Genomic DNA, 113,936 nt, shown 5'->3' with positions numbered 1-113,936 from the left:
CTCGCCGCGCTCATCGCCGCGGGGGGCCTGCTGCTCGCGGGCGGGTTCACCGGGCTCGTGCCGAAAGAGGGCACCGCGTCCAGCCACCGCGAGGCGCCGATCATCTCCGGGCAGCCGCAGTACGACAACACCGACGTCTACGCCTTCGTCAGTCCGGACAAGCCGGACACGACGACGCTGGTCGGGAACTTCATCCCCTTCGAGGACCCGGCGGGAGGGCCCAACTTCTACAAGTTCGCGCGGGACGCCAGGTACGACTTCAACGTCGACAACAACGGCGACGCGCAGCCGGACCTGATCTACCGGTTCGAGTTCAACGACTTCCTGAAGAACGGCAACACCTTCCTCTACAACACCGGGCCGGTGACGAGCCTGGACGACCCCGACCTCAACTTCACCCAGACCTACGACCTGACGCTGATCCGCCAGACGGACGGCAAGGTGACCGGCACCAGCAAGCTCGCCGACAACGCGCCGGTGGCGCCGTCCAACGTGGGCAAGGCGTCCATGCCGAACTACTCGGTGCTGCGCCAGCAGGCGATCAAGCCGCTCGGCAACGGGCGGACCGCGTTCGCCGGCCAAGCCGACGACTCCTTCTTCATCGACCTGCAGATCTTCAACCTGCTGTTCGGGGGGAACCTCTCGGAGGTCGGCGACGACACCGTCAGCGGCTACAACGTGAACACCCTGGCCGTCCAGGTGCCGACGAAGGACCTGGCCACGGCCCAGGACCCGGTGGTCGGCGTGTACTCGACCGTGCAGCGGCAGACCGCCTCGGGCGACTACACGCAGGTCTCCCGGCTCGGCGCCTCGCTGGTGAACGAGGTCGTCATCCCGCGCGGGAGGAAGGACGCGTTCAACGCCTCCAACCCGTGGGCGGACGCGCAGTTCGCGCAGTTCGTCACCGACCCCGAGGTGCCGAAGCTGATCCAGCAGCTCTACAAGATCCCGGCGCCCGCGACGCCGCGCAAGGACCTCGTCCAGGCGTTCCTGACCGGCGTGCCGGAGCTGAACCAGCCGAAGAACGTCCGGCCGGCCGAGCTGCTGCGGCTCAACACGTCCATCAAGCCGAATCCGAAGCCGGACCGGCTCGCCGTGCTGAACGGCGACAACCAGGGCTTCCCGAACGGGCGGCGGCTCACCGACGACGTCACCGACATCATCCTCCAGGTCGCCGAGGGCGAGCTGCTCGGCAGCAAGAACGACCTGGGCGACGCGGTCGACGCCAACGACCTCCCGTTCGAGAAGGCGTTCCCGTACGTGGCGCAGCCCAGGTCCGGGACGGACGCCCGCGGCCGCACCCCCGCCAAGGCGTCCGGCAAGACGGCCCGCACGGGCCCGGACGGGAAGCCGGTGAGCTTCCTCAACGCGGGCGCGTCGGAGCGCATCACCGATGAGGACGACGGTGCCGCGCTGCTCGGCGCGCTGCCCGCGGCGGCCCTGGCCGGCGGCGCGGCGTTCGTGCTGACCGGCGGGCTGCTGTGGTGGCGTCGCCGGACTCCCGGAACGGGACGGCGCGAGAGCTGATGCGCCGTCCGCTCATCGCCGGGGCCTCGGCCGCCGGACTGGTCGTGGCGTTGACACTCGGAGCGGCGGTGGCCCCCATCCGCCCCTCCGGCGTGCGCGCCACGGCCGGGTCCGGCACCGCCGGGGCCCCGGCCTCCGGCGTCGCGGGCCTGCAGGCACGGCTCCGCGAGCAGCCGCACGACGCCGCCGGATGGGCGTCGCTCGGCCTCGCGTACGTGGAGAAGGCCCGGGTCACCGGCGACACGACGTACTACCCGAAGGCCGACGACGTCCTGCGGCGCTCCCTGCGGGAGGCGCCCGGAAACGACGAGGCACTGGCCGGGCAGGGCGCGCTCGCCGCGGCCCGGCACGACTTCCACGGGGCGCTGCGGTACGCCGATCGGGCGCTGAAGGCGAACCCGTACGGGCAGCGGGCCGCGGCCGTCCGGGTGGACGCGCTGGTCGAGCTGGGCCGCTACGACGACGCCCTGGCGGCGGCGCGGCGCGCGGACGCCAGGCGCCCCGGCATCCCGATCTTCACGCGGCTCGCGTACGTGCGGGAGCTGCGCGGCGAGGTCCGGGAGGCGCGGCGGGTGCTGGACCTGGCGCGTGCGTCCGCCACCGACCCGGGCGACCGCGCCTACATCGCGACCCAACTCGGGGAGCTCGCCTGGAACGACGGCGACCTCGGCCGGGCGGGACGCGAGTACGCCGAGGCGCTGCGCGTGTCGCCCGGTTACCTGCCCGCCCTGGACGGGCAGGCGCGCGTCCGGGCCGGGCGAGGCGACGTCAAGGGGGCCCTCGCCGACCGGGCGGAGATCGTCCGGCGGCTGCCGCTGCCGCAGTACCTGACCGAGTACGGGGAGCTGCTTGAGTCGGCGGGACGTCCGGACGACGCGAAGCGCCAGTACGCGGTCGCGGCGGCCTGGGCCCGGATCGCCGAGGCCAACGGCGTCGACGCCGATCTGGAGACGGCGCTGTTCGAGTCCGACCACGGGGATCCGAAGGCGGCGCTGCGCGCGGCGCGGGCCGAGTACGACCGCCGCTGCCCCGCCCCGGGCGCGCGGAAGGCGCGGCGGTGCGGCGTCCACGCGGCGGACGCGCTGGCCTGGGCCCTGCACGCCAACGGACGCGACGAGGAGGCCCTCCCCTACGCCCGCCAGGCGACGGCGACGGGATACCGCAGCCCGCGGTTCCGCGCCCACCTCCGCGTGATCGAGAAGGCGCTCGGCGAACGTCCGGGCGGCGGCGCGCGGGGCCGGGAGGACGCGTCATGATCGGCTTCGCGCTCGCGGCGGGGCTGGTCGCCGCGCACCCGCTGGGCAACTTCAGCGTGAACCACTACGACGGGCTCGTCGCGGCCCCGCACGAGCTCCGGATCGACCACGTCGAGGACCTCGCGGAGATCCCCGCCGCGCAGGCCCTGCCGGAGGTGGACGCCGACCGCGACGGCCGCCCGTCCCCGGCCGAGCTCGGCACGTGGGCGGACGGGGTCTGCGGGCGCGCGGCCATGTCGTTCCGCATCACGGTGGACGGACGGGCCGTCACCGCGACGGTCGCGTCGGCGTCCGCCACGGCACCGCCCGGCCAGGCGGGGCTGCCGACGCTGCGGGCCGAATGCCGGATCACCGCCCCCGCCGGACCCGGGACGATCGCGTTCCGGAACGACGGCGCGGCGGACGGACGGGTCGGCTGGCGGGAGATCACCGCGCGCGGCGACCGGATGACGCTGTCCGCGTCCGACGTGCCGGGCCCGTCCCGCAGCGGCCGTCTCACCGCCTACCCCGAGGACATGCTCTCCTCGCCGCTCGACCAGCGGTCGGCGACCCTCACGGTGCGGCCGGGCGGCCCGCCGCTCGGCGCGTCCACGTCCGCGTCCGGAGGCGGGGCCGAGCGGCTGCTGCCGCGCGGAGCGGACGGGCTCACGCAGCGGTTCACGTCCCTGGTCGCGCGGCACGACCTCACCCCCGGCTTCGCCGTCCTCGCCTTCCTGGTCGCGCTGGCGCTCGGCGCGCTGCACGCGCTCGCCCCCGGGCACGGCAAGACGATCATGGCGGCGCACGCGATCGGCGAGGGCCGCAACCGGACCCGGGACATCCTCACCCTGGGCCTGACCGTCACGGTCACCCACACCGCGGGCGTGCTCGCCCTCGGGCTGCTCGTGACGACCGGCACGCTCCTCGCGCCGGACACGCTGTTCCCGTGGCTGGGCGCGGCCGGCGGCGTCCTCGTCACCCTGGCGGGAGCCCTGCTGCTACGCCGCGCCCTCCGAACCCGCCACCACCACGGCCACGGACATGGCCACGGGCACGGACACGGCCATGGGCATGGGCACACCCATGATCATCGGGCGTCGCGGCGGAGCGGGGTGGTGCTGATGGGGCTGGCCGGGGGCATGGTCCCGAGTCCGTCCGCGGTGGTGGTGCTGGTGGGCGGCGCGGCCATCGGACGGACGTGGTTCGGGATCGTCCTCGTCCTGGCGTACGGGCTCGGCCTGGCCGCGGCGCTCGTGGCGGTCGGCCTGCTCGTCGCCGGGTCCGGGCGCGTCCTCGCGCGGCGCGTGCTGGCGAGGCGGCGCATTCCGGCCAAGCGGCCGCGTCTTCCCTCCGGAATGATGCCTATCGGGACGTCCGCGACGGTCGTCGTCCTCGGGGTCGGGCTCACGCTGCGCAGTCTCGTCCTGTGAACTTCGATCCCGGACGCCCGCGGACGCGTAGTGCCGGATGGACGGTCCACCGAGGGGAGCGCGGCATGCCGGCAGAGACGAGACCGCCGGAGAACGGCACCGTGCCCGGCCAGGACGCCGACACGCTCCTCGCCCGGACGGCGCGCGGCGACGAGCGCGCGTTCGAGCTGCTGTACGACGCGGTGGCGGCGCCTGTGCACGGTCTGGCGCGGCGGGTCGTCCGGGATCCGGCGATGGCGGAGGAGGTGACGCAGGAGGTGCTGATCGAGGTGTGGCGGTCCGCGACCCGCTACGACCCAGGACGCGGCTCCGCCATGGCCTGGATCATGACGATCGCGCACCGGCGGGCCGTGGACCGCGTGCGGCGCGAGCAGTCCGCGGGCGAGCGGGAGGCGCGGGCCGCGCGGCACGGGCCGGGCGCCGCCCCCGATCCGGTGGGCGAACGCGTCGAGACACGGCTGGAGCACGAGCGGGTGCGCCGCTGCCTGGGGACGCTGACACGTCTGCAACGCGAGTCGGTGACGCTCGCCTACTACGGTGGGCATACCTACCGTGAGGTCGCCGAACTGGTCGGCGCGCCGGCGAGCACGGTGCGGACCCGGATGCGCGACGGCATCATCCGCCTGCGCGACTGCCTGGGGGTGGACCGATGACGGACGATCTGCACGCCCTCGCCGGCCCGTACGCGCTGGACGCGATCGACGACGCCGAGGAGCGCCGCCGGTTCGAGTCGCACCTCGCCGGGTGCGAGACGTGCGCGACCGAGCTCCGCGAGTTCCAGGCCACGACGGCACGGCTCGGCATGGCGATCGCCGAGGCGCCGCCGCCGGGGCTGCGCGGCCGGGTGCTGGCGGGCATCCAGCACGTCCGGCAACTCCCGCCGGAACCACCGAGCCAGCCACGAACACAGACACCGACGCAGACCGGAACATCGACGCAGACGGGAACACCGGCGCGGACGGCACAGACCGGGACGCAGACGCCGGCGCGGGTCGAGCCGATCCGGCCGAGACGGTGGCGGCGCGCCGTGGCCGCCGGGCTCGCGGCCGCCGCGTGCCTGGTCACGGCGGTGTCCGTCGGCGAGGCGGTCCGGGAACGGCAGCGCGTCGAGCGGGCCGAGGACGCCAACCGCGCCATGGCGTCCGTGCTGTCCGCGCCGGACGCGCGTTCGGCGACGGGACGGGCCGCCGGGGGCGGGACGGTGACGATCGTCGCGTCCGCCTCCCGCGGCCGTGCCGTCGTCGCGTCCTCGGGACTGCGGGCGCTGCCGTCCTCGCGGGCGTACCAGCTGTGGCTGATCGACGCGGGCGGCGCCCGGTCGGCGGGCCTGCTCCCCGACGACCGGAGCCGGCCGGTGGTGGCGGGCACGTGGCGTCCCTCCGACAAGCTGGGCATCACGGTCGAGCCGGCGGGCGGCTCGGCGCGGCCGACCACGACGCCGCTCGTCCTGCTCACCCCCGCCTGACCCTCTTGTCGTCTCTCTGACGATATGTGACGATGGCGGGCATGTCGGTGAACGTCCCGCTGGGCCCGCTGCTCGACCCCGCCTTCCATCTGGGCTCCGTCCCCACGACGTGGGCGGAGCTGCTCGGCTTCGCGACCGGCGCGGTCAACGTGTGGCTCGTCGTCCGGCAGAACATCCTGAACTGGCCGATCGGCATCGCGAACGTGATCCTGCTCGGCCTGGTGTTCCTGGACGGCGGCCTCTACGCCGACTCGGGCCTCCAGGTCGTCTACATCGCACTCCAGACGTACGGCTGGTGGGTGTGGCTGTACGGCGGTGACGGCCGCGACCGGCTCCCCGTCCGCCGCACCCGGCGGACCGAGTGGGCCGCGCTCATCACGGCGGGCGCCACCGGCACCGCCCTCCTGACCTGGGCCCTGTCCGCCTGGACGGACTCGACCGTCCCGTTCTGGGACGCCCTCACCACCGCGATCTCGCTCATGGCGGTCTACGGCCAGTCGCGGAAGCTGCTGGAGTCGTGGTGGCTGTGGATCACCGCGGACCTCGTCTACATCCCGCTGTACTTCTACAAGGACCTGAAGCTGACGAGCGCGCTGTACGTCATCTTCCTCACGCTGTGCGTGTTCGGGCTCCTGGCCTGGCGCAGGGACTTCCGCACCCCCGCCGTCACTCCCGCGCCCGCGACCGCATGACCGGGCACCGGCGAGAACGCGCGGCCGCATCCGTGGACGGGGGCGCCGCGGGCGGCCGTGCGGGGTCTCCCCCACGATGACCCGCGTGACGTATGAGCACGGGCTGGTGATCGGCAAGTTCTACCCGCCGCACGCAGGCCACCGCCATCTGATCGACGCGGCCGCAGTGGCCTGTGCGCGGGTGAGCGTGGTCGTCGCCGCGTCCAGCGTCGAGAGCATCCCGCTTCCGCTGCGGGCCGCGTGGCTGCGCGAGACGCACCCGCAGCCCCACGTGGAGATCATCCCCGTGGTGGACGACACCGAGATCGACTACGAATCGGACGAGATCTGGTCGGCGCACGTCGCCGTGTTCCGCGCGGGCGTGGCGACGCGGTCGGGGCTCGGCGTGCCCGTCCCGCCGGTGGACGCGGTGTTCAGCTCGGAGGCGTACGGGCCGGAGCTGGCGCGGCGCTTCTCCGCCGTCCACGTTCCGGTGGACCCGCCGCGGGGTCGCTTCCCGGTGAGCAGTACCGCAGTCCGGGACGACCCCGTCGGGAACTGGGGATTCCTCTCGCCGCCCGTCCGGGGACACCTGGCGCGGCGGGTCGTGGTCGTCGGCGCGGAGTCGACCGGGACGACGACGCTGGCCCGCGCCCTCGCCGCGCACTACGCCGAGCGCGGCGGCGTGTGGGCGTCGACGCGATGGGTGCCGGAGTACGGGCGCACGTTCACCGAGGAGAAACTGGCCGCCGCGCGGCGGGCCGCCGCCGATCCCGCGCTGTGGCTGGACGACCTGGCCTGGGAGTCCGCCGACTTCACCCGGATCGCGGAGCGGCACGCCGCGCTGGAGGACGCCGCCGCACGGTCGGGTTCACCGCTGCTGGTCTGCGACACCGACGCGTTCGCGACCGCGATCTGGCACGAGCGCTATCTCGGCTCGCCCGCGCCCGAGGTGGAGGCCGTCCACGAGCGCACCCCGCACCACCTGTGGATCCTGACCTCGCCGGAGGGCGTCCCGTTCGAGCAGGACGGCTGGCGCGACGGCGCGTCGATCAGATCCTGGATGTCGGGACGTTTCGAGGAGGAGCTGGAAGAACGGGCCCTGCCGCACATCACCGTCGCGGGCCCCCACGAGGACCGCCTGGCCGCCGCCGTCACCGCGACCGACGACCTGCTGGCCAAGGGCTGGACCTTCAACACCCCGCTGACCCCCTGACCCTCGGCCGCTCTCTCATCCCGCCCAGCTGATGTCGGTGATCTGGAACTCCTTGACGTCGCGGAGCACCAGGTAGGTGATGGACACGTCGACATCGTCAAGCGCGACGGTGTAGGCGACTCCGACCTCGTCGAGCGGCCTTCCCGGCGGGGGTAATCCCAGGTCTATCGCGGCACCGCCCTGCCAGGCCAGCTCGCAGAGGTACTCGACGAGGCGGTCTTCGATCGGTTTCGGAAGGGAGGAATGGAGTATCTCGCCGGCCGTCTCGGAGCAGAAGACCGTCCAGCCGCTTTTGGGAGCGGTCACACGCTGCCGCTTCGGAACCGCCGGCCGGCCCTGATCTCGTCCAGCGAGACCTTCTTCCCCGCCCTCAACTCCCGGACCGCCTTCGTGTGGCGCTCCTCGCGGTCAGGCACCTGGCTGAACATGGCCTCGGCATACCAGCCGGACAGCAGGTTCGCGAGATCGGCGCCGAGCTCCGCCCGCGTGACCTCGCTGAGGAACTGGGCGCGCTTCTCCTCGGGCAGCCAGTCGCTGATGCCCTCGATCGTCCGTGGCACCCGGTTGACGCGGCCCATGGACGGCAGGGGCGGCTCCAGTGGTTGTGCGCTCATGTCGCTCCTGTCTCTCTTGTCGGTCCCCGCTCACCCGTACACGGAGACACTACAACGCCCCGCCGACAGAACGGCGGATCATTTCGACAAGCGCAGCATATTGGTCTCCTTATGCATTAGGCGCCGCAAGAGCGTTTTGTAGAAATAGGGGAAATCTGAGCGGGTTTGATATTCGAGGAGGGCGCGGACGAGCGGGACATATTCACCGACCCTCCGCGACCGATCGGTGGATATGCGAGGCGATTCGGGTCTCGATGGTTCGTGCATGTCACGGGGAGGCGCCGACCGGAAGGCGGAGGAGGTCTTCGTCGATGTGGTCGAGGGCGAGGCGGACCGCGCCGAGGCCCACCGCCTCGTCCGCCAGCTCGGACGCCTCGATGCGGACGGGGCTCAGGCACAGCGGCGCGATCCGCCGGCGCAGCTCGGAGACCAGCAGGTCACCGGCCCTGACCAGCGGGCCGCCGACCACGATCATTTCGGGGTCGAAGGCGAGGGCCATCGCCGCGACGCCGCGCGCCATCCGGGCGGCGAGCCGCTCCACGACCGCCTGCGCCTCCGCCGCGCCCCAGCCCGCCGCTTCCAGGACGCGTTCGGCGTGATCGAGCCCAGCACCCCGAGGCACCCCTCCACCCGCCGACGACCCCACCGCCCGCGAAGCGTCCGCCCGAGACGACCCGCCGCCCGCCGACGAATCGCCCGACCGCGATGAGCCGCCGTCCGACTGGGAAGCGGCCGCCCGCGGCGAGCCAGCGTCCGCCTGGGAAGTGGTCGGTCGTGATGTGGCGGCGTCCGGTCGCGGGGTGGTGGCCGACTCGAAGGCGGCCAGGGCCGCGGTCGAGGCCTCCGGGTCGGCGTCCGTTCCGGTGATCAGTGCGGCGGTGGTGTCGCGCAGGCCCAGTTCCGGCAGCATGCCGACCTCGCCGGCGGCGCCCCAGCGGCCCCGGTGCAGGCGCCCGCCGATGAGCGCGCCCATGCCCGTGTGCAGGCCGGCGTGGACGCAGACGACGTCGTCGGCGTCCCGGGCGGCGCCGCGCCACCGTTCGGCGAGCGCGGCGAGGTTGGCGTCATTCTCGACGAGGACGGGGCAGGAGAACGAGCGGCCGAGCTCGCGGCCCAGCGGGACGCCCTCCCAGCCGGGCACGACCGTGCAGGACGTGATCGTCCCGTCCCGCGCGACGACGCCCGGGGTCCCGGCGGCCACGGCCCACAGCGACCGCCGGTCGACGTCCGCCGACGTCAGGCACGCCTTGACCGCGGCCCGGACCGCCGCGATCCGCTCGGCGGGCGGCGACCGCACGTCCAGTCCGGCGCGGTGCCCGCCGACGACGTCGCCCGCGAGGTCGGCGACGATCAGCCGCACCCGGTGCGCGTCGACGTCGATGCCGAGCGCGTGCCCGGCGTCGGCGCGGAAGCGGTAGCGGCGGGCGGGGCGGCCGAGTCCCGCGCCGGGACGCGGCGCGCTCTCCGCGGCGAGGCCGCGGTCGATCAGCTCGGCCAGCACGCCCTCGGTGGTGGGCCTGGACAGCCCGACCCGCCCGGCCAGGTCCGACAGGGTGCACTCGCCGCCGTCCCGCAGCGCCCGCAGGATCGCGGCGGAGTTGAGGCGGCGGAGGACCGAGGGGCCGCCCCCGTGCAGGGAGGGTCGCGTCACGGGGCACCCCTTGGCAGCGATCAGCGGGTCACGGCCTCACGGCGTCATGGCGACCCACGTGCACGGGGTCGCGCGAAAGCCGCGCCGTATCCGAACGCCGCCAAGAATATCGAGGTCAGAAGACCCTTTCCGGCGGATCAGCCGCTGTAGGTAAGGCCGTAACCGAATGGAAAGAGCGGCTCCTTGCCGTCGCCGCCGTTGATGGGCTGCTGGGCGCCGTCGCGCATCCAGGTGACGGGGAGCCGGCCGGTCGGCTCGGCGTCGCCGTACAGGACGTCGGCGACGCCGGCGCCCTCCGTGCCCGGGAGCCAGGCGGCGACCAGCGCGTTCCAGCCGGGGAGCCGCGCGGCGACGTCCATCGGACGGCCCGACACCAGCACCACGATCACCGGGACGTCCGCGGCGCGCAGCCGGTCGATGGTCCTGAGGTCCTCGGGGTCGAGGCCGAGATCATCCGTCCGGTCGCCGAGGAACTCGGCGTACGGCTTCTCCCCCACGACGGCGATGGCGGCGTCGTAGGAGCCGTCGACGCCGTTGCCGTCCCTGCTGTAGTCGACCTTCGCCGACGGGTCGGCGACCTTGCGGATGCCGTCCAGGATCGTCGTGCCCGGGGTGATCGGGCCCGGCGCGCCCTGCCAGGTGATCGTCCACCCGCCGGACTGCATGCCGATGTCGTCCGCGCTGCCGCCCGCGACGAAGACCTTGTCGTCGTCGTCCAGCGGCAGCACGTCGTGGTCGTTCTTGAGCAGCACCTGCGACTCGGCCACGGCCCGCCTCGCCAGCCCGCGATGCGCCGCGCCGCCGACCGTCCTCAGGTACGACCGGTCCGCCATCGGGCTCTCGAACAGCCCGAGCTCGACCTTCTTCGTGAGGATCCGGCGGTTCGCGTCGTCGATCCGGGACATCGGGACGTCGCCGTCCCTCACCGCGTCCCGCAGGTACTCGATGAACCGGCGCCATTCCGTCGGGACCATCACCATGTCGATCCCGGCGTTGATCGCGGCGGTGACCTCGTGCCTGGTGAACCCGGACGCGCCGTCGATCTCGTCGATGCCGTTGTAGTCGGAGACGACGAACCCGGTGAAGCCCAGCTCGCGCTTCAGCACGTCATTGATCAGGTACCGGTTCTGATGCATCTTCAGCCCGTTCCACGAGCTGTAGGAGATCATCACCGACCCCACGCCCCGCTTCACCGCCGCCCGGAACGGCGGCAGGTGGACGGCCCGCAGCTGCTCCTCCGGGATCCGGGTGTCGCCCCGGTCGTCGCCGCCCTCCGTTCCGCCGTCCCCGACGAAGTGCTTCGCGGTGGCCAGCACGGACGCGGGCCCGCCGAGCTCGTCGCCCTGCAGCCCCTGGACGGCGGTCGTCATCATCGCGGGCAGCTCGGGGACCTCGCCGAACGACTCGTAGGTCCGTCCCCACCGGTCGTCGCGGGCCACGCAGAGGCAGGGCGCGAAGTTCCAGTCCACGCCCGTCCCGGCCATCTCCTCGGCGGTGGCCGCGCCGATCTCGCGGACGAGGGCCGGGTCGCGGGACGCGCCGAGCCCGATGTTGTGCGGGAAGACCGTCGCGCCGACGACCGTGTTGTGGCCGTGCACCGCGTCCACCCCGTACATGATCGGGACGCGCAGCCGCCCGGCGAGCGCCGCCCGCTGCAGCCCGTCGTACATGTCCGCCCATTTCTCCGCCGTGTTCGGGCTGGGCGCCGACCCGCCGCTCGACAGCACCGACCCGACCCGGTACCGGGTGATCTCCTCCGGCGTGATGTGCCTGCGTTCGGGCTGCGTCATCTGGCCGAGCTTGTCGTCGAGGCTCATCCGGTCGAGCAGGTCGTCCACCCGGGCCTCGACGGACAGCCGCGGATCGAGGTACGGCGCGGGCCCGGGCTCCGCCCGGACGGGCGCGCCGTAGGCGACGAGCGCGAGCGCCGCCATCATCCCGGACCCCAGCAGGCGCGCCTTCACGGAAGAGCTGAGCATGCCGAATGCTTTTCCGGCATTGCTCCAATGCAACGCAATCCGGAGCCAGCGCCTCGGCAATATCTGATCGCCAAATCGCCCGCAGGGCCCCCGATCGGGATCGAACCGACACCTCCAGGACCACAACCTGGCGTGCAGACCACTACACCACGGAAGCCGCATCTCCGGCAGGACTCGAACCTGCGACCTCCGGGTCCGCAACCCGGCGCGCTCTCCAACTGCGCCACGGAGACTCGATGTTCGGTTGTGCGTACCGGGTGCAGGAATCGAACCTGCCTGCCGCGGCTTATGAAACCGCTGGACACACCAGCGTCCTCACCCGGTGCGGAGGGTGCGAGATTCGAACTCGCGCAGGGATGACCCTGACCACGGCTTAGCAAGCCGCTGCCTTTCCGCTCGGCCAACCCTCCGGGAAAAAGAAAAACCGCCCGCGGTCAACGGGCGGCCAGCGTCAGGACGCGCGACTCACGTCCTTGAACGGCTCCCGAGACCGAAAAGACTGCTCTGCATTCGATGGCGACGCATGCTTTCTCTCCTCTCGGTCTCGCTCCCTACGACGCCCATGATGCCGGGACGGCTCCCGTCCCGGCAAACCATTTATCGGCTCGCTCTGGGCGCGTCCAAGGCGGTGTTCAATGCGCGGAGCGCGTGGTAGACGCGGAGCTTGACCACGTCCACCGGCACCCCCAGTGAGGCCGCGGCCTCGTTGACCGACCGGTCCCTGAAGACGGTCTCGGCCAAGATCTCACGATGCGCGGAAGGCAACGCCTGGAAGGCCCGGGCGACCACCGCGGGGCCCATCCGCTCCCCCGCCGACCCGGGAGCGAACGAACCGGTGCTCCTACCCATTCGCAGTGCCACGCCACGAACCTCGCACCCCAACCCCCACCCGGCCCCCTCTTTATGCCCGCGTTAAGGAAGTGTTGAGGCTCTGATTCGGGGGTCGGGTGGGTGTCAGGCGCGGAGCCTTACCGCGTAGGCGGCCAGGCGGGTTGAGAGGCGGCGGGCGTTGGTGTCGTGCCAGTCCGAACGGCGGGCAGGCAAGGCGTAGCAGGGGGTGCCGTCGCTGATCAGGTCCTCGATGCCCGGCAGGCCGAGCGACTCGGACGCGAAGTCGTACAGGGGGACGAGGCGCGGGACGATGATGCCGTAGTCGAGGGCGCGCGGGAGCCGCCCTTCGGCGGCGACCAGGTCTTCGACTCGCAGGCCGTGCAGCGGGTAGAGCTCGGGGAACGCGCTGCGGAGGTCGAGGAAGAACCCGACCGTCCTGCCGCGGGGGTCGCCGAGGATGCGGCCGAGGGGCGCGAAGGGGCCGAGGGCGAGGCGGGGGCGCGCGACCAGCGCGTGCGCGTGCAGGACGCGGACGAGCGCGACGTTCATCATGAAGCGCTCGGCGGGGAGTTCTGGCAGCGCGAGCGTGGCGTTCCGCAGGTAGCCGGTGACGACGCTGGCGTTGTGGGCGCGGTACCAGGCGGGGGGCGACGGCTTGCTGAGGAACTCGCTCCACAGTTGGACGCTGCGCGAGGACGGTTCGCCGGAGTGGCCGTCGGCCAGCAGCAAGGCTTCGGTCTTGTCGCGTAGGAGACTGTCGTTGACGGCGCGCCACCACGGGCTGCCCGGCGGGTCGGCGGTGGGCGGGTCCAGCACGCCGCGGGCGATCTCCCAGCGGAGGAAGCTCAGTTCCGCGCGGCCGTAGGGGAACCGGTTCCCGGTGTAGAAGCCGGCGGCGAGCCGGAGCCGTGCCGCCGCGCCGTCCGCGATCCGCCGGACCCGCGTGGCGGCCGCGTCCGCCGCGTCGATCATGCCTGGCCTCCCCGAGCCCTTCCGCCTGCCTTCGCCCCCGGACGCGTCCCGGCCGCGGGTTCAGCCCCTAAGATGAAAGCCGGGGGTGGTGGACGTGGGCAAGCACAACAAGCCGGCGACGCGCGCCTGCCCCGGCTGCAACGGGACCGGCACGAGCACCGCCAGCGGCGAGAAGTGCAACGTGTGCCGCGGCACCGGGCGCATCTGAGACTCGGGAGAGCCCGTCCGGACGTTCCTGCCGAGCGTGTGCGCGGCCAGTGGCCATTCAGATCTTCGTTCGGGCGGCCTCGGCCTGGCCGGCCGGTGACGTGTCGCGGAATGAAGATCGTGAAGCGGGGACGTGGGCGCCGCCGGGATGGTTGAATCTGGTCCCATGTGGCACTCGTCACAACGATCTTCCCCGTGGCGGCAGTCGTACCAGCCGGGCGTTTCCGGCGAACTGAATATTCCAGACATTCCGGTTACGCGGCTTCTCGACGACGCCGCGGAGAAGTATCCGAAGCGGACCGCGCTCATCTTCTTCGGCCGCCGGATCAGCTACCGCGATCTGCGCGCGGCCGTGGACCGGTTCGCCGCCGGCCTCCACCGGCTCGGCGTCCAGCCGGGCGACCGGGTGGCGCTGATCCTGCCGAACTGCCCGCAGCAGGTCATCGCGTTCTACGGCGTGCTGCGCAGGGGCGCGATCGCGGTGCAGCACAACCCGCTGTACACCGAGGAGGAGATGCTCCACCAGCTCGCCGACTGCGGTGCCCGCGCCGCCGTCGTGCTGGATCGTTCCTACGCGACGGTGCGCGCCGTCCGCGCCGAGCTCCAGCTCGAACACATCGTCGTGACGTCGCTGGCCGACTTCCTGCCCGCCGCCCAGCGGATCGCGCTGCGGCTGCCGCTGGCACGGGCGCGGCGGCGGCGGGCGGCCGTCACCGCGGACGTGCCGGACGATCCCGGCGTCGTGCCGTTCAGCGAGATGCAGCGGGCGCCGCAGCGGCCCGTCCGGCAGCTGGAGATCGAGCCGTCGCGGCAGCTCGCGGCCATCCAGTACACGGGCGGGACGGAAGGGCGCCCCAAGGGCGCGATGCTCACGCACCGGAACCTCGTCGCGAACGCCTGCCAGCAGCACGCGTGGGACCGCGCGGCCCGCCCTGGCGAGGACGTGACGCTGGCGGTCCTGCCGCTGTTCCACTCGTTCGGGCTGATGAGCTGCCTCGTCGCGCCGGTGATGACGGCCGGTGCCGTGGTGCTGCTCCCGCGCTTCGACGCCGACCGCGTGCTCAGTGCGATCCGCAAATACCGGCCGACCATCTTCCCCGGGGTGCCGACGCTGTACGAGCAATTGCTCGACAGCCCGCGGATGCTGCCGTCCGACCTGAATTCGCTGCGCGTCTTCGTCTCCGGCGCGATGAGCATCGGGCAGAGCACCATCGACCGGCTGCACCGGGCGGGCGCCAAGGGGCTCATCAATTGCTATGGGCTGACGGAGGCGTCCCCGGCCGTCACCGCCAATCCGCTGGGGGGCGGGGCACGGAACCTGACGGTCGGCCTGCCGCTGCCCTTAACCGACGCGGTCATCGTCGACCAGGAAGAGCCGACGAGGGTCCTGCCGCCGGGCGAGGCTGGCGAGCTGGTCGTGCGCGGGCCGCAGGTGTTCGCGGGCTATTGGAACGCGCCGCTCGCCACCGCGCAGACCCTGTCGAAGGGCTGGCTCCGTACGGGTGACATCGCGGTGATGGACGACGACGGTTTCTTCACGATCCTGGAACGCCAGCGCGACATGATCAAGGTCAGCGGTTTCAGCGTCTTCCCCACCGAGGTGGAAAGGGTTCTGCGGCGGCATCCCGCCGTCCACGACTGCGCGGTGGTCGGCGTCCCGGACGCACGGCGCGGGGAACGCATCATCGCGCACGTCGTGGAGCACCCCGCCTACCTTTTCTCGGCGGACGAACTGCGGCGGCACTGCGAACGCTATCTCTCGCATTACAAAGTGCCCGCCGAATTCCGTCCGCGGACGGAACTGCCGCGGAACATGGTGGGGAAGGTCGTCCGGCGGCGGCTCCGCGACGAAGTCGTCAACTCGCCCGCGTAGGCGGAACCGTCCCGTGCCAGGTGGTTGACTGTGCGGGTGCACACCGAGACCGCCCAGCCGGGGCTCGTCACCCGGCTCATCGAGATCGGACGCGCGATCGGGCGGGACTCGGCGGGTCCCGTCATGTCCGCGCCTTCTGCGGAAGCACCGTCCGTGGAAGCGCCGTCCGCGGAAGAGGAACCGCGGACGCTGTACGACCGGCACGGTGTGCTGGTCGTACGCGTCGGTGACGTGGCGGTGAAGGCGCACCAGGCCGACCGTGAGCACGGGCCCCCGTTCCTCGAACGGCTACGGGTGGCGGCCACCGTTCCGGAGGTCCTGCTCGGTCCGCTGGGGCCGCCGCTCGACGTTGACGGGCGGACCGTCACGGTCTACCACTATGGCGAGCCGGTGGATCCGAAAAAGGACCTGCCCTGGGAGGAGGGTGCGCGGCTTCTGGCGGCGCTCCATTCCACGAGGGTTCCGGCAGATGCCCCGTCATGGGGGCGTCCCACGCGCGTGGAACGACGTGTTTCGGAACTGGGCCACGGCCCTGCCGAGGACGAAATCCGACACGCGTTCGCCACCCTTCCCGCCTGGATACGCGGCGACGGCGAAAAGCCTCCTGGGACGGCGGAGCGCCTGATCCATGGAGACTGGCACCTCGGCCAGATGGTCCGCGCACAGGACGGACGGTGGCGGCTCATCGACATCGAAGACCTCGGAAGAGGCGACCCCGCATGGGACCTCGCTCGTCCAGCCGCGCTCTATTCGGCGGGGGTTCTGCCGCCCGATGAGTGGGGCCGCTTCCTGGATGCGTACACGGAGGCGGGCGGCGCGGCCGTCCCGGCCAACGGCGACCCCTGGACGACCCTGGACGTTCCCGCGCGAAGTCTTGCGATCCAGATAGCCGCCACGTGCGTCATATCCGCGGAAAGGGAGGACCGGCCGCTCGACGGGCCGGAGCAGGCGATGGTCGACGCCTGCGGCAGAATATCGGCGGCGGGGGACGCGGCATGACGTGGCGCGAAACCTGCCCTACATTTAGCCTCTACCTGGGGATCCATACTGGAAGGAAGACAAGGCGATGCACTGCCCTAAGTGTCGTGGCGTGATGCGGACCTACACCCGCAGCGGAGTCCACATCGAGCAATGTGACAGCTGCCGGGGCATCTTCCTCGATTACGGGGAACTTGAGGCCCTGGCCCAGATGGAGTCGCAGTACCGGGCGGCCCCGCCGCCCGCGGCCTCACCGGGATGGGGAGCCCCGGCGCCGTCGGTGCACCACCATCACCACGGTGCGCGTCACCACCGCCCCCACGGCGGGAGCGTCTTCCACATGCTCTTCACCACCTGACCGGTTCTTCACGAGCCGGCCGGGCGACGTTTTGTACGGCCCGTCCCCTAGGGGCCGCCCAGGGGACGGGCCGCGCGTCTGTAGGCGCGCGTCTACAGGCGCGGGTCGACGGGCTCGGACTCCAAGGCCAGGACGGCGAAGACCGCCTGGTGGACCCGCCACAGCGGTTCGCCGCCGGTGAGCCTGTCGAGCGCCTCGATCCCGAGCGCGTGCTCGCGCATCGCCAGTGAGCGCTTGCGGCCGAGCGACCTGCCGCGCAGCCGTTCGAGGTTCTCCGGCTCGCCGTAGTCCGGGCCGTAGATGATGCGCAGGTATTCCGGGCCGCGGCATTTGACGCCCGGCTGGACCCGCCTGTCGTCCGGGAGCGGCCCCAGCGGCTTGACGACCATGCCCTCGCCACTCTCCGCGGTGAGTTTCTCCCACCATCCGGTGACGGCGGTCTCCGACTCCGACGAGTTCAGGTCGACGATCACCGAGACCGTCCGCTGGACGAAGCCGCTCGGGTCATGGTCTGCGAGCCGTTCGGCCATGGACATGTGCCATTCGTGGTCGCGTGCGACGGCCCAGGAGCGGCCTTCTCCGGCGAGGATCTGGAACGGCGCGAGACGTAGGCCGGTCAGGCCGTCGACCGTCCAGCAGTAGCGCGCGTAGGCGTCGCGGAAGCGGGACGCGTTGGCGGCACGCCGGTCGATGTGTTTCCGGAGGCCGCCGACGTCGAGGCCGCGCCCTTCTGCGCGAGCGAGAAGGTCGGACGCCATCGGCAAGGACGCGCGGGCTGCCGCGCCGGTCGCGGCGTACTGCGTGCGGATGAGGTCCATGGCTTTGGCCGACCACGGCAGCAGTTCGCTGTCGATGACCAGCCATCCGGTGCCCAGTTCTTCCCAGAGCCCTGCGGCACCGATCGCGGAACGGATCCGGTTCAGTACCTCGGTCGTGCGCGACGGTTCGCGGAAGAAGGAACGTCCGGTGCGGGTGTAGATGGCACCAGTCGTCCCGTCGTTGACACCGAAGCGGTCGGCCGCGACGGACGCGTCCCGGCAGACGACGACAACGGCACGCGAGCCCATGTGCTTTTCCTCGCACACGACACGGTCGCAGCCCTTGTCCCGGTATGCGGCGAGGGCCTCGGCGGGATGCTCCAGGTATCCGGGCAGCTGTGACGTCTCGGCCGGGGCCATGGTGGGCGGCAGGTAGACGAGCCAACGCGGGTCCACGGCGAAGCGGCTCATCACCTCCAGCGCGGCCAGCGCGTTCTCTTCGCGGACGGCGACGCGACCCATCAGGCGGGTCTCGACGCCCTGCGCGCCGAGCACGTCCTCGATTTTCAGGACCTCGTCCTCCCGGTGAGCCCCACCCGCTCCGATGCCGACCGGCGCGTTCAGGGGACGCGTCGGCTCGTACCAGACCTGCTGGGCCGGGACGGAGACCAGCTCGCGCTCGGGGTAGCGCAGCGCGGTCAGCTTCCCGCCGAACACCGCGCCGGTGTCCAGGCAGATCGTGTTGTTGACCCATTCCGCTTCGGGGACGGGCGTGTGCCCGTACACGACCATGGCCTTGCCCCGGTAGTCGCGCGCCCACGGGTACCGCACGGGCAGGCCGTACTCGTCGGTCTCCCCGGTGGTGTCGCCGTAGAGCGCGAACGATCGGACCCGGCCGGACGCACGCCCCTGGTACTCCTCCTTCAGCCCGGCGTGGGCCACGACCAGGCGACCACCGTCCAGGACGTAGTGGCTGATGAGGCCGTCCATGAAGCGCAGTGCGTCGTCGCGGAACTCGTCGGGCACGGCGGAGAGCTGCTCCAGCGACTCGGCGAGCCCGTGCGCGACGCGCACCTTGCGCCCGCGTAGGGCGCGGACGAGTTTCGCCTCGTGGTTGCCCGAGACGCACAGTGCGTTGCCGTCGGCCACCATGCCCATCACCAGGCGCAGCACGCCCGGCGAATCCGGTCCGCGGTCGACGAGGTCGCCGACGAAGACGGCCGTGCGCCCGCCCGGGTGGTTCGCTCCGACGGCGAGCCCCTGCGCGTCGCGGTCGATCTCGTAGCCGAGGCCGGCGAGGAGGTCCTCCAGCTCGGCGCGGCAGCCGTGCACGTCGCCGACGATGTCGAACGGCCCGGTCAGCTCCCGCCTGTCGTTCCACGCCCTGTCGTAGGCGATCGTCGCGGCGTCGATCTCCTCGACGCCGGTCAGCACGTGGACGCGGCGGAACTCGCGCGCCAGCGACCGCATGCCGCGCCTCAGCTCGCGCCGCTGACGCGGGATGACGTGCGGAGGCAGGTTCCGGTCGGGGCGGACGGCGTTCCGCTCGGCAGCGACGCTCTCAGGGACGTCCAGGACGATCGCGGCCGACATCACGTCGTGGTCCTTCGCGATCCGCAGCAGCGACTGCCGCGCCGCGCTCTGCACGTTGGTGGCGTCGACCACGGTCAGCAGGCCGCGCCGCAGCCGCGTGGCCACGATGTAGTGCAGCAGGTCGAACGCGTCTCCGGTCGCGGACTGGTCGTTCTCGTCGTCCGACACCACACCGCGGCAGTAGTCGGACGAGATCACCTGCGTCGGCTTGAAATGCTTGCGCGCGAAGTGCGACTTGCCCGAACCGGTCACTCCGACCAGCACGACGAGCCCCATCTCGGGGACCCTGATCTCGGTCATCGCGTGAACACCCCCATCTGCGTCGGCGCGCCGACCTCGGGATCGTCGTCGCCGACGGGAACGTGCCGGACGCGGTAGCCGTGCGCGGCGGCGACCCGGTCCGCCCAGGCGCGGAACTCGGCGCGCGTCCATTCGAAGCGGTGGTCGGGGTGGCGCATCGCCCCCGGCGCCAGGCCCTCGTAGCGGACGTTGTGCTCGGAGTTCGGCGTCGTCACGACCACGACGCGGGGCTTGGCGTGCCCGAACACGACCCGCTCCACCGCGCTGAGGCGCGGCGGGTCGATGTGCTCGACGACCTCCATGAGCACGGCCGCCTCGTAACCGCGGAATCGTTCGTCCGCGTAGGTGAGCGCGCCCTGGAAGACGTCTTTCACCCGGTCGGTCGGGCGGCGGGGCTGCTGGTCCCAGCGGAGCCTCCGCCAGGCGTGGCTGAGCGCACGGTGCGACACGTCCGTCCCTGAGACCTCGCTGAAGAAATCGTCCTTGGCCAGGCGCGACAGGAGTTTCCCGGAGCCGCAGCCAAGGTCGATGACGCGCCTGGCGTTCTCGTCGTGCAGTGCTTGCACGACCGACTGGAGACGGCGTTCCGCGAGGGAAACGGGCTGCGCCTCCGGCGGCGACTGGTCCTCGCCGTCCTCGACGGTCGGCTGCTCCTCCTCCACTTGCGCCGGGTCGAGTGCCTCCTCGGGCGCGTCTTCGGCGTCGGCGAGGCGTCCGAGTGCCGTCCGGACGAGACCACGCCGGTTGGCCAGATAGCGGCGGGTGATGGTTCCGCGATCGGGGTGCGTGGCGAGCCAGCCCTCCCCGGCACGGATCAGCTTGTCCACCTCGTCGGGCGCCATCCAGTAGTGCTTGGCGTCGTCCAGGACGGGCAGCAGCACATAGAGCTGGTTGAGCGCGTCGGCGAGCCGCAGCGTCCCCGTCAGCGTGAGCGTCACGTACCGGGAATCGCCCCACTCGCCGAACTCCGGGTCGAGCGGGACCGGCAGGGCCGACACGTCCCAGCCCAGCGGCGCGAAGAACCGCTCCGCCTGCCCGGGACCGCCGCGGCACGGCAGCGCAGGCAGGACGATCTCCAGCGGGATCAGCGTGTCCACCAGGTCGGGACGCAGGTCGCACCGTCCCCGCATGGCGGTGCGGAACACGTTCGCCATCGCCGAGGCCAGCAGCGACGACGCCGCGTACGGCCGGTCGTTGACGTACTGGCCGAGGGAGAAGTCCGGTGTGCCTCTGCCGCGCGTGCGCACGAGCTTGATCGGATCGACGTCCAGCAGCAGCGCCGCCGTGCAACGGGATTCGTCCGCGTCGGGGTAGAAGACGTGCGCCGTGCCGAAGGACTGCTCGAACGCCTGCACCCGTCCGGGATGCTTGTGCAGGAGGAATCCCAGGTCGGTCGCCTGGTTCAGGGTCGTGGTGATCGTCAGAAGCACGACGACAAGTCTGGCGGACCGGGCCGAACGCACCATATTCATTTTCCGGGCGAAGGGCATGGGCCGCCCGCAAAAGGGTTTGCGGCCACGTTCCCGGCGCCACCAGAATCCGGAGCGTTATGAGCAGACATCCCCGCCGGATGACGGCGCAGGAGACCGTGGCCGTCCTCGACCGCGGCGACTACGTCGCGCCGTCCGGCCGCACGGTCTCGATCGCCGACGGCCTGGCCCGCGCGGTCCGGGACACCGTCCTGTACCGCCCGGACGAGCTGAAGCAGCTACTGCGACGCCTGCCCGCGCCCGAACCCGGCACGCAGACGCGTATCGAAGTCACCGACGAGACCACTCTCGCCGCCGCCCGCCGAATGCACGGCCAAGGAGTCGTCCCGTTCGCGTTGAACTTCGCCTCCGCGAAGAACCCTGGCGGAGGGTTCCTGAATGGAGCGCACGCCCAGGAGGAAGGGCTGGCCCGGTCGTCCGGCCTGTACGCGTCACTGCGTTCGGCCAGGGAGTTCTACGATTTCCATCGAGCCCAAGGCGACCTGCTCTACAGCGACCACATGATCTATTCACCGAACGTGCCGGTCTTCCGGAGCGACGACGGAACGCTCCTGGAGGAGCCGTACGACGTCGCGTTCCTGACGTCCCCGGCCCCCAACCGAGGCGCCATCCGTGACGCCGCCAAGGCCGAGCGCATACGCGACGTGCTCGGTCTACGCGCCCGCAAGCTCCTCGCCGTGGCGCTGGCCAACGAGCACCGGCGGCTGGTCCTCGGCGCCTGGGGCTGCGGTGTTTTCCGCAACGACCCGGTAGAGGTGGCCGAGGTGTTCGCCGAGCAACTCCGTCCGGGCGGAGAGTTCGCCGACCGTTTCGAGCATGTCGTCTTCGCTGTCTGGGACACCGCCAAGGGCGCCCCGAGGCACGCCGCGTTCCACAACGTCTTCGCCTAAGCGACGCAAAGGCGTGGCCGTTCAGGTTCGGATAGCGGCCGGCGGGCAGCGCCTTGAAGAAGTCGCGGATCTCGCCCAGGTAGCGGTGGAACTGCTCCATCGCCTCCGCGCCGCCGTCGAGCTTGGCCGAGTAGATCGTCCCCTCGACGGAGTCGGCGTCGACGTACATCCCGACGGTGTCGACTGAGCGCGGCGGTCTCCGGGGGACGCCGCCCGCCGTATGAGGGCGAGCTACGCCTCGGCGACCGCGAACAGGTTGGGGCCGGTGGGGATCAGCCCCATCGACACCTGGTCGATGTCGCGGTGCGAGGTGTACACGCGGCGGATCTCCATGGCGAGTTCCTTCCTGGCGACGTTCCTGCTGCCGACGCACCCCCGTCCCGAAGAGGAATCCGGGTGACCGGACGCCTGACGGCGTGAGGGCCGGACGCGGAGGCCCGCGGAGGGAAACGTCCCGGCGCGGGCCCTCGCGCTTGCCGGTGGTCAGAGCTTGGCCATGACCTCCGCGGCCAGCAGCTCCAGGTGCTCCAGATCCTGCAGGTCGAGGACCTGCAGGTAGACGCGCTCGGCGCCCAGCTCCGCGAACCGGCCGATCTTGTCGACGAGCTCGCCCGGCGTGCCGGTCAGGCCGTTCGTCCGCAGCTCCGGCACCGTCCGTCCGATGGCGGCGGCGCGGCGCCGCACCTCCTCCTCGTCCCGGCCGCAGCAGACGACCTGCGCGACCGAGTAGACGAGCGGCCTCGTCCGGCCCGCCTCGGCGCACGCCGCGCGGACCCGGTCGAACGCGGCGCCCGTGCCCTCCGGCTGCGTGAACGGGACGTTGTACTCGTCGGCGTAGCGTGCGGCGAGCCGCGGCGTCCGCTTCGGCCCGGCCCCGCCGACGATGATCGGCGGACCGCCCGCCTGGGCGGGCTTGGGCAGCGCGGGCGAATCCGCCAGCGTGTAGTGCTCGCCGCTGAACGAGTACGTCTCGCCGCCCGGCGTCCCCCACAGCCCGGTGAGGATCTCGAGCTGCTCCTCAAGCCGGGCGAACCGCTCCCCCAGGCTCGGGAACGGGATGCCGTACGCCGTGTGCTCCTCCTCGAACCAGCCCGTCCCGAGACCGAAGTCGACGCGCCCCCCGCTCATCCGGTCGACCTGCGCGACGGAGATCGCCAGCGAACCGGGGTGCCGGAACGTCGCGGCCGTGACCAGCGTGCCGAGCCTGATCCGGCTGGTCTCCCTGGCCAGCGCGCCCAGGGTGATCCAGGAGTCGGTCGGGCCCGGCTCGCCCGTCACGTCGCCCATCTTGACGTAGTGGTCCGAGCGGAAGAACGCGTCGAACCCGAGGTCCTCCGCCGCCTTCGCCACGGCCAGCTGTGTCTCGTAGCTCGCCCCCTGCTGGGGCTCGGTGAAGATCCGAAGTCGCATGGTCCCATCCTGCAACCCGTGCGGCCCCGGCCGCGACACCGGGTCAGCGCCGCCCGGTGATCCGGGTGCGGGCGACGGCGCTGTTGTTCGCGCGGTCGGCGTCGGCGGTCGGCGAGGCCGCCGTCCAGGACGACTCCAGCACCGTCCCCGCGCGGACGCTCCTGCGCGGCACCGCCTTGAGGTGCAGCGTCCTGGACTCACCCGCCCGGAGCGCACCCACCGAGCACACGTAGGCGCCGCGGCGGGGCAGGCACGCGGTGTCCCGCCCGACCAGCTTGATGGGCCCCCGCGACTGGACCGTCACGCTCTCCGCCGTGGACGGGCCGAGGTTGCGGACCCTCATCTCGTACGGGATCTCCGCCCCGGCCCGCGCCTTCGCCGGCGCGGTCTTCGTGATCGCGAGATCGGCGACGGCGGCGACGCGCACGGCCGGGAACCACCTGGTGACGCGCGTGCCGCCCCAGGTCACCGTCCCGCGCGGCCTGATCTTCCGGCCGGGCTCCGCCCGCCTGGCGACCTTGGCCCTGAGCACGCCGCCGACCTTCTGGCCCGGCCGGACGGCGCCGAGACGGCAGACGACCGTCCGCCCACTGGACGCGCAGTCCTTCTCGCCGGACACGAACGCCAGCGACTTCGGCAGCGTCGCCCGGAACACCGCCTCAGGCGCCTTGGCCCTCCTGATCGGCAACGCGCCGCCCTTGCCCTTGACGGACTTCGCCTTCCCGGGCTTCGCCTTCCCCGGCTTGGCCTTGACTGGCTTCGCCTTGCCCGCCTTCGGACGCTCCTTCGAGGTCGCTTGGAACGTCCACGTCCACTCGTAGACGCGTCCTGGCATCACGTCCTTCTCGGGCGCGACCGTGCGCAGCACCCCGCCTTTCGCGACGACGTGCTCGCCGCGCGGCTTGGCGTGCTTCGGCTTCGGCTTCGACTTCGGCCTCGGCTCCGGCTTCGGCTCCGCCGGCTTGGGCTTGGGCTTGGGATGCACATGCATCGGCCTCGGCTTGCCATGCTTGGCCTTCGGCTTCGATTCGGGTCTGGGCTTCTCGGGCCCGGGCTTCGACTCCGGCTTGGTCTTCGACTTCGGCTTTGGTTTCGGCTTGGCGTGCGTCCTGGGCCTCGGGGGCGGTTTCGGAGCGCCGTCCTGCCGCGCCGTGTGCGCGGTCCGCGTCGAACCGCCCGCCTCGGCCCAGGACGCGACGGGCACGAGCCCCAGCAGCGGCGCGGCCGTCAGCAGGACGAGACCGCGCACCTTCCATGTCCGGATCACAATGAGCCCCCCGTGGCCTGCGGTTCCTTCTTGCGGACACGTCCGTTGTAGCGAGCGCCCGGCCCGCCGCCTAGCGCCGCGTCGGCGTGTCGTCACAGATGGTGACCGCAGGGTCCCGCCCACCGTCACGGACGGTCACCCGGCCGAATCCGCTGCGCGATCACGGGCACGCGTTGTTCAATCGATGGACGGACCGGAACCACGACCCACGGAGTCCCCATGGCTGTCTTCGGTGTCGACTACGCGTGGGGCCGCCCAGGCGCGGCCGCGCTGAAACGGGCCGGGGCGAAGTTCGCGTGCCGCTACCTCTCGCACGACACGACCGGCAAGAACCTGACCCGCGCCGAGGCCGACGAGCTCTCCGGCGCGGGCATCTGGCTCGTGGTCGTCTGGGAGACCACCGCCAAGCGCCCCCTGGACGGACGCGCCGCCGGCGCCGCCGACGCCGAGGACGCCGACGCGCAGGCGCGGGCGTGCGGAATGCCGGACGACCGCCCGATCTACTTCGCCGCCGACTGGGACGCCTCCCCCGCCCAGCAGGACGAGATCAACGCCTACCTGGACGGCGCCGCGAGCGTCGTCGGCCGCGGCCGCGTCGGCCTGTACGCGGGGTACGGGCCGATGAAACGCGCGTTCGACGCCGGGAAGATCGCCTACGGCTGGCAGACCTACGCCTGGTCCGGCGGCCAGTGGGACGACCGCGCCCAGCTCCAGCAGTACTCCAACGACCACGAGATCAACGGCGTCGGCGTCGACTACGACCGCGCCGTCCGCAGCGACTACGGGCAGTGGCGCGTCGGCGTCTCGCCCGAGGGAGACGACATGCCCGACTACGTTTCCGTCGGCACCGGCGACGACCGGCAGGAGCTTCCCCCCGGCACGTGGACGAACGTCAGCTGGGCCAAGGAATACTCCGACGAGGAGCACCAGCACTGGGACAAGGGCGGCCCGAGCCTGCTGACCGGTTCCGCCCGCTACAGCCTGTCCGTGGCGGCGACGGTCGGCGGCGTCCCCGCGGGCACGCTCATCCAGGCCCGCGCCGTCGAGGTGGACGTCGACGACGCGAGCAGGTTCGAGGCCGGTCCCGTCCAGGACTTCGTGTCCGTCGGCGACACGACCAACCTGGTGTACGGGCTCGCCGCCGACACCGTCCGGGAGGGTCACCGGGTGCGTTTCCAGCTGATCCAGCACGGCGGCGGCCCCGCCACCGTGACGCAGGGCAGCGCCAAGGTGTTCTTCTGGAGGTAGGCGTCCGGAAAGACCCGGTAATTCAGCGTCCTTCTGGCTCGCCGTAGAGCGCGCGGAGGAACGCGAGCGCCATGCGCCGCTTCTCGCCGGGATCGGTGCGCAGGTCGGCGAAGTACGCGTTGAGCTCCGCGAGCTCGCGGGGCGTCTCGTCCGCGTCCGCCGGGTCCTGGCCGCCGAGCGGCTCCATGCCCTCGGCGATGCGGGCGAGGTCGCCGGGCCGCCACCGCAGCGCGTCCTCGACGGCGCTCCGGGTGCGCGCCTGCGGCCAGCGCTCCCCCGCCTCCAGGTTGTAGACCGTCTTGACCGTCACCCCGGCCCGCTCCGCCAGCTGCTCCTGCGTCAGCCCGAGCGACCCGCGCCTGGCCACGGCGTACTTGGCGACCCGTTCCCGGTCCACGTCCCCGGCCATGCGGCCCAGCATGCCGGAAACACCAGGAAACATCCAGCGGGCGCCGGCGCCGCGGACGTTCACGCCCGCCAGGTCGTCCGGTACGCCGGGTGGTCGGAGTACGGCGTCGCGAGGAGCCGCAGCGTCATGCACCCGCCCTCCCGGACGCGCTCGCCGCACGCCTGGCAGACGCCCGTCCCGTTCATCCGCGAATGCAGTTCGAGCAGGCGCCGCTTCACCGCGACCTCCGCCACCACCCGCGCCGGCGAGTGGCGCGCCATGTGCAACGCCACATTCACGTCGACGTTCGATGTGTCCAGCACGTGGTGCGGCCCGTACCCGTAGCGGCTCCGCAACGGATACTCGTCGACGCTTCGCAGCGAGACGGGTCCCTCAAGGCGGTCGTTCGGGTACCGCCCAAGCCGTAGCCGCTCCCCGGAGTGCGTCTCGACCCACTGCCACCGCTCGTCCCCGGACGAGTCCGGCCCGCCGTTCGGACGCGTCCGGTTGTCGGCCGCCCGCCGTGCGGTGTCCTCGTCCTCGAAGAGCCGGGCCCGCAGGAACTCCACCAGATCGCTCACAGCCGCTCCGTTCCGCCGTCGACACGCGCCGGCTCCGATCCTGCCACCGCAAGATCACCCGCCGCTCCGGCCGGACGCGGCGGACGCCTCAGAAGGACGCCTCAAAAGTCGTCGTGAATGAACGGCGCGAGGGGCACGGCGAGCGCCGCCTCCAGGCGGGCGGCGGCGGACGGCGTGTGCTCGGTCACCGCGCCGACGCGGACCAGCGTGGTCGGGCGGACGCCGCCGAGATAGACGGCGGCGAGGTCGGCGGCCGACAGGGTCAGGTCGGGGGCGTCCGCCGTCCGGTCGCAGGACGGCGCCGAACCGGTCTTCAGCCGCCACCGGCCCTCATTCGCCGGGATGCGGGCGTCCTGGACCTCCAGGACGAACGCGTCGTCGGCGGCCCAGGAACGGGCGCGCAGCGCGCCGGGGACGTCGACGAGCCGCAGCCAGAGGGTGCCGTAGTCGCCCTTGACGGCGACCTGGTCGGGGTCGGCGGCCATGTGCGGGAGCAGGTCGTCCACCGGACGGCCCGGCGCGTGGATGCGGGAGGTGAGGTCGATCGACGCCAGGTACCGCCAGAGCGCCGCCTCGACCTGCGGCGTCTCGGCGATGAGGTCGGTGACGCGGACCGTCCGGTCCCCGCCGCCGTGGGTGCGGTAGACGGCGTACCCGGCCGGATGGACGACGGCGCGCGGTCCGGTGTAGCCGGGCGCCTCGCGGTCCACCTCGACCAGGACGGACCGCGACCACCATTCGGGGTCGCGCACCAGTCCGCCGGGCCGCGCTGCCAGCGCACGCGTGTAGATCGGGTCGAGGATCTCCGGGGCGGACGCGGGGTCGAGCAGCCGGAGCGGCGCGGGATCGGGCGTGGTGCGAAGATCGAGAGGCCGGGACGTGTCGACCTCCAGCGAGATCGCGCGGGTCGCGAGGCCGAAGCCGTACCGCCCGTAGATGACGCCCTCCGACGCCCACAACGCGGCGAGCGGGCGGCGCGCGGCGACCGCGTCCGCGTGCATCCGGTCGATCATGGACGTGAGCACGCCCCGGCGCCGATGGGTGGGCAGCACCCCGACGAACGTGACCGCCGAGCAGTCGAGCAACGCGCCCGGCACGGCGAGGCGCATCGGCAGGGACGCGAGCTGCCCCACCAGGGCGCCGCCGTCGTAGGCTCCGATCCGCTCGGCCCGGCGCACCGGCCACGACTCGCGCTCGTAGTCGTCCTCTTCGAAGCGCTGGTGGAACACCATGCCGGCGAGGTCGACCATGCGGTCGGCGTCGCCCTCCGGGACCTCCTTGATTTCGATCACCATTCCACGGTAATCCCCGCCGCAACCCGTTTTCGCAGGTGGTCGGTCAGCCGCGGACGAGCGTGGCGAGGCACTCCACGTGGTGGGTCATCGGGAAGGCGTCGAAGGCGCGGAAGGTCTCCAGCGTCCAGCCGAGCTCGCCGAAGTAGGCGAGGTCGCGGGCCAGGGTCGCGGGGTCGCAGGACACGTAGGCGATCTTGCGTCCGGCGAGGCGGGTGATGTGCCCGACGACGTCGCGCCCCGCGCCGGTGCGCGGCGGGTCGAGGACGACGAGGTCGGCGCGCCGGACACGCTCGCCGCCCTGATGGCCGGCGCCGCCGCGCTTGTTCTGCGTGCGGGACCCGGCGGACGCGCGGCCGAACTCCAGGTCGGCGACGATCTCCTCGACGGGGCCGCGCTCGATCGACACGTTCGGCAGGTCGCGCAGGTTGAACCGGGCGTCCCGGGCGGCCTGCCCGTCGGACTCGACGCCGACGACGAGGCCGTCGCGCCCGACGCGGTCGGCGAGGACGCCGGCGAACAGCCCGGCGCCGCAGTACAGGTCGACGGCGATGTCGCCCGGCTTCGGTTCGAGCGCGTCGACGACGGCGTCGGCGAGCAGCCGCGCGGCGCCCGGGTGGACCTGCCAGAAGCCGCTGCCGCTGACCTGGTACAGCCGTCCGGACACCTCCTCGCGGACGTACGGGAGGCCCGCGCCGGGTTCGGGCTTGCCGCGGACGAGCCGGACCGGCACGTCCAGCCGCGGCACCTTGATCTTGCGGCGGTCGCGGCCGCGCAGCACGACGAGCCGGTCGCCGGTGGTCGCGGACACGATGCCCTCGACGCCGGACGCGCCCGTCCAGCGCTTGCGCTCGATGCCCATCAGCTCCACGCCCGGGTGGGCGATCAGGCACTCGTCGATCGGCTCGATGTCGTGCGAGCGGTGCCGCCGCAACCCGACGACGCCGCCGGAAACGGCGAACTGCACGCGCGTCCGCCACCCGAGCCCCGGCGGAGGGACCACTTCCGAATCCACCGGGTAAGGGACCTCCTCGACGATCACCGTCCGGTCGATCCCGGCGAGGCGCCGGAGCTGCTCCTCGACGACGGCGGCCTTGAGGGCGCGCTGCGCGGGCAGGGCGGCGTGCTGCCAGTCGCAGCCGCCGCAGCGTCCGGGGCCCGCGAACGGGCACGGCGGCTCGACGCGGTCCGGGGACGCCTCGATGATCTCTATGGCGTCGGCCCGGAGGAAGTTCTTCGCGCGCTCGGTGACGCGCGCCCGCACCCGCTCGCCGGGCAGCGCGTGCCGGACGAAGATCACGCGACCCTCGTGCCGGGCGACGCAGAAGCCGCCGTTGGCGACGTTGCCGACCTCCAGGTCGAGGACGTCGGGCAGGACGTCGGGTTCCAGCTCAGTCACGTTCCGAAACACTACCCGCACCGGGACGCGACCCGGTCCGCGGCGGGCGCCGGGACGCGCCGGGCCCCGGCGGTTCCGTCCGCCCCTTGAGCCGGTCGGACGAGTGCAGCTGCCACGCGACGCTCGTCACCATGACGCCCGGCTGGAACAGCAGCCGCCCCTTGAGCCGCAGCGCGCTCTGGTTGTGCAGGAGCTGCTCCCACCAGTGCCCCACGACGTACTCGGGGATGAACACGGTGACGACGTCGCGAGGGCTCCGCCGCCGGACGCCCTTCACATACGACAGGACGGGACGCGTGATCTCCCGGTACGGCGAGTCGAGGATCTTCAGCGGGACGGGGATGTCGAGCGCGTCCCACTCGTCCTGGAGCCGCTGCGACTCGGCGGCGTCCACCGCGACCGTCACCGCCTCCAGCGTGGACGGACGCGTCGCCCGCGCGTACGCCAGCGCCCGCAGCGTCGGCTTGTGGATCTTGGAGACGAGCACGATGCCGTGGATGCGGGCGGGCAGCGCGACGTCCTCGCCGGAGGGCACCAGCTCGACGGCGACCCGGTCGTAGTGCCGCCTGATCCCCTTCATCAGCAGGAACAGCACCGGCATCGCGATGCAGACGATGTAGGCGCCGAGCGCGAACTTGGTGATCAGCACGACGACGAGGACGATGCCGGTGAGGGTGGCGCCGAACGCGTTGATGCCGCGGGAGGTCATCATCCGGCGGCGCTGCGCCGCGTCGGTCTCGGTCGCCAGCAGCCGGTTCCAGTGCCGGACCATGCCGATCTGGCTGACGGTGAACGACACGAACACGCCGACGGTGTACAGCGGGATCAGCCGGCTGACGGACGCGTCGTAGGCGTAGATCAGCAGCCCGGCCATCGTGGCGAGGATGACGATGCCGTTGCTGAAGGCGAGCCGGTCGCCGCGGGTGTGCAGCTGACGCGGGAGGAAGCGGTTCTGCGCGAGCACCGACCCCAGCACCGGGAACCCGTTGAACGCGGTGTTGGCGGCCAGGAACAGGATCAGCGCGGTCATCGTGGTGACGAGCACGAAGCCCAGCTCGAAGTTGCTGAACACGGTGTGCGCGACCTGCGCGATCACCGGGTCGGCGTGCTCGACCGCCCGCCCGGTCTCCGGGTCGATCAGCTGGCTGCCCTGGTCGGGTTCGGCGAACCTGGCGTCGGTGATGTAGGCGAACGCGATGACGCCGCCGAACAGCGTCATCGCGACGACCCCCAGCGCCAGCAGCGTCTTCGCGGCGTTCTCGCCCTTGGGCTTGCGGAACGCGGGCACGCCGTTGCTGATCGCCTCGACCCCGGTCAGCGCGGCGCAGCCGGACGAGAACGCCCGCAGCAGCAGGAACACCAGCGCGAACCCGGCGAGGTCGGTCTCGTCGCCGCGGACGTCGTAGTGCGCGGTCTCGGCCTTCAGGTCGGCGCCCCCGACCAGCCGGACGAAGCCCCACAGCAGCATGCTGACCATCGCGAACATGAACAGGTACGTCGGGATCGCGAACGCGACCCCGGCCTCCTTGAGGCCCCGCAGGTTCGCGATCGTGAGCAGCACCACGATCCCGATCGCGACGCCGACCTCGTGCGGCCGCATGAACTCCAGCAGCGCCCCGAGGTTCTCCACCCCCGACGACACCGACACCGCGACCGTCATGACGTAGTCGACCAGCAGCGCGGCCGCGACGACCACGCCCCAGTTGCCGCCGAGGTTCTCGGTGGCGACCTCGAAGTCGCCGCCGCCGCTCTGGTAGGCCCGGACGTTCTGCCGGTACGAGGCGACCACCGTCAGCAGGATCACCACCACGGCCGCGGCGACCCACGGGGTGTAGTGGTACATGACGAGGCCGCCGGCGCCGAGCGCGAGCAGGATCTCCTGCGGGGCGTAGGCGACCGACGAGAGGGCGTCGCTGGCGAAGACCGGCAGCGCGATGCGCTTCTTCAGAAGCTGCTCGTGCTGCTGCGCGCTGCTCAGCGCCCGGCCGACGAGCAGCCGTTTCGCAAGGTCCGGAACCTTTGACACGAGAGGAGACTCTAGCCTTTGGACATGACGCCGCCGCCCGCCCCCCGCGGTCCGTCCGGGGCGGCCGTGCGGAGGGGGCGGGCCGGGTAGTACTCGACTGGGCGGATGTGTAGGTTTGCAGCCCGGTAGTAGGGATCAATCACAGGAAACGTTCCTCGGGTGCGGTACGGCATGGGCGGTCGGCGACGGGTGCCGTGCACGGCGCGGGGGGTACAGGGGGAGCGTCCCCCTGGACGGAAGAGGGAACGGCCGTGCATATCGTGATCATGGGATGCGGGCGGGTCGGCTCGACGCTCGCCCACATCCTGGAGGACAAGGGTCATTCGGTGGCCATCATCGACCAGAACCCGGAGGCGTTCCGCCGCCTGCGCAGCGGGTTCAGGGGCCGCCGCATCACCGGGTTCGGGTTCGACCGCGGCGTGATCGCCGAGGCGGGCATCGAGCGCGCGTCCGCGTTCGTGGCCGTCAGCAGCGGCGACAACTCCAACATCATCTCCGCGCGGGTGGCGCGGGAGACGTTCGGCGTCGACAACGTGGTCGCCCGGATCTACGACCCGCGCCGCGCGGAGGTCTACCAGCGCCTCGGCATCCCCACGGTCGCGACCGTCCGGTGGACCGCCGACCAGATCCTGCGGCGGCTGCTCCCCGAGGGCGCCGAGCCGCTGTGGCGCGACCCGACCGGCGCGGTCGTCCTCGCCGAGCTGGACTCCGGGCACCTGTGGGTCGGCGAGAAGGTCGGCGCGCTGGAGGAGCACGCCGGCACGCGGGTGGCGTTCCTGTCGCGGATGGGCGAGGCCCTCGTCCCCGACCGCGACACCGTGATCCAGGACGGGGACATCGTGCACATCATGGCCGGCGCCGACGACGTCGAGCGCGTGAACCTCGCCGTCGCGGCGCGGAGCGGGGAGGAGTCCTGATGCGGGTCGCGATCGCCGGGGCGGGCGCGGTGGGCCGGTCCATCGCCGCGGAGCTGCTGGAGAACGGGCACGAGGTGCTCCTGATCGACAAGAGCCCCAAGGCCATCAAGGTGGAGATGGTCCCGCGCGCCGAGTGGCTGCTGGCCGACGCGTGCGAGATCTCCGCGCTGGACGACGCGGCGCTGGAGCGCTGCCAGGTCGTGGTGGCCTCGTCCGGCGACGACAAGGTCAACCTGGTGGTGTCGCTGCTGGCGAAGACCGAGTACGGGGTGCCGCGGGTGGTGGCCCGGATCAACCATCCGAACAACGAGTGGCTGTTCAACGAGTCGTGGGGGGTGGACGTGGCGGTGTCGACGCCGCGGCTGCTGTCCGCGCTGGTGGAGGAGGCGGTCAGCGTCGGCGATCTGGTCCGGCTGATGACGTTCCGGCAGGGCGAGGCGAACCTGGTGGAGCTGACGCTGCCGGAGGACGCGCCGCTCGGCGGGGAGCGGGTCGGGTCGGTGGACTGGCCGCGCGACACGGCGCTGGTGGCGATCCTGCGCGAGGGGCGGGTGCTGGTCCCGACGTCCGACGACACGCTCGAACCGGGCGACGAGCTGATGTTCGTCGCCAGCCAGGACGTCGAAGACGAACTCGCCGAACTGCTAGGCGGCCACTGACCGGGCGCGCGGAACCCGAGGCGCAGACCCCCGAAGCGCGGAACCCGGACGTCCGGAGCCCGCCTGGCCCCCGGCTAGGCGGGTTTTTCGCGTTCGATGGGGGTGCGGCCGCGGGCCAGGAGCCAGACCATGGCCGCGAGCGCCGCGACCTGGAGCGGCCAGCCCATCGCGATCTTGGCGGCGCCGAGCAGGCCGCTCTGGTCGCCGTCGGCGAGGTAGATCGGGTACTGGACGGCGACCCGCGCCGCGCACGGCAGCACCAGCAGCCAGGTGAGCTTCGAGCACAGCCTCACGATGCCGGGGTCGCGGCGCCAGGCGGTCGGGTCGCCGGTGACGGTGCCGATGATGAAGCCGACGATCGGCCACCGCACCGCGATCGAGAAGATCATCGCGGCGGCGTAGCCGGCGTTGAGCAGGATGCCGGGGAGGAACGCGTCCTCGGCCTTGCCGGAGCGCAGCGCGAAGAACGCGGCGACCGCGATGCCGACGAGGCTGTTCAGGACGAACTGCGGGTTGGAGCGCTGCGCGATCCGTACGGCGAGCAGCAGCACGGCCGCGCCGACGCCGGCGCCGACGGCGAGCTTGATCTCGTCGGACACCACGTAGGTGCCGGTGAAGGCGATGGTGGGGACGGCGGCCTCGATCATGCCGCGGACGCCGCCGAGCGCCTTGGTGAGCTGGGCGCGGACGGCCGCCTCGACGGTGTCGTGCGCGTCCCGCTCAGGCTCCGGCTTCGCCGCCGGTTTCTCCGGCGGCGTTTCCGACGGCTTCTCCGGCGTCGCTTCCACTTCGCTCATGTCGTACTCCCGGCCGCCCGCGGCGGCCTCACGAACCGCCGCGCAGCTCGTATCGCGGATTGAACATGACCTTGCGCCCGTCCTGCGTGCTCACCAGCCCCTCGGCGCGCAGCATGCGGCCGGGGTCGATGCCGGCGATCTTACGGCGGCCGAGCCAGACCAGGCTGATCACGTCGGTGCCGTCGTACAGTTCGGCCTCCAGGGCCGGGGCGCCGCCCCGCGGACGGAGCGTCACCGTACGTAGCGTACCCGCCACGCAGTGGCGCTTGCGCTCGGCGCAGTCGGTGATCGGCGTCGCGCCCTCGTCGCCCGAGGACTTCTGCAGCTCCGCCGCCTCGAGTTCGGCCCTGCTCGACGCCATGCGCCGCAGGAAGCGGCGAAGCCCGCCCTTCCCGCGCTCGGCCGATTCCTCGTCCATGTCTCGAAGCGTATGGCATCTGCGGACGAATCGGGCCCCTTGCGCCACCCCCGATCGGTTCCCGCCGGCGGGAGTTGGAATGAAGTGTTCCGTTCTGTTATAATCGGAACAGAGCATTCCGCTCCAACAGGAAGGAAGAGCCGTGGCCGCCACGCTCGACACCCCGGTCGCCCCGTCCGAGACCCGTCCCGACGCCCGTTCCGGCGCACGTCCCGAGAGCGCGGCTCCCCATCCGCGCCGCTGGCTCGGGCTGTCCGCGGTCCTGGCCGCGACCCTGCTGAACCTGCTCGACTCCACCGTCGTGAACGTCGCCGCGCCCGCGATCCGCGCGGACCTCGGCGGGTCCTACTCCGCGCTCCAGTGGATGGCCGCCGGGTACACGCTCGCCCTCGCCGTGGCGCTGCTCACCGGCGGGCGGCTCGGCGACATGTTCGGCCGCAAGCCGGTCCTGCTGGCGGGCGCGGCCGGGTTCGTGGCGACCTCGGTGGCCTGCGCGTTCGCCTGGTCGCCCGAGAGCCTGATCAGCGCGCGGGTCGCGCAGGGGCTGTGCGCCGCGGTGATGATCCCGCAGGGCTTCGGGCTGATCCGCGATCTGTTCGGCGCCAGGGACGTCGGCAAGGCGTTCGCGCTGCTCGGCCCGGTGATCGGGCTCGCCACGATCCTCGGCCCGGTGGTCGCGGGGCTGCTGGTCGACGCCGACCTGCTCGGCACCGGCTGGCGCGCGATCTTCCTGATCAACGTCCCGGTCGGCGCGTACGCGCTGGTCGTCGGCGCGCGCGTGCTGCCCGCCCCGGACCGGTCGCGGGGACAGGCCGACCGCTCGGGCGGGCTGGACGTCACCGGCATGCTGCTCGGCGGCCTCGGCATGAGCATGCTCGTCTACCCGCTCGTCCAGGGCCGCGAGCTGGGCTGGCCGGTGTGGTCGCTGGCGCTGCTCGCCGGGTCGGCGCCCGTCCTCGCCGCGTTCGCGCTGCACCAGCTGCGCCGCGCCCGCCGCGGCCGGACGCCGCTCGTCCGGCTCAGCGTGTTCGCCAGCCGGTCCTACAGCTCGGGCGTCCTGTTCGTCGTCGTCTTCTTCGGGCTGATCACCGGGTTCTCGCTGGCCGTCGGCCTGTTCCTGCAGCTCGGGCTCGGCTACACCCCGCTCGCCGCGAGCCTGGCGATGGCGTCGTGGGCGATCGGCGCGTTCGCCGGGTCGGCGTTCTCCGGCATGACCATGAACCGCCTCGGCCGGAAGATCCTGCACCTCGGCCTGGGCATGATGGTCGCCGGGCTGGCCGCGCTGTACGCGGTGTTCGAGACGGCCGGGACGGGTCTCGGCGGCTGGCACCTGGTCGCGCCGCTGCTGCTGTTCGGCGCCGGAATGGGGATGATCTTCGTCCCGCTGTTCGACATCATCGTGGCGGGCATCGCCGACCACGAGGTCGGGTCCGGGTCGGCGGCGCTGGAGTCGGTCCAGCAGCTGGGCGCGTCGCTCGGCATCGCGATCCTCGGCACGGTGTTCTTCGGCGCGATCGGCGCGCCGGTGGCGGGGCGCTTCGACCCGTCCGCCGCGCTGGACGCCGCCGAGCGGGTGGCCGGGCTGACCCTCGCGCTCACCGCCGTGGCGTTCCTGGTCGCCTTCCTCCTCCCCCGCCGGGCCCGCGCGCACTGACCCGGTCCGCCGAACTCGCCGTCCGCAGCCGGGCGGCGAGTTCGGCGTTCCCGGGGCGTTGGCGTCAGGAGCGGCGGAGGCGCGACGCGGCCATCGCGGTGAAGTAGCCGATCTCCGGAACGTTCATCAGCCGCGCGGACGCCACGTACAGCGCCCCGCCGCCGAGCCCGCCGACCACGACGGTGAGCAGGGCGGGGAGCCGTCCGCCCGGCAGGTGGGAGAAGCCCCAGAGGACCGCCACCCCGAACGCGACGGCGGGCAGGGCGGCCAGGTGCAGGCGCGTGAGCGCGCGGAGGATGCGGCGGCCGTCCATCCCGCCGAGCCGCCTGCGCAGGACGAGCGCCGCGCCCGTCGCGCCGACCAGGTAGAACAGCCCGTACGCGACCGGCAGCCCGAGCACGACCTGCCGCGCCGGGACGAGCCACAGCAGCGCGAACGCCGTGACCGCCTGCGCCACCCCGGCCGGGACGGCGATCAGCCCGGGCGTACGCGTGTCGCCCAGCGCGTAGAAGACGCGCATGAGCAGCTGGTGCAACGTGAACGGCAGGACCATCACGGCGAAGACCATGAGGACGGCGCCGATGCGGCGCGCGTCGTCCTCGCCGAGGCTGCCGTAGGCGAAGAACGTGACCGAGCCCGGGACCGCGAACACCAGCATCCCGAGCCACAGCGGGACGAGCAGCGCGCAGGCCAGCCGCAGGCCGCGGGAGAAGTCGTCCCGGACGAGGTCGCGCCGCCCGTCCGCGACGTGCGCGCTCATCCGCGGCAGCAGCGCCGTGATCACCGACACCGCGATGATCGCGTACGGGAGCTGGAACACGACGAGCGCGAACTTGTACGTCGCGAGCCCGCTCCCGGCGACCGGGCGGCCCGCCGCCTCGGCGGCCCGGCCGGCGGCGCGCGTCGCGACGTTCGCGGTCACGAGCACGCCCGCCTGCGCGACGACGATGTAGAGCAGCATCCACGACGCGGCCCGCACCGCCTCGCCGAGCCCGGAGCCGCGCAGGTCGAGCCGCGGGCGCCAGCGGAACCCGGCGGACCGCAGCGTCCACGCGAGCACCGCGCTCTGCGCGACCGTGCCGAACGCGGAGCCGAACCCGATCAGGGCGAGCTGCCCGTCCGTGACGGTGTCGGCGGTGCGGCCGCGTCCGGCGACCCAGAGGAACAGGACGCCCGCGGCCATCGTGATCAGGTTGTTGACGACCGGCGCCCACATCGGCGCCCCGAACCGGCGCCGGACGTTCAGCAGCGTGCTCGCCAGCCCGCTGACGCCGATGAAGAAGATCTGCACGAGCAGCAGCCGGGTGAGCAGCACGGCCACCTCGCGCTGCCGCCCCTCGTACCCGCCCGCGTACAGGGAGATCAGCCGGTCGGCGGCGAGCACGGCCACGGCGGTCAGGACGGCGAGGGCCAGCAGGACGACGCCGAGCAGCCGCCGCTCCGTCGCCGCTCCCCCGTCGTCGTCGCGCATCCGCCGCTTGACCAGGAACGGGACGAAGACGCTCGCGAGCAGCCCGCCGAGCAGCAGCTCGTACACCGTGTACGGGATCATCTCGGCGGCCTGGTAGGCGTCGCCGAGCAGCGCGGTGCCGAGCGCCGCGCCGATCACGACCGTGCGGAGGAAGCCGGTGACGCGGGAGAAGACCGTCCCGATCGCCATGACGGCGCTGGAGTGCGCGACGCCGGGCGGCGCGGCCTGCGCGGCGCCGCCGATCTCGTCGCCCTCCGAGCCGGGCCGGTCGGCGGTGCCCGGGTCGCCGACGTCGCCGGGGTCGCGGACCGGGACGAGCCCGGGCTCCGGATCGCCGGGCGGCTCCGCGCGCTCCGCCTCGGCGATGACCAGCGGCATGAGAACCCGGCGCCTGCCTCGCTCGTCGCCACGCGAGCCTGGCTCCGCTGGCTGGTCGGGCTCGTCCCGCTGGTCGGGCTCGTCGCCGCGCTGGTCGGGATCGTCCATCGGCACCACCCCCGGACGCGCCAGTATGCCGCGTGGGGTGCCCACCCTTCACGGATGAGCACCCCACACGGCCTTACAAGGAACGCGGACGGCCGCCCCCCGTCCTCCAGCCCCCACCCACCGCCATCCACCACCATCCAACCGACGAGCTTCGCTCGGCCCCCATCTGGTCAGTTGAGCGCCGCCTCGACCGCGGGGACGCGCACGGCCCTGCGGGTCGCGCCGTAGGCCGTGGCCCCGGTGAGGACGGCGGCGAGCGCGACCACCGCGAGGTAGGTCCACACGCTTCCGTCCGGGGTGGCCGAGTCGCTCCGGGCGAGGCCGAACGGCACGATCGTGAAGACCGACGCGACCGTCCCGACCAGCACGCCGGTGACCGTCAGCACGACCGCCTCCACCGCCACGCCGCCGAGCACCTGCCCGGGCGTCGCGCCCGCGAGCCGTGTCTGGCCGAACTCGCGGCGGCGGTGCGCGGTCGTCGCGATCAGCGTGTTGACCAGCATGATCGCGGTGAACAGCACCACCATGCCGATGACGACGAAGTTGAGCGTCTCGATGTTCTTCTGCTCGTTGTCCTTGGCGAGCCCGGCGGCGTCCAGCGCCGCGTTCTCGGTGGCCTGCAGGAACAGCGTGCCGACCGCCGTCGCGACGAACAGGATGATCGGCGTGACCGCGGAGGCCAGCGCGCCGGTCCGGCGCCGCATGGTGTCGGCCGCGAGACCGCCGGCCGCCCCGCCGAACAGCCGCAGCGGGCCCGCCACCAGCGCCGTCACCCGCCGCATGATCGCCGGGGCGAGCAGCGCCAGCCCGATCGCGGCGAAGATGTCGGCCTGCCCGGACGTCGCCATCGCGTCGCTGCCCTTGCCGTCCATCACGGTGATCGTGATGACCGCCTGCTGCACCGCGACCAGGAGGAAGATCACCGCGAACACGATGCGCTTCTTCGTCAGCCTGCCGGTGTCGACGGCCGCGTCCGCCAGCGACTCCGCCACCCGGACGCGGGCCGTGCGGCGCGCGGTGATCAGCGCGGCGCCGACCGCGGACACGAACGTGATCCCGATGCCCATGAACAGCGCGACCGGACCGAAGCTGTAGCCGATGTCGGCCGGGACCTGGTCGGTGTCGTGCAGCATGCCCAGCAGCGCCCGCCCGATGAGCATCCCCGGGACGATCCCGAGCAGCGCCGCGACCACGGCCAGGCCGGCGGCCTCGCCGACGATCATCCGGCCGAGCTGCGCCGGTGTCGCGCCGACGCTCTTCAGCAGCGCCATCTCCGCCGCCCGCTGCCGGACGGACAGCGTCAGCGTCGAGGTGACCGCGAAGACCACCAGCAGCAGCCCCCAGCCGCCGACGACGTTCGCCATGATGACGAGCGTCTCCCTGGCCGTCCCGGTCGCGCCGCTCGCCTCCGCCGTGTCCAGCATCGACGCGAACGCCATGATGATCGCCGAGCCGAGGAACATCGCGAGGAAGCTCGCGGCGAACGCCCCGGTCCGCTTGCGCAGTGAACTGATCGCCAACTGGAACACGTCGTCACGCCCCCGCCATCGTCCGCTGACGCTCGACCTCTTCGGCCAGGTGCGTCATCCGCTCCGCGACGGCCTCGGCGGTCGGCGCGGTCTGGTGGCCGACGATCCGGCCGTCCGCCAGGTACAGCACCGCGTTCGCATAGGACGCGGCGACCGGGTCGTGGGTCACCATCACGACCGTCTGCCCGGACATGTGCACGGACTCCTGCAGCAGGCCCAGCACGTCGCGGGCGCTGCGCGTGTCGAGCGCGCCGGTCGGCTCGTCCGCGAACACCACCCGCGGCCGCGTGACCAGCGCCCGCGCGATCGCCACCCGCTGCTGCTGCCCGCCGGACAGCTCCGACGGCAGGTGCCCGAGCCGCTCGCCCAGCCCGACGCGCTCAAGCACGCCCCGCGCCTCCCGCCGGTCGACCTTCCGGCCCGCCAGCTTCAGCGGCAGCACCACGTTCTGCAGGACGGTCAGCGTCGGCAGCAGGTTGAACTGCTGGAACACGAACCCGATCCGCTCCCGCCTGAACTTCGTCAGCGCGGCCTCGCCGTCGCCGGACAGCTCGGCGCCGTCCACGAACACGCGTCCCTCGGTGGGACGGTCGAGACCCGCCGCGCACTGCAGCAGCGTGCTCTTGCCCGACCCGGACGGGCCCATCACCGCGGTGAACGACCCGGCGGGCAGCGACAGGGACACGCCGTCCAGCGCGACGACCTGATTGCCTACCGCGCCGTACACCTTGCGCACTCCGTCCAGGCGGAGCGCCTCACCCGGCACCTGTCCCGCCGGGTCCGGCCCCTTGCGTCCGATCATTGTCTTCCCTCCAGCCCGGCGCTCCTTCGTGGTGCGCCTGCAGGAACGAAATTACGGACGGCGACGGCCGCCGAGGATGGGTCCAGCACGCCGATCGGGGTAGGCAAAACCCCACCATTCCCCGGGTCCGCGCCGCCCCCGCCTTCGCCGGGGTCCGGCGCGTCGGGTTAGAGTCGCCTGCGGTGCGCCGGGAAGTCTGGTCGGCAGGTCCCGTCAGCCGTCTGCCGATCAGGAGACTCCGTGCCGGCCATCGCCGCGATCGTCATCTTCGTCTGCGCCTACGTCCTGATCGCCTCGGAGAGGGTGCACCGGACGGCCGTGGCCCTCGGCGGCGCGGGCCTGATGCTGCTCCTGCACATCACCGACGCGGAAGGCGCGTTCTTCTCGGAAGAGTCCGGGATCGACTGGAACGTCGTGTTCCTGCTGCTCGGGATGATGGTCATCGTGTCGGTGCTGCGGCAGACCGGCGTGTTCGAGTACGTGGCGATCTGGGCCGCCAAGCGCGCGCGGGGGCGTCCGTACCGGCTGATGGTGATGCTGGTCGTCCTCACGGCGGGGGCGTCCGCGCTGCTGGACAACGTCACCACCGTCCTGCTGATCGCGCCCGTCACGTTCCTCGTCTGCGAGCGGCTCGGACTGCAGGCGCAGCCGTACCTGATCGCCGAGGTCATGGCGTCCAACATCGGCGGCACCGCCACGCTGGTCGGCGACCCGCCCAACATCATCATCGCGAGCCGCGGCGACCTGGCGTTCAACGACTTCCTCGTCCATCTCGCGCCGCTGGTCGTCGTGTTGATGGCGGTGTTCTGCCTGCTGTGCCGCTGGCTGTTCCGCTCGGCGTTCCACTACGACCCGGACCTCGCGGCCGAGGTGATGGAGCTGGAGGAACGGGAGGCGATCACCGACCGCGGCCTCCTCGCGCAGGGGCTCACCGTCCTCGCCATCGTCGTCGCCGCGTTCGTGCTGCATCCCGTCCTGGACTACGAGCCGTCCGTCGTCGCGCTCCTCGGCGCCGGGCTGCTCGTCGCCGCCACCAGGGTGACCACCGAGGACGCCCTCCGCGAGGTCGAATGGCCCACGCTGGTGTTCTTCGCCGGGCTGTTCGTGATGGTCGGCGGCCTCGTCGAGACCGGGGTCATCGGCGACGTCTCCGAGGCCGCCGCCGACGCCACGGACGGCAATCTCGGCGGCGCCGCGATGCTGCTGCTGTGGGCGTCCGCCGCCCTGTCGGCGATCGTGGACAACATCCCGTACGTCGCGACGATGAGCCCGATCGTGGCGGACCTCGTCCAGCAGCACCCTGGCGACGAGGGCGACGTGCTGTGGTGGGCGCTCGCCCTCGGCGCCGACCTCGGCGGCAACGCCACCGCCATCGGCGCCAGCGCCAACGTCGTCGTGCTCGGCATCGCCGCCCGCAACGGCACGCCCATCAGCTTCTGGCAGTTCACCCGCTACGGCCTGGTCGTCACGTTCGTCACGGTCGCGCTCGCCACGCCCTATCTCTGGCTCCGCTACCTGTAGCCGTGGGAGAGGATGGAGGGATGGACGAGGTACCTGAGGACTGGGAGCGCGCGCTGGCGATCGTCGCGCACCCCGACGACCTGGAGTACGGGACGACGGCCGCGGTCGCGAAGTGGACGGGCCAGGGCAAGACGGTGACGGAGGTGATCGCGACCCGCGGAGAGGCCGGGATCGACTCGATGGACCCGGACGAGGTCGCCCGGATCCGCAGCGCCGAGCAGATCGAGGCGGCGCGGATCGTCGGCGTGGAGACCGTGGAGTTCCTCGACTTCCAGGACGGCGTGCTGGAGTACGGGCTCCCGCTGCGGCGGGCGATCGCCGCGGCGATCCGGCGGCACCGGCCCGAGGTGGTGCTGTCGCTGAACTTCCGCGAGTCGTTCCCCGGCGGCGGGTTCAACATGGCCGACCACCGCGTCCTCGGGCTCGCCGCCGCGGACGCGGTCAGGGACGCGGCCAACCGGTGGGTGTTCCGCGACCTCGGCCTCGACCCGTGGCAGGGCGTCCGGTTCGCGCTGTTCGGCGGATCACCGCAGGACACGCACTACGTGGACATCACCGGCCACTTGCAGGCCGGAATCGACTCGCTGCTCGCGCACCACGTGTACTTCTCGAACCTGGGCGCCGAGTTCGACGCGGCGGGTTTCCTCACGGGCAACGCCGAGACCGTGGGACGCGCCGTCGGCGTCGAGCACGCGCTGACGTTCGAGATGATCGAGTCGTAAGCCCGGGCCGGGCCGGGCCGGGCCGGGCCCGGACTGGCGCGGCTAGCGGCGGGCGTTGGGCCGCTTGCCCTTGTTGGACTTGCTGCGTTTACGGGCCCGACGTTTGCGTGTCTTCTTCGACATGTCCCGATTGACCACCCGGGCGGCGTCCAGCGCAAGGGATTCGCCGCGCACGACCCAGCGAAAACCCGCCGGCCGCACGTCCGAAAAGGCGTGCGGCGCGACGGGCGCGGTCAGCGGACCTCGGTGATCTCCGGGCCGCGCTCGAAGGGGTCGAAGGTCTCCACGGCCTCCTCCTCTTCCTCCTCGTCGCCGGCCTCGCTGAACTCCTTCGGGATCTGCAGCTCAAGCAGCTCGCGCGGGGGCATCGGGGCGTCGCCGCGGACGACGACGACACCGCGCAGCACGTCCTCCAGAACCTGCCACTGCTCCTCGTTCTCGATCGCCGCGCCCTGCACCACCGCCTGCAGGAACCAACGGGGGCCGTCCACACCGAGGAAACGGATGATCTGCGGCGCCCAGCCCTGCTCGACGAACTCGGCCGGGATCTGCTCGCGGAACTCCTCCGGCATCTCCGCGAGGACCTCCTCGGTCAGCGCCTGGGGGACCATCGCCAGCAGCTCGGGGCCGAACGGGCCGTCGCCCTCCTGGGTCTGGCCCTGCGCCTCCTCGCGGATGTCCTTGGCGGTCTCACGGCGGACGTCTTCCCAGATGCCGCTGCGCTTCGGCGCCGCGAACGCCTGCAGCTGCATGGCGCTCTCCTCGTACTGCACCAGCACGGCGACGGGGCGCCCGTCGAGCGGGTTGCCCTCCTCGTCCACCTGCGTGGCCTCGAAGTTCACCTGGAAGCCGAGGCCCTGGGCGACCGGCACCTGGATGGACCCGAAATCGAGCCGCTGCAGCTCGGGGAAGGAGTCCTCGGAGTCCCAGGGGCCGCCCTCTGCCGGCTCCGCCTTGGCGGGAGCCTCTTCGGCCGCGTCCTCGGCGGCGTCCTCGGCGTCCTCCACCGGCTCATCGGTCACCTCGGGACCCTTCTCGGGCTCCTCGGCCTGCCGGCGACGTCCAAAAGCCACGACTCACGCTCCTTCTCGACTGTGCTCATTGCCTGCATTATCCGCGCCCGCGGGCCCTCGCCCCTCGGGCGCAGGACCGAATCCGCCGGTGGAGCCGAAGCCGTCGGTTCCGCGCGCCGATCCGGGGAGCTCGGCGACCTCGTGGAACACCGCCTGCTCCACCCGCTGCACGACCAGCTGCGCGATGCGGTCTCCGCGCCGCAGTCGGACGGTGGCGCGGAGGTCGGTGTTCAGCAGGGTCACCTTGATCTCACCCCGATAGCCGGCGTCGACCGTACCGGGTGCGTTGACTATGGTCACCCCCAACCTAGCGCCCAAACCGGACCTCGGGTGAACGAAAGCCGCGTAGCCGTCGGGCAGCGCGATCGCCATCCCGGTCGGCACCACGGCGCGTTCTCCGGGGGGCAGCTCGACGTCCTCGGCCGCGACCAGATCGGCGCCCGCGTCGCCGGCGTGGGCGTACTGCGGCAGGGGCAGTCCGGGGTCCAGCCGCCGGATCAGCACATCGACCTTGCTCACGCGTTCACCTCACGCTCACCTGCCGGGAAACCTCACGACCCTACCGAGGGCGCGGTGCCGGTCCGGCGCTGAAACGCCGCCGCCGCGCGAGTCCGGCAGTTGACCTTACCCGTTCCCGGCTGTGACCACTTCCGGAAGTTTCCTCCGCAAAGCGTGGAATGACGCGTAGCGTCACTTCTGTTACCCGCGGTGTTTCTGCGGGCATTGCGTCCCGCAGGAAGGGGGCGTCATGGGCACATCCGGGCGGGAAGTCGTCCACCGTTCATTGGACGGGGTCAGGGTGCGGCTCGCCGGTCCGCACGACCTCGGCCGTCCCTGCACGTCGGTGGCGCGGATCGCCGACGGCGGACGGCTCCACGAGATCTCCGGCGGCACCCGGGCGGACGCGCTCGCCTGGGCCGAGGACATCGGCGTCGCCCGTTTCGACGAGGAGTTCCGCGTCCAGGACGGGCGGCTGCGGGTCGGCCGGGCCGCGGCGGCCCGCGACACGGGCACGGGGCTGAGCGAGACCGTCCTCGCGGCCGTGTGGGAGGGACGCCGCCACGCGGTGTTCACGCACCTCTACCACGCGCGCCCGGCGGACGCGGTCGCGTTCTTCGACACGGTGCGGCTGACCGAGCACGGCGACGGGGTGATCGCCGTCCCGCGCGGCAGGGCCCGGCGGCCCGAGCCCGCCGAGCTGGTCAAGGAGGTCCCCGGCCTCGGGCTCCTGGAGATCACGCCGCTGAACCGGCAGACGCGGCGGCGGCTCCCGTCGTGGCGCGGCGCGCCCGTCGCCGGCGGCGAGCTGTTCCAGGACACCGTGGACGGCCAGGGCCCCTATTTCCTGCTGGCCCTGAAGTCGCTGCTGGTGACCGTCCTGCCCGAGGCGGACCGGGCGCGGGACGTCCCGCGGCGGCTCGCGGGCCTGGCGGTCGAGGCGGTCCCGTGACCGCGCTGGTGGCGGGCGTCGCGGCGGTCGCGGTCCCGCTCGTCCTGGTGGTGTCGCTGTTCGGGCATGTGCGGCGTCCCGGCCTGCTCGCCTCGGCGCTGCGCGCGCACGGCACGCTCCCGCGCGCGCTCGCCGGTCCGGTGGCGGCGGCCGTGGTCGTCGCGGAGGCGGTGACCGGTGTCGGCGGCGCGGCTGCGCTCCTGCTCCGGCTGGACGGGCCCATGCGCGCGGCCTTCGGAGCGGCGGCCGTCCTGCTCGCCCTGTACGCGGCCTACGGGACGTACGTGTCACGCACGCGGCAGAACGCGCCCTGCGGCTGCGCGGGCGGCGGCACACCGATGACCGGGTGGGTCGCCGGACGGGCCGCCGCCCTGTCGGCACTCGCGCTGACCGGCGCCCTGCACGGGCCTCCCGCCGGCTCCACCGCCTACGAGTCGTTCATCGTCGTCACAGCCGGACTGGGGTTCGCGGTGATCCTCTGGACGCTCCCGTCCGCCATGATCGAAAGGAGGCCGGCCGGATGAGCTTCCAGAACAGCGCGCTGCTGCTGTCGTGGGTGGCGATCCTGCTGCTCGCCCTGGTGGTCGCCGGACTCGTCCGGCAGGTCCACGCGCTCGGCCAGGGCCCGTCCCGCCCGACCGGACTCGGCCCCGCGCCCGGCGCGCCTGCGCCGTCCTTCGACCGACTCGGACCGGGCCTGCTGCTCTTCCTCGACCGCGACTGCGGCGTCTGCGCCGACGTGCTCGCCGCCGCCTCCGGCCTGGGCCGCCCCTTCCACGCGATCTTCGCGGGCCCGCCGCCGGACGACGCGCCCGAGGCGACCGTGCCAACCGCCGAGACCGTGCTGGACCGCGAGACCGTGCTGACCAGTGAGACCGTGCTGACCAGTGAGACCGTGCTGACCGGCGAGCAGGACGGCCTGTTCGCCGCCTACCGCGTCCCCGCCACCCCGTTCGCCGTGCTCGTCGGCGCGGACGGCCGGGTGCGGGCCGCCGAACCCGTGGGCTCACCCGACGCCCTCCGCACACTGACCTTGGAGGAGGCCCGATGACCGCAGCCGAGCGAGAACCCTCAGGCCTTCGGGGTGCTGGGGATCGCGCCCTGGAAGGGCAGAGCACGATGATCGAGTTGGAGGACGTCCCGCCGCTGCGCGGGCCGCGACCCGACGGCGCCCCGCGCGTCCGCCGCCGCGTCCCGCCGGACGCGCCGACGTTCAGACCGGCGCGGCGCAGCATCCTCACCGGCCTCGCCGCCGCCGGAGCCACCGCCGGGCTGAAGGCACTCGGCGTCTTCCCGCCCGCGCGGGAGGCGCTGGCGTCCGGGTTCCAGCTGGTCGGCTACTACGACATCTATCCGCGGTGCCCGTCGTACGCGTCCGGCCACGAGTGCTCCCCCGGCTGCGGCCCGAGCCTCGTGTGCGGCTCGTGCTGCCGGACGAGCGGGAAATACAAGGGCTTCCACAAATCCGGGGTGTCGGACCCTGGACGGTACAAACTGCGTCCGAGCCAGTGCCACGGCGGCGGCTACGACGGATGGCTCTGGGCGTACTCCAAGGCCTGCGGCAATTGCAAGAAGGGCATCACCTGGCGCTGCCACGACGGCTGGAAGAAATCGAAGAAGGGCAACTGGTACAAGACGATCTGCCGCACGGCGACGGCGTGCAAGAACTGACGGCCGGGCGGGTGCGGCGCGGCCTGACCGACCCGCTCCTCCCCGTCGCGGCCGTCACGCTCCTCGCGCTGTCGGCCGCCGCCCTGAACGCCGCCGTCCTGTGCTGGGCGTCGATCGGCGTCCTCGCCGGGTTCTCCCTTTCCGGCAGCGTTTGAACGCGCAACAGCGAATCCGTGCTGTTCTCGCCAGGTTGGCGGGCTCCCGTACGGCAGGGCGAGATCCTGGCCGTCTTCACCGCCGGGCTGCTGCTCGGCGGCGCCTTCACCGCCGCGGTGATCTGGCTGCTCTCGGGCCTCTCCGCGCCACTGCCGCCGTCCGTCCGCACGTCCGCGATCCTGGGAGTCGCAGCCCTCGGAACGGCCCGCGAATTCGGCCTCTTCGCTCTCCCTCTCCCGCAGAACGCCCGCCAGATCCCGCAGGAAGTCCTCCAGACGAACCTGCGCCGAGGAACCCTCCAATTCGGTTTCGAGCTGGGCACGGGCGTCCGCACCTATGTCTCGTCGAGCGCCCCTTACGTCCTGTCCCTGGCCCTCCTCCTCAGCCACGAGCCCCTCATCACCGCCCTCACGACCGGCACCGCTTTCGGCCTGGGCCGCGCCCTGAGCGCCACCCTCACCTACCTCTCCCGCGACGACGACCGAACCACCACCCTGACCACCCGCATGCCTCCGATCAAAGCCGCCACAGCCCTGGCCCTCCTCTCGGCCCTGATCCTCCTTGCCTTGTGACACTCTGTGATTCATGCAGCACAACGACCAAGACCGCACCCCCGGCGGCCGCGCCCTAGAGCGGCGGCACTTGGACGAGCTGATCGCCGCCTGCGAAGCCGAGAACGGCCCGGTCGACCCGGCCGCCGTGGCCGCGAAGCTCGCCCTCTTCGACGGCCCGCTTGGTGGCATCGTGGACGCCATGAGCGAGCGCACCCGCAAGTACTCCGTGACGATGCCCGAGGACATCGCAGAGGAGGCACGCGTCCGCAGCGGTGACGCGGGCCTTTCGGCGTACGTCACGGCCGCCGTCGCTCGCCAACTCGAACGTGACAGGCTCGACGAATTTGATAGCGGCCGCCGAGGCCGTCAACGGTCCGGTCGATGAGGCTCAGGTGGAAGCCAATCGTGCCGTCTTCGCCGAGGCTCGCGCGAAGCAGCGCGGGCGGGTCGCGTGACGCTTTCGCTTGCCAATCCGCACGGGACGCTGGTTCTCGACTGTGAAGGATTGTCAAAGGCGGTTCTGCAGGATCCGACCCTGATGAACTGGCCGGCCCTTTGCGGCGAACAGGCGATGGTCGTCAAGGTCTGAGCCAGCACTGCCGGACCGTCGGCACTGACCCCACACCGCATGCAGCGGCACCGGCGGGTCGTGGCGGGCTCTTGACGGATGTGCGGGCGTCTCGGTTCCATAGAAACCGAATGGCATTCTGAACCCGGAGGACGGTGCGCGGTGACGACAGTGCGGGACACCGGCGAGATCGACCTGTCGGATCTGAACTTCTGGTCCCTGCCCCCGGACCGGCGCCTTGAGGCGTTCGCGCGGCTCCGCGAGCGGGACCGGCCCGCGTTCTTCCGCGAGCTGAAGATGCCGTTCATCAGGACCGGGCGGGGCTACTACGCGCTGACCAGGCACGCCGACGTGGTGGAGGCCAGCCGGACGCCTGAAGTCTTCAGCAGCGAGCCGTCCTCCACCAGCATTGCCGACCTGCCCCGGTACATGGCCCGCTACTTCGGCTCGATGATCAACATGGACGACCCGCGGCACGCCAAGATCCGCCGGATCGTGTCGCGGGCGTTCACGCCCCGCGTCCTCGCCAAGCTGGACGCCGACCTCCAGACGACCGCGACGCGGATCGTGGACGACCTGCGCGGCAAGGGCTCGGCCGACTTCGTCACCGACGTCGCGGCCCGGCTGCCCCTGGAGGTCATCTGCGACATGATGGGCATTCCCGGACGGCTGCGTCCCATGGTGTTCCAGCGGACGAACATCATCCTGGGCCTCGGCGACCCCGAGTACACCGGCGGCAAGGACCTCTACCGCGGCGACATCACCCGGATCGGCGTCCTGTACGGACTGCTGCAGGCGATGACGGCCGGGTACGAGCTGAACCACCTGGCGATGAAGCTGGCGCGGCGCCGCCGCCGGTACCCGGGCGACGACCTGGTGTCGCGGCTCGTGACCGCGAACGTCGACGGCGAGTCGCTGACCGACCAGGAGATCGGGTCGTTCTTCATCCTGCTCGTCGTCGCAGGGAACGAGACCACGCGGAACGCCATTTCGCACGGCCTGAAGCTGTTCACCGACAACCCGGAGCAGCGCGCCCTGCTCATGGAGGACTTCGACGCCCACGCGCCCGGCGCGGTGGAGGAGATCGTCCGGATGGCGACGCCGGTCATCCAGTTCCGCCGGACGGTGACCCGCGACCACGAGATGAACGGCAACCGGTACAGGACGGGCGACAAGGTCCTGCTGTTCTACAATTCCGCCAACCGCGACGCCGACGTGTTCACCGGCCCGGACACCTTCGACATCACCCGCTCCCCCAACCCGCATGTGGGATTCGGCGGTCCGGGCCCGCATTTCTGCTTGGGCGCCAACCTGGCCCGGCAGGAGATCACGGTGATGTTCCGAGAACTGTTCACGCGCGTCCCGGACATCCGGGCGAGCGGCGAACCCAAGATGCTCTACTCCAATTTCATCAACGGCATCAAACACCTGCCCTGCACGTTCTGAGCGGCGACGCGCGACGCGTTCGGAGCGACGGGCCCGGACGCCGTGGCGCGGCTGACGGCGTCCAGGCCCATCGCGGTCAGGGGGCCTTGTGCCCGGCGGTCCGGGCGGCGGGCGACACGGCCAGGTAGTCGAGGGCGCGCTGCGTGGAGCATTCGCGGGACGGGTGATAATCGCGCCGCAGATATGAGCGGGCCGCGGACATCATGAACCGGTTACTGGGGAACAGCCCGCGCCGCACAGCCCGCCGGTAATCACGGATCCGGGGACGGACGCCCTTCAGCGTGGGATCTGCCCGGCACAGATACACGGCGCCTGCGTACACCATGAGCGGGATGGCAAGGACGCCAAGGAAGAATGCGATGAAGCGCGTCCAGTAGCGTCCGGCCACGTGCTCGTAGACGTCGAACGCGACGGAGCGGTGCTCGACCTCCTCGGCGCCGTGCCAGCGCAGCAGGTCCAGCATCGTCGGGTCGGCTTCGGCGTCGTCGAGTGCGCGGGCGTCCAGGATCCACTGGCCGAGGGCGGCGGTGTAGTGCTCGATTCCGGCGATGATCCCGATCCGGACGTGCAGCCACCGCCGCCTGGGCACGAGCGGCAGCGGGCACCGGTCGCCGAGCAGCCGCCTGAACATCCACTCGATCCGGTCGGTGAGGGGACGCGGGTCGAGGCCCCGCGCGAGCATCTGCCGGTCGAGAACGCCCTGGTGGGAGTAGGCGTGCACGGCCTCCTGGCCCATGAACCCCTTGACCTCCCTGTGGAGGCGCGGGTCGTCCTCCACGAGGGGGAGCGTCTGCTTGTAGACGTGCACGAACCAGCGCTCGCCCGCGGGCAGGAGCAGGTGCAGGACGTTGATGAAGTGCGTGGCGACGGGCTCGTCCGGGATCCAGTGCAGGGGCGTGTCCGTCCAGTCGAACCTGACGCGCCGCGGGGTGATGGCGGGATGCCGCTCGTCGATCTCGCCCATCACCCCTCCACTCAATTGGACTTGAAATCCAATATTGGGAACGCGGCGGGACCGCGTCAAGGGCGGAGCGGAGTCGCTCAGGTCACAGGGGCGAGGACGACGTCGACGGTCAGGTCGGCGGGGGCGTCCTCCAGCGTCAGGTCGGCGATGCGCCCGGCCGCGGCCAGATCCGGACGCGCGATCCGCGTCACCTCGGCGCCCCGCACGACCGCGCTGGTCACGTCGGCGCGCATCGACGCCTTCGCCTCCGACTTGGCCTTGCGGACCTGCCGGAGCGCCTCCCCCGTCGCCGCCAGCACGGCCGGATCACCGCCCGGAGGCAGCTCCGCCGTCGACGGCCAGGACGCCGCGTGCACCGACCCCTGCCGCCACCACGACCACACCTCCTCGGTCACGAACGGCAGGACGGGCGCGAACAGCCGCAGCAGAACCGACAGCGCCGTCCGCAACGCGGCCCGCGCGGACTGGCCCTCCGGCCCGTCGCCGTAGGCGCGCGCCTTGACCAGCTCCAGGTAGTCGTCGCAGAACTCCCAGAAGAATCGCTCCGTCCGCTTCAGAGCGCGCGCGTAGTCGTAGCCCTCGAACGCGTCCGTCGCCTCCCGGACGACCCCGGACAGCGCCGCCAGCATCGCCCGGTCGAGCGGCTCCGTCACCGCCGCGTCCGCGCGCACCTCCCCCAGCCCCAGCACGAACTTGGACGCGTTGAGGATCTTGATCGCGAGGCGCCGCCCGACCTTGATCTGCCCGGTGTCGAACGCGGTGTCGGTCCCCGGACGCCCGCCCGCCGCCCAGTACCGGACGGCGTCGGACCCGTACTCGCGCAGCAGGTCGATCGGCGTGACCACGTTCCCCTTCGACTTCGACATCTTCTTGCGGTCCGGGTCGAGGATCCAGCCAGACAGCGCCGTGCCCTTCCACGGCAGCGAGCCGTGCTCCAGATGCGCGCGGACGACCGTGGAGAACAGCCACGTCCGGATGATGTCGTGCGCCTGCGGCCGCAGGTCGTACGGGAACACCCGGCCGAACAGGTCGGCGTCGCGCTCCCAGCCGCCCGCGATCTGCGGGGTCAGCGACGACGTCGCCCAGGTGTCCATGACGTCGGGATCGCCGATGAAGCCGCCCGGCTCGCCGCGCCGCCCCTCGCCGAACCCGGGCGGGGCGTCGGACGACGGGTCGACGGGCAGCGCGTCCTCCGCCGGGACGATCGGCGAGTCGTAACGCGGCTCGCCCTCCCCGTCCAGCGGATACCAGACCGGGATCGGCACGCCGAAGAACCGCTGCCGCGAGATCAGCCAGTCGCCGTTGAGCCCCTCGACCCAGTTCTCGTACCGGGCCCGCATGTAGCCGGGGTGCCATTCCAGCTCGCGTCCGCGCGCGAGGAGCTCCGCGCGGACGCCCTCGTCGCGCCCGCCGTTGCGGATGTACCACTGCCGCGTCGTGACGATCTCCAGCGGCTTGCTGCCCTTCTCGTAGAACTTCACCGGACGGGTGATCTTGCGGGGCTCGCCGTCCAGGTCGCCGGACTCGCGCAGCAGCTCGGCGACCCGCTCCTTGGCGGAGAAGACCGTCTTCCCGGCCAGCTCGCCGTACGGGTGCGCGGGGACGCCGTCCGGCGGGTCGGCGGCGAGCCGCCCGTCCCAGCCGATGACCGCGCGGGTGGGCAGGTTCAGCTCGCGCCACCAGGTGACGTCCGTGACGTCGCCGAACGTGCAGATCATCGCGATGCCGGACCCCTTGTCCGGCTCCGCCAGCCGGTGCGCGACGACCGGGACCTCGACGCCGAACAGCGGCGTGCGGACGGTCGTCCCGAACAGCTCCCGGTACCTGTCGTCGTCCGGATGCGCGACCAGCGCGACGCACGCGGGCAGCAGCTCGGGCCGCGTCGTCTCGATGTAGACGGGCCGCTCGTCGCCGTGGAACCGGATCCGGTAGAAGGCGCCGGGCTGCTCGCGGTCTTCCAGCTCGGCCTGGGCGACGGCCGTGCGGAACGTGACGTCCCACAGCGTCGGCGCCTCCGACAGGTAGGCCTCGCCCCTCGCGAGGTTGCGGAGGAAGGCGCGCTGGGACGCCGTCCGCGACACGTCCCCGATGGTGGTGTAGAGATGGCTCCAGTCGACCGACAGGCCGACGCGGCGCCACATCTCCTCGAACGCCTTCTCGTCCACCGCGGTGAGCCGCTCGCACAGCTCGATGAAATTGCGCCGCGAGACGGGCAGCTGCCGCTTCGGATCGGGCTTGGCCGGAGGCTCGAAGTCCGGATCGTACGGAAGGGACGGATCGCACCGCACACCGAAGTGGTTCTGGACGCGCCGCTCCGTGGGCAGGCCGTTATCGTCCCAGCCCATGGGGTAGAAGACCGCCCGACCGCGCATGCGGTGATACCGCGCGACGGTGTCGGTGTGGGTGTAGGAGAAGACGTGGCCGACGTGGAGGGAACCGCTCACGGTGGGCGGCGGGGTGTCGATCGAGAAGACCTCGCCGCGCGGACGCGTGCGGTCGAAGCGGTAGACGCCCTCGTCCTCCCAGGCGCGTACCCACTTGTCCTCCAGGCCGTCCAGGGAGGGCTTGGGAGGGACGCTCGGGGTACGCGGCTGCTCTGTCATGGAGCAATCGTATTGACCTCGCCCCGGACCGCATGCCAATTACCGCGCCGGGCCGGCGCGGACCCGACGATCACCGGCGGACGGTTCCGGTAGCGTCGGACCCACAGGACGACTGGAGGACGAACATGGCGGACAAGGGCGACCTCGGCTGGCGGGTGATGGCCGGCGCCGCGGCCTTCGCGGGCGGTTTCGTCGCGAAGAAGGCCATCACGCTGGCCTGGAAGAAGAGCACCGGGAAGGAGCCGCCGACGAACCCCGAGTCGCCCGAGGTCGCGCTGACCGAGGCGATCGGCTGGGCCGTGGTCATGGGCGTCGGCATGGAGCTCGCCCGCCTGCTGGCCACCCGCGCCGCCGCCCGCCAATGGGCCAAGGGCACCGGCGAGCTCCCGTCCCACCTCAAGGCGGACGTGTAGTGCTCAGCGCCGGTGGTCGCGCGGGAGCGGGGGCGGGGCCCCGGTCGTCTGGCGCAGGTCGTGGCGGATCTTGGCGGCCAGGGCCCTGGTGGCGGAGCGGTTGAGGGCGGCGCCCGCGGCGGCGCCGGTGAGGAAGGGGCCCATCGTGCCCAGGCTGCGGCCGAAGGTGCGCAGCATGCGTTTGCGCAGGGCCGACTTGGCCGCCGTGCCCAGGGCGCTGGTGAGCGAGCCGGTCTCCAGGGGGTTGATGCCGCGCTGCCGGGCCCAGGACGTGACGAACGCCGCGCCGCGGGCGGTCCCGGTGCCCTGGACGGTGATGCCGTACACCTCGTGCAGTTCGGCGATCATCTTGACCTCGAGGGCCGCGACGATCAGGGTCTCGGCCGCCAGCTGAGCGGGGGCGGTCAGCAGCAGCGGCGGGGCGGCGAACTCCACGGCGGCGAGCGCGCCGCCGGCGGCGCCGACGGCGGTGGTGCCGTTCCCGGCCACCTTGACGATCCGGTCGGCGAGTTCCTCGCCCATCAGCCCGTGGTGGTGGGCCTGCAGCGTCTCCAGGTCGCGGATCGGGATGTGCGGGGCGGCCTCGACGAGCAGGTCGCCGAGCCACCGGCCGCGCGCGATGCCCGCGGCGCCTGCTCTGCGGGCGTTCTGGCCGAGCAGTGCGGCCAGTCGTCCGAGCAGGCGGCCACGGGTCTCGCGGTCCATGCTCTCTTCGGCGGTGAGCCGTCCGACCAGCTCACCGAGTTCGGCGGAACCGTTCCGGCGGGACGGCTCCATGTCCTCCTGACGTTCGATCTCTCCCGGCACCCTGCGGCCACTCCCGGTCAGGCGGCGCACTCGCGGCAGATGGGCTGGCCGTTCTTCTCGGTGGCCAGCTGGCTGCGGTGGTGCACCAGGAAGCAGCGCGTGCAGGTGAACTCGTCGGCCTGCCGCGGGACCACCCGGAAGGTGAGTTCCTCGTTCGACAGGTCGGCGCCGGGCAGCTCGGCGACCTCGCCGGCGTCCAGGTCCTCGTCGATGATGCTGGCGGCCTTGTCGGCCCGCCGGGCCTGGAGCTCCTGGAGGCTGTCCTCGCTGAGGTCGTCGTCTGTCTTGCGTGGGCTGTCGTAGTCGGTCGCCATCTTCTATCTCCATCCCCCTCAGTGCTTTATGCGCCCCGTCGCGCGGAACTAACGCTCGGGGGACCGTTCTTGTGCCCGATCCGGGCGGGAAATTCTGTCACGGTTGGTGACCTGCGACACACAAGGCGCGACCGTCCCCACGAGTGACACCCGTCACCCGCATCTCTCCCTCGAAATGTGTCTTCTGTCACATATGAGACGGATGTCGCGGTGTGGTGCCGGAACAGGGGCTCTCCCGCCGCGGATCGCGCGGCGGTCGGGGATCATATCGGTCCGGGGGGCGTTGTGCGCGCCGACCTGCCCGGCGCGGCGGGACCGCCGATCGGGCAGGTCGGACATCGAACCAGACTCTTCAGTGAAACGTCTGAACTAACGCGATATCGTGCCCGCCTGAGGTTGGGGGCGGGCCCCCTGCGGGGTCTGCCAGGCGAATGCCGGCGAAAGGCCCCCGCTACGGGGTCCGGCGCACACTATCGCGGGACATCACTGCGGGTCACTGGAGGGTCAGATGCCGGATGCCGCTCCGCTGGAGCCGGGCGATCCTAGGGCACTCGGACAGTACGAGGTCGTCGGACGGCTCGGCGCCGGGGGTCAGGGCGCCGTCTTCCTGGGCAGGACGCCCGGAGGCGAGTACGTCGCCGTCAAGCTGCTGCACGCGCAGATGGCGAACGACCCGGCCGCGCGGGCCCGGTTCACCCGCGAGGTGGCGGCGGCGCAGAAGGTCGAGCCCTTCTGCACGGCGCGCGTCCTGGAGGCCGACGTCCACGGCGACCAGCCGTACGTCGTCAGCGAGTTCATCGACGGGCCGTCCCTGCACGACGTCGTCGCGCACGACGGGCCGCGCAGCCCCCAGGAGCTGGAGCGCCTCGCGATCGGCACGGTGACGGCGCTCGCCGCCATCCACGAGGCCGGGATCGTCCACCGCGACTTCAAGCCGAACAACGTCATGCTGGCGGCGGACGGCCCCCGCGTCGTCGACTTCGGCATCGCCAGGACGGTCAACTCGCAGGAGAGTGCGGTCACCGCCACCGGCATGGTGGTCGGCACCCCCGGCTACCTCGCGCCCGAGCAGCTCACCGGCGCGCCGCTCACCCCGGCCGTCGACATCTTCGCCTGGGCCGCGACGATGGTGTTCGCCGCGACCGGGCAGTCGCCGTTCGAGGCGGACACGCTGCCGGTCATCATCAACCGGATCCTCAACGAGGAGCCCGACCTGTCCGCGCTGCCCGCCGGGCCGCTGCGCGACCTGGTCGGACGCTGCCTGTCCAAGGACGCGGGCCTGCGCCCGCCGGCGGCGCAGCTCCTGCTGAACCTGCTGGGCCACGTCGGCGCCGCGCCCGGTGGCCAGGCGGGCGGCCAGGAGGACCTGCTCAACCAGGGCACCCGGATCGCGTCGCAGCTCGCGCCGCCGCCGCCGGTGCCCGCCGCGCCGCGCCCGCAGCAGCCGCCCCAGCAGCAGATCACCCCGCCGCCCATGCCGATGCACCAGGCCGGGATGCCGCCGGGCCCGCACACGCCGCCGCCGCAGCCGATCACGCCGCCGCCCATGCCGATGTACCAGGGCGGGGCGATGCCGCCCCCGCCGCCGACGCAGCCGCGGATGCCGATGGGGCAGCCCGTCCCGCCGGGGCCCGCGTACGGGCGGCCGAAGCAGGGCGGCGGCGCCGGGCCGGTCATCGCGATCGGGTGCGGCGTCCTGGCGCTGATCGTCGTCATCGTGATCGTGGCGATCGTGCTCGTCGCCGCCAGCGACGACGACCCGGACCCGGATCCGTACACGCCGCCGATCACCTACACGCCGCCGACCGACACCGACACGCCGACGCCGTCCACCACCCGCGGCGGGATCATCGGCGTCTGGAGCGGCAACGGGACCCAGCCGGCCGCCACCAGCGGCCACACGAACTTCCAGGTGCGGTTCACCCTCGCCTACTCGCTCGGCTTCGCGGTGTACACCTACCCGTCCGGGTCGCAGGTCGACTGCCGGACGCGGCTCACGCACCTGTCCGGCACCACCGAGAGCTCGCGGATCGAGTACCAGGAGACCCCGTACACGGGGATGGACCCGAAGGAGTGCGCCTCCGGGTACATCACGTTCATCCCGTCCGGGTCCGTCACCAGCGGTTCCAGCATGCGGTGGGAGTGGCGGCAGAACCGTTCCTCCTCGTCCCCCAACGCCTACGGGACCGTGACGAGGTGACGGACGAGATCACCCCACTCCGTGCGGGTGATCCGTCCAGGCTCGGCGCGTACCGCCTGACCGGCCTCCTCGGGGAGGGCGGTCAGGGCACCGTCTACCTCGGTGAGGACGAGCCGGGCCACCGGGTCGCCGTGAAGCTGCTGCACGCGCGGTTCAGCGGCGACCCGAAGGCCAGGGCGCGGTTCGCGGCCGAGGTGGCGGTGGCCAAGCGGGTGTCGGCGTTCTGCACGGCCCGCGTCCTCGACTCCGACGTCGAGGGCGACAGCCCGTACATCGTCAGCGAGTACATCGACGGCCCGCCGCTGTCGAAGGTGCTGGCCGCCACGGGCCCGCGGCGCGGCACGGAGCTGGACCGGCTGGCGATCGGCACGATGACTGCCCTCGCCGCCATCCACCAGGCGGGCGTCGTGCACCGCGACTTCAAGCCCGCCAACGTGCTGCTCGCCCCGGACGGCCCGCGAGTGATCGACTTCGGCATCGCGCGGGCGCTGGACGCGACGGGCACCATGTCGAGCACGGCCATCGGCACGCCCGCCTACATGGCGCCCGAGCAGATCTCCGGCGCGCGCGTCGGGCCCGCGGCGGACGTGTTCGCGTGGGGCGCCACGATGGTCTACGCGGCGTCCGCGCGTCCCGCGTTCGGGCAGGACTCCATTCCCGCGGTCATGCACCGCATCCTCAACCTGCCCCCGGATCTCGGCGACCTGCACGAGCCGCTGCGCCAGATCGTGGCGGACTGCCTCAGCAAGGACCCCGGGCTGCGTCCCGAGTCGCAGCACGTCCTCGCGTACCTCCTGGACCTCGCGGGGAACCTCCCGCTGCCGGGCGCGCGCCCGGACGCGGACGGCGACGACTCCGTGATCCTGACCCAGGGCGCCGTGACCGCGGCCACGGAGTCGGCGCGGCTGCGGATCGTTCCGACGCCCCCGCCCCAGCTGACGCCGTCCCACCAAACACCGCCGTCCCAGCAGACGCCGTCCCAGCAGACGTCGGGCCACCAGGCGCTGTCCAGTGCGGCTTGGCCGCCTCCGGCTCCGCCGCCCGGTGGGCAGGGGTACGCCGCGACGTGGCCGTCCACGTCACCCGTACCCGGCGCGGACGCCACCCGGCCGCCGGGCAGGCGCGGCCGGCGCGGCATGGGCGTGCTGGCGAGCGCGGGCGGCGCGGCGTTGGTCGCCCTGGTGGTCGCCGGCACCGTGATCGCGACCCAGCTCCTCCGCGACGGCGGCAAGCCCGACGCCACCACGACGGCGTCCGGCGGACGGACGGGCGGCACGCTCCGCATCGCGATGCGCACCGCGGGCACCAGCGCCAACGAGATCGACCCGTCGCACGTCTTCAGCGGGACTGAGCGGTTCCTGACCAAGCAACTGTTCACCGGCCTGACCGAGCTCGGCCCGGACGGCGCCGCCCGCAACCGCCTCGCCACCCAGATCACCCCGGACGCGTCCTGCCGCCAGTGGAAGATCCTCATCAAGGCGGGGACGACGTTCAGCGACGGGCGCCCAGTCGACGCGCAGGCGTTCGCCCGCGGCTGGGCGCGCAGCGCGGCGACGGACACCGGCGGCGGCTCCTACCTGATGAACGACATCGTGGGCTTCACCGAGACCACCGCCGGCAGGGCCGCGACGCTATCCGGGGTCAAGGTGGTGTCGGGCACCGCTCTGGACGTCACGCTCACGTCCCCCAACTGCGATTTCGTCACCCGGCTGTCCGAGCCCGCGTTCATGCCCGTCCCCGAGGACGCGGGCAAGCCCGACAACGCGGCGTACAACACCCGGCCCGTCGGGAACGGCCCGTTCAAGCTGCAGGAGTACCGGCAGGATTCGCGGGCGGCGCTGGTCCGCAACGACGCCTGGGCGTTCGGCAAGACGAGGCTCGACGGCGTCGACATCCGGCTCAGCGACGAGCCGGCGCTCGGACGCACGGCGTACACGGCCGGCGAGGTCGACTGGTACTCCGTCCCCGCCGACCAGTTCGCGACCGTCCCCAAGACCGGCCTGGTCTCGCGGCCAGGGCCGTTCACCCGCATGCTCGTCCCGATCACCGCGCGCGGGCCGATGAAGTCGAGGGAGGCCAGGGAGGCGGTGTCCTACGCCGTCGACCGGAAGAAGCTCGGCGCGCTGTTCGGCGGCGCCTACACGGAGGCGCACGGCATCGTCCCGCCCGGGATCCCCGGCTTCGGCAAGCCGGGCCCCTGCCCGTCGTGCGACGGGACGGGCCCCGCGAAGGCCAAGGCGCTCGCCGAGCGGGCGGGGCTCAAGCCGGGTTCGGAGATCCGGCTCTACCACCGGGCCTCGCCCGCCGACGAGAAGCTGGTCGAGGCCGTGCGGGGCTCGCTGGAGTCGGTCCTCGGCTGGAAGATCGAGAAGCGGACGATCCCGCTCACCGAGTTCGAGCGGTTCCGCAAGGACCTCGTCGCGGGCGACGCGTCCGGCCTGGCGTTCTTCTCCTGGGGACCCGACTATCCCGGCGCCTACTCGATGCTGTGGCCGCTGCTCGGCAGCACGCTGGTGGCGACCAGCAAGAACGCCTACTACAACCTGTCCGGCTGGCAGAACACGAACTTCGACAACCTGATCTCCACCGCGCTCAGGACGCAGTCCGCCGGCGCCCGGACGACCCTGTTCCAGCAGGCCGAGAAGACGGCGCTGGACGACATGGCCCTCGTCCCCCTGGTCAACACCGGTACGGCCGCGATCCGCAGGGACGGCAAGTACGTCGGCCTGGAGCTGGACTACGACGGCGACCCGACCGTGGCGACCGCCGCGCTCAAATAGGGGGCGGGCGGTCGGCCGGGAGGCGGACGGTGACGATCAGCCCGCCGCCGGGACGCGGCGCCGCGTACACGGCGCCGCGGTGCGCCAGCACCACCGACCGCACGATCGACAATCCGAGCCCGGCGCCCTTCGCCGACTCGACGCGGTCGGCGTTCAGCCGCCGGAACGGCTCGAACAGCCGCTCCACCTCGTAGGCGGGCACGGCGGGGCCGGTGTTCTCGACCTGGATCGTGGCGTAGCCCTCCAGCATCCCGGTGCGGATCCAGAGCTCGCCGCCGTCCTCCACGTTGTGCTTGATCGCGTTCTCGACGAGGTTGGACACCAGGTGCTCCAGCAGCACCGGGTCGCCGAGCGCCTTCCCAGACGTCAGCTCCGGATGGACGGACACCTCGGCGTCGTGGTCGCGGCGCGCCGAGTGCTCCAGCACCGTCGTCGCCACCTCCGCCAGGTCGACCGGGGTGCGGGTCGCCAGCTCCCGTTCGCTGCGGGCGAGCAGCAGCAGGCCCTCGATGAGCCGCTCGTGCCTGGCGTTGGTGGCCAGGAGCGTCCGGCCGACGGCGCGCAGGTCGTCGGAGACGTCCGGGTCGCCGAGCGCGACCTCCAGCAGCGTCCGGTTGATCGCGAGCGGGGTGCGCAACTCGTGGGACGCGTTCGCGACGAACCGGCGCTGCGAGTCGAACGCCATCCCGAGCCGCTCCAGCATCGCGTCGAAGGTGTCGGCGAGCTCCTTGATCTCGTCGTCCGGGCCCTCCAGCGCGATCCGCTCGTGCAGCGTGCTCTCCGACAGGCGGCGCGCCGTGGTGGTGACCCGCTGCAGCGGGCTGAGCGCCCGGTCGGCGACGAACCAGCCCAGCACCAGCGTGATCACCCCGACGCCGCCGAGCGCGAGCAGGGACCGTCCGACCAGCTGCCGCATCGTCTGCTCGACGAACTGGCGCTGCAGCGCGGCGGCCTCCTCGTCGGACAGGTTGAGGCCGATCACCTTGACGCTGCCGAGGATGTCGGCCATCAGCACCGACATCACGAACAGCAGCAGCGCGCCCGCCATGAAGAACAGCAGCCCGTACAGGAGGGTGAGGCGCAGCCGGACGCTCATGCGGGGCAGCGCCTTCTCGCCGAACGTCCGTCCGTCTCCGTGCCACATGCCCTTGGGGGCGGCGGCCGGCTGCGGTACCTGCTGCGGGCCCGGACGCCGCCACGGGCCGCCGGCACCGCCGCCGCCGGACTGCTCCGGGCCGTTGCGGGGCGCGGGCTCGGCGGTCACAGCCGGTATCCCACGCCGGGCACGGTCTCGATCACCGGGGGGTCGCCGAGCTTCTTGCGCAGCGTCATCATCGTGACGCGGACGACGTTCGTGAACGGGTCGATGTGTTCGTCCCAGGCCTTTTCCAGGAGCTGCTCGGAGCTGACGACGGCGCCGTCCGCGCTGAGCAGCACCTCGAGGACGGCGAACTCCTTGCGGGTCAGCTCGACCGGACGGCCGTCCCGCGCGACCTCCCGGCGGGCCGGGTCGAGGCTGATCCCGGCGCGCTCCAGGACGGGCGGCAGCGGCGCGGCGGCGCGCCGGCCGAGGGCCCGCACCCGGGCGATCAGCTCGGCGAACGCGAACGGCTTGGCCAGGTAGTCGTCGGCGCCGATGGACAGGCCCTCGACGCGGTCGTCCAGCTCGCCCGCGGCGGTCAGCATGATGATCCGCGCCGGGTAGCGCTGCGCGACGAGCTGCTTGCACACGTCGTCGCCGTGGACCCTGGGGAGGTCGCGGTCCAGCACGATCACGTCGTACTCGTTGACGCCGGCCCGTTCCAGCGCGCCGGCGCCGTCGTAGGCCACGTCGACGGCCAGCGTCTCCCTGCGCAGGCCGGTGGCGATCGCGTCGGCGAGCACACGCTCGTCCTCGACGACTAGAACACGCACGGGGTCCCCCTCCATGGCCGGGACGCGGGCCGTCCCGGGCTCCAGATATGCCACGGACGACGTAAGACGCCCGTAAACACCTGTTCAGATGATCGTTGTCCGCGCCGCGGTGGCGCGGGCGCAAGAATCCGCGAAAATTGCATCGACGTTCGGGTTTACCTTCAGCCTAGGCCTGGGTAGGCATGGGCACGATCCGGGAGGAGGCCCATGGGCGAGTTGACACGCATGATCCAGCAGCGACTAGACGACGCGTACGCGTCGCTGCGGAGCGCCCACGCAGAGGGAGACACCTACCTGGCGGACATCCGCCAGGAGGAGATCAACGACCTGCGCCGGATCGCAGCGAACAACGACATCGGCGTGGAGCCACCCCGCTGCGACTGAAGCCGCGCGAACGACACGGGGAGCCCAGGACCGCGGCGGTCCCGGGCTCCCCGTTCTCCGTCCCGGATCAGCCGCCGAGGTCGTCGAGATCGTCAAGATCGCCGAGGGGGTCGAGCGGGGCCAGGAGGTCGTGCAGGGCCTCGAAGGTGCCCGGGCCCGCGGCGACGGTCAGCTCCGGGCCGGGCGCGGCGCCGTGCAGGCCCTCGACGCGTCCGCCCGCCTCCCGGACGATCAGCCCGCCGGCGGCGATGTCCCATGCCTGGACGCCGCGCTCGTAGTAGGCGTCGACCCGGCCGGCCGCGAGCGAGCACAGGTCGACGCAGCAGGAGCCGCCGCGCCGGATGTCGCGGACGTTCGGCAGCACGCCGGTGAGGACCTGCGCCTGCCGCGCGCGCCGTCCGGACGCGTAGCCGAACCCCGTGGCCACCAGCGCCTTGGCGAGCGGCACCCGAGAATTCACGCGGAGTTCGCGCGTGCCGGACGCGGTGTGCTGGACGGCGCCCGCCCCGCGTACGGCCGTGTACGACTCGCCCCTGCGCGGTATCTCCACGGCTCCGGCGACGGCCGTGCCGTCCACCTCCGCGGCGATGCTGACCGCCCAGTCGGGCAGGTCGTAGAGGTAGTTGACGGTCCCGTCGATGGGGTCGATCACCCAGCGGACGCCGCTGCGCCCGGCGTGGTCGCCGCCCTCCTCGCCGAGGAACGCGTCGTCGGGCCTGGCCGCCCGGATCCGCTCGATGATCAGCCGCTCGGCGGCGCGGTCCATGCGGGTGACGACGTCGGTCGGGGACGACTTGGTCTGGACGACGTCCGGGCCGTCCGCCGGGCGCTTGTCGACCAGCATCCGGCCGGCCTCGCGCGCGGTCGCGGCGGCCAGCTCCAGCAGCTCGTCCGCCAGGCTCATCGCGCCTCCGTCAGGAGGTGGCGGGGCAGGGCGGCGAAGCGCGGGTCGGCGCCGGGGGCGTCTGGCCTCGCCGGGCTCATCGGGCCTCCGTCAGGAGGTGGCGGGGCAGGGCGGCGAAGCGCGGGTCGGCGCCGGGGGTGGCGGCCCGCGCGAACGCGACGCCGAGTTCGGCGGCCCGTTCCGCGGCCTCGACGTCGAGGTCGTACTTGACCTCCATGTGGTCGGACACGAACCCGATCGGGACGACCGCGACGGCGCGGACGCCCTCGCCGTGCAGCCGCTCCAGATGGTCGGTGATCTGCGGCTCCAGCCAGGGCTGCGTCGGCGGGCCGCTGCGGCTCTGGTAGACGAGCTCCCACGGCGTTCCAGGGGCCGCCTTCTGCGCGACGGTCCGCGCGGCTGTTTCCAGTTCGTCGGCGTACAGGTCCCGGTTGGGCTGCGACAGCGGGACGCTGTGCGCGGTGAAGACCAGTCGTGCGTCCTCTGGGAGACGGCTCAGAGCGTCCTTCGTCGCGTCGACGAACGGCTCGACGAAGCCGGGCCTGTCGCTGTAGACGGGCAGCTTGTCGATCTCAGGCGCGTCCGGTATCTCGTCGCGCGCGCGCGCAATGTCGGCAAGGTACTGGTCGTTCGTGGAGTAGCCGCTGTAGGCGGACGTGACGAACGCCGCCGCCCGCTGGATACCGTCCGCCTTCATCTGCCGGACGGTGTCGGCCAGGTAGGGAGTCCAGTTCCGGTTGCCCCAGTAGACGGGCAGATCCACGCCGTGGGCGGCGAAATCGGCCACGATGGCGGCCTTGAGGTCGCGGCACAGCTGGTTGATGGGGCTGACGCCGCCGAACAGGTAGTAGTGCTCCCCCACCTCTTTCAGCCGCTCCCGTGGGATGTTCCGGCCACGGGTCACGTTCTCCAGGAACGGGATCACGTCCTCGGGCCCCTCCGGGCCCCCGAAGGACAGCAGGAGCAACGCGTCATACGACGGCGTCGTTGCGCGCGCGCGCGAAGTCATGTCTCCATCCAATCAGCTGAACCTCGCGGCATACGCCTTGGCCAAGCTGAGTACCTTCTGGACGTACCAGTGGGCGTGGTTGTACTGGAACACCGCTGTGTAGAGCTGTTTGCCGCCCCGTCCCGCACCGTTCGCGCACAGGTACTTGGCCGCTCCGGGGATGGCGTCGTAGGGGTTCATGATGTCGGCCTTGCCGTCGCGGTCGCCGTCCACGCCGTACGCCCGCCACGTCGCGGGCATGAACTGCATCGGGCCGAGCGCGCCCGCGCTGGACGGGCCCGCGTTGCGCCCGTGGTCGCTCTCGACCTGGCCGATCGCGGCGAGGACCGTCCAGGACAGGCCGCGGCACTGCCTGGCGGCCTGCTTGTAGAGGTCCAGGTAGCTGCTCGGACGTCCGCCGTCCCCGGGCGTCTGGTAGTCGTGCAGGTTGACGACGTTCGTGCCGGGGCCGAGGACCTTCGTCACCGCCTTGACGACCTTGGCCGGGCTCACGCCGGGCGCGTTGACCAGGATCGCGACGTTCGGGACGAGCCCCATCTGGTTCCCCGAGGTCTCGCTGACGAGCATGTCGATGCCGGGCAGGCCGAGGGGCCCGGCGCCGCCCATGGTCAGGTTGGGCATCGTCCGTCCGATCACCGGGTACCGCATGCCCCGGTTGAGGCGCAGCTGCTCGGCGGCGGCCGGGGACACCACGAACCGGTCGGCGGCGAGGGCCTCCCAGAGGCCGTTGTCCTTGGCCGTCCCGGGCGGCGTCCACGAGCGGAACGCCGACGGGTCGACGGCGAACGTGTTGATCTGGCGTCCTTGGAGCTGGACGGCCCCGCCCGCGACCGGCGCGACGTCCCTGACCCGGCCCAGCGTCGCGATCTTCTTGATCTTGGCCGCGGGGATCGGGCCGCGGCCGACGGCCAGCACGTCGGGCGGCACCACGCGCCGGAGCGGCGCGACCTGCCCGCCGGTGGCCACGTTGACCGGGTCGCCGGGCGGCACGCTCGGCGGCGGTTGCGCCCGCGAGGAGTCGGACGCGGCCGGCTCCGCCTTCTCGGTGGTCAGCGCCGCGACCACGCCGCCGGACGCGGTGGCGACGGCGAGGACCGCGATACCGGCGACGGCGAGCGGCAGGCCCCGGCCGCGGCCGCGCGTCCCGGGACGCGCGTCCGTCCCCTGCGGCCTCCGCTGCTTCTTCTCCGGCCTCGGCCTGCGGGGTCGCGCGTCGGGCTCGGTGCGCGGTGCTGATGGAGGAGCCACAACATTTCCCAACGACTGTCGCTACGGACGGTTACCCGCCTTGTCACCCCTTTCCCAGATGTAACGGGATCATGGGCCGGGTGGTGCCCACGGTATCGCCGGGTTTGTTGCTCTGACCCGCCGTGCGGCGGCGAACATGAATTTTCCTCATGAACGTCGGCCGAGTAGAGTCGCGGCATGTCCCCCGTGACCAACCAGAAATGGCAGAACTGGGCGGGAAACCAGCAGGCCACGCCGCATCGCGTCGTGACGCCGCGGACCGCGGGCGAGGTGGCCGCGGCGGTGCGGACGGCCGCCGAGGACGGCCTCACGGTCCGCATGACGGGCACGGGCCACTCGTTCACGGGCGCGGCCGTCACGGAGGGCGTTCTGCTGCGTCCCGCCGGGCTCACGGCCGTCCGCTCGGTCGACACGGCGTCCGGGCTCGTCACCGTCGAGGCCGGGCTTCCGCTGCACGCGCTCAACCGCGTCCTGGACGAGCACGGCCTCGCACTGGCCAACATGGGCGACATCCAGGAGCAGACCGTCGCCGGCGCCCTGCAGACCGCCACGCACGGCACCGGACGCGACGCCGCCGGGCTCGCCTCCCAGGTCGCCGCGCTCGAACTCGTCCTCGCCGACGGCGCCGTCGTGACCTGCTCGCGCGAGGAGCGCCCCGACCTGTTCGACGCGGCGCGCGCGGGCGTCGGCGCGCTCGGCGTCGTCACCGCGATCACCTGGCGGACCGTTCCATCGTTCCTCCTGCGGGCCCAGGAAGAGCCCATGAAGTGGAACGAGGTCCTCGCCCGCCTGGACGAGTTCGACACCGCCAACGAGCACTTCGAGTTCTACTGGTTCCCGCACACCGAGGGCTGCCTGACCAAGCGCAACAACCGCGTCGAGGGGCCCGCGGAGCCGCTGTCCAGGTTCAGGCACTGGCTGGACGACCGGTTCCTGTCCAACACGGTGTTCGGAGCCGTCAACCGGCTGACGCACCGGGCGCCCGCTACAACGCCGTTCGTGAACGGCGTCTCCGCAAAGGCCCTCGGGGCGCGCGCCTACAGCGACACCTCGTACAAGGTCTTCACCAGCCCGCGTACCGTCCGGTTCAAGGAGCAGGAGTACGCGATCCCGCGCGAGGAGCTCGTCCCGGCCTTGCGCGAACTGCGCGCCCTGTTCGAGCGGCGGAACTGGCGGATCAGCTTCCCCATCGAGGTCCGGACGCTTCCCCGCGAAGACGCCTGGCTGTCGATGGCACACGGACGGAACAGCGCGTTCATCGCCGTGCACGTCTACCATCGCGACGCGCACGAGGAGTACTTCCGCGGCGTCGAGGACCTCATGACCGCGCTCGACGGGCGTCCGCACTGGGGCAAGCTCCACACGCGCGACGCCGCGTACCTGGAGAAGGTGTATCCGAGGTTCGGCGACTTCCGGGCCCTGCGGGACGAGCTCGATCCCGGCCGCCGCTTCGCCAACCCGTACACGAAACAGGTCTTCGGCGACTAAGGCTGAAGGCGACGGAAGCTGCGGAACCGGCTAGTTAGCGGGTGCGGTCCGGCCTTGCGGGTCGGTGCCGCCCTGCTCGCCGCCGCCACCGTCCGGCGGACCTCCGGTGGGCGCCGGCGTGTTCGGAGGCGTCGGCCCCGACGAGGTCGGCGGGGTCGTGGGCTCCTGGCCCGTCGGCTGCTCGGTCGGCTGCGTCGTCGGCTGACCGTCCGGCGTGGTCGGCTGCGTGGACGGCCCGCCGCCGGTCGGCGTCTCGCCCGGAGTGGCGCCCGTGTCCGTCGGGCTGCCGGACGGGCCCGGAGACGGCTCGTCGTCCGTCTGCCCGCCACCGCCGCCGCCCAGCACGTTCGTGACGGTGAGCCCGTTGCCGGCCTTGCCGATGGGCTGCCCCGTCGTCGCCTCGTACAGCGTGATCCCGCCGATCACGATGGCGAACACCGCGGCCGACGACACCACCAGCTTCACCCAATGCGCCTTGGCCCACTCGACCGTGTTCTCCCACGCCGACCGCCGGACGACCTGGCGCACCGCGTCCTCCCCCGCCGCCTCGGCGAGCGACGCGGCGACGGCGTCCACGGGGTCCAGCCGCGTGGCGTTCGGGTCTGCGCCGCCGAACGGGGATCCGCGGCGCGTGGCGTTCGGGTCGCCGCCGGGGAAGCGGCCGCTCGACGCCGAGTCGAGCCGCGTCACGTTCGGGTCGCCGCCGGACCGGGGGCCGGACCGGGGGTCGAATCGGGTGGCGTTCGGGTCGCCGGACCACGTCGCCGTGCGGGTCGGGTCGGCGCTGGTCGCCTCGTCCGCCGCGCCCTCCGCGACGTCCCGGCGCCGCGCCGCCGTCTGCACGTGAGACAGCTCCTTGATCTGCTCCCGGCCCTGGTCGAGATAGTGCTTGCCGACCGCCGAACCCGCCGTCGAGATCACGCTCATCAGCGCCGCGCCGATGATCGTCCCGTACACCCCCAGGTAGGACGCCCCGAGAGCCGCGGCCGCCGTCGCCGCCGCACTCGCGATCAGCTGCGTCGTGCTGACATCCGGCAGCTTGCGCGGCATGCCCCTGCTCACCCCTGTCCGTCGCCCGTCCATCGCCGTCGAATCCCCGGAGCATGAACTAACCAGGACATCCGGGTTGTTCCGTCCGCGAACGTGACGCTCGCAACGTCGAACCGCTGGAGTCGCGCCCGCCCGTCAGGCACAGTGAGGAAAAAGATGGACAAGAATCAGGCTGGGCGACGCCCCGCCGGTCGCCTCACCGGCAAGCTTGGTCAGGTGCCCTCTTCGACCTCGTGGAGGGGGCTTCGAGAGCGGCGATGTTCGGACATGCCGGGTACGGTGCTGGCAGCAGGTGTGTCCGAAAGAGAGACTCGGGACCCGGGGGAAGGGCACGCATGCGCCCTCGGTGGGCATCGGACGGCCGGCCGGTGAGAGCACGGCAGGCCGGGTCCGAGGTCCTCCGTGCCATCAAGACAGGGCAGGAAGGACACGCATGCAGGAGCTGCGCCTCGTCGCGGTCAGCGAGGACGGTACGTACCTCGTCCTGGCCACCGCGGGCCGAGGCACCCGGTTCACGCTGCCCGTCGACGACCGGCTCCGCGCCGCGGTCCGTGGGCACTTCTCCCGCCTCGGCCAGTTCGAGATCGAAGTGGAGAGTCCCTTGCGCCCCAAGGAGATCCAGGCCCGTATCCGCTCCGGCGAGACCGCGGAGGAGATCGCCGAGTCGGCGGGTATCCCGGTCGAACGCGTCCGCTGGTTCGAGGGCCCGGTCCTGCAGGAACGCGAATACATGGCACAGCAGGCGCAACGCGTCGCCGTCCGGCGTCCTGGCGAGTCGGCCCCCGGCCCGCCGCTCGGCGAGACCGTCGAGGAACGTCTCGGCCGCGGCGGCGTCGACCTCGAAGAGGTCGAATGGGACTCCTGGAAGTGCGAGGACAACACCTGGCGCGTCCGCCTCTCCTTCTTCGACAACGGCCGCCCGCACGCCGCCGAGTGGACGTTCGACCCGCGCCGCCGCCACGTCTCCCCGCTGGACGAGATCGCCGCGCGCCTCACCGCGGTCGACTGGGACGACGAGCCGCTCTCCGACACCGTCACCCCGCTCGTGCCGCGCCGTCCCGCGATGAAGGTCGTGTCCAGCGACCGCGACCCGGCTCCCCGCGGCCTGCCCGCCGAGCCCGAGCAGCCCGCCGCGTACGAACGGCCCGCCGCGTACGAGCAGCCCACCGCATACGAGCGGTCTGCCGTGCGCGAGCAGCCGCCTGTGCGCGAACAGCCGCCCGCCGCGCCCGAACCGCTCCGCGCCGCCGAGCCCCGCGGCCACGCCGCCGAACGCGGCCGCGTGGCCGAGCCTCGGGGCCCGTTCCAGCAGCCGGGCGAGACCGCCGCGCTGCGCGAGGCCGTCCAGCCCCGCGAAGCGGACGATCGCCCCGGACCCGCCGCCGGTGGCGCGCCGGCGTCGCTCCGTCCCACTGGCACCCGCGACCCGGTGGAACCGGCCGCGGCCGAGGGCGGCGAGACCGCGCTGGGGCGCGACACGTCCCGCCAGCCCGAAACGGTCGAGCCCCGCGAGGCGGCACGGACGGCCGAAACCCCTCCGCCGAGCGAGACCGACGAGCAGCCGGAAGCCGCCGTCGGACGGGAGGCCACGCCCGCGACCGGGCCCGCCCGGCCCCAGGACGACGAGAAGACGCCCGAGGCCGCCGTTCAGGAGGACGAGGGCCCGCAGGACGAGACCGTCCACCCCCAGGAGGACGACGAGCGCGACACGGCTCAGGCGGACGAGGCCGCCGACGAGCGCGGCGACGCGTCCGAAGAGGACCTGGACGAGACCGACGACGACCAGGAGACCGCGCAGGACGCGCCGGCCGAGAAGGCGTCCGACGCGAGCCCGCAGCCCAAGACCAAGCCCACGCCCGCAGCCACGCCCGCAGCCACGCCCGCGTCGCCCGAGCCCGCCGAGGACGAGAAGCCCGCGCGGGACAAGAAGCCCGCGGCGTCGCAGCGTCCCGCCCAGCGGCAGTCTCCGCGGACTCCGGCGAAGAAGAAGCCGGCGGGCCGTCCCGCCATGCCCGCGGCGGCGCAGGAGAAGCCCGCGCCCGCATCGCCCGCTCCGGCGGCGGCCGCGAACGGCGAGCCGCCGGCCGCGCCCCGTCCGGCGCGGCGCCGCAAGGCGAAGGGCAAGCGCGCCTCCGTGCCGTCCTGGGACGAGATCATGTTCGGCGCCCGCCGCCCCGAGTAGGCACCCCGGCGCGGCCCGGCCCGTACGCGGGTCAGGGGCGGGCGTCGGGCGGAGCCTCCAGGAACGGCGTCAGCCAGGCGGGGGTGATCCCGGCGGCCAGGGCCACGGCGTCCTCTTCGGCCATGTCCATCGCGGAGTAGCCGCCGTCGCCGGCGCCGACGGCCGCGAAGAGCGTCGCCAGGCCGAGCCTGCGCTGGAACAGGGTCCGGCGGATGCGCCACCCGATGACGGCGTCGTGCTCGACGACCACCTGGCGGCGGCGCAGCGTGCCGGAGCGGACGCTGAGGCGTTCCCCGTCGGTGGCGTGGCCGAGCTGGCGGTAGCGGTCCAGGCCGAGCGGGACGGCGAGCACGGCGAACACCGCGCACACGTAGGCGACCCAGAGCTGACCGGCGAGGACGGCCAGCACGGCGACCCCGGCCGCGGGCGCCACGGCGCGGACCAGCCGGCGGCCCCGCGCGGCCGGCGGATGCGCGATCAGGGGGCCCGGCACGTTGCCGACGACGCGGGCCGCGAGAGACTCGGCGACCGTGCGCGGCGCGGCGGGCAGGAGCCGCCCACGGTGGGCGACGTCGCCGAGGCCGGTGATGAGCGCGCCGAGGCGGGTCACCCCGGCCATGCGCTCGAACGGGTTGTCGGCGAGCTCGACGCCGCGCAGCCGCCTGCGCTCCAGGGAGACGCTGCGGCGGGTGACGAGGCCGCGCTCCGCGACGACGGAGCCGTCCCGCTCGTGGACGGTGAAGTCCCAGTTGAACAGCGTGAAGGCGATTACCGACATGACCGGCATGGCCATCAGCGCGAGGATGGCCAGCGCGACGGCGAGGGCGGTGGGGAGGCCCACCACGTCGTGGCCGAGGTTCTCCACCCGTTCCCTCGTGATGAGGCCCAGGTCGTCGCCGAGGTTGTAGACGGTGCCGAGGAGGCTGCCGGCCAGCGCGAACGGCGTGAGCAGGTACGCGCCGCTGAGCGGCGCGTACACGTACCAGCGGCGGCGCATGCGGGCGAGGACGCGGCGCGGCGGCGCGGGCGCGTCCCGGGCCAGGAGGATCCCGCGGAGCCGTTCGGCCTCCTGCCGGGAGACGGCGTTCAGGGCCCCTTCGCCGCCGTCCGCGCCCGCGTCGATGTGGACGACCGCCAGCCCGAGCAGCCGATGCGGGAGGGACGCGCTGATGTCCACGCCCCGGATCCGGTCGCGCGGGATGCTCTTGACCGACCGTCCTATGAGCGCCCGGCGGAGTTCGATGCGGTCGCCGTACAGGACGTACGTGAACGTCACCCAGCTCACGACGTGGAAGAGCAGCCCGAACGCGAGCCCGACGAGAGTGAAGTAGAAGGCCGTGGACAGCCCGCCGACGAGGAGCCCCGTCGCGCCGGCGGCGACCAGGGCGATGAGTTCCCGGACGGCGCCGACGACGAAGGTCAGCGGATGCAGCCGCTGCCCGTGCCCGATCTCCGGCGACCGCGTCCCATTGGAAGTCGGTTTGGCTGAGGCGGGAGTGGCGGAAGTAGCCGGAGTGGCAGAGGACGCAGAGGTCGCCGATGTAGCGGACGTGGCAGATGTGGCAGAAGTGGCGTCGTCATCGGAGTGGCCGTTGGACGAAGGATCGGCGGTCCGGTCGTGCTGCGCGGCGGGGTCGGGGGCGGGGTCGCCGTCTCGGATGTTCACGTGGCGTCGTCGCGGAGGTCGTGGGCGCGGTGCGCGAGGTCCTCGGCCAGGCGGGTCGCGACGTCCACCGGAAGGCCCGCGACCTCGGACGACCCGGTGTGCGACGCCGTGTTCACCTCGATCGTCGCGAGGCCCAGCATCCGTTCGATCCAGCCCTGCTCGGTGTCGACGGTCTGGATCCGTCCGACGGGCACCAGCAGCCATTCGCGGCTGAACCAGCCCGTCCGCGTGTAGACGACGTCGGCGCTGACCTCCCAGCGGTGGACGCGGTACCGCCAGACGGGCGCGACCGTCACGATCAGCAGCCCGGCGGTGCCGACGATGTAGGGCAGCCAGCCGATCCGTCCCGACAGCCACCCGGGCATCCCGTCCCAGCCCGCGTCGCCGGCCCAGGCGGCGACGCCCAGCGCGAGGCCGAACGCGAGGCCCCACAGCAGCAGGTACTCGATCGCCCAGTGCGCGATCGCGCGGCGCGACACACGGTGTTCGGGCGGCCGCAAACGCGGGGGGTGCGGCCCCCCGCCGTTCCCCTGGTGACTGCGCCGCACCGACGTCACACCGCGAGTTTAGAACGCCGGAGGCCCCCTCCCGTTGCCTTCGCCGAGTGCGAACCGCCAGATCCCGGGCACAAAAGGCGGGCATCTCAGCGTTCTGTCAGTGGTCCATGCGATGTTGTGGGCGCTTCTCGCGCCGCCGGCGAAGCTGGGCAGGGGCGGCGAAATAACTGGATGCAAACCACCCCGGACACCGCATACCTTGGCTGGTCCCTCTTCGGAGGGGTGAAGACGTCCGGCGAACGAACACACCTAGGAGATCACATGACGTACGCGATCCAGGCCGAAGGCCTGGAGAAGCGGTTCGGTGAGACCCAGGCGCTGGCGGGCGTCTCTCTCACGGCGGAGCCGGGCACGGTCCTCGGCGTGCTGGGGCCGAACGGCGCCGGCAAGACCACCATGACCCGGATCCTCGCCACGCTGATCGAGCCGACCGCGGGCAGCGGCAGGGTAGGCGGGTACGACGTGGTCAAGGAGGCGCACAAGGTGCGCCAGCTCATCGGCCTGACCGGCCAGTACGCCGGGGTCGACGAGATGCTCACCGGCACCGAGAACCTCGTGCTGATCGGCCGCCTCCTCGGCATACCGCGGCGCCAGTCCAAGGCGCGGGCCGCCGAGCTGCTGGAGCGTTTCCAGCTCACCGACGCTTCCGAACGCGCCGCCAAGACGTACTCGGGCGGGATGCGCCGCCGTCTCGACCTCGCGGCGAGCCTGGTCGGACGCCCGCAGATCCTGTTCCTCGACGAGCCGACCACGGGCCTCGACCCGCGCTCCCGCAACGGCCTCTGGGACATCGTCCGCGGCCTGACCGCCGACGGCGTCACCGTACTGCTGACCACGCAGTACCTGGAGGAGGCCGACCAGCTGGCCGACGACATCATCGTGATCGACCGCGGCCAGGCCATCGCGCACGGCACGTCCGACGTGCTGAAGGCGCAGGTCGGCGGGCAGGTGCTGGAGGTGCGGCCGATCAACGCGCCGGACCTCGACACCGTGGCGAAGATCGTCGGCGAGCTGGCCGAGGCCGTCCCCGAGATCCGCGACGGCCTGATCAGCACCCCGATCACCGACCCGCAGCTGATGCCCGCGGTCGTCCGCCGCCTCGACGACGCCGGGGTGGCCGTCGGCGAGCTGTCGCTGCGCAAGTCCAGCCTGGACGAGGTGTTCTTCGCGCTCACCGGCCACCACACCGACGACATCGACGCCGAGGCCGACGAGCTCGCCCAGTCCGCCAAGAAGCAGGCCGCAGACAAGGAAGGGGCGTCCGCATGACCACCGCGACGTTCGCGCCGCAGGAGCTGTCCAAGCGGGTCGCGCCCGGCACCGCCCTGCGCAACACGATGACCCTGGCCTGGCGCAACCTGGTCCAGATCAAGCACAACCCGATGGAACTGCTGGACCTGTCCATCCAGCCGATCATGTTCGTGCTGCTGTTCGCGTACGTGTTCGGCCCCGCGATGGAGGGCAGCGTCGACGCGTACCTGCCGATCGTGATCCCCGGCATCATCGCGCAGAACGCCCTGTTCGCGGGGATGAGCACCGGCTTCGGCCTCAACACCGACATCACCAAGGGCGTCTTCGACCGGTTCCGGAGCCTGCCGATCTCGCGCAGCGCCCCGCTCGCCGGACGGATCATCGCCGACACCGCCAAGCAGGCGTGGTCGATGACGATCCTGCTCGCGGTCGGCTTCGCGATCGGCTTCCGGGTCGAGACGAACGTGTTCGCGCTGCTCACCGCGTTCGTCCTGCTGCTGGCGTTCGCCGTGCTGTTCTCCTGGACGTCGGTCTACATCGCGATGAAGGTCAACGAGCCGGAGAAGGTGCAGATCTTCGGCTTCGTGGTGATCTTCCCGCTGAGCTTCCTGAGCACCGCGTTCATCAAGTCGACCGACGGCATCCCCGGCCCGGTGGCCTGGGTGATGGACAACAGCCCGGTGACGCACCTGGTGGAGGCGATGCGCGGCCTGCTGGTCGGCGGCCCCGTCCTCGAACACTCCCTGATCGCGCTGGCCTGGGGCGTCGGGATCTCCCTGGTCTTCGCCCCGCTCTCCCTCCGCGCCTTCAAGAAGCGCGCCTGACCCCGGCCGCGCCGACGGCCCGGCCCACCGGTACCAGAGACCGCCGGGCCGGGCCGCCGCCATGCCCGGCACCCGAGACCTGCCGACCGAGCCGGGCCGGACCGTCGGCTTACGTGGTGTGCGGCACGCCCGACGCCGGACGTCGGGACGGGAAGTTCGGACATTCTTCGTGACGCTCTGACGACCGCCGGAGACGGCCGGGAGGCGGCCGAGAGGTGACCGCGGAGACGCCAGCACGACGCGCGTGAGGCGGGCGCGAGACACCGCCCCGTTTCGATGATCGCTGAACCGTTCCTCCCGATCACGGAGCAGGCATGAGAGCGATCAGAGTCCTCGGCGCGGCGCTGACGGCCGGAGCCGCACTGGGAGCCTCGGTCCCGGGGACGGCCACCGCGTCCGGCGCACCGCATCCGGCGCCCGGCGCGGCGGAGCGGACGGTCACGGTGCCGTCCCCGGTCGTCACGGATCCCAGGACGGGCGCGAAGTCGAGCGACCTGGCCGCCGACGCGCGCCCGCCGTGGACCAGGCTGCGCGTCCAGCACTCCAAGAAATGCCTGGAGATCCCCGGCTGGTCGAAGAAGTCCGGCACACGGGCAGACCAGTACACCTGCGTCAAGCAGGCGAACGCGCAATGGGCCCTGTGGCTGATCCAGTCCACCGGAAGCGGAACGACCCGCCACTACATCTACGCCGTCCAGAACCGTCACAGCGGCCTGTGCCTGACGGTCGAGGGCGTGAAGAACGGCGGCGCGGTCAGGCAACGGCAGTGCCGCAACGCGAAATACGGCGACAACTACCGTCCCCAGCTGTTCTGGTACACGCCGCTTCGCCAGCTCGTCAGCCGGCACGCACGGAAATGCCTCGACATCTCGGGGGCGTCCAAGCGCAATGGCGCGCTCACCACCGTCTGGACCTGCAAGGCAGGCAAGATGAACCAGCGGTTCGCCAACATCCGCTGACGCGTCGGCGTCGGCGTCAGCGCCCCTCCCCGCCTCCCTCTCCGGCTAGTCGGAACTCGGCCAGGACGGTGGCCAGAGCCCGGGCCCGGGTGCGGGCCCGGGTCGATGTGCGGGCGCGGGCGTAGACGGCGTCGAAGCGTTCTTCGTCCAGGGACGCGCGGACGGCGGTCTCGATGGCCAGCACGTCCGGGAGCGAGAGGTCGCGGGTGCCCCGGAGGGCGTCGGCCGTGCCGAGGAGTTCGGCGGCGCGCTCCGGGTCGCCGAGGACGCGGGCGCGTTCGGCCTGCCCGGCCAGGACGTACGCGACGATCGGATGGTCGTGTGCCCGGACGGCCCCGCGCAGCGCCTCGTCCAGGCGGGCGGTGGCGTCGTCCAGGGCGCCCATGGCCAGGTCGAGCTGGGCGCGGGAGCACAGGACCATGGCGCGGAACTGCGAAGGCCCCGGCAGGTCCTCGGTGAGCCGCTCGGCACGGGTCAGGCGGCGGACGGCCTCGGCCGTGTCGCCGGAGCGGCGCGCGAGCTCGCCGAGCTGGTAGTGCAGCCCGGCCTCCTCCTCCGGGCCGGAGAAGCCGCCGGGTTCACGGAGGGCGGCGTGGAGCATCGCCTCGGCGCGGCCGCGTTCGCCGGCGAGGTCGAGCTCGTTGGCGAGCTTCATGCGGATGTGCAGGATCCCGGCGGTGCCGCCGCCCAGCTCGGCGTTCAGCCGCAGCGCCTCCGCGTAGCCCGCGACGGAGCCGCGGTGGTCGCCGCGGCGGGCGAGGACCTCGGCCCGCGCGGCGAGGGCGAACGACAGGCCCCACCGGTCGCCGGACTCGCGGAACGCGGCGAGCGCGCGGTCGAGGTCGTCCTCGATCTCGTCGGCGCGGCCGAGGTTGTGGGCGATCTGGCCGCGGATGAAGTGGCCCAGGCCGCGGACCCACGGGTCGGGGTCGTCCAGGAGGGCGTCGACCGCCATGGCGGACGCGCTGTCCCACCCGGCCTCGTACAGGCGGGCGATCTCCAGCGTCAGCCGCAGCACCGGGTGCAGCTCCGCGCGGTCCAACCGGGAGCAGATCTCCCGGACCCTGACGAGCCAGGACGCGGCCCGCTCGCCCGCGTGCCGGCCGTCGAGCGCGATCATGGCACCGAGCGCGAGGGCGCGGGCGGTGGTCCGGTCGGCGGGGACGCCGGGCAGCGCGAGGACGTCGGCGAGGCTGTCGGCGCCTTCGCCGAGCTGCCCGTCCAGGAACCAGTACCAGCCAAGGGCGGCGCAGAACCGGATCGCCAGCGGCGCGTCCCCGGCGGAGATCGCCCAGCGCAGCGCGGCGGACGTGTTGTCGTGCTCGGCGGACAGCCGGCGCAGCCAGACCAGCTGGTCGGCGCGGGTCAGATGCGGCTCGGCGTCGTCGGCCAGCCGGGCGAAGTGCTCCGCGTGCGCCCGCCTGGCCGCGTCTTCGCCGCCGGACTCGGCGAGGCGTTCGAGGCCGTAGGCGCGGATCGTGTCGAGCATCCGGTAGCGGGGGCGGGGACCGGCGCCGGCGACGGTCAGGAGCGACTTGTCGACCAGCGCGGCGAGGACGTCCGGGATCTCGGCGCGTTCCAGGCCGGGGCCCGCGCAGACGGCCTCGGCGCTGCCGGCGGTCGCGCCGCCGGGGAAGACGGCGAGGCGGATCCACAGGGTGCGTTCCGCGTCGTCCAGGAGGTCCCAGCTCCATTCGACGACGGCGCGCAGCGTCCTGTGGCGGGGCAGGGCGGTGCGGCTGCCCGCGCCGAGGAGCCGGAAGCGGTCGTCCAGCCGGGCCGCGACCTGGCCGGCCGTCAGGGCCCGCAGCCGGGCCGCGGCCAGCTCGATCGCCAGCGGCATCCCGTCCAGGGCGCGGCAGATCCGGACGACGGACGCGACGTTGGCGCCGGTGACGTCGAAGCCCGGCGAGACGGCGGCGGCGCGCGCGGCGAACAGCTGGACGGCCGGGAAGGAGAGCGCCTCCTCCGGGCCCGCCGGCAGGGGCGGCGGCTCCAGCGGCTCGACCGGCCACAGCGTCTCCCCGGTGATGCCGAGTGGTTCGCGGCTCGTCGCGAGGATCCGGACGCCTGGGCATCCGGCCAGGACCCGGTCGGCGAGGCGGGCGGCGGCGTCCAGCAGGTGCTCGCAGTTGTCCAGCAGCAGGAGCAGGCGCCTGCCCGACAGCGCCGAGACGAGCCGCTCCAGCGGATCGACGGGAGCCGGCGCGATCTGGCCGGGACCCACCGCGAGCGGCGTGTCGCGAGGTCGGCGTCCAGCCGCTCTTCCAGGGCGGCGCGGCGCAGCGCGTCGAGGCGCGCGATGGGCGCTTCGGCGAACCTGAGCGCGGCGGCGTCGGCGAAGGCCGGGCCGCGCCAGAGCGCGAGGGCCTCGCGGAGCGCGGCCGACCGTGCGTCCGGGGCGGCGGCGCGGCGCGCGTCCCGCACCCGCGCCTCGAAGTCGTGGACGTCGACGTCCTCGCGCGGCAGGACGAGCCGGTACGCGCCGTGCGGCGACTCGATCAGGTCCCGGCCGATCGCGGCGCGCAGCCGCGAGACGAGCGACTGCAGCGCGTTCGGCGCGCCGCCCGGCACGCCGTCCTCCCACAGCCCGTCGATGATCCGCTCGGCGGGGATCGCGGCGCCGGGGTCGAGCGCCAGCAGCGTCAGCAGCGCCCGCAGCCGGGCGCCGCCGATCCGGACGCGCGCGCCGTCGTCCCCGACCACCTCCAGCGGCCCGAGCATCCCGATTCGCACGGACCGATTCTCCTCCACGCGCACCGGACAGCAGGACGCCCCGGCGGCCGGATGACCGGCGACCGGGGCGTCTCAAGCGGAAGGAGGGTCAGGCCGCGGTCTCGGTGGCCGCGGTCTCGGTCTCGGCGGCTTCGGACCCGGTGTCCTCCGTCTCGGCGGCCGCGGCCTCGGCGATCCTGGCCTTCGCCCTGGCGTCGTCCAGGGCGGCCAGCTCGAAGTCGGCGCGCGGCTGCTCGACGGTGGCGAGCGAGACGGTCTCGCGCTTGAGGAACAGCGCGAGCGTCCAGTCCGCCACCACGCGGATCTTGCGGTTGAACGTCGGGACCATCGCGCCGTGGTAGGTCCGGTGGAAGAACCACGCGGGCCACCCCTTCAGCTTGAAGCCGAGCGGGTTCGCCACGCCCTTGTGCAGGCCGAGGCCCGCGACGGTGCCGAGGTTGCCGTGGACGTACGGCTTGAGCGTCTTCCCGCGCAGCGACCGGACGATGTTGTCGCCGAGCACCTTGGCCTGCCGGACGGCGTGCTGCGCGTTCGGCGGGCAGAACTCGCCGTCCTGCGTCAGGTCCGGGATCGCGGCGTTGTCGCCGGCGGTGAACGCGCGCACGAGACCCTCGATGGTCAGGAACTCGGTGCCCTTGACGCGGCCCTTCCCGTCCACGGGCAGGTCACCCTGCCGGACGACCGGCGACGCCTTGACGCCCGCGTTCCACACCAGCGTCCCGGCCTGGAAGCTGCTGCCGTCCGACAGCTCGATCCGCCCGCCGACGGCCGACTTGAGGAGGGTGTTCATCTTCACGGCGATGCCGCGGCCGCGGAGCTGCTCGGCGGTCCACCGGCCCATGTCGGGGCCGACCTCGGGCAGGATGCGGCCGGTCGCCTCGACGAGCATGAACCGCAGGTCCTGCGGGGTGACCTTGCGCATGTACCTGGTGGCGTCGCGGGTCATGTCCTCAAGCTCGGCGACGGCCTCGACGCCGGCGAACCCGCCGCCGACGAACACGAAGGTCAGCGCCTTGCGGCGCATCTCCTCGTCGTTGGTCGACTCGGCGATCTCCAGCTGCTCCAGGACGTGGTTGCGCAGGTGGATGGCCTCGCCGACCGTCTTCAGGCTGATGCCGTTCTCGGCGAGCCCGGGGATCGGCAGCAGCCGCGGCACCGCGCCCGCGGCCATGACCAGGTAGTCGTAGGTGATCCGCTCCGGCGGCCCGGCCAGCGGCTGGACGATCGCCCAGCCCTCGTCGTGGTTCAGCTCGGTGACCCGCGCCTTGCGGACGGTGCACTTCGGCAGCACCCGGCGGAGCGGGACGACGACGTGCCGCGGCGAGATGTTCCCGGCGGCGGCCTCGGGAAGGAACGGCTGGTACGTCATGTACGAGTTGGGGTCCACGACGGTGACCTTGACCTCGCCCCGCCTGAGCTCGCGCTTCAGCTTCTTCTGCAGGCGCAGGGCGGTGTACATGCCCACATAGCCGCCACCCACGATGAGGATGTGGGGAGCGCCAGGGGTCCCCTCGGCGGTCCTGGCCATTGCGGCCTCCAATGTCACGGTCGGCTTGTGAAGACATTCACAAGCTACCTGATGATCGTGCCGGGCACCAATGACAACCATGGGAAGAACATGGGAATTTCCCGTCACGGCAAAGAAGGACGACCGTAGCGCTGTGAAACTCGCCACTCCTTCCCATTTTTAGGGGCAGAACCGTACAAACCACGCATGACCAACGTCACAGGCCCCGCGCCCGGGACGCCGCCGCCCGGCGGGACGAAAGGCGCGTTCCACTCCCCGCGAAGCCCTATCGTTGGGGCGGACGAGGAAGGGGGCGCCGGCGGCGTGACGCGGGCTGCCGAGACGCCGGGCCGAGATGGCGGCGATCCGGCGGAGCGCGGCGTACGATCTCGCCCGGGAGCGAATCGATGATGAGCAGAGACCGGCGTCCGATCACGGCCGCGGCGGGCGCGCTCGCCCTCGCCGGGACCGTGGGCGGTTGCGGGCTGATCGGCCAGCCGCAGAACAAGAGCGCCGAGCTGTCGGAATGGTTCACGGTGACCAGCCCGGTCTTCCGCGATGGGCGCGACTTGCCCCCGAGGTACGGCTGCACGACGTACTCTGGCGGGCAGGGCAAGACCCCACCGCTGCGGTGGTCGGGCACCCCGGCCGGGACGAGGTCGTTCGCGATCGTGATGGACGACCCGGACGCGTCCGGCGGCGCCTACGTCCACTGGGTGATCGCGGGCATCGACGGGACGGTGAACGAACTCGTCGAGGGAGCAAATCTGGACAGGACCGTCGAAGGGTTGACCACGGACAAGAAGGCGGGCTACGCACCGCCGTGCCCGCCCAAGGGAGAGCAGCACCGGTACCGGTTCACCATCTATGCGCTGGACGATCCGGCACCGTTCCAGAACGGCGCGGCACTGAAGGACTCACTGCCCGCCATCGCCGAGCACACGGTGGGACGGGGACGGATCACCGGGAACTTCGGCGGTTAGTAGGCGCGTTGACCGTGGAGCCTCAGGGGCACCGGGTCAGGGCGGACCCCACCGGGGGGCTGGAGCCGACAGGGGCGTACCGGACGGCCGCGACCGGCCGATCGGCACGCGCCGTGTGAGGGTAAATGTGCGCGAAGGGTGTGACAACGGTCATAGCGGTCGGACAGAATCGGGCTAAGCCGGGCCGGCGGACCCCCGAGGACGTCCGGCCACCGGCGACGGCCGGAGCGGACCCGAGGTCCGCGCCGGGAACTCTCGCCGGGCCAAGGCATTGGGTGGTGGCATGACTTCTTACATCGTGGTCTTCGGCCTCATTGTGGTCGTGGTCCTCGTGGTCGTCCTCGTGGCCCTCGGCCTGCGGGCCAGCAGGGCCGGACGCGACGACGACGACTGGATGGACGACGAGCCGCAGCCGCGCGGACGCAGAGGAGTCCAGCCGCACGAGGAGATGGGCGGCCCGGACGGCTACGGGTACAACGACGGCTACGACGCCGGATACGAGAACGGCTACGACCGTCAGGGCCCGCAGGTTCCGCAGGGCCCGCCCGAGCCGGCCCACGACCGCCGCGTCGCGGGCGGCGGCCCCCTCGCCGCGCCCACCACCCCGGCCCCGCCGCCTCCAGCCCCGAGCGCCCAGGCGTCGGACGAGATGGAGGACGACGACTACTGGGCGACGATCACCTTCGACAAGCCCAAGTTCCCCTGGCAGCACGACAACGACGGCGACCGCGCCGAGGTCGACCCCGCCGCCGACCCGCTGAACGCGCAGGCGCCCGCCGAGCAGCCGCCGATGGAGCAGCCGCCGTTCGACCAGCCGGGCATGCCGCAGCCGAACCTGACCCAGCCGGTCTCCATGGGCGCCGACGGCCCGATGCTCGGCGGCATGGGCGGCGGCCCGGGCGGCCACGGCCCGGGCGGCGGGACCGGCCCCCAGCAGATGCCCGGCCAGGGCGGCTTCCAGGGCGGTTCCCCCTTCACCGGGCAGGACCCGGGCTCGACCGCGCTCGACCCGATCCCCACCGACCTCACCGGTTCCGGCGCTCCGGGCGGGCCCGGCGTCCTTGGCGGCGCGAACGGCCCCGGCAGTCCTGGCGGTCCCGGAATGCAGGGCGGCGGCCCCGGCATGCAGTCGCCCTACGGCGGGCAGGAGCCTCAGCCCGCGTACGGGGCGGCGTCCGACTACGGTCCGGGCGAGCCGTCCTACGGCGCCCCGAGCCACGACCCGTACGGCGGCGGCGGCCAAGGCCAGGACCAGTACGGCGGCGGCCACGATCAGGGCTACGGCGACTACGGCTCCGACCCGCTGGGCAACCGTCCCGCCGCGGCCGCCGGCCCCCCTCCCGGAGGACGCCAGGACGGCTACGACATGGGCCTCGGCTCGTCCGCACCGGGCGGCGGAGTCGGCGGCGCGCTCGGCGGCGGCGACCCGCGCGTGTCCGACCCGCTCGGGCTGCCCCTCGGCCGTCCCGACGAACCGTCCGGTCCGCCCGCTCCCCCGGCGCCCGCTCCCCCGGCGCCCACTCCTCCGGCACCCGCACCCGCGGCGCACGGCGGGTCCGGCACCGACACCGACGGCCACAAGCTTCCGACGGTCGACGAACTGCTCCAGCGCATCCAGAACGACCGGCAGCGGTCGGCGGGCCCGGCGGCGTCGTCCGATCCGGGCGGCTCCTACGGCGGCGGTTCCCTGAACGATCCGCTCGGCGACCCGTTGAGCACCGGTTCGTTCGGCACCACCGGCGGCACGGGTAGCTCCGGGCCCGGCGGGCCCGGCGGCAGTAGCAACACCGGCCCGTGGCCGAAGCCCGGCCAGAACGGCGGATACGACCCTGGGATCGGCTCGGGAGTCCCGTCCGGCGCCACGCAGGGGTACGACTCGGGCCTCGGCGGCGCGTCCGGATACGGGCAGGGCCAGCAGAGCGACGGGTACCCGACGGCGCCCGCCTACGGCGACTCGGGCCGCTACGACGACCCGCTGAACGGCGGCGGCCGCGAGCCGTTCGGCGCGTTCGGCGGCGCGGACGGCGGCTCCGGCGCGACCCCGGGCGGCGCGGCTCCCGGCGGCGCGGCCCCAGGCGGCGCGGGCGCCTACGGCGACTTCAGCGGCAGCAGCTACAACGGCACCTCCGAACCGCTCTCCCCGCCGCACGACCCGAACGCCACGCAGGCGTACGACCCGAACGCCACCCAGGCCTACGGGTCGGGCGGCTACTACGGCGGCGGCTCGCAGCAGGGCGGCTACCCGCAGGGCGGCCAGGGCCAGCCGAACGACACCGGCCCGTACGGGTCCCGCCAGCCCGCCGACGACTGGGAGAACTACCGGCGCTGAACCAGCGCCACCCCGCACCAGCCGACGCACACACCGCACGCATCGAGGGCCGCCGGAATCGTCCGGCGGCCCTCGCCGTGTTCGGGGTGGAGCCGCGCCAATCCTGGGAATATACGTAGAGTGACTCCCAGACCACCTAGTGTCGCCATGCTGCGACGCGATCTCCTCTCCTCGTTCGTCGTCTTCCTCGTCGCGATCCCCCTGTCACTCGGCATCGCCGTCGCCTCCGGCGCCCCCGTCGCCGCCGGCCTGATCGCCGCCGTCGTCGGCGGGATCGTCGCCGGCCTGATCGGCGGATCGCCGCTGCAGGTCAGCGGCCCCGCCGCCGGGCTGACCGTCATCGTCGCCGGTCTCATCCAGACCTACGGCTGGCGTGCCACCTGCACGATCACCCTGCTCGGCGGGCTGCTGCAGCTCGCGCTCGGCGCCAGCCGCGTCGCCCGCACCGCGCTCGCCGTGTCCCCCGCCGTCGTGCACGGGATGCTCGCGGGCGTCGGCGTCGTCCTCGTCCTGGCGCAGGTGCACGTGGTGCTCGGCGGCAGCCCCCAGCAGTCGGCGATCGACAACCTGCGCGAGCTGCCGGGCCAGCTCGTCCACCCGCACACCCATCCGGCGCTGCTCGGGGCGCTGACGGTCCTCGTCCTGCTGCTCTGGTCGCGGCTGCCGCGCGGCGGGTGGCTGCGGGTCGTCCCTGGACCGCTGCCCGCCATCGCCCTCGCCACCGTGACCGCGTGGTCGCTCGGCTGGAACGCGCAGCGCGTGGAGCTGCCGGAGACCCTTCTCGGCGAGTGGCACGCGCCCGTCCTGCCGGACGGCTCCCTGCCCGCCGTGGTCGGCGCCGTCGTGTCCGTCGCGCTGGTCGCGGCCGTCGAGTCGCTGCTGTGCAGCGTGGCCATCGACCGGACCCGCCCCGCCGGCGTCCCCCGCGCCGACCTCGACCGGGACCTGCTCGGCCAGGGCGCGGGCAACGCCGTGTCGGGGTTCCTCGGCGGGCTGCCGATCGCGGGCGTGATCGTCCGCAGCACGGCGAACGTCGAGGCCGGGGCGCGCTCCCGCTGGTCGGCGGTCCTGCACGGGGTGTGGGTGCTGGTGCTGGCGCTGTCGTGCGGCCCGGTCATCGAGCAGGTGCCGCTGCCCGCCCTCGCGGCGCTGCTGGTCGTGCTGGGCGTCCGCCTGATGGACACCGCCCGCGTCCGAGACCTTCGTCACCACCGCGAGGCGCCCGCCTACTTCGCCACCCTCGCCGGCGTGGTCGTCCTCGGGCTCGGCGAGGGCGTGCTGCTCGGCATCGGGATCATGGCGATCATGGCGCTGCGGCGGCTGACGCGGCTGTCGGTCCGCGTGGAGCAGCTCGTCCCGGCGCCGGACGACGGGCCCGTCCCGCCCCGCGCGCACGTGGTCGTCGAGGGGACGCTGACGTTCCTCGGCGTCCCGAAGCTGACGCGCGCCCTGCAGGACGTCCCGTCCGGCTCCTATGTCGACCTGGACCTCAACGTCGACTTCATGGACCATGCCGCGTTCGACGCCATCCACGAGTGGCGGCTGGCGCACGAGCGTCAGGGCGGCAGGGTCGACATCGACGAGGTTCACGAGGCTTGGTATGAAAGAGCTGTGACAGGCGATATGTCCCCGCGGCGTAAAACGCCCCCACCTGCCCGTTGGTGGGCCCCGTGGGCGAACCGGCGGCGGCGCTCCGAGGCCGAGCTCGACGCGCCCGAGGTGTCCCCGGCCGCAGTGCTGCTCGCCGGCGTCCGCGAGTACCACGGCCGCACCGCCCGCCTCGTCCGGCCGATCATGGCCGAGCTCGCGATGGAGCAGAAGCCCGAGCACCTGTTCATCACCTGCGTCGACTCCCGCATCGTGCCCAACATCATCACCGCCAGCGGGCCCGGCGACCTGTTCATCAACCGCAACGTCGGCGCCCTCGTCCCGCGGAACGGCTCCCGCACGCCCGACGACTCCGTCGCCGCCACCGTCGAGTACGCCGTCAACGTGCTCGACATCCGGACGATCACCGTCTGCGGCCACTCCAACTGCGGCGCGATGGCCGCGCTCCTCGCCGGCGGCACCGAGGTCGGACATCTAACCGCCCTGTCCCGCTGGCTCAAGCACGGCAACCACAGCCTCGCCCGCTTCCTCGCCGAGGAGCCGCCGGCCGGCGCGGACGAGTCGCCCCTCACCCGCCTCTGCAAGATCAACGTGATGCAGCAGCTCGACAACCTGCTCACCTACCCCTGGCTCCGGGAGCGGGTCGAGTCCGGCGAGATCGAACTGGTGGGCCTCTACCTGGACCTGCAGTCCGCCAACGTCGAGATCCTCGACCGCGGCACCGGCTCGTTCGCCCCCGTCCCGGACGCCCCCGTCCCGGACGGTCCCCCGAAGCCCCGATCCCTCACCTGAAACGGCGGCGTGGGCCGTCCCCCCGCCTGGACGGCTCACGCCTCTCCACTACGCCCCCAGCACACCGGCCGGCGACCTCCGCTCTCCTGAGCTCCGCCGCGGCCTCCGGTCAGCGCGGCCCCTGGGGGGCCACCCCCAGCCCCCCGGCGGCGCGCTGACCGGCGGCCTCCGCTCCGCGGAGCTCCGCGCGGTCTCCGGTCAGCGGCTGACGAGCTCGTGGTCGCGACGACTGACGAATTCGCTGCCGCGGTGCGTGTTGTCGCGGACGTACATCCCGGCCACCCGGCGTGCGCGCCGTGCGCGGCGGTCGGACGCCGGGAGGAACAGCGCGTCGCACCGGCTGGCGCGCGAGAAGTCCCAGAGGTACACGACACCGGCCAGTCCCCCGGCGAGCACGAGGGCCACGAACGCGATGACGAACATCAGCTCTCCTCTCCACGGAGCCCAGCACCCGGCTCCGTGTCGTCACCGATCAAGGCGATCAGCTCTTATCAGGGACAGTAAGCGCGTTGTTTCATCTCCTCTGTGTCGTGTGACCCGAACCTGTCGAGTCCTGTGCCGCTGCGAAATCGGGTGGACGTCCCCCCGCGTGACAGGCGTTTAGGGTGTTCCTCAGCCCTACGGAGGAGGTCGCACGTGGCGGAAGGATCCGGCTTCGACCCGGACATCGACGAATGGCTCAGGCAGCGCGTCCAGGACTCGGCGGCGGCCGACCCGTCCGTGGAGGACTTCCGGGTCCTGCTCCGGGACGGGAACGAGCTGGCGCTCGGCCGCCTCGCTGACCCGCCGGTGGCCGCGGCGGAGCGCGACGTCGTCCTGGAGACGGCCGGCGGACCCGTGCCCGCCCGCGTGGTCGAGCCCGCGACCCGGCTCACCGACGCCACCGTCGTGTTCTTCCACGGCGGCGGATGGGCCGGCGGCGACCAGCACACGCACGTCCAGTACTCGCGGCGGCTCGCCGTGGAGACCGGCTCGACGGTCGTCGGCGTCGGCTACCGCCTGGCGCCCGAGCACCCGTTCCCCGCGGCGTTCGACGACTGCCTGGCCGCGACGCTGCACATCGCCGGGGCCGTGCCGGGACGGACGGCCGTCGCCGGGGACAGCGCGGGCGGGCAGCTCGCCGCGTCCGTCGCCATCGCCTGCCGCGACCAGGGCGTTCCGCTGGCCGCGCAGCTCCTCGTCTCCCCGGTCACCGACGTCGCGGGCGGCTACGCCGACCCGGACGTGAACGCGCGCTACCCGTCGCGGGAGGAGCGGGCGGACGGTTACGGCCTCACGCTCGCGGCCATGCGCTGGTTCGCCGAGCTGTACGCGCCGGCGGGCGGCGGGGAGGGCTGGCGGCTGTCGCCGCTGCGCGCGCCGGACCTGGCGGGCGTCGCTCCGGCGGCCGTCCACGCGGCGGGCTTCGACCCGCTCCGGGACGAGGGAAACGCCTACGCGGACGTCCTCCGCGCGGCCGGCGTCCCGGTGATCCACCGGGAGTGGCCCACGCTCAACCACAGCTTCTTCGGCCTCGGCGGCGTCTCCGCGACGGCGGAGCGGGCCGCCCGCCAGGCGTCCGCGGACCTCCGCACCCTGCTCACCACCGGCCAACCGCCACCCGAGGCCCCGGCCCCGGCGGCGAACGTGGAAGGCGGACGAGCCGGCCTGTAAGCCGGGTTCTCCGCAGGTATCCCGCACGACCTGCGCAGACACAGTCACCTGCGCCGCCACCAGTTGCTTCGGCACTCGTTGACTCTTATCGCTTCCCACGTGATCGCGCGCTCATGTGCCCCGGATGTGCCCTGTTCCAAGCCGTCTCCCTTCAGGCACTACCGGGGTGGGCCTTCCTGAGGTCTCGTGGCTGGTTGTCCTCCTGACGTGTCAGTGACAAAGCGTGGTACTTGGTGGTCAATCTACGGCAGCCAGGTGGAGGAACCGGACATTATTCCCATAGGCATTGTTATTGGTACAGCTCAATATCGGCGCAACTATTGAACTCTACCGATTCGACTGGCTACAGTATAAGGGGGCAGCTTATCTGATCGAGATTGATATCCATAAGAGGTTCTATGCCAAAGAATCTTGCGCCCATTGTTCAATGGGTGAGCTTCGTAGTCGGAGTTACGGGAATATCACTCCAGAAGTTGTTGGTGGATCACTCCGGCGTATCGAACATGCTAAGTGCGGCCGCTTTTATCGCCTTGGTTGTATTTGTAGCCATACAGCTGTTTCGCTCGAATCCAAATAAGTTCAAAGGCAAGAAGAAGGTCGATATAGCCTGGAGAGCGTTACTTACTCGTGCGGATAGTTCTGTCGACGTTTTCGGAGGGGATGTTTCCTGGGCGGAGGGTAATAAAGAATCGATATCACGACGAACTCAATTCGGCGTTGTAGTGCGTGTCCTTTGTAGATGGCCAAGAACTCCTGCACAGTTGGAGCATGTGCGAAAATTGACACAGGCTGGCGTAAAGGTGAGGTTCTACTCAGGTGATCTTGTGAGGATACGAGGGCTAATTGTAGACGCAGATATCGGTGCTAGTGCAGGAACTGCACTTACTGTCGTTAAGACTCCTAAACGGAGTATTAACGTTACCGAGCAGGACCGTAGTATGTTTGACTACGAAGCTCAACGCCATCTACCGAGTCGCGATTCCAATACCATCAATATGCTGCACCAATTGTTTGAATCAATATGGGAGAATCTCCCGGAGGGGGTTATCTTGAACGGAGCATCATTGAGTAGGGGTGAACTGCGCAATATACTCGTTCGAGTACCTCACTACAGGAGTATTAAGGTCAACGACATTGAAGTCAAAGGAGTTGCTATTCATTCGCTTTATTCGTGCTGCCAAACGGTCAAGGCGACGAAGCTGGATAGAATTTCGCTACTATTGGAAGCCTATCGACGTTTCACGCTCGACCCTTTTGAGGCGTGCAAAGTTGAGGAGGGAGGAAAAATGGTGACTCTGTTGCCACCGATCATTGAACGCCAACCGGATGGGAGAATGGTGGTTATCGATGGAATGCATAGACTCTTTCAATTGGCTACTCGCACCGATCTGCAGCAGTCTGTATGTTTGGTGCTAAGTAATGTTGGCCCACTTCCTTCACAGCCCATTCCTTTCCAAGAAGTTCGAGTGAGTTCAATCAAAATTGCACGTTCCGAAAATTTCATCAATTACAATCATGATCTTTTTCGGGATGTCAAGATAATCGATCGTAATCTACGTACAAGCATTGCTTCGTAAATGGGCCGTGAACCTCTCATCTGAAGATGTCAGCTGGACGGTTGCGGACTTGTGTGGGGGCGGGGCCTCGTAGCCTGGACCGGCGGACGGGCTGGCGCTGCCGCCTGCCCGCATTGGCCCGTCGTGAGGCCCCGCGCGGGGTCCCCGCGCAAGTCGGGAAACGGCCAGCGGCACGGGCGCGGCCAGCTCGGCCCCGTGACTGGTCTTCGCCTTAGTGCGGCCCCGCGACTCTTGCCGGTCTTCGCGCCTGGCGACCGGCGTCGGCCTGGTCCCGGAGCCGGCGCCCTAGCAGAGGCGGAGGGCCAGGCGCCGAGTCGGCGGCGCGTGCGGCCCGGTTCTCGGGCCGCCTTGAAGACGTACAGAAAGTTCTCACAGGCTCGGGAACTGGCTGTCGTCCCTCACTTCGCCGTTCGGCCCGCCAAGTGGTACATGTGCGATCGGGTGCCAGTCCCAGAGGCGTTCAGCTCCGCGCTGGAGGACGAGACTCACAATCCGGACGGTGATCTCGTATGGGGGAAGCTCGTTGCCGAGAGCCTCGATCAAGGGCGCTGCTTGTTGCTCCTTAGTGCTGTAGCACAAGGTGATGTGCGGCGTCCAAGATGAGGGCTCGGTCTGTCCGTCCCTGCCGAGTACGGTCCTTGTCGCGACCTTGATTGCCTCGTGTATTGGGTTGAGCGACTCAGGGGAAGATGTTCCGGCCATGATGGCCTCCGGATGGTAGAGCACCCGGTCCATTGTGACCGTTGTTGGTTGGATCCTTCGTAGGCGTTTGGAAGCCTCGGAGACTAGGTGACTCCGTTGATCCGGTTTGATGGACTCGGCGGCACCGAGCGCGAGCGTTGTCATGTGCAGCCACTTCAGCGGAGTCATGTGCAATCCACTGAACGTGGCGAGTCGCCCTTGTGCATACTGTGCGAGCTTGGTGACCTGTGGCTGATCCTGGAACAAAATGTGCCAGTAGATCGCCCCTTCGTTGGGGCCCGGCTCTGCCCTGTGCTCCCATCGATCGATCATCCGGACGGGGAACGGGCTCAAGCTTCCTCCTGGCTGTTTGCGAGTAGAGCACTGGCGTTGAATTCTTCGATTCCGGCCAGTAGTTCGGTTGCGTCTCGGCTGTTTCGGAACTTGCGTTGCCTCAAACGGACCGCAAGGTCGTCAAGGTAGCGAGTAACTGTTGCCATTCGGAACTCTGGCGCGAGGTCGAGCATGGCGGTTACCTCGTTCATTGTTCCGTCCAGCTCTCCCCTCATCAAGTAGGCGATGCCTGCGCCTACTCGGATCTGAGCCCAGGTGCCGGGGGAGCGCGCTAGGCCTGCTTGCCATGCCGCGTCTGCCGCGGCTACGGCTCGTAGGGATGCTTCGGGCTCACCGATGCGTGTGGTTACCGAGATCGTGAGCAGGGCTTGACGTGGTCGAGGGAAGGACCAGACAGACACCCCGGTGTCGGGTTCGTCCAAGGCCTCGGCAGCTGCCTCGGCGCGTGCCAGTGCTTCGCGGGCATGGTGAACGTCGCCCAACAGGCCCGCTGCCCTGGCCTCGTAGCTGGCGAGCATGGCCCGAAGTGGGCTGGGCGCGCTGGACTTGAAGCCCCGGCGAGCAAACTCCGCGGATTCTTGGTACATGCCTTGCCAACGAGCTGTCTTGGACATGGCGGCCCACGCGGCCGCCTCACTCGTTGCGGCTTCCTGCGCGCACATTAATGCTGCTTTACCGAGCGCCATCGCGGTTCGGTCTTGGTTGAGATCACCGAGCAACACACTGGCATGGGCCAAGAGATCGGCGTCGAGTTTGTACAACTCGCGTGTCTGTCGCAGCTTTTGTCGTCCGCTACGCAATAGCCCCTGAGCTTGATCGTGAAGTCGCGTTACTTCGTGCAAAGCTTCGGATGCTGGCATTTGTGTGTGGTTTTCCGCCAGCCTTAGCGACGTCTCGGTGATGTGGTCGAGTGCTTCTCGACTGGTGTTGGTGGACGTCAGCCATGACATCAGACTTGCAGCATCGCTCAGCGTTGGCGCTGAAGATCGGGCCTGGACTAGCTCGCCAGCCTTCGGGGGCTCTCCGAACAGGGCCTTATACGTGAGTCCGAAGACACGGCAATAAAGACTGGCGTAGAGGTCGCTTGGTCTATGGTCACCGTTCTCCCATCCACGGACGTAGCGTTGAACACTCTCGACTGAAGGTAGGCCGTTGCGGGTTCGGTTGTCCGCTGCACTGATGAGGCGCACAGCCATGTTCTTCTGACTCCACAGTCGCGCCTTGCGCTCGTCACGTAGTCGAACAGCCCAGTCGGGAACTTCGAAGATTGCCACCGGTGAGACACCTCATCAGGACGGCTGTGAGTCCGTCTCCTAATGTATCCCCTGTTCCCGCATTGAGCCCCCATGGAAGCTGGTGTCACAGAGAGGGAAGCGCACCGAGAGGCGGTGCGGCCCTGGATCGAAGGGGGAGCTTGTGAAGCTCTACGTGGACACCAGCACGAAGCAGGTCATGGTGTCGAAGGACCCGGTGGAGAAGACCGACCAGAACGGTCGCCAGCGGACCGAGCGGGACACCGGCCGGCCGATGTGGTCGACGCAGGTGTTCGTCCAGGACGACGACGGCGGCGATGTCATCACCATCACCACGGCGGGTGAGAAGCCGAGTGTGAAGGTGGGTCAGTTCGTCACCGTGTCCCGGTTGGAGGCCCTGCCGTGGGCGACCAACGGGCGTAACGGCGTGGCGTTCCGCGCGGTGGAGATCAAGGCGGCCGCAGCTCCGGCGGCTTCGAAGTAGCCAGCGGTCCCTGCATCCGCATGACCTGATGGTGTCTGGTTCCGGCGTGGGATGCGTCGGAGGACATCTCCTGTGTGTTCTCGGGGCGGCGTGCGTGTTGCGCCCCGGCGGCCTGTGAGTGTGGCCCGTTTCTGCGGGCCACACCGGTCACTTTCTCATCCGGCCCTGATCTAGGGCTGTCTCCCCGTTCAGGGGATCCGGTGCCATCGGAACGGCACCCATTCATTTACCTGGCCCGCGCGATCGGCGTGCGGGTCTTTCAGCTGCCCAGAAATGGGCCGCTGAACCCGACGAAAGGGGATTCCCGTGGAATTCTTCTTCATCATCACTCTGCTTTATCCCGGTTACTCCGGGGCGAACTATCTCACCCGTAAGGGGACGGTCACCGCGAAGCCGGGCGAGACCCGGCAAGACCTGCACAACAAGGTTCTGGTGTCGATCCACAACAGCGTGGACGACCCCGGTATCCGGCACGCCAATGTCGTGTTCTTCTCGCTCGAAATCAACGAGCTGCCCGTGACCGTGTAGGTGGCGGGCCTGTCACAACAAAGTGCGGGGCCTGGAGGACTGTCCTCCTCCGGCCCCGCCAATCCAATCCCTCCACTGCAAGAAGGGTGAATCATGTCCAAGTCTACGGGCCTGCCGCGCCTGCGGCGAGGCTCATCTGCTGGTCGCTCGTTCGGCCGCGCCGGGCGCGGTGGAACCGTCACCGTGATCGAAGACCGCGTGTCACGGTCGTACGCGCGTACCGCCAAAGTCACCTTCTACGTGGTCGCGATCGTGGTCGGCCTGCTGGCCGCCACCATCACCACGTCCTACCTTCCGCCGATCGCCGCCGTGCTGCTGGGCGGCCTCATCGGCGGCGTGGTCGGCCTGCTGGTCGCCGCGTTCATCACCTGCTGGCCCGTGCTGCGGGTCCTGTGGTGGTGGGCCCCCGAGATCGGGCTCACCCTGCTCGCCGGGTACGGCTGGGTCCTGCTGGCCACCCACCTGCCGCTGATCGGCCGCATTCTCATTCTGGCCGTGCTGGTCGGAGTCCCGGCCGCCGTTCCGTTCATCCGCACCCGCGTCAAAGCGATCGCCTGGTGCGTCATCACCCGGCACCGCCTGCGGGTGTGCTTCAACGAGTTCATCATCACCAACCGCAGCGGCACGCTGCCGCTGATCCTGTGGGCTCGCCCGGTCCGTACCGGCGAGCGCGTGTGGGCTTGGCTGCGGCCTGGCCTGTCGCTTGCCGACCTGCAAACCCGCCTCGACAAGATCGCCGTGACCTGCTGGGCCGCCAGCGTCACCGTCGAGGCCGCCTCCGACCGCAACGCCGCGCTGGTGCGCATCGACGTCAAACGCCGCACCGTGCTGACCGGCACCATCGAAACACCGCTGCTGGACCTGGTGGAGGACGACACCCCCACCGCCCAGCGGGCCACCCGCCCTGCACCCACGGCCCTGGACCTTCCCGACGTCCCGGCCACCTCCAACAACGAGCAGGGCCCGTCACGCCCGGCGGGCTCGGGCCCGGTGCCGGCCCCGGACGACACCCGTCCCAAGACCACCAAAACCAAGTCCGCCAAAACCGGCACGACCGATCCGCAACCGGCCAGTGCCGGTGAGGACATCAGCGACTGGATCTGACCGCCGCTGATCTGACACCCATTCCGCGAGGTCGCGAGGCGGCCCTGCCATGGGTCCCTCGCGCCTCCCTACCCCAAGAAGGGGGGCACGTCGATGCCCACCGTGGCACCTGCCGACCGGATCCCGGTCGGCCCAAACCTGTCGATGTTCGACCCGGTGTTTCTGGGCCTGGACGAATACGGGGCCCCGGTCTACACACCGCTGGCCTACCGCCGCCTGCTGATCGCGGGCGAACCCGACGGCGGCAAGTCCAGCCTGATCAACACCGTCACCGCGCACATCGCGCTGTGCCGTGACGCCCGGCCCGTGCTGTTTGACGGCAAGCTCGTGGAGCTGGGTCCCTGGGAAGACTGCGCCGACGAGTTCGTCGGTGCCGACATGGGCCACGCCATCACCACCCTGCGCCGTCTGCAGACGGTGATGAACAACCGCTACGCCTGGCTGCTGGCCCACGGCCGCCGCAAACTCACCCGGACCGACGGCGTTAAGGCCATCGCCAGCATCTTCGATGAGATCGCGCTGTATGCGACCGTGCTGGGCACCAAAGCCCAGCAAGAAGAATTCATCACCCTGTTCCGCGACCTGGTCGCCCGCGGCCGCGCCGCCGCCATGCCGGTCATCGCCGCCACCCAGCGGCCCAGCATCGACATCATCCCCAAGAGCCTGCGGGACCTGTTCGGCTACCGCGCCGCGTTCCGCTGCACCTCTTCGGGCTCCAGCGACATCATCCTCGGCGACGGCTGGTCCAGCGCCGGTTTCTGCGCCACCACCATCAAGCCCACCACGCCCGGCGTCTGCTACCTGATCGCCGAAGGCGGCGTCCCGGCCCTGATGAAAGTCGCCTACCTCACCGACGACGACATCACCACTCTGGCCGACTACGCCGCATGGTCACGCACCGGCCACCACACCACCCATCCCGCACCACCGGCCCCCGCGTCCGCTGACGCGCTGGCCGCCTGACCCTGGAAGGAGACCGTCCGATGGACCACATCGGCAATCGGGTCCTGGTCATGACCACCAACCCGGAGATCAACGGATACACCGGCCTGTGCCTGGTCTGCTTCGAACCCCACACCGTCGCCCTCGGCGACTACCCGGCCCTCGGTGAGTGGGCGCAGGAACACACCTGCAACCCCGAACGCGCCCAGCTGGTCGCTGGACTGATCGGCGACCGTATCGCCCGCTGCCTGTACTGCGGCTCCACCGACATCTACGAAACCCGCGTGCTGGTCGACGACCGCACCGAAGACATGGCGCTGCAGTGCGGCGCATGCCACGGAGTGTGGGCCCAATGATCCACAAGTACTACCGCCCAGACGGCAAACCCGACTGGAACCGCTGGCTCATGGAATGCGACGGCTGCCACTGCACCGCTCACCTGATGAGCAACGAAAACCCCGAATGGCTCGTGTCGCCCTGGCCCGACATGAACATCTACTGCCCCGACTGCTTCAACGCACGGGCCGACCAGATCATCACCAGCGCCCTGCGCTGCCCCGACTGCGACCGCATCGACCTGCGGCTCTGGCCCTGCAACCTCGACGCCGCACCCGCCGACCAACACCCGGGCCTGGTCGACTGCGCCCACTGCGGCGCAATCCTCATCCTCGTCGAACCACCGTCCTGGTTCTGACACGGCTGAGGGCCGGTCATCCACCACAGATCCCCGGCCCTCCGCCTTCACTCACCCACACCCCTCGATGTGAAGGACGTGGACACCCATGCACGCTACCCACTACACCCATGCCCCGCCCAGCGCCGCGCGCGTCCCGCAACTGGACGCCACGGTGCGCGGCGGCATGATCTACCTCAAGTACTACGACCCCACCGGGGCCCGGTTCGGCCTGCCCACCTACCCCTACCGGTGGGCACCTCAGGGCCTGCTCACCGCCCGCCAGCTCCGCGCTCGGGGCCTGCGGCCCGGCGGACAGCCCATCGCCGCACAGATCCTGTGGCGCGACGGCGCCCGCGTCGCCTACCTCTACCGCGAGGACTTGGCCAAGCCCAAGCGCACCGCCACCCCGGCCCAGCAGGCCGCGATCGCCAAAGCGCTACGCGCCCGGCGTACCTGCTCCACCTGCGGACGCGAGCGCTGGTACTACATTCCCCGCTCGCTGGGCGAATGCCTCGACTGCGCGGAACAGTCCGGGGGCCTGGCATGAGCGACTTCACCGTCAACCCCACTCTTACACCCCAGACACCTCACCGCGTCCGGCGCGTGGTCGAGAACGACGAATACGCCGCGTTCCTGCGCCGCATCCTGCGCGCCTACAGCCGACGCATCGCCGCCGGCGACGTCGAAGCCCTCGCCCACCTCGCCGAGGTCGCCGACGAACTCCACACCACCATGCACACCGCCGTGACCGGCCTGCGTGCCTACGGCTACTCCTGGGCCGACATCGCCCGCCCGCTCGGGATCACCCGGCAAGCCGCCCAACAGCGCTTTGGCGGCGACAGCCCATGACCACCCTCACCTTGTCCGGACAGACCTGTGGTCTCCGCTGGTCCGACGAGCTGGACCCCTGCGGCCAACCCGCCGTCGCACTCGTCATCGGTGGCTGCGTCCACGAGCACATCACCCGCGACCACCTGTGCGTCGACCACCTCGGCCCGGCGCTGGCCCGCAAATTCCACTGCCACCCCTGCTGGGACGGCCCTGACTCGCACGGCTGCCCGGTCCTCGCCCGCGAGGTGACCTCATGAGCACTGAACGAGCCGAGAACCTCGTCCAGGTCCTCATCCTGCTGCTGGTCGGCACCATGGCCGGTGCCGCTTCCTTCACCCACGTCCACGACTGGACCATGGCCAACAGCCCATCCGGAACCGGCGACTGGTTCGGCTGGGCCAACGCCGTCATCTCCGAACTCACCCCCACCGCCGCCGGATTGGAGATCCGCCGCCGCAAACGCCATCACCAATCCATCGGCTACCCGATGGCGGTCCTGGTCGCCGCCGCCAGCCTGTCCATCGCCGCGCAGATCGCCGTCGCCAAACCCGGCCCCACCGGCTGGCTCCTGGCCACCGTCCCGGCCCTGGCCTTCCTCGCCCTGTCCAAACTGGTGCTCTCACGCACCACACCCACGGCACCCAACGGGCCCGGCCTCCCGGACGCGGACGCGGCACCCGCCGTGCAGGTCGACACCCCGGCCGTCCCGGTCGACCTGCCCGCACTCGAAGCCGACCACCACACCCCGGCCGATTCTTCGGCCGATTCGGTTCCGCCGCACCTGATCACCGGTGCCCGGATGGCGGCCTTCACCCACCACCAAAACACCGGCCAACCCATCACCGTCGACGCGCTCGCCGACCACCTCGGCATCACCACCGGCCAAGCCGCCGTGATCCTGCGCGACTTCCAGGCACCCGCCCCCGCCGCCTCCGAGCACGAAGGGGACCGCCTGTGACATACCATCCGGCGTCTGGTTCGACGCTGGCTCTCGCGCCCGGGACCGCTTCCACGGCCCCGGGCACGGGGGCGAACACCGAACCTCGCCAACTGCGCCTACCCACCTCAACTCATCGGCTGCCGCCCTCACGCATCACTCGCCGCCCACTCCTGGCCACCGACACCGCCCTCGACCGCGCCGGAGACGGCTACTTCGACTGGCTCGACCACGTCTGGCCCGCCGCCGGATGCACCCACCCCATCCGCCTGTTCGGCGACCTCGACACCGTCGACACCCGTACCGGCGAGATCACGCGCACCTTGCCCACCACCGCCATGCCGGACGGCGTGATCTACAAAGCCTGCGGCAATCGCCGTGCCACCGTCTGCCCCTCCTGCGCCGACACCTACCGCCGCGACGCCTTCCACCTCATCCGCTCCGGCCTGGCCGGAGGCAAAACCGTCCCCACCACTGTCACGCGCCACCCGGCCGTGTTCGCCACCCTCACCGCACCCTCCTTCGGGCCCGTCCACGCCCGCCACGTCCGCCGCCATACCTGCACCGACAAGACCCGCTGTAGTTGCCGCCCCGACCCCTGCCACGCCCGCCGCGAGCGCACCCACTGCCCCCACGGCCAACTTGTCGCTTGCTTTGCCCGCCACGGCCCCCGCGACGACCGCCTTGGGCAACCGCTGTGCCCGGACTGCTACGACCACGACCACCACGTCATCTGGAACAACCACGCGGGCGAACTGTGGCGACGCACCAAACAAGCCATCACCCGCCGCCTCAACCAACTGGCCCGTCAACGCGGGCTGGCCCCGGTCCGGGTCTCTCATGGCAAGGTCGCCGAATTCCAGGCACGCGGCGCGGTCCATTTCCATGCCCTGCTCCGCTTGGACGGCATCGATCCCGACGACCCGACGTTGATTGTCCCACCGCCGTCCGGGATCACCGCCGCCGATCTCGACGACGCGATCCGCTACGCCGCAGCGCACATCGCCTACACCACCGACCCGCACCCGGCCTGGCCCGGCGGCTGGCCCATCACCTGGGGTGAACAGGTCGACGTTCGTATCATCAGCCTGCACGGCGAGTCCGTCAGTGACGCCATGGTGGCCGGTTACCTCGCCAAATACGCCACCAAAGGCACCGAGATCACCGGACACACCTCCCGCCGCCTCCACACCCACAACATCGCGCTCTACGCCAACCCCGGCGGCACCCACACCGAACGCCTCGTCCACGCGGCCTGGACCCTCGGCGACCACCCCGGCTTTGAATCCCTGCGTCGCTGGGCGCACATGCTCGGCTTCGGCGGCCACTTCCTCACCAAAGCCCGCCACTACTCACTCACCTTCGCCGCCCTACGCGCCGCACGCCTTCACTACCGCCGCACCCAACCCCAAGGGCCTGACTACTCCGATGAACGGATTCAGCGTCAAGACGACCTTGACGCCGAAACCACGATCGTCCTCGCCCGCCTGTCCTACGTCGGCACCGGCTGGAAAACCACCGGAGACGCCCTCCTGGCCAACACCGCCGCCGACCAAGCCCGCCGACGACACCAAGCCGGACGCGAAGAACTCGCTCATGAACTCGCTGCTGAAAGACCTCTCGCTGCCTGATGACTGGAGATCAACACATGGACCTTGTACGTGATCGGACTTGGACGCCAGACGAAGTGGCCCGCTTCCTCGGCGTCCCGAAAGCCACGCTCTATCAATGGCGGTATCTCGGCACCGGCCCGAAGGCCAGCCGGGTTGGCCGTCACCTGCGCTACCTCCCTGACGATGTTATCGCCTGGTTCCGGGAGCAGCAGAACGCGGCATGAGCATCTATGACCGCTGGCACAAGACCCACCCCAAGCCCGGTGACCAGCCGTGCCGGGAACACAGCCGCGGGAAGACCCGGCTGTATCCCAGTGCTGATCACTTCAAGGGTGACCGCTGGCAAGTTCGGTGGCGGGACGAGACCGGGCAACAGTGCAAGCGGAACTTTCCGAAAAAGGCCGGGACTGATCCCGAAACCTGCGCGGAAGCTTTTGATGCTCAACGTAAGGCAGACACTGACCGAGGTGAATGGATCGACCCTCGCCTTGGACGCACCCCGTTTCGCGATTACGCCCCGATCTGGATGAAGTCTCGGCTGCATAGGCCCAGCACGGTTGAGACGTATGAGGGGCACCTGCGCAATCACATCAATCCGGGATTCGGCGGCTTGGGCCTGGCCGCCATCCGTCCCACCCTCGTCCAACAATGGGTGCGGGACCTACAGGTCGTCACGGGTCTGGCTCCCCGTACGATCGGCACCGTCTACGGGATCTTCGCCAGCATTATGCGGGGTGCGCTGCGGGACGGGTACCTGCGTAAGAGCCCCTGCGTGGACATCCGACTGCCGGAAGTGCGCCCGACCGTTGTCCGCCTGCTGTCCCCTGCACAGGTTCTCGCCCTGGCCGCTGCGATGCCCGACCGGTACGGCATCCTCGCCCTACTCGGCGCTGGGCTCGGCCTGCGGCAGGGTGAAGCCTTCGGACTGGCTCTCGACCGTATCGACCCCACCACCGAGATGGTCACGGTAGATCAGCAAGTTGTCGTGATCGATCGCAAACCGGTGCTGGCCTCCCCCAAGACTCCGGCTTCTCTGCGGGACGTCCCCTTGCCGGCCTTCGTGCTCGACGGCATCACGCGACACGTCGAGCTGCTCGACCTGTTCCCTGCTGCGGTGTTGTGCCGGACACCACGTGGCACCTTGCTCCGGCGGGACTACTTCAACAAGAACATCTGGAAGCCCGCCATCGAGAAGGCCGGTCTGCCGAGTGACACCACGTTTCACGACCTACGGCACACCTTTGCCAGCACGGCCCTGGCTGAGGGCGTGCCGATCTCCGAGGTGTCGCGGTGGCTCGGGCACAAGTCCATCACCATCACGGTCGACCTCTACGGGCATCTCGTGCCGGAGGCGAGTGGGCGTGCCCGGGATGCGCTGGATAAGGCGTTCAACGCGGCGGTTGTGCCCTGAATGTGTCCTGAGCGATCGTGAACCTGATTGCGGCCCTGGTCAGAAGGTCGAAGGGCGGACGAGCCGGCCTGTAAGCCGGGTTCTGTGCCCGCCGTCCCTCGGGGCGGCGGGTGACGGCCATCCATCTCGGACCGCCGTTGCCGGCGGCCTCCAGCGGTCTACCCGCAGGCTCGGGCGGGCAGCCCTCGGGCACCTGCGCGGAACCTCTCGGCCCCTTCTTGACCTTGCTCCGGGTGGGGTTTACCGAGCCGCCCACGTCACCGTGGGCGCTGGTGAGCTCTTACCTCACCGTTTCACCCTTACCGCCGGCGGACCGGCGGCGGTTTGCTTTCTGTGGCACTTTCCCGCGGGTCGCCCCGGGTCGGCGTTACCGACCACCCTGCCCTGTGGAGCCCGGACTTTCCTCGACGGGGATCGCTCCCCGACGCGGCCGTCCGGCCGGCTCGTCCGCCGTCCTTCAAGGTTAGTGGGTGCGCAGGTCACTTGCGCACCCGCTTCATCACTGGCTCCGCAAGTCGACTTGCGGAGGCCTACGGGAGGGTGGTCAGGGCCTCGTCCAGGCGGGACTGCGGGAGCGGGTGATCCTCCATCTGGCCGGAGAGGAAGCGGTCGTAGGCGGCCATGTCCAGGTGGCCGTGGCCGCAGAGGGCGGTGAGGATGACCTTGGGCTCGCCGGTCTCGACGCAGCGGCGGGCCTCCTCGACGGCGGCGGCGAGGGCGTGGGTCGGCTCGGGGGCCGGGATGATGCCCTCCGTCCGGGCGAACAGGAGGCCCGCCTCGAAGCACTCGCGCTGCGGCTTGGCCTCCGCCTCGAAGAGGCCCAGGTCGTACATGTGGGAGAGCAGCGGGGCCATGCCGTGGTAGCGGAGGCCGCCCGCGTGGATGGGGTCCGGGACGAAGTCGTGCCCGAGCGTGTGCATCTTGAGCAGCGGCGTCAGGCCCGCGGTGTCGCCGAAGTCGTAGGCGTAGCGGCCGCGGGTGAACGACGGGCACGCCTCGGGCTCGACGGCGCGGACGACCGGGTCCATGCGCCCGGCCAGCTTCTCGCGGAGGAACGGGAAGAACAGCCCGGCGAAGTTGGAGCCGCCGCCGGTGCAGCCCACGATCAGGTCGGGGACGTCGCCGACCGAGGCGAGCTGTTCGAGTGCCTCCTCGCCGATCACCGTCTGGTGCATCAGGACGTGGTTGAGGACGCTGCCGAGCGCGTACCGGGTGTCCTCGGGCGCGGCGGACTCGACGGCCTCGCTGATCGCGATGCCGAGGGAGCCGGGCGAGTCGGGGTCGTCCGCGAGGATCTTCGCGCCGGACGCGGTGAGCGGCGACGGGCTGGCGTGTACCCGCGCCCCGTACAGCTGCATCATCGAACGGCGGTACGGCTTCTGGTCGTAGGAGGCGCGCACCATCCACACCTCGCAGTCGAGGGCGAACTGGGCGCAGGCGAACGCGAGCGCGCTGCCCCACTGCCCGGCTCCGGTCTCGGTGGTGAGGCGGCGGACGCCCTGCCGTGCGTTGTAGTACGCCTGCGGGACCGCCGTGTTCGGCTTGTGCGACCCGACCGGCGACACTCCCTCGTACTTGACGTAGATGCGGGCCGGGGTGCCGAGGGTGCGTTCGAGGCGGTGCGCCCGGATCAGCGGCGTCGGGCGCCACAGCCGGTACACCTCGCGGACGTCCTCGGGGATGTCGACGTACCGGTCGCCGCTGACCTCCTGCGCGATGAGGTCCGTCGGGAACAGGGGCGCGAGGTCGTCCGGGCCGAGCGGCGCGCGGGTTCCGGGGTGGAGGGGCGGTGGCGGGGGCGCCGGCAGGTCGGGGACGACGTTGTACCAGCGCCTCGGGAGCCTCGATTCGTCCAGCAGGATCTTCGTGGTCACGGTCCCTCCCCAGGTCACGGTGCTTATCGCGCAGCGTAAGCGGCGGAGGATCAAGGGGGAAGGGCGTTCCGGTCAGGTTTCCCGGATACCGGTCAGGTTTCCAGATGGTGGACGTCGTTGAACGCGCGGAGCGACGCGGGGCCGTCGGCGTACCAGTCGATGGACGACAGCGCGGCCACGTCCAGGTGCATCCGGTACAGGGCCGTCATGGGCGCGCCCAAGGCGTCCCTCACCAGGAGTTTGATGGGCGTGACATGCGAGACGACCAGGACGGTCTGCTCCCGGTAGCGGACCTTCAACTTGTCCAGCGCCGTGCGGACGCGCCGGGACGCGTGCGCGAAGCTCTCCCCGCCGGGCGGCGCGACCTCCGGGTCGGCCAGCCACGCCTTCAGCTCGGCGGGCCACGCCTTGCCCGCCTCGGCGAACGTGAGCCCCTCCCATTCGCCGAAGTCGGTCTCGCGGAAGCCGTCCTCGACACGGACGTCCAGCCCGGTGACGGCGGCGACCTCGGCGGCCGTGGCGCGGCAGCGGGACAGCGGGGACGTGACGATCGCGCCGAGCCCGCGGTCCTTGAGGGCGAGGGCGGCGGCGCGGGCCTGGGCGACGCCGTTCGCGGTGAGCGGGACGTCGCCCGTCCCGGCGAATCGCTTCTCGGTCGACAGCGGCGTCTCGCCGTGCCGCAGCAGGACGGTCGTCATCGGCGTGCCCGACGGCGGCGCCCATGACGGCGTGGACGTCGAGGGCCCGGGCGACGACGGCGGCGGCTCCGGCTCCCCCGGCGTCTCCTCGACCTTGCGGACCCAGTGCTCGCCGCGCGCGGCGGCGTCCATGGCCTCGTTCGCGAGCCGGTCGGCGTGCGCGTTCCGGTTCCGCGGGATCCAGCCGTAGGACACCGGGCCGAGACCGTCTGCGACGTCCCGCGCCTGGAGCGCCAGCGGCACCATGTCCGGATGCTTGATCTTCCAGCGGCCCGACATCTGCTCCACGACGAGCTTGGAGTCCATCCGGACCTCGACGCGGGCGGACGGGTCGATCTGCGCCGCCGCCGTCAGCCCCGCGATCAGACCCCGGTACTCGGCCACGTTGTTGGTCGCGTGTCCGATCGACTCGGCGACCTCCGCGAGGACCTCCCCGGTGACCGCGTCCCGGACGAGCGCCCCGTACCCGGCCGGACCCGGGTTGCCGCGCGACCCGCCGTCCGCCTCGACGACCAGCTTCCGCGAGCTCACAGGCCCGACTCGGGTGTGCGGATGAGAATTCGGCGGCACTCCTCGCAGCGGACCACCTCGTCCTCGGCGGCGGTCCGGATCCGGTTCAGGTCGACGGTGTTCAGCGCCAGATGGCAGCCCTGGCACGCGCCGCGGAACAGCTTCGCCGCCCCGACCCCGCCGAACTGGCCGCGCAGCTTCTCGTAGAGGGCGAGCAGGTCGTCAGGGACGTCCTTGGCGACGGCGGTGCGCGCGGCGCTGGTCGTCCCGGCCTCCTCGTCGATCTCCCGCAGGGACGCGTCGCGGCGCTCGCTGAGCCCGGACAGCTCGTCCCGCACGGCGGACTGGTCGGCGCGCAGCGCCGCGACCCTGCCCTCCGCCTCCTCCGTCCGCTCCATGATCTCCAGCACGACCTCCTCCAGGTCGGACTGGCGGCGCTGCAGCGACTCGATCTCCGCCTGCAGGCTGCCGAGGTCCTTCGCGGACGCCACCTGCCCGGAGTCGAGGCGCTTCTGGTCCCGGTCGGCGCGGGTGCGGACCTGGTCGACGTCCTGCTCGGCCTTCTTCTGCTCCCGCTCCAGGTCGCCGACCTCCGTCTCGGCCGCCACGATCGCGTCGCGCACCTCGGTCAGGCGACCTTCGAGGCGCTCGATGTCCGCCAGCTCGGGCAGCGTCCGGCGGCGGTGGGCCAGCCGGTCCAGCGAGGCGTCGAGGTCCTGCAGGTCGAGCAGGCGAAGCTGGGCTTGCGGTGCGGCTTTCACAGTGCTCCTTCGTCGTGGAGGCGCCACGCGTCGGTGACGAGCGTGGACACCCGGGTCTCCAACTTGCCCGCTTCGGGGGAGGCCGCGGCCAGGCGCCGTCCGGCGTCGGCGAGCCAGGGCCATTCCGTCGCCCAGTGCGCGGCGTCCACCAGCGCCGGGCCGCCGTGCTCGGCGAACTCCGACGCCGGGTGGTGCCGCAGGTCGGCGGTGAGGTACACGTCGACGCCGGCGGCCCGCGCGGTGTCGAGCAGCGAGTCGCCCGCGCCCCCGCACACGGCGACGGTGCGGACGGGACGGTCCGGATCCCCCGCCGCGCGGACGCCCCAGGCCGTGGACGGCAGCCCGGCGGCCACCCGTCCGGTGAACTCCCGCAGCGTGACCGGCGCGTCCAGTTCCCCGATCCGGCCGAGGCCGCGGCGCGGATCGTCGTCGGCGGGGACCATCGGACGCAACTGTCCGGCGAGGCCGACCGCCCGCGCCAGCGCGTCCGACACTCCGGGATCGGCCCGGTCGGCGTTGGTGTGCGCGGTGTGCAGCGCCACCCCGTTCGTGATCAACCGGTGGAGGAGGCGTCCCTTCGGCGTCGTCGCGGCCACCGAGTGCACCCCGCGCAACAGCAGCGGATGGTGCGTCACCACCAGATCGGCGTCCCATTCGAGCGCCTCGTCCGCCACGGCGGCCACCGGATCGACGGCGAACAGCACCCGGCCGACCTCCTGGCCGGGGTCGCCGCAGACGAGCCCGACGGCGTCCCAGGGCTCCGCCCACGACGGCGGATACAACTCCTCAAGAACCTCGATGACATGGGAAAGGCGCACGTCCCGCAGGCTACCGCGCCCGGCCGCCCCCAACGAGCGTCACTCGGGGGTGCCCGGGTCTGGAACGATGGGGCGGGGGGCCAACCGATCGAGAGGAGACGCCATGTCGGCTTCCGGCGCCGCCGCGGAACCGGAGCCCGCAGAGCCCACCGCAGAACGTCCGTACATGCCCGGTTACGGCATCCAGGGGCCGGACCAGGGCAGCGGCCTGCTCCCGTGGTCATGGGCCGAGAAGAAGCTGCTGACCGCGCGCAACTTCTGGCTGTGCACCGTCCGGCCGGACGGGCGCCCGCACGCCATGCCGGTGTGGGGGGCCTGGTCGGGTGAGGCGCTCCTGTTCAGCAGCAGCGCCTCGTCCCGCAAGATGGCGAACCTGCGGGCGAACCCGCGGGTGACGGTCACCACGGAGGAGGCCGAGGACCCCGTCGTCATCGAGGGGGTCGCGGAGGTGCTCACCGAGAAGCGGGACCTGCAGCGGTTCATCGACCTGGTCAACTCCAAGTACGCCACCCGATATCGTGTGGACTTCCTGGACCCGGAGGTCAACGCGACCGTCGCGGTACGGCCACAGCGGGTGTTCGGGCTCCGCCAGGGAGACTTCACCGGATCTCCCACCCGGTGGTCGTTCGTCACCTGAACGCCCGCCGGGATCATTCTGGAGACTCATCGCGTTGGAGAGTGTGTGAAGCCACCCTTTCGCCGCCGCAAGCGCGTCAAGGGCCGCGCCATGGGCAACCGCCCGTCCGAGCCGGCCGAGCAGGAGACCGTCGAGTGGCCCCGTGACGGGACGGGCAAGTCGACCATGATGGGAGCCATCCGCGGCGACGGCAAGACCGGCGCGGGCTTCGGCGGCGGCATGTTCGAGGACCTCGCGTCCGTGTTCGAGGGCTCGAAGAAGATCAAGGTCGAGGAGCAGGAGCGGCAGAAGCTGCTCCGCCAGGACGACCACGAGCAGACGGGGTCGGGCAGCTCCCGCGACGACCTCGACTCCGGCAAGATCCGCATCCGCCGCGCCCCGCCGCCGGACTGAAGATCACTCCTCCGGCGCGTCCGCGGGCGTCCGGCCCGCGCGGACCCGCCGGAGACGAAGGGCGCGCACCGAAAGTCTGTTCGAACATTCGTTCGAATCCGGGTTATCCTTCCGTTGTGAGCACCTACGTTCCGCCCGGCTGGCCCTCGCAGGTGCATCCACCGGGCTCCGACCGATTCGAGGACACCGCGCTGACCTGGCTGCTCGAGCTCGTCCCGCCCGAGTACCGGCGCTACGGCGTCCTGCGCCGCTACCCCATCGCCCTCGCCCGCATGGCCCGCCACCACGTCGCCGCGTCCGTCGAGGCGGCCCGCGAGGGCTTCCGCACCGCCCGCGTCGACCTCGGCGACGTCGTCCCGCCGCACGGCGTCGAGTCCGTCCTGGACACCTACCGCCGCGAGGGCGCCCGCCTCGTCGCCCTCCTCCAGGGCATCGAGCTCGTCGAGACCGCCCTGCGCGGCCTCGCCGAGCCGGACGACCCCGCCCATCGCCGTCCCTTCACCCCCAAGCTGTGACCGTCCCGTTGACGCTGAGTCGCGGCGTGCGCAAGCCTTGACCAGACGTTGGCGGGAGGCGGAGTCCGGTGAGCGCACCACCTGGGTGGTACCCCGATCCAGAGTGGATGGGCCGCGAGCGCTACTGGGACGGACACACCTGGACGGACGAATCCCGCCGCTACGAACCCCGCTCCCGCCGCCACCGCACCACTCCCCCGCCCCCGCCCGGCACCCCCGAACCCCCCTGGCCCGCGCCGCTGCAGCGGGCGGGGGCGCAGGTCGTGGCGGGGGATGGTGCGGATGCTCGGTCTGGAGGGCCTTGGCTGCGGGAGGACGGGGCGGCCCAGCGGGTCCTGCCTCCGGGACGGACGGCGGCGGGGCCGGACGTCCCGGAACTCCGGCGGCGGCGGGTTGGGATGTCGGTCGGGCTGGTCGTGGTCTTGGAGGCCGCTGCCGTCTCGGTGGTCGCGGTCGGGTTGCACGTGGTGTGGCCCGGGTGGGGCGGGCTCGTGCCGGTCGCCGTGTGGACGGTCTCGTTGCTCGTCCCGCTGGGCGCTCGGAGGGCCTACGGCTGCCGGGAGCCGGACGCGGACGAACGAGGACGGCTGGAGCAGCCCTGGCGGGGCGCCCAGCGGCGCGCAGGCGGCGCCGCGTATCGGCTGATGGTCACGGAGTCGGACGGGTTGAACGCGTGCACGCCGTTCGGGAAGACGGTGGCGGTCACGTCCCATGCGGCCCGGTCGCTGCCTCCCGTCCGGCTGGAGGCGGTCCTCGCCCATGAGCTGGGGCACCGGGCGGGGACGGCGTTCGTCCGCGCGCAGGTGACGTTGCCGAGCCGGTTGTTGTGGTGGGTGTTGCGCACGCCGTGGGCGCTGGTCGTTTCCATGGGGAGACGGGCCGTCGCTTGGCACCGGCCGATCGGGTTCGTGCCGGCCTTCTTCGCGGCCGTCGTCGCGACGGCGGTCACGATCGTGGTGGCGTTGCCCGCCGGGGTCGCGGCCGCGGCGGCGTTGTCGGGGCGCCTGCTCGCCGGGCGTTCAGAGGCGCGGGCGGACGCGGCCGCCGTGCGGATGGGGCTGGGCGCCGATCTGCTGGCGGCGGTGGAGCACCGGATCGAGCAGGCCGATCGCGAGGACGGGATGCCGCTGCCGCTCGTCCGGCGGGCCCAGGGGATCCGCCGGCGGCTCGGCTGAGGCTGAGCGTTCAGCTCCTGCCGCCGAACAGGGGCGGCGGGCCGCCGTCTCGCCCAGGTGGGGGGCGCGGCGGGTTCTCGGGGGCGCGGGGGCCGGTCCGGGAGCCGGGCGGCGGTCCCGGGTCGGTCGAGAGCGGCGCGCGAGGCGGGGGCGGCGCGGGCTGGGCGGACCATTGCGGCGCCGAGGGGACGGTCCATGGCGCGGGCTGGGCGGTCGCGTCCGGGCCGGGGATGGCGGGCCGCCGCGGGACGGGCGGCGGCTCCGGGAGCGGGCCGGTGGTGACGCGCTCCAGCGTGATGATGGACGGGTCGCATTCGACGGGCGTGATGGTGCGTCCGCCGCCGGGCGCCGACTGGACGAGCAGCAGCGCGTGGTCGGGAAGGTGCTGGAGGGTGACGGGCTCGACGGCGTACTCGTACACGCGTTGCGTCGTGTCGGCGTCGCTCCAGTTGGTGCCTTCGGCGTAGGCGTAGGCGGCCGACCAGTTCCGGGACGTGGAGGTCGCGGTCCCCGCGGTGTCGCTGGTGCTGGTGCCGCCGCCCCGGTTGCCGCCGCGCTGGTGGGAGGTGGAGCGGTCGGGGAACATTCCGAACAGCTCGCCGCCCGAGTGGCTCGTGCCGGACGATCGGCTCGTCCCCCAATTGCTGGACGTGCCCGTCGTGCGGCTCGTGCTCAGGGTCTCCGTGTCGGTCTCGCCCTCGGTGCCGGTCGACGTGTGCGACTCGTTTCCGCCGATGTTCTTGGTGATCTGCGACAGGACGAAGCGGTGGTCGCGTCCGATGAAGTCGGCGGCGCGGGCGGCGTCCTCGTGGTTGCCGAGCCGCATGAACGCGACGGCGCCGCCGCCGATCAGCTCCGCGGACGTCTCGCGCAGCCGCCGGAACAGCAGGGTCAGCGGGACGCCGCGCCGCTCGCACGCGTCCGACAGCCGTTCCAGATGGCGGCGGGCCAGCTCGTCGGCGCCGGCGACGACGAGGGCGGGCGTCGACTCCCGCGACGCGGTGACGCGGTGCGTGACCCACTGCACGATCAGGTCGGTGAGCAGCTCGGACCTCACGTTGCGGGCCTGGCTGTCCAGCGCGATGCAGGTCAGGTAGCCCGCGCCCGCCGCGCCCGGCTGGGTGCCGAGGTTCTCCAGCGGGTGGACGTACGACTCGATCCGCGACAGGTTCGCGTGCGCCTGGCGGCGGTACTCGACGGTGAACAGCTCGCTCGCGATGCGCCGCCGCTCGTCGCGCGTCAGGGCGTCCCCGTCGTCGGGTTCGCCCATCAGCGCGCGGAGCGCCGCGGCGATCCGGCCGAGGGTGACGTCGTCGCCGAGGGCGTCGCAGACCTTGGTCAGGATCCGGTCGTCCATGCTGCGTTCGGCGCGGGCGGCGTCCGGGGCGCCGCCGTGCATGGACTCGACGATCGCGTCGACGAGGTCCTGCGTCGACAGGTCGGTCAGCAGGCTGGACGACGCCTGGCGGCTCGGCAGCAGCTGCGCGTCCACCCCCATCCGGGTCTCGCGCGACAGCTCGACCAGTTCCCGGCTGACGACCTCCCGGGACAGGTCCAGCACCAGCAGCGGCTGGACGGCGAGGGTGGACGTCCCGTACGTGGTGAGCAGCGCCTCCCACGCCCAGAGCGTCCCGCCGAACACGTCGAGGCGGTGGGCGGGACGCGGGGCCGCGCCCCATTCGGGCAGCCCGTCCAGCCGCGCGCGCTCGGCGGATTCGTGCGCCTGCTTGCGCGCCTGCCACTGGCGGGCCTGATCCTGGTATCCGGTCGCGTTCTGCCGCTGGGCGAGCTCGTGGGCCTCGCGGGCGTTCCGCCGCTGCCGGACGGCCCACACCGTCATCGCCGCGCCCGGGGCCATGGCGAGGGCGGCGAGCAGCAGTAACGCGAGCGGGACGGCGCCCGGGATCGCGGAGGCGGCGGCCCCGCCGGCGGCCAACACCGCCAGGAGCGCGCCGGCGCCCAGGCTGAGCGGCAGCGTCCGGGTCCGGTGGCGCCGCGCGAGCCGCTCGGTCTCCGCGACGCGGCGGGCCAGATACTCCGGCAGCGCCCGCTGCCGCGGCGGGACCTCGGGGAAGGGGCGCAGGAACCACCAGCGGTCCCGGAACACCCAGCCGAGCCGGGGGTCGGGGCTGAAGAGCCGCCCGACGCGTGACCGCGGCCCTCCGTGCTCGACGGGTTCACCCCTCACGACGCTGAACTCCCCGTTCTGCTCGGGTCCCGGGTCGATCGTCACGCGTACGCGGGGCCGGTGCGCGGCGATGCGCAAACCACCCAAGCAGATTGACAGCGGACTTGTCAGGCCGTCCGCGCGGGTGGGCCGGGCGCCGGCCGTGGGGTTTCGCCGTCCACCGCCGATCGCCGCGACGCGGACGCGGGGCTGCGCGAAGATGACCGGACGGTGATCGAGCCGGCGGACGAGGGGCGCGGAAAGAAATGACGGTCGAGACCTATTTCTCAGTCGACGTCGAGGCGGACGGGCCGATTCCCGGCCCGTACTCGATGCTCAGTTTCGGGATGGTGGCGTGCGGGACGTTCGACGGCACGGAGTTCACGGCGTCCGACCCGGCCGAGCGCACCTTCTACGCCGAACTGAAACCGATCGGCGACGATTTCGTCCCGGAAGCGCTGGCGGTGAGCGGCCTGGACCGGGATCGGCTGCGACGCGAAGGCCTCGACCCGGAGAAGGCGATGCGCGACGCGGCCGCATGGGTCAAGCAGGTGGCGGGCGGCGCCCTGCCGGTGCTGGTGGCGTATCCGCTCGCCTATGACTGGATGTGGCTGTACTGGTATTGGCTCCGGTACACGTCGCGTTCGCCGTTCGGCCATTCCCGCCACCTCGACATCAAGACCCTTTACGCGGCGAAGGCCAGGGCGATGGTCGCCCAGTCGACGAAGCGGCAGATGCCTGGCGCGCTGCTGTCCGGCCGTCCGCACACCCATAACGCGCTGGACGACGCGATGGAACAGGCGGAACTGTTCCAGAATCTGATGCGCTGGGACGGCTGACATGTGGGACGTGGTGCGCGGCCTGCCGGTCTGCCGCCTGCTGGAGGTCCCCCGCCCGGACGGAACGGACGGGCGCGAAGGGGCGGACGGCCGCGACGGGTGGCGCGACCAGCGGCTCGCCGCGCTCGTGTCGGCGTACCACGCGGGCGAGGACCCGGTGCTCGTCGGCTGGCGGCGCGCCGGGCCGTTCGGGCCGACGGAGGTGTTCGTCGGCGGCGGCGGTCTCCTCGCCGACCGCGACGGACCGTCCGCGACGCTCAGCCTCCCGGCCGGAGGGCACGGCGTGATGCTCCCGGACGGGATCGCCGAGAACTCCATGGCGCACTGGGTGAGCATCGGCGCCATCGCGGACGGCCTGCTCGTCGACGGCGACACGCCGGAAGAACCCGCGAGGCCGTCCCTGGAGGACGGTCTCCTCTCCGTGTGGATGCGGCCGTTCGCCTGGATGCTGGTGGCCGAGCCCGTGCGACCGGACGAGGCCGGACGGCTCGCCGACGATCTGGCCGACCGGCAGCAGCGCGCCCAGTCGATGGCGGAGCTGTCTCCGGAGGATGCGGTCACGGCCGTCCGGATGGAGCGGCGGCATCGCGAGCTGCGCCGGGCGGCGACGTCCGGGCTGTGGCGGGTGCACCTGATGGCGGGCGCGGAGTCGCCGCGGGCGGCCGCCCGCGTGGCGGCGCTGGTGTGCGCGTCGACCGACCTGAACCGGCTGCCGTATGCGCTGGTCCCGGGCGCGCCGGGCCCGTTCGAGGCGAGCACGCAGCTGGTGGCGGCGGTCGCGCGGCCGCCCGTCCGGGAGGTCGCCGGGGTCCGGTTCGTGATGCGGCCCGAGTTCGACGTGACGCCCGAGCCGACCGGCGACGGCGTCCCGCTGGGCCGGGTCCTGGACCGCGACCGCCGCGACGTCGGGCCGCTGTCGGTGCCGCTGTCCAGCCTGAACCGGCACACGTTCGTGTGCGGCGCGACCGGCGCGGGCAAGTCGCAGACCGTCCGGTCGCTGCTGACGGCGGCGTCGCGGGCCGGGCTGCCGTGGCTGGTCGTCGAGCCGGCGAAGGCGGAGTACCGGCTGATGGCCGCGCGGCTCCCGGACGCCGAGGTGATCACGATCCGGCCCGGGGACACGGAGGCGATCGCCGCCGGGATCAACCCGCTCGAACCGGCGCGGGGCCCGGACGGGCGGCCGTTCCCGCTGCAGACCCACGCCGACCTCGTCCGGGCGCTGTTCCTCGCGGCGTTCGACGCCGAGGAGCCGTTCCCGCAGGTCCTGTCGGCGGCGCTGACCCGCTGCTACGAGCGGCTCGGCTGGGATCTGGCGCTGGGCGAGCCGTCCGGAGCGGTCGCCGGAGGGTCGTCCGGCGGCCTGGCGGAGCCGCCGCGCTACCCCGCGCTCGCCGATCTGCAGGACGCCGCCGAGCAGGTCGTCACCGAGATCGGCTACGGCCAGGAGATCACCGACAACGTGCGCGGGTTCATCCGGGTTCGGCTGTCCAGCCTGCGGCTCGGCACGACCGGGCGGTTCTTCGAGGGCGGCCATCCGATCGACTTCGACGAGCTCCTCGCGCGCGACGTCGTGCTGGAGATCGAGGACGTCGGGGACGACCGCGACAAGGCGTTCCTGATGGGAACCGTCCTGGTCAGGCTGGTCGAGCACCTGCGGATGCGGCAGCGCGCCGGCGCCGCGCCCGGGCTGCGCCACCTGACCGTGTTCGAGGAGGCGCACCGGCTGCTGCGCCGCAGCGAGCAGGCGGGCCCCGCGTCCCACGCCGTCGAGACGTTCGCGAGCCTCCTCGCGGAGATCCGCGCGTACGGGGAGGGGCTGATCGTGGCGGAGCAGATCCCGTCCAAGCTGGTCCCGGACGTCATCAAGAACACCGCCGTCAAGATCGTCCACCGGCTGCCGGCGAAGGACGACCGGGACGCGGTCGGCGCCACCATGAACATCACCGACGCGCAGTCGCGGTTCCTGGTGACGCTCACGCCCGGCGAGGGCGCCGTGTTCGCCGACGGCATGGACTACCCGCACCTGATCCGCATGCCGGACGGCTCACATCTGGAGAACGCCGCCGCGCCGGTCGCGTCCCCGCGCGCGCTTGTGAGCCCCCGGAGCAGCACCTGCGGGGCGGACTGCCGAGACACGCCCTGCACCCTCCGCGACATGCGCAACGCCCAGCGCGCTGTGGCCGACCGTCCCGAACTGGTCCTGTGGGCGGAACTGGCCGCGGCGGCCCACCTGACCGGCTGGGGCCCACCGCGACTGAACGACCCCGTACTGGACGACGAAGACCTGCCCACGCGGCTCCGTGACTGCGCGCTCTCCCATGCGGTGGACGCCGCCGTCGCCGCCCGTGGCGCACCCGCGCGACTCGCCGACCATCTCACGGTCGTCTTTCACGGACTCCACTGCGCGGACGACGAGACCGAATACTTCGCGGTCCCCTATCGCTGGTGCCTCGTCCTAGAGGAACTCCAGCAAGCGCACCATGTGTCGCCTGACGCGGGCAGGCATCCCCGTAGCGAAGAATGGGCGTCCCGCTACAGGAGAGCCATTCCCGGTGACACTCTCTCCGACCAACTCGGTCACGTCACCGCCTGGTGGGACCGCGACCAACGCGACCTGAACGCCCGCAACAACGCGCTGTGGGGAGGAAACCCATCGGCGATAGAAACGGCCGTGGGCGCGGTCCGTACCGATACCGACTGGCCTGAGCGCTTGCGCGAAGCGACGTCCCGCTTCGGCAATGTGGACGGCCTGCTCGGCGCCTACCTCACCGCCACTACCACACCGGACGCCGATTCTCATGCATGATGTGAATCATGGGGGTCTTGGAGCATGCGGCACCGAATCTGATCGACGTTCTCCGGCGTGACGCCTGGTGGATGGGCTGGAACACCCTTCTGGCCTGGATCCCGGTGGCACTGGCCTGGGCGCTCTTCCGCGGCCGGCAGCTCTCCCGCTCGCCCTTCTGGTGGGCCGGGCTTGTTCTTTTCGTTCTTTTCTTGCCGAACGCCCCGTACGTCGTGACCGACCTGGTCCATCTCCGCGGCGACATCGTGCAGGCCGACCGCGGCGGGCCCGTCGTCAGCGTCATCCTGCCCGTCTACGCGCTGTTCGTCGGCTCCGGCTTCCTGGCCTACTACCTGGCCCTCGGCGCCGCGCTGCGCCACCTCGCCCGCCTCGGCCTCGGCGCCTGGCAGGGCCGCGTCACGATCGCCGCGCACGCCGTCTGCGCCATCGGCGTCTTCCTCGGCCGCTGGGCCCGCCTCAACAGCTGGGAACCGGTCGTCGACCCGCACGCCACCGTCGAGCGGATCGTCGTCCACCTGACCTGGACCTGGGCGCCCATCCTGATCGGCGGAACGTTCATGGTCACCTGGCTCTGCCACTTCATGACCAGGGCGATCGCCGAGGCGTCCTTCGACGCCACCGTCAGGAGCGCCCGCCGCCTCCGCGCTACCCTGACGTCCTGACCGCCCCCGGTCGGGGGGCGCCGGGGCGTCAGGCGGCGTAGTTGCGGACGACGCGGAGCGCGTCGGCGCCGTGCGGGCCCTCGGCGACGAGGCCGGTCTCCTCGGGCGTGAGGCGGCGGGCGCCGAGACGGCAGAACTCCGAGGCCAGGCCGGTGATCCTCGTGGGGGCGGCCGGGTCGCCGAAGGTCCAGCGCGTCCCGTACGGGGCGGTGAGGTCGCAGAAGACCGGGACGTCCGGGAGCCCGTCGAGGGCGAACGCGTACGCCAGCGTCCGGTGCGCCAGCCACGCCACGTGGCGGATCCGGTCGGTGTCGGGGTACGGGATGCCCAGCGGGACGGCGATGTCCTGCGCGTGGGCCCAGTGCTCGGCGAGCCTGGTCGTGGCCAGGGTGCGGGGTGACAGCGACATCCGCACCCAGGACAGGCGCGTCCCCGGAGGATGGGCGCGCAAGGCCTCCGGGGTGGCGAAGGCGGCCTTGCGCCAGCGCGCCAGCAGGTCTCCGGGCGCCGTCCCGCGCTCGGCGGCGACCATGGCGTCGGCGACGCCGTCCATGGTCGTCTCCGGCTCCGGCGACAGGAAGGCCACCCCCTCCCCGATGGACGGATCGGTGATGATCTCCTCGGTCTGCGCCAGGTGCAGGACGACGTCGGAGACGCTCCACCCGTCCGCGCCCGACGGCCGGGACCATTGCTCCGGGGTCAGCGCCTCCAGCATCGCGTCGAGCTGCCGGTACTCCGCGGCGAGATCGTCGAGTATGTCCGCCATCCCGCCAGCGTACCGAATCTCGTTCGGCATGGGGCGTTCTCGCGCCCGTCAAAACCGGCTATGCCGCTGATATCGGGATCTGGTGGCGGGGCGGTCATCCCGCGATCAGGTAGCGGGGCGGGCGGCGGACGGCGGGGGCGAGGCGGGCCGTGATCCGCTTGCGGATGGCGGGGACGGCGGACGCGGGCGCCAGGGCGGCGACGCAGGCGCCTATCGTCCGGCCGCCCAGGGCACCGGCGTCCAGGGCCGCTTCCAG

General features: G+C 71.7%; 105 protein-coding genes, 4 tRNA genes, 1 other RNA gene and 1 pseudogene (1 of these 111 running past the window's edge). 60 read left to right on the top strand and 51 right to left on the bottom strand.

The features are described 5' to 3' along the window. The 7 genes from ACH34T_RS29400 to ACH34T_RS29370 all read left to right on the top strand — a co-directional run. Window positions 1-1,527 carry the 3' portion of a DUF4331 domain-containing protein gene (locus ACH34T_RS29400; RefSeq protein WP_396024175.1) on the top strand. 30 nt of this gene lie to the left of the window's left edge, so the window shows 1,527 of its 1,557 coding nt (coding positions 31-1,557); its start codon lies beyond the left edge, outside the window; the stop codon is at window positions 1,525-1,527. Further along, window positions 1,527-2,783 (top strand): tetratricopeptide repeat protein, encoded by a 1,257-nt coding sequence (locus ACH34T_RS29395; protein ID WP_396024174.1) that lies wholly within the window; start codon window positions 1,527-1,529, stop codon window positions 2,781-2,783. Before ACH34T_RS29400 ends, ACH34T_RS29395 begins: the two co-directional genes overlap by 1 nt. Beyond that, a complete protein-coding gene (locus tag ACH34T_RS29390) occupies window positions 2,780-4,192 on the top strand; it encodes a High-affinity nickel-transporter (RefSeq protein ID WP_396024173.1) in 1,413 nt (470 codons plus the stop codon). Before ACH34T_RS29395 ends, ACH34T_RS29390 begins: the two co-directional genes overlap by 4 nt. Window positions 4,193-4,257: 65 nt before the next feature. Next, complete coding sequence (gene sigK, locus ACH34T_RS29385) at window positions 4,258-4,845, top strand: ECF RNA polymerase sigma factor SigK (RefSeq protein ID WP_396024172.1); 588 nt, start codon at window positions 4,258-4,260, stop codon at window positions 4,843-4,845. Next, on the top strand, window positions 4,842-5,657 hold the full coding sequence (locus ACH34T_RS29380) for an anti-sigma factor domain-containing protein (protein ID WP_396024171.1): 816 nt from the start codon (window positions 4,842-4,844) through the stop codon (window positions 5,655-5,657). Before sigK ends, ACH34T_RS29380 begins: the two co-directional genes overlap by 4 nt. A gap of 41 nt (window positions 5,658-5,698) precedes the next feature. Continuing rightward, on the top strand, window positions 5,699-6,349 hold the full coding sequence (pnuC, locus tag ACH34T_RS29375) for a nicotinamide riboside transporter PnuC (protein WP_396024170.1): 651 nt from the start codon (window positions 5,699-5,701) through the stop codon (window positions 6,347-6,349). An 85-nt stretch (window positions 6,350-6,434) separates the two neighbouring features. Continuing rightward, window positions 6,435-7,544, top strand: coding sequence for an AAA family ATPase (locus ACH34T_RS29370; RefSeq protein WP_396024169.1), 1,110 nt, complete (start codon window positions 6,435-6,437; stop codon window positions 7,542-7,544). Between the two features lie 15 nt (window positions 7,545-7,559). On the opposite strand, the gene ACH34T_RS29365 is transcribed toward ACH34T_RS29370, so the two are convergent. The 10 genes from ACH34T_RS29365 to ACH34T_RS29320 form a co-directional block, all read right to left on the bottom strand. After that, a complete protein-coding gene (locus ACH34T_RS29365; RefSeq protein ID WP_396024168.1) occupies window positions 7,560-7,850 on the bottom strand; it encodes a hypothetical protein in 291 nt (96 codons plus the stop codon). After that, on the bottom strand, window positions 7,847-8,158 hold the full coding sequence (locus tag ACH34T_RS29360) for a hypothetical protein (protein ID WP_396024167.1): 312 nt from the start codon (window positions 8,156-8,158) through the stop codon (window positions 7,847-7,849). Before ACH34T_RS29360 ends, ACH34T_RS29365 begins: the two co-directional genes overlap by 4 nt. A gap of 268 nt (window positions 8,159-8,426) precedes the next feature. After that, window positions 8,427-9,809 carry an ROK family protein gene (locus ACH34T_RS29355; protein ID WP_396024166.1) on the bottom strand — a complete coding sequence of 461 codons (1,383 nt, stop codon included), beginning with the start codon at window positions 9,807-9,809 and terminating at the stop codon, window positions 8,427-8,429. A gap of 137 nt (window positions 9,810-9,946) precedes the next feature. Continuing rightward, window positions 9,947-11,788, bottom strand: coding sequence for a glycoside hydrolase family 3 protein (locus tag ACH34T_RS29350; protein ID WP_396024165.1), 1,842 nt, complete (start codon window positions 11,786-11,788; stop codon window positions 9,947-9,949). 85 nt (window positions 11,789-11,873) lie between these two features. Beyond that, window positions 11,874-11,945, bottom strand: a tRNA-His gene (locus tag ACH34T_RS29345). Window positions 11,946-11,947: 2 nt separating this feature from the next. Next, window positions 11,948-12,021 (bottom strand) — tRNA-Arg (locus ACH34T_RS29340). Window positions 12,022-12,039: 18 nt separating this feature from the next. Next, window positions 12,040-12,112: transfer RNA gene (locus ACH34T_RS29335), tRNA-Met, on the bottom strand. A gap of 1 nt (window position 12,113) precedes the next feature. Then, window positions 12,114-12,198 (bottom strand) — tRNA-Ser (locus ACH34T_RS29330). 187 nt (window positions 12,199-12,385) lie between these two features. Next, window positions 12,386-12,649 (bottom strand): hypothetical protein, encoded by a 264-nt coding sequence (locus ACH34T_RS29325; RefSeq protein ID WP_396024164.1) that lies wholly within the window; start codon window positions 12,647-12,649, stop codon window positions 12,386-12,388. 93 nt (window positions 12,650-12,742) lie between these two features. Continuing rightward, complete coding sequence (locus ACH34T_RS29320; protein ID WP_396024163.1) at window positions 12,743-13,591, bottom strand: hypothetical protein; 849 nt, start codon at window positions 13,589-13,591, stop codon at window positions 12,743-12,745. Window positions 13,592-13,964: 373 nt separating this feature from the next. On the opposite strand from ACH34T_RS29320, the gene ACH34T_RS29315 reads away from it, so the two are divergent. The 3 genes from ACH34T_RS29315 (at window position 13,965) to ACH34T_RS29305 (ending at window position 17,007) form a co-directional block, all read left to right on the top strand. Then, complete coding sequence (locus tag ACH34T_RS29315) at window positions 13,965-15,671, top strand: AMP-binding protein (protein ID WP_396024162.1); 1,707 nt, start codon at window positions 13,965-13,967, stop codon at window positions 15,669-15,671. Window positions 15,672-15,701: 30 nt separating this feature from the next. Further along, entirely contained in the window at window positions 15,702-16,670 is a 969-nt protein-coding gene (locus ACH34T_RS29310; protein ID WP_396024161.1) for a phosphotransferase family protein, read from the top strand. Between the two features lie 67 nt (window positions 16,671-16,737). Further along, window positions 16,738-17,007, top strand: a complete 270-nt coding sequence (locus ACH34T_RS29305) for a zf-TFIIB domain-containing protein (protein WP_396024160.1) — start codon at window positions 16,738-16,740, stop codon at window positions 17,005-17,007. A gap of 92 nt (window positions 17,008-17,099) precedes the next feature. Here the strand turns inward: ACH34T_RS29305 and ACH34T_RS29300 are convergent, their stop codons facing one another. Then, window positions 17,100-19,658, bottom strand: coding sequence for a polynucleotide kinase-phosphatase (locus tag ACH34T_RS29300; protein ID WP_396024159.1), 2,559 nt, complete (start codon window positions 19,656-19,658; stop codon window positions 17,100-17,102). Beyond that, complete coding sequence (locus ACH34T_RS29295) at window positions 19,655-21,088, bottom strand: 3' terminal RNA ribose 2'-O-methyltransferase Hen1 (RefSeq protein WP_396024158.1); 1,434 nt, start codon at window positions 21,086-21,088, stop codon at window positions 19,655-19,657. The genes ACH34T_RS29300 and ACH34T_RS29295 overlap by 4 nt, the downstream gene beginning before the upstream one ends. Window positions 21,089-21,207: 119 nt before the next feature. Between ACH34T_RS29295 and ACH34T_RS29290 the strand changes: the two genes are divergently transcribed. Then, complete coding sequence (locus tag ACH34T_RS29290) at window positions 21,208-22,038, top strand: TIGR02452 family protein (protein ID WP_396024157.1); 831 nt, start codon at window positions 21,208-21,210, stop codon at window positions 22,036-22,038. Window positions 22,039-22,521: 483 nt separating this feature from the next. Here ACH34T_RS29290 and ACH34T_RS29285 read toward each other — a convergent pair whose 3' ends face one another. Both ACH34T_RS29285 and ACH34T_RS29280 read right to left on the bottom strand, forming a co-directional pair. Continuing rightward, window positions 22,522-23,448 carry an LLM class F420-dependent oxidoreductase gene (locus ACH34T_RS29285; RefSeq protein ID WP_396024156.1) on the bottom strand — a complete coding sequence of 309 codons (927 nt, stop codon included), beginning with the start codon at window positions 23,446-23,448 and terminating at the stop codon, window positions 22,522-22,524. 43 nt (window positions 23,449-23,491) lie between these two features. Next, window positions 23,492-24,715, bottom strand: coding sequence for a DUF11 domain-containing protein (locus tag ACH34T_RS29280; RefSeq protein ID WP_396024155.1), 1,224 nt, complete (start codon window positions 24,713-24,715; stop codon window positions 23,492-23,494). A 219-nt stretch (window positions 24,716-24,934) separates the two neighbouring features. Here ACH34T_RS29280 and ACH34T_RS29275 point away from each other — a divergent pair, with 219 nt between their 5' ends. After that, entirely contained in the window at window positions 24,935-25,963 is a 1,029-nt protein-coding gene (locus ACH34T_RS29275) for a glycoside hydrolase domain-containing protein (protein WP_396024154.1), read from the top strand. 22 nt (window positions 25,964-25,985) lie between these two features. Here ACH34T_RS29275 and ACH34T_RS29270 read toward each other — a convergent pair whose 3' ends face one another. The 5 genes from ACH34T_RS29270 to ACH34T_RS29250 form a co-directional block, all read right to left on the bottom strand. After that, window positions 25,986-26,372 (bottom strand): helix-turn-helix transcriptional regulator, encoded by a 387-nt coding sequence (locus ACH34T_RS29270; RefSeq protein ID WP_396024153.1) that lies wholly within the window; start codon window positions 26,370-26,372, stop codon window positions 25,986-25,988. A 59-nt stretch (window positions 26,373-26,431) separates the two neighbouring features. Further along, complete coding sequence (locus tag ACH34T_RS29265; RefSeq protein WP_396024152.1) at window positions 26,432-26,932, bottom strand: DUF6221 family protein; 501 nt, start codon at window positions 26,930-26,932, stop codon at window positions 26,432-26,434. A 101-nt stretch (window positions 26,933-27,033) separates the two neighbouring features. Beyond that, the gene (locus ACH34T_RS29260) at window positions 27,034-28,224 is read right to left on the bottom strand and encodes a GNAT family N-acetyltransferase (protein ID WP_396024151.1); all 1,191 of its coding nucleotides are present in this window, start codon (window positions 28,222-28,224) and stop codon (window positions 27,034-27,036) included. A 46-nt stretch (window positions 28,225-28,270) separates the two neighbouring features. Further along, on the bottom strand, window positions 28,271-29,623 hold the full coding sequence (locus ACH34T_RS29255) for a class I SAM-dependent RNA methyltransferase (RefSeq protein ID WP_396024150.1): 1,353 nt from the start codon (window positions 29,621-29,623) through the stop codon (window positions 28,271-28,273). Continuing rightward, window positions 29,616-31,649, bottom strand: coding sequence for an APC family permease (locus tag ACH34T_RS29250; RefSeq protein WP_396024149.1), 2,034 nt, complete (start codon window positions 31,647-31,649; stop codon window positions 29,616-29,618). Before ACH34T_RS29250 ends, ACH34T_RS29255 begins: the two co-directional genes overlap by 8 nt. 251 nt (window positions 31,650-31,900) lie before the next feature. Between ACH34T_RS29250 and ACH34T_RS29245 the strand changes: the two genes are divergently transcribed. After that, complete coding sequence (locus ACH34T_RS29245; protein ID WP_396024148.1) at window positions 31,901-32,566, top strand: potassium channel family protein; 666 nt, start codon at window positions 31,901-31,903, stop codon at window positions 32,564-32,566. Further along, window positions 32,566-33,225, top strand: coding sequence for a potassium channel family protein (locus ACH34T_RS29240; protein ID WP_396024147.1), 660 nt, complete (start codon window positions 32,566-32,568; stop codon window positions 33,223-33,225). Before ACH34T_RS29245 ends, ACH34T_RS29240 begins: the two co-directional genes overlap by 1 nt. Window positions 33,226-33,299: 74 nt before the next feature. On the opposite strand, the gene ACH34T_RS29235 is transcribed toward ACH34T_RS29240, so the two are convergent. Next, window positions 33,300-34,022, bottom strand: a complete 723-nt coding sequence (locus ACH34T_RS29235) for a DUF3159 domain-containing protein (protein WP_396024146.1) — start codon at window positions 34,020-34,022, stop codon at window positions 33,300-33,302. Window positions 34,023-34,050: 28 nt separating this feature from the next. Beyond that, window positions 34,051-34,440 carry an OB-fold nucleic acid binding domain-containing protein gene (locus ACH34T_RS29230; RefSeq protein ID WP_396024145.1) on the bottom strand — a complete coding sequence of 130 codons (390 nt, stop codon included), beginning with the start codon at window positions 34,438-34,440 and terminating at the stop codon, window positions 34,051-34,053. 142 nt (window positions 34,441-34,582) lie between these two features. Between ACH34T_RS29230 and ACH34T_RS29225 the strand changes: the two genes are divergently transcribed. Continuing rightward, entirely contained in the window at window positions 34,583-36,094 is a 1,512-nt protein-coding gene (locus tag ACH34T_RS29225; protein WP_396024144.1) for an MFS transporter, read from the top strand. Between the two features lie 64 nt (window positions 36,095-36,158). On the opposite strand, the gene murJ is transcribed toward ACH34T_RS29225, so the two are convergent. The 3 genes from murJ to ACH34T_RS29210 form a co-directional block, all read right to left on the bottom strand. After that, window positions 36,159-38,051: a murein biosynthesis integral membrane protein MurJ gene (gene murJ / locus ACH34T_RS29220; protein WP_396024143.1), complete on the bottom strand. Its 1,893-nt coding sequence runs from the start codon at window positions 38,049-38,051 to the stop codon at window positions 36,159-36,161. Between the two features lie 170 nt (window positions 38,052-38,221). After that, window positions 38,222-39,571, bottom strand: a complete 1,350-nt coding sequence (locus tag ACH34T_RS29215; RefSeq protein WP_396024142.1) for an FtsX-like permease family protein — start codon at window positions 39,569-39,571, stop codon at window positions 38,222-38,224. A gap of 13 nt (window positions 39,572-39,584) precedes the next feature. Continuing rightward, window positions 39,585-40,382, bottom strand: a complete 798-nt coding sequence (locus ACH34T_RS29210) for an ABC transporter ATP-binding protein (RefSeq protein WP_396024141.1) — start codon at window positions 40,380-40,382, stop codon at window positions 39,585-39,587. Between the two features lie 240 nt (window positions 40,383-40,622). Between ACH34T_RS29210 and ACH34T_RS29205 the strand changes: the two genes are divergently transcribed. Together ACH34T_RS29205 and ACH34T_RS29200 are read left to right on the top strand one after the other, a co-directional pair. Next, window positions 40,623-41,903, top strand: coding sequence for an ArsB/NhaD family transporter (locus tag ACH34T_RS29205; protein ID WP_396024140.1), 1,281 nt, complete (start codon window positions 40,623-40,625; stop codon window positions 41,901-41,903). Between the two features lie 20 nt (window positions 41,904-41,923). Continuing rightward, window positions 41,924-42,625, top strand: coding sequence for a PIG-L deacetylase family protein (locus ACH34T_RS29200; RefSeq protein WP_396024139.1), 702 nt, complete (start codon window positions 41,924-41,926; stop codon window positions 42,623-42,625). Between the two features lie 233 nt (window positions 42,626-42,858). Here the strand turns inward: ACH34T_RS29200 and ACH34T_RS29195 are convergent, their stop codons facing one another. After that, a complete protein-coding gene (locus ACH34T_RS29195; RefSeq protein ID WP_396024138.1) occupies window positions 42,859-43,698 on the bottom strand; it encodes a DUF3710 domain-containing protein in 840 nt (279 codons plus the stop codon). A gap of 3 nt (window positions 43,699-43,701) precedes the next feature. Continuing rightward, complete coding sequence (gene dut, locus ACH34T_RS29190; RefSeq protein WP_396024137.1) at window positions 43,702-44,217, bottom strand: dUTP diphosphatase; 516 nt, start codon at window positions 44,215-44,217, stop codon at window positions 43,702-43,704. A 229-nt stretch (window positions 44,218-44,446) separates the two neighbouring features. Here dut and ACH34T_RS29185 point away from each other — a divergent pair, with 229 nt between their 5' ends. The 9 genes from ACH34T_RS29185 to ACH34T_RS29145 all read left to right on the top strand — a co-directional run bounded on the left by ACH34T_RS29185 (window position 44,447) and on the right by ACH34T_RS29145 (window position 49,543). After that, window positions 44,447-45,148, top strand: coding sequence for a hypothetical protein (locus tag ACH34T_RS29185; protein ID WP_396024136.1), 702 nt, complete (start codon window positions 44,447-44,449; stop codon window positions 45,146-45,148). After that, window positions 45,145-45,672, top strand: a complete 528-nt coding sequence (locus ACH34T_RS29180; protein WP_396024135.1) for a MauE/DoxX family redox-associated membrane protein — start codon at window positions 45,145-45,147, stop codon at window positions 45,670-45,672. The genes ACH34T_RS29185 and ACH34T_RS29180 overlap by 4 nt, the downstream gene beginning before the upstream one ends. Next, the gene (locus ACH34T_RS29175) at window positions 45,669-46,199 is read left to right on the top strand and encodes a hypothetical protein (RefSeq protein ID WP_396024134.1); all 531 of its coding nucleotides are present in this window, start codon (window positions 45,669-45,671) and stop codon (window positions 46,197-46,199) included. Before ACH34T_RS29180 ends, ACH34T_RS29175 begins: the two co-directional genes overlap by 4 nt. Window positions 46,200-46,267: 68 nt before the next feature. Beyond that, window positions 46,268-46,819 (top strand): hypothetical protein, encoded by a 552-nt coding sequence (locus tag ACH34T_RS29170; protein WP_396024133.1) that lies wholly within the window; start codon window positions 46,268-46,270, stop codon window positions 46,817-46,819. Then, complete coding sequence (locus ACH34T_RS29165) at window positions 46,807-46,974, top strand: hypothetical protein (protein WP_396024132.1); 168 nt, start codon at window positions 46,807-46,809, stop codon at window positions 46,972-46,974. Before ACH34T_RS29170 ends, ACH34T_RS29165 begins: the two co-directional genes overlap by 13 nt. Window positions 46,975-46,992: 18 nt before the next feature. Continuing rightward, window positions 46,993-47,547, top strand: a complete 555-nt coding sequence (locus ACH34T_RS29160; protein ID WP_396024131.1) for a hypothetical protein — start codon at window positions 46,993-46,995, stop codon at window positions 47,545-47,547. Between the two features lie 13 nt (window positions 47,548-47,560). Then, window positions 47,561-47,914 (top strand): hypothetical protein, encoded by a 354-nt coding sequence (locus tag ACH34T_RS29155; protein ID WP_396024130.1) that lies wholly within the window; start codon window positions 47,561-47,563, stop codon window positions 47,912-47,914. Between the two features lie 66 nt (window positions 47,915-47,980). Next, window positions 47,981-48,118, top strand: a complete 138-nt coding sequence (locus ACH34T_RS29150; protein WP_396024129.1) for a hypothetical protein — start codon at window positions 47,981-47,983, stop codon at window positions 48,116-48,118. A 141-nt stretch (window positions 48,119-48,259) separates the two neighbouring features. Continuing rightward, the gene (locus ACH34T_RS29145; RefSeq protein WP_396024128.1) at window positions 48,260-49,543 is read left to right on the top strand and encodes a cytochrome P450; all 1,284 of its coding nucleotides are present in this window, start codon (window positions 48,260-48,262) and stop codon (window positions 49,541-49,543) included. 76 nt (window positions 49,544-49,619) lie between these two features. Here the strand turns inward: ACH34T_RS29145 and ACH34T_RS29140 are convergent, their stop codons facing one another. After that, the gene (locus tag ACH34T_RS29140; protein WP_396024127.1) at window positions 49,620-50,507 is read right to left on the bottom strand and encodes a metal-dependent hydrolase; all 888 of its coding nucleotides are present in this window, start codon (window positions 50,505-50,507) and stop codon (window positions 49,620-49,622) included. A gap of 77 nt (window positions 50,508-50,584) precedes the next feature. After that, complete coding sequence (gene valS / locus ACH34T_RS29135; protein WP_396024126.1) at window positions 50,585-53,110, bottom strand: valine--tRNA ligase; 2,526 nt, start codon at window positions 53,108-53,110, stop codon at window positions 50,585-50,587. A 125-nt stretch (window positions 53,111-53,235) separates the two neighbouring features. On the opposite strand from valS, the gene ACH34T_RS29130 reads away from it, so the two are divergent. Continuing rightward, window positions 53,236-53,523, top strand: coding sequence for a DUF4235 domain-containing protein (locus tag ACH34T_RS29130; RefSeq protein ID WP_396024125.1), 288 nt, complete (start codon window positions 53,236-53,238; stop codon window positions 53,521-53,523). Between the two features lie 3 nt (window positions 53,524-53,526). Here ACH34T_RS29130 and ACH34T_RS29125 read toward each other — a convergent pair whose 3' ends face one another. Further along, window positions 53,527-54,330: a hypothetical protein gene (locus ACH34T_RS29125; RefSeq protein ID WP_396024124.1), complete on the bottom strand. Its 804-nt coding sequence runs from the start codon at window positions 54,328-54,330 to the stop codon at window positions 53,527-53,529. 17 nt (window positions 54,331-54,347) lie between these two features. Further along, on the bottom strand, window positions 54,348-54,644 hold the full coding sequence (locus ACH34T_RS29120) for a DUF4193 domain-containing protein (RefSeq protein WP_067893074.1): 297 nt from the start codon (window positions 54,642-54,644) through the stop codon (window positions 54,348-54,350). Window positions 54,645-55,152: 508 nt separating this feature from the next. On the opposite strand from ACH34T_RS29120, the gene ACH34T_RS29115 reads away from it, so the two are divergent. After that, window positions 55,153-56,844, top strand: coding sequence for a serine/threonine-protein kinase (locus ACH34T_RS29115; RefSeq protein ID WP_396024123.1), 1,692 nt, complete (start codon window positions 55,153-55,155; stop codon window positions 56,842-56,844). Then, the gene (locus ACH34T_RS29110) at window positions 56,841-59,624 is read left to right on the top strand and encodes an ABC transporter substrate-binding protein (protein WP_396024122.1); all 2,784 of its coding nucleotides are present in this window, start codon (window positions 56,841-56,843) and stop codon (window positions 59,622-59,624) included. Before ACH34T_RS29115 ends, ACH34T_RS29110 begins: the two co-directional genes overlap by 4 nt. On the opposite strand, the gene ACH34T_RS29105 is transcribed toward ACH34T_RS29110, so the two are convergent. Next, window positions 59,617-60,888, bottom strand: coding sequence for a sensor histidine kinase (locus ACH34T_RS29105; protein WP_396024121.1), 1,272 nt, complete (start codon window positions 60,886-60,888; stop codon window positions 59,617-59,619). The genes ACH34T_RS29110 and ACH34T_RS29105 overlap by 8 nt on opposite strands. Next, complete coding sequence (locus ACH34T_RS29100) at window positions 60,885-61,538, bottom strand: response regulator transcription factor (protein WP_396024120.1); 654 nt, start codon at window positions 61,536-61,538, stop codon at window positions 60,885-60,887. The genes ACH34T_RS29105 and ACH34T_RS29100 overlap by 4 nt, the downstream gene beginning before the upstream one ends. 207 nt (window positions 61,539-61,745) lie before the next feature. Between ACH34T_RS29100 and ACH34T_RS29095 the strand changes: the two genes are divergently transcribed. Continuing rightward, window positions 61,746-61,922, top strand: a complete 177-nt coding sequence (locus ACH34T_RS29095; protein WP_396024119.1) for a hypothetical protein — start codon at window positions 61,746-61,748, stop codon at window positions 61,920-61,922. 67 nt (window positions 61,923-61,989) lie between these two features. On the opposite strand, the gene ACH34T_RS29090 is transcribed toward ACH34T_RS29095, so the two are convergent. The 3 genes from ACH34T_RS29090 to ACH34T_RS29080 form a co-directional block, all read right to left on the bottom strand. Continuing rightward, window positions 61,990-62,826, bottom strand: a complete 837-nt coding sequence (locus tag ACH34T_RS29090) for an inositol monophosphatase family protein (RefSeq protein ID WP_396024118.1) — start codon at window positions 62,824-62,826, stop codon at window positions 61,990-61,992. A gap of 76 nt (window positions 62,827-62,902) precedes the next feature. After that, window positions 62,903-63,835: a ferrochelatase gene (locus ACH34T_RS29085; RefSeq protein WP_396024117.1), complete on the bottom strand. Its 933-nt coding sequence runs from the start codon at window positions 63,833-63,835 to the stop codon at window positions 62,903-62,905. Between the two features lie 12 nt (window positions 63,836-63,847). Next, window positions 63,848-65,083, bottom strand: coding sequence for a lytic transglycosylase domain-containing protein (locus ACH34T_RS29080; protein WP_396024116.1), 1,236 nt, complete (start codon window positions 65,081-65,083; stop codon window positions 63,848-63,850). A gap of 177 nt (window positions 65,084-65,260) precedes the next feature. On the opposite strand from ACH34T_RS29080, the gene ACH34T_RS29075 reads away from it, so the two are divergent. Further along, window positions 65,261-66,571 (top strand): D-arabinono-1,4-lactone oxidase, encoded by a 1,311-nt coding sequence (locus tag ACH34T_RS29075; RefSeq protein ID WP_396024115.1) that lies wholly within the window; start codon window positions 65,261-65,263, stop codon window positions 66,569-66,571. 30 nt (window positions 66,572-66,601) lie between these two features. On the opposite strand, the gene ACH34T_RS29070 is transcribed toward ACH34T_RS29075, so the two are convergent. Continuing rightward, window positions 66,602-67,621, bottom strand: a complete 1,020-nt coding sequence (locus ACH34T_RS29070) for a hypothetical protein (RefSeq protein WP_396024114.1) — start codon at window positions 67,619-67,621, stop codon at window positions 66,602-66,604. Window positions 67,622-68,054: 433 nt separating this feature from the next. Between ACH34T_RS29070 and sepH the strand changes: the two genes are divergently transcribed. Further along, a complete protein-coding gene (gene sepH, locus ACH34T_RS29065; protein ID WP_396024113.1) occupies window positions 68,055-69,803 on the top strand; it encodes a septation protein SepH in 1,749 nt (582 codons plus the stop codon). A gap of 31 nt (window positions 69,804-69,834) precedes the next feature. Here sepH and ACH34T_RS29060 read toward each other — a convergent pair whose 3' ends face one another. Beyond that, window positions 69,835-71,469, bottom strand: a complete 1,635-nt coding sequence (locus ACH34T_RS29060; RefSeq protein WP_396024112.1) for a PH domain-containing protein — start codon at window positions 71,467-71,469, stop codon at window positions 69,835-69,837. Then, window positions 71,466-71,948, bottom strand: coding sequence for a PH domain-containing protein (locus ACH34T_RS29055; RefSeq protein ID WP_396024111.1), 483 nt, complete (start codon window positions 71,946-71,948; stop codon window positions 71,466-71,468). The genes ACH34T_RS29060 and ACH34T_RS29055 overlap by 4 nt, the downstream gene beginning before the upstream one ends. 339 nt (window positions 71,949-72,287) lie before the next feature. Between ACH34T_RS29055 and ACH34T_RS29050 the strand changes: the two genes are divergently transcribed. The 3 genes from ACH34T_RS29050 to ACH34T_RS29040 all read left to right on the top strand — a co-directional run bounded on the left by ACH34T_RS29050 (window position 72,288) and on the right by ACH34T_RS29040 (window position 75,060). Then, window positions 72,288-73,295 carry an ATP-binding cassette domain-containing protein gene (locus ACH34T_RS29050; protein WP_396024110.1) on the top strand — a complete coding sequence of 336 codons (1,008 nt, stop codon included), beginning with the start codon at window positions 72,288-72,290 and terminating at the stop codon, window positions 73,293-73,295. Next, on the top strand, window positions 73,292-74,101 hold the full coding sequence (locus ACH34T_RS29045; RefSeq protein ID WP_396024109.1) for an ABC transporter permease: 810 nt from the start codon (window positions 73,292-73,294) through the stop codon (window positions 74,099-74,101). Before ACH34T_RS29050 ends, ACH34T_RS29045 begins: the two co-directional genes overlap by 4 nt. A 314-nt stretch (window positions 74,102-74,415) precedes the next feature. Then, window positions 74,416-75,060 (top strand): RICIN domain-containing protein, encoded by a 645-nt coding sequence (locus tag ACH34T_RS29040; protein ID WP_396024108.1) that lies wholly within the window; start codon window positions 74,416-74,418, stop codon window positions 75,058-75,060. Window positions 75,061-75,076: 16 nt separating this feature from the next. On the opposite strand, the gene ACH34T_RS29035 is transcribed toward ACH34T_RS29040, so the two are convergent. From ACH34T_RS29035 to ACH34T_RS29025, 3 genes and pseudogenes are all read right to left on the bottom strand, one after another. Further along, window positions 75,077-77,287: an ATP-binding protein gene (locus tag ACH34T_RS29035; protein ID WP_396024107.1), complete on the bottom strand. Its 2,211-nt coding sequence runs from the start codon at window positions 77,285-77,287 to the stop codon at window positions 75,077-75,079. A gap of 50 nt (window positions 77,288-77,337) precedes the next feature. Next, window positions 77,338-77,784 (bottom strand): annotated as a pseudogene (locus ACH34T_RS29030) (BTAD domain-containing putative transcriptional regulator); the annotation flags it as partial. Between the two features lie 100 nt (window positions 77,785-77,884). Next, the gene (locus ACH34T_RS29025) at window positions 77,885-79,255 is read right to left on the bottom strand and encodes an NAD(P)/FAD-dependent oxidoreductase (RefSeq protein WP_396024247.1); all 1,371 of its coding nucleotides are present in this window, start codon (window positions 79,253-79,255) and stop codon (window positions 77,885-77,887) included. Window positions 79,256-79,710: 455 nt separating this feature from the next. Here ACH34T_RS29025 and ACH34T_RS29020 point away from each other — a divergent pair, with 455 nt between their 5' ends. From ACH34T_RS29020 to ACH34T_RS29010, 3 genes are all read left to right on the top strand, one after another. Then, window positions 79,711-80,286, top strand: a complete 576-nt coding sequence (locus ACH34T_RS29020; protein ID WP_396024106.1) for a YbhB/YbcL family Raf kinase inhibitor-like protein — start codon at window positions 79,711-79,713, stop codon at window positions 80,284-80,286. 283 nt (window positions 80,287-80,569) lie between these two features. Then, complete coding sequence (locus ACH34T_RS29015) at window positions 80,570-82,615, top strand: hypothetical protein (protein WP_396024105.1); 2,046 nt, start codon at window positions 80,570-80,572, stop codon at window positions 82,613-82,615. Between the two features lie 147 nt (window positions 82,616-82,762). Then, on the top strand, window positions 82,763-85,015 hold the full coding sequence (locus ACH34T_RS29010; protein ID WP_396024104.1) for a SulP family inorganic anion transporter: 2,253 nt from the start codon (window positions 82,763-82,765) through the stop codon (window positions 85,013-85,015). 198 nt (window positions 85,016-85,213) lie between these two features. Here ACH34T_RS29010 and ACH34T_RS29005 read toward each other — a convergent pair whose 3' ends face one another. After that, window positions 85,214-85,438 (bottom strand): hypothetical protein, encoded by a 225-nt coding sequence (locus ACH34T_RS29005; RefSeq protein ID WP_396024103.1) that lies wholly within the window; start codon window positions 85,436-85,438, stop codon window positions 85,214-85,216. Between the two features lie 213 nt (window positions 85,439-85,651). Here ACH34T_RS29005 and ACH34T_RS29000 point away from each other — a divergent pair, with 213 nt between their 5' ends. Together ACH34T_RS29000 and ACH34T_RS28995 are read left to right on the top strand one after the other, a co-directional pair. After that, entirely contained in the window at window positions 85,652-86,668 is a 1,017-nt protein-coding gene (locus ACH34T_RS29000) for an alpha/beta hydrolase (protein ID WP_396024102.1), read from the top strand. A 431-nt stretch (window positions 86,669-87,099) separates the two neighbouring features. Beyond that, window positions 87,100-88,245 carry a hypothetical protein gene (locus ACH34T_RS28995; protein ID WP_396024101.1) on the top strand — a complete coding sequence of 382 codons (1,146 nt, stop codon included), beginning with the start codon at window positions 87,100-87,102 and terminating at the stop codon, window positions 88,243-88,245. Window positions 88,246-88,614: 369 nt separating this feature from the next. On the opposite strand, the gene ACH34T_RS28990 is transcribed toward ACH34T_RS28995, so the two are convergent. Together ACH34T_RS28990 and ACH34T_RS28985 are read right to left on the bottom strand one after the other, a co-directional pair. After that, on the bottom strand, window positions 88,615-89,280 hold the full coding sequence (locus ACH34T_RS28990) for a 2'-5' RNA ligase family protein (protein ID WP_396024100.1): 666 nt from the start codon (window positions 89,278-89,280) through the stop codon (window positions 88,615-88,617). Next, window positions 89,277-90,554 (bottom strand): helix-turn-helix transcriptional regulator, encoded by a 1,278-nt coding sequence (locus ACH34T_RS28985; RefSeq protein ID WP_396024099.1) that lies wholly within the window; start codon window positions 90,552-90,554, stop codon window positions 89,277-89,279. The genes ACH34T_RS28990 and ACH34T_RS28985 overlap by 4 nt, the downstream gene beginning before the upstream one ends. A 178-nt stretch (window positions 90,555-90,732) precedes the next feature. Here ACH34T_RS28985 and ACH34T_RS28980 point away from each other — a divergent pair, with 178 nt between their 5' ends. The 13 genes from ACH34T_RS28980 to ACH34T_RS28920 all read left to right on the top strand — a co-directional run bounded on the left by ACH34T_RS28980 (window position 90,733) and on the right by ACH34T_RS28920 (window position 99,059). Next, window positions 90,733-91,017, top strand: a complete 285-nt coding sequence (locus ACH34T_RS28980) for a hypothetical protein (protein WP_396024098.1) — start codon at window positions 90,733-90,735, stop codon at window positions 91,015-91,017. Between the two features lie 306 nt (window positions 91,018-91,323). Beyond that, the gene (locus ACH34T_RS28975) at window positions 91,324-91,545 is read left to right on the top strand and encodes a hypothetical protein (protein WP_396024097.1); all 222 of its coding nucleotides are present in this window, start codon (window positions 91,324-91,326) and stop codon (window positions 91,543-91,545) included. A 93-nt stretch (window positions 91,546-91,638) separates the two neighbouring features. Continuing rightward, the gene (locus ACH34T_RS28970; RefSeq protein ID WP_396024096.1) at window positions 91,639-92,649 is read left to right on the top strand and encodes a hypothetical protein; all 1,011 of its coding nucleotides are present in this window, start codon (window positions 91,639-91,641) and stop codon (window positions 92,647-92,649) included. Between the two features lie 93 nt (window positions 92,650-92,742). Next, window positions 92,743-93,612 carry an FtsK/SpoIIIE domain-containing protein gene (locus ACH34T_RS28965; protein ID WP_396024095.1) on the top strand — a complete coding sequence of 290 codons (870 nt, stop codon included), beginning with the start codon at window positions 92,743-92,745 and terminating at the stop codon, window positions 93,610-93,612. A gap of 20 nt (window positions 93,613-93,632) precedes the next feature. Beyond that, window positions 93,633-93,947, top strand: a complete 315-nt coding sequence (locus ACH34T_RS28960; protein WP_396024094.1) for a hypothetical protein — start codon at window positions 93,633-93,635, stop codon at window positions 93,945-93,947. Then, complete coding sequence (locus ACH34T_RS28955; RefSeq protein ID WP_396024093.1) at window positions 93,944-94,285, top strand: hypothetical protein; 342 nt, start codon at window positions 93,944-93,946, stop codon at window positions 94,283-94,285. The genes ACH34T_RS28960 and ACH34T_RS28955 overlap by 4 nt, the downstream gene beginning before the upstream one ends. Before the next feature lie 88 nt (window positions 94,286-94,373). Continuing rightward, complete coding sequence (locus ACH34T_RS28950; RefSeq protein WP_396024092.1) at window positions 94,374-94,814, top strand: RRQRL motif-containing zinc-binding protein; 441 nt, start codon at window positions 94,374-94,376, stop codon at window positions 94,812-94,814. Further along, the gene (locus ACH34T_RS28945) at window positions 94,811-95,116 is read left to right on the top strand and encodes a hypothetical protein (protein ID WP_396024091.1); all 306 of its coding nucleotides are present in this window, start codon (window positions 94,811-94,813) and stop codon (window positions 95,114-95,116) included. Before ACH34T_RS28950 ends, ACH34T_RS28945 begins: the two co-directional genes overlap by 4 nt. Then, window positions 95,113-95,355, top strand: coding sequence for a hypothetical protein (locus ACH34T_RS28940; RefSeq protein ID WP_396024090.1), 243 nt, complete (start codon window positions 95,113-95,115; stop codon window positions 95,353-95,355). Before ACH34T_RS28945 ends, ACH34T_RS28940 begins: the two co-directional genes overlap by 4 nt. Next, the gene (locus tag ACH34T_RS28935) at window positions 95,352-96,056 is read left to right on the top strand and encodes a hypothetical protein (RefSeq protein WP_396024089.1); all 705 of its coding nucleotides are present in this window, start codon (window positions 95,352-95,354) and stop codon (window positions 96,054-96,056) included. Before ACH34T_RS28940 ends, ACH34T_RS28935 begins: the two co-directional genes overlap by 4 nt. After that, window positions 96,053-97,666 carry a replication initiator gene (locus tag ACH34T_RS28930; RefSeq protein WP_396024088.1) on the top strand — a complete coding sequence of 538 codons (1,614 nt, stop codon included), beginning with the start codon at window positions 96,053-96,055 and terminating at the stop codon, window positions 97,664-97,666. The genes ACH34T_RS28935 and ACH34T_RS28930 overlap by 4 nt, the downstream gene beginning before the upstream one ends. A gap of 17 nt (window positions 97,667-97,683) precedes the next feature. Further along, window positions 97,684-97,872 carry a helix-turn-helix transcriptional regulator gene (locus tag ACH34T_RS28925; RefSeq protein WP_396024087.1) on the top strand — a complete coding sequence of 63 codons (189 nt, stop codon included), beginning with the start codon at window positions 97,684-97,686 and terminating at the stop codon, window positions 97,870-97,872. Beyond that, complete coding sequence (locus ACH34T_RS28920; RefSeq protein WP_396024086.1) at window positions 97,869-99,059, top strand: tyrosine-type recombinase/integrase; 1,191 nt, start codon at window positions 97,869-97,871, stop codon at window positions 99,057-99,059. Before ACH34T_RS28925 ends, ACH34T_RS28920 begins: the two co-directional genes overlap by 4 nt. Before the next feature lie 55 nt (window positions 99,060-99,114). Here ACH34T_RS28920 and rnpB read toward each other — a convergent pair. The 5 genes from rnpB to ACH34T_RS28895 all read right to left on the bottom strand — a co-directional run bounded on the left by rnpB (window position 99,115) and on the right by ACH34T_RS28895 (window position 103,720). After that, an RNA gene (rnpB, locus tag ACH34T_RS28915) (RNase P RNA component class A) lies at window positions 99,115-99,505 on the bottom strand. 84 nt (window positions 99,506-99,589) lie between these two features. After that, on the bottom strand, window positions 99,590-100,933 hold the full coding sequence (locus tag ACH34T_RS28910) for a TrpB-like pyridoxal phosphate-dependent enzyme (protein ID WP_396024085.1): 1,344 nt from the start codon (window positions 100,931-100,933) through the stop codon (window positions 99,590-99,592). A 92-nt stretch (window positions 100,934-101,025) separates the two neighbouring features. Continuing rightward, on the bottom strand, window positions 101,026-102,162 hold the full coding sequence (locus tag ACH34T_RS28905) for a bifunctional RNase H/acid phosphatase (protein WP_396024084.1): 1,137 nt from the start codon (window positions 102,160-102,162) through the stop codon (window positions 101,026-101,028). Beyond that, the gene (locus ACH34T_RS28900) at window positions 102,159-102,902 is read right to left on the bottom strand and encodes a zinc ribbon domain-containing protein (RefSeq protein WP_396024083.1); all 744 of its coding nucleotides are present in this window, start codon (window positions 102,900-102,902) and stop codon (window positions 102,159-102,161) included. Before ACH34T_RS28900 ends, ACH34T_RS28905 begins: the two co-directional genes overlap by 4 nt. Continuing rightward, window positions 102,899-103,720 carry a Nif3-like dinuclear metal center hexameric protein gene (locus ACH34T_RS28895; RefSeq protein ID WP_396024082.1) on the bottom strand — a complete coding sequence of 274 codons (822 nt, stop codon included), beginning with the start codon at window positions 103,718-103,720 and terminating at the stop codon, window positions 102,899-102,901. Before ACH34T_RS28895 ends, ACH34T_RS28900 begins: the two co-directional genes overlap by 4 nt. A gap of 103 nt (window positions 103,721-103,823) precedes the next feature. Between ACH34T_RS28895 and ACH34T_RS28890 the strand changes: the two genes are divergently transcribed. The 4 genes from ACH34T_RS28890 to ACH34T_RS28875 all read left to right on the top strand — a co-directional run bounded on the left by ACH34T_RS28890 (window position 103,824) and on the right by ACH34T_RS28875 (window position 106,440). After that, on the top strand, window positions 103,824-104,357 hold the full coding sequence (locus tag ACH34T_RS28890; protein WP_396024081.1) for a pyridoxamine 5'-phosphate oxidase family protein: 534 nt from the start codon (window positions 103,824-103,826) through the stop codon (window positions 104,355-104,357). A 45-nt stretch (window positions 104,358-104,402) separates the two neighbouring features. Beyond that, window positions 104,403-104,750: a DUF6191 domain-containing protein gene (locus ACH34T_RS28885; protein WP_396024080.1), complete on the top strand. Its 348-nt coding sequence runs from the start codon at window positions 104,403-104,405 to the stop codon at window positions 104,748-104,750. Window positions 104,751-104,866: 116 nt separating this feature from the next. Further along, window positions 104,867-105,265 carry a hypothetical protein gene (locus tag ACH34T_RS28880; RefSeq protein ID WP_396024079.1) on the top strand — a complete coding sequence of 133 codons (399 nt, stop codon included), beginning with the start codon at window positions 104,867-104,869 and terminating at the stop codon, window positions 105,263-105,265. A gap of 68 nt (window positions 105,266-105,333) precedes the next feature. Next, window positions 105,334-106,440 carry a DUF2510 domain-containing protein gene (locus ACH34T_RS28875; protein WP_396024078.1) on the top strand — a complete coding sequence of 369 codons (1,107 nt, stop codon included), beginning with the start codon at window positions 105,334-105,336 and terminating at the stop codon, window positions 106,438-106,440. Window positions 106,441-106,450: 10 nt separating this feature from the next. Here ACH34T_RS28875 and ACH34T_RS28870 read toward each other — a convergent pair whose 3' ends face one another. Further along, window positions 106,451-108,628: a hypothetical protein gene (locus ACH34T_RS28870; RefSeq protein ID WP_396024077.1), complete on the bottom strand. Its 2,178-nt coding sequence runs from the start codon at window positions 108,626-108,628 to the stop codon at window positions 106,451-106,453. A gap of 245 nt (window positions 108,629-108,873) precedes the next feature. Here ACH34T_RS28870 and ACH34T_RS28865 point away from each other — a divergent pair, with 245 nt between their 5' ends. The 3 genes from ACH34T_RS28865 to ACH34T_RS28855 are packed head-to-tail and all read left to right on the top strand — an operon-like array spanning window position 108,874 to window position 112,914. Beyond that, window positions 108,874-109,446 carry an exonuclease gene (locus ACH34T_RS28865; protein ID WP_396024076.1) on the top strand — a complete coding sequence of 191 codons (573 nt, stop codon included), beginning with the start codon at window positions 108,874-108,876 and terminating at the stop codon, window positions 109,444-109,446. A 1-nt stretch (window position 109,447) separates the two neighbouring features. Next, a complete protein-coding gene (locus ACH34T_RS28860; protein ID WP_396024075.1) occupies window positions 109,448-112,252 on the top strand; it encodes an ATP-binding protein in 2,805 nt (934 codons plus the stop codon). Between the two features lie 8 nt (window positions 112,253-112,260). Then, entirely contained in the window at window positions 112,261-112,914 is a 654-nt protein-coding gene (locus ACH34T_RS28855; protein WP_396024074.1) for a DUF1361 domain-containing protein, read from the top strand. A 28-nt stretch (window positions 112,915-112,942) separates the two neighbouring features. Here ACH34T_RS28855 and ACH34T_RS28850 read toward each other — a convergent pair whose 3' ends face one another. Next, window positions 112,943-113,680, bottom strand: coding sequence for a maleylpyruvate isomerase family mycothiol-dependent enzyme (locus ACH34T_RS28850; protein ID WP_396024073.1), 738 nt, complete (start codon window positions 113,678-113,680; stop codon window positions 112,943-112,945). Window positions 113,681-113,936 lie beyond the last annotated feature (256 nt).

The sequence above is a fragment of the Actinomadura sp. 9N215 genome, from assembly GCF_044326345.1.
Lineage (GTDB): Bacteria > Actinomycetota > Actinomycetes > Streptosporangiales > Streptosporangiaceae > Spirillospora.
Note: the sequence above shows the minus strand (reverse complement) of the source record. Positions and strands in the feature narration are given on the sequence as shown.

Excerpts from the sequence above, each read along its gene's own strand:
- ACH34T_RS29170 (WP_396024133.1), top strand. The coding sequence starts at position 46,268 with ATGATCGAGTTGGAGGACGTCCCGCCGCTGCGCGGGCCGCGACCCGAC.
- ACH34T_RS29200 (WP_396024139.1), top strand. The coding sequence starts at position 41,924 with ATGGACGAGGTACCTGAGGACTGGGAGCGCGCGCTGGCGATCGTCGCG.
- ACH34T_RS28865 (WP_396024076.1), top strand. The coding sequence starts at position 108,874 with ATGACGGTCGAGACCTATTTCTCAGTCGACGTCGAGGCGGACGGGCCG.
- ACH34T_RS29235 (WP_396024146.1), bottom strand. The coding sequence starts at position 34,022 with ATGAGCGAAGTGGAAGCGACGCCGGAGAAGCCGTCGGAAACGCCGCCG.
- ACH34T_RS28965 (WP_396024095.1), top strand. The coding sequence starts at position 92,743 with ATGCCCACCGTGGCACCTGCCGACCGGATCCCGGTCGGCCCAAACCTG.
- ACH34T_RS29095 (WP_396024119.1), top strand. The coding sequence starts at position 61,746 with ATGGGCGAGTTGACACGCATGATCCAGCAGCGACTAGACGACGCGTAC.
- ACH34T_RS29175 (WP_396024134.1), top strand. The coding sequence starts at position 45,669 with ATGAGCTTCCAGAACAGCGCGCTGCTGCTGTCGTGGGTGGCGATCCTG.
- ACH34T_RS29075 (WP_396024115.1), top strand. The coding sequence starts at position 65,261 with ATGTCCCCCGTGACCAACCAGAAATGGCAGAACTGGGCGGGAAACCAG.
- ACH34T_RS29350 (WP_396024165.1), bottom strand. The coding sequence starts at position 11,788 with ATGCTCAGCTCTTCCGTGAAGGCGCGCCTGCTGGGGTCCGGGATGATG.
- ACH34T_RS29395 (WP_396024174.1), top strand. The coding sequence starts at position 1,527 with ATGCGCCGTCCGCTCATCGCCGGGGCCTCGGCCGCCGGACTGGTCGTG.
- ACH34T_RS29305 (WP_396024160.1), top strand. The coding sequence starts at position 16,738 with ATGCACTGCCCTAAGTGTCGTGGCGTGATGCGGACCTACACCCGCAGC.
- ACH34T_RS29210 (WP_396024141.1), bottom strand. The coding sequence starts at position 40,382 with ATGATCGGACGCAAGGGGCCGGACCCGGCGGGACAGGTGCCGGGTGAG.
- ACH34T_RS28970 (WP_396024096.1), top strand. The coding sequence starts at position 91,639 with ATGTCCAAGTCTACGGGCCTGCCGCGCCTGCGGCGAGGCTCATCTGCT.
- ACH34T_RS29115 (WP_396024123.1), top strand. The coding sequence starts at position 55,153 with ATGCCGGATGCCGCTCCGCTGGAGCCGGGCGATCCTAGGGCACTCGGA.
- ACH34T_RS29290 (WP_396024157.1), top strand. The coding sequence starts at position 21,208 with ATGAGCAGACATCCCCGCCGGATGACGGCGCAGGAGACCGTGGCCGTC.
- ACH34T_RS29320 (WP_396024163.1), bottom strand. The coding sequence starts at position 13,591 with ATGATCGACGCGGCGGACGCGGCCGCCACGCGGGTCCGGCGGATCGCG.
- ACH34T_RS29130 (WP_396024125.1), top strand. The coding sequence starts at position 53,236 with ATGGCGGACAAGGGCGACCTCGGCTGGCGGGTGATGGCCGGCGCCGCG.
- pnuC (WP_396024170.1), top strand. The coding sequence starts at position 5,699 with ATGTCGGTGAACGTCCCGCTGGGCCCGCTGCTCGACCCCGCCTTCCAT.
- ACH34T_RS29140 (WP_396024127.1), bottom strand. The coding sequence starts at position 50,507 with ATGGGCGAGATCGACGAGCGGCATCCCGCCATCACCCCGCGGCGCGTC.
- ACH34T_RS29240 (WP_396024147.1), top strand. The coding sequence starts at position 32,566 with ATGCGGGTCGCGATCGCCGGGGCGGGCGCGGTGGGCCGGTCCATCGCC.
- ACH34T_RS28925 (WP_396024087.1), top strand. The coding sequence starts at position 97,684 with ATGGACCTTGTACGTGATCGGACTTGGACGCCAGACGAAGTGGCCCGC.
- ACH34T_RS29285 (WP_396024156.1), bottom strand. The coding sequence starts at position 23,448 with ATGCGACTTCGGATCTTCACCGAGCCCCAGCAGGGGGCGAGCTACGAG.
- ACH34T_RS29005 (WP_396024103.1), bottom strand. The coding sequence starts at position 85,438 with ATGTTCGTCATCGCGTTCGTGGCCCTCGTGCTCGCCGGGGGACTGGCC.
- ACH34T_RS28960 (WP_396024094.1), top strand. The coding sequence starts at position 93,633 with ATGGACCACATCGGCAATCGGGTCCTGGTCATGACCACCAACCCGGAG.
- ACH34T_RS29230 (WP_396024145.1), bottom strand. The coding sequence starts at position 34,440 with ATGGACGAGGAATCGGCCGAGCGCGGGAAGGGCGGGCTTCGCCGCTTC.
- ACH34T_RS29085 (WP_396024117.1), bottom strand. The coding sequence starts at position 63,835 with ATGACTTCGCGCGCGCGCGCAACGACGCCGTCGTATGACGCGTTGCTC.
- ACH34T_RS29380 (WP_396024171.1), top strand. The coding sequence starts at position 4,842 with ATGACGGACGATCTGCACGCCCTCGCCGGCCCGTACGCGCTGGACGCG.
- ACH34T_RS28890 (WP_396024081.1), top strand. The coding sequence starts at position 103,824 with ATGTCGGCTTCCGGCGCCGCCGCGGAACCGGAGCCCGCAGAGCCCACC.
- valS (WP_396024126.1), bottom strand. The coding sequence starts at position 53,110 with ATGACAGAGCAGCCGCGTACCCCGAGCGTCCCTCCCAAGCCCTCCCTG.
- ACH34T_RS28850 (WP_396024073.1), bottom strand. The coding sequence starts at position 113,680 with ATGGCGGACATACTCGACGATCTCGCCGCGGAGTACCGGCAGCTCGAC.
- ACH34T_RS29155 (WP_396024130.1), top strand. The coding sequence starts at position 47,561 with ATGCAGCACAACGACCAAGACCGCACCCCCGGCGGCCGCGCCCTAGAG.
- ACH34T_RS29025 (WP_396024247.1), bottom strand. The coding sequence starts at position 79,255 with ATGTACACCGCCCTGCGCCTGCAGAAGAAGCTGAAGCGCGAGCTCAGG.
- ACH34T_RS28920 (WP_396024086.1), top strand. The coding sequence starts at position 97,869 with ATGAGCATCTATGACCGCTGGCACAAGACCCACCCCAAGCCCGGTGAC.
- ACH34T_RS28940 (WP_396024090.1), top strand. The coding sequence starts at position 95,113 with ATGACCACCCTCACCTTGTCCGGACAGACCTGTGGTCTCCGCTGGTCC.
- ACH34T_RS29070 (WP_396024114.1), bottom strand. The coding sequence starts at position 67,621 with ATGCCGCGCAAGCTGCCGGATGTCAGCACGACGCAGCTGATCGCGAGT.
- ACH34T_RS28950 (WP_396024092.1), top strand. The coding sequence starts at position 94,374 with ATGCACGCTACCCACTACACCCATGCCCCGCCCAGCGCCGCGCGCGTC.
- ACH34T_RS28860 (WP_396024075.1), top strand. The coding sequence starts at position 109,448 with ATGTGGGACGTGGTGCGCGGCCTGCCGGTCTGCCGCCTGCTGGAGGTC.
- sigK (WP_396024172.1), top strand. The coding sequence starts at position 4,258 with ATGCCGGCAGAGACGAGACCGCCGGAGAACGGCACCGTGCCCGGCCAG.
- ACH34T_RS29275 (WP_396024154.1), top strand. The coding sequence starts at position 24,935 with ATGGCTGTCTTCGGTGTCGACTACGCGTGGGGCCGCCCAGGCGCGGCC.
- ACH34T_RS28980 (WP_396024098.1), top strand. The coding sequence starts at position 90,733 with ATGGTGTCGAAGGACCCGGTGGAGAAGACCGACCAGAACGGTCGCCAG.
- ACH34T_RS29390 (WP_396024173.1), top strand. The coding sequence starts at position 2,780 with ATGATCGGCTTCGCGCTCGCGGCGGGGCTGGTCGCCGCGCACCCGCTG.
- ACH34T_RS29300 (WP_396024159.1), bottom strand. The coding sequence starts at position 19,658 with ATGACCGAGATCAGGGTCCCCGAGATGGGGCTCGTCGTGCTGGTCGGA.
- ACH34T_RS29120 (WP_067893074.1), bottom strand. The coding sequence starts at position 54,644 with ATGGCGACCGACTACGACAGCCCACGCAAGACAGACGACGACCTCAGC.
- ACH34T_RS29015 (WP_396024105.1), top strand. The coding sequence starts at position 80,570 with ATGACTTCTTACATCGTGGTCTTCGGCCTCATTGTGGTCGTGGTCCTC.
- ACH34T_RS29360 (WP_396024167.1), bottom strand. The coding sequence starts at position 8,158 with ATGAGCGCACAACCACTGGAGCCGCCCCTGCCGTCCATGGGCCGCGTC.
- ACH34T_RS28945 (WP_396024091.1), top strand. The coding sequence starts at position 94,811 with ATGAGCGACTTCACCGTCAACCCCACTCTTACACCCCAGACACCTCAC.
- ACH34T_RS29045 (WP_396024109.1), top strand. The coding sequence starts at position 73,292 with ATGACCACCGCGACGTTCGCGCCGCAGGAGCTGTCCAAGCGGGTCGCG.
- ACH34T_RS29010 (WP_396024104.1), top strand. The coding sequence starts at position 82,763 with ATGCTGCGACGCGATCTCCTCTCCTCGTTCGTCGTCTTCCTCGTCGCG.
- murJ (WP_396024143.1), bottom strand. The coding sequence starts at position 38,051 with ATGGACGATCCCGACCAGCGCGGCGACGAGCCCGACCAGCGGGACGAG.
- ACH34T_RS29020 (WP_396024106.1), top strand. The coding sequence starts at position 79,711 with ATGATGAGCAGAGACCGGCGTCCGATCACGGCCGCGGCGGGCGCGCTC.
- ACH34T_RS28955 (WP_396024093.1), top strand. The coding sequence starts at position 93,944 with ATGATCCACAAGTACTACCGCCCAGACGGCAAACCCGACTGGAACCGC.
- ACH34T_RS28855 (WP_396024074.1), top strand. The coding sequence starts at position 112,261 with ATGGGGGTCTTGGAGCATGCGGCACCGAATCTGATCGACGTTCTCCGG.
- ACH34T_RS29040 (WP_396024108.1), top strand. The coding sequence starts at position 74,416 with ATGAGAGCGATCAGAGTCCTCGGCGCGGCGCTGACGGCCGGAGCCGCA.
- ACH34T_RS29090 (WP_396024118.1), bottom strand. The coding sequence starts at position 62,826 with ATGAGCCTGGCGGACGAGCTGCTGGAGCTGGCCGCCGCGACCGCGCGC.
- sepH (WP_396024113.1), top strand. The coding sequence starts at position 68,055 with ATGCAGGAGCTGCGCCTCGTCGCGGTCAGCGAGGACGGTACGTACCTC.
- ACH34T_RS29270 (WP_396024153.1), bottom strand. The coding sequence starts at position 26,372 with ATGGCCGGGGACGTGGACCGGGAACGGGTCGCCAAGTACGCCGTGGCC.
- ACH34T_RS29315 (WP_396024162.1), top strand. The coding sequence starts at position 13,965 with ATGTGGCACTCGTCACAACGATCTTCCCCGTGGCGGCAGTCGTACCAG.
- ACH34T_RS29185 (WP_396024136.1), top strand. The coding sequence starts at position 44,447 with ATGGGCACATCCGGGCGGGAAGTCGTCCACCGTTCATTGGACGGGGTC.
- ACH34T_RS28935 (WP_396024089.1), top strand. The coding sequence starts at position 95,352 with ATGAGCACTGAACGAGCCGAGAACCTCGTCCAGGTCCTCATCCTGCTG.
- ACH34T_RS29050 (WP_396024110.1), top strand. The coding sequence starts at position 72,288 with ATGACGTACGCGATCCAGGCCGAAGGCCTGGAGAAGCGGTTCGGTGAG.